This window comes from Streptomyces sp. NBC_01808 (genome assembly GCF_035917395.1).
Lineage (GTDB): Bacteria > Actinomycetota > Actinomycetes > Streptomycetales > Streptomycetaceae > Streptomyces.
This window is the reverse complement of record NZ_CP109072.1, coordinates 4,277,756-4,389,731: the sequence shown is the minus strand read 5'-3', so window position 1 is coordinate 4,389,731 and position 111,976 is coordinate 4,277,756. Positions and strand designations below refer to the sequence as shown.

Genomic DNA, 111,976 nt, shown 5'->3' with positions numbered 1-111,976 from the left:
CGACCACAGCATGTGGGGCCCCGCGCTGACGGTGAGCTTCCTCTACGGCCTGCTCGCGGTCTTCGGCCTGGAGCAGGCGCGCGACGAGGTGCTCAACTCCACGATCTCGGCCAGCATCCCGTGGATCATCGCCACGGGCGTCGCGGTCACGCTCAGCGGCCTGGTGATGGGCACGGTCACGCACACGCTCGCCCGCCAGTTGGGCGGCGCGGGCGCGGCGGCGCCGACGGTGGGGCTGGCGATGCTGGTCGTGGCGATCACGGACGCGCCGCGGCTGCTGGTCGCGATGTTCATCGGCGGCGAGCACGCGTTCGCGCAGGGCGTGGGCTGGCTGACGTGGCTGGCGGCGGGGGTGCTGCTGACGTCGATGGTGAGCAAGTCCCACGACCTGCCGTGGCCGCGGGCGCTGGGGGCGTGCTCGATTCAGTTGGTGGCGCTGCTGGCGCTGTTCAAACTGGGCACACTCTGACGCGGACCGGTCAGATCACGGTCCGATGGAAGTTCTGGTACGACCGGGAGGGCGTAGGCCCGCGCTGCCCCTGATAGCGGGAGCCGTACTTGGCGGAGCCGTAGGGGTGCTCGGCGGGTGAGCTGAGCCGGAACATGCAGAGCTGCCCGATCTTCATGCCCGGCCACAGCTTGATCGGCAGCGTCGCGACGTTGGAGAGCTCCAGCGTCACGTGCCCGCTGAACCCGGGGTCGATGAAGCCGGCGGTGGAGTGCGTGAGCAGCCCGAGCCGCCCGAGGCTGGACTTGCCTTCGAGCCGGGAGGCGATGTCGTCGGGCAGCGAGATGACCTCGTACGTCGAGGCCAGCACGAACTCCCCGGGGTGCAGGATGAAGCACTCGTCGCCCTCGGGCTCCACGAGCCGCGTGAGGTCGCTCTGTTCGACGGCGGGGTCGATGTGGGGATAGCGGTGGTTCTCGAACACCCGGAAGTAGCGGTCGAGGCGTACGTCCACGCTGGACGGCTGGATCATCGCGTCGTCGAAGGGCTCGAGCCGGACCCGCCCGGCGTCGACTTCGGTCCGGATGTCCTTGTCAGAGAGCAGCACGCCCCGACCCTACCGGCTGCCCGGCGCACTACCGCGCGTCGCCCTTGCCCACCGGCTGGACGTTCCGCAACCGCGCACACCGCGGACACCGCACGAGCCCACCGGACCCGATCCGCCGGGCGGCGCCGACGTTCTGCATCGGGAGCGAGGCGGTGCTGAAGACGTGCCCTTCGGCACATCGGACGACGGTGGTCTCCATCAGGCTCCTTCCCCGTAACGCAACAAAAGCCACACTACGGGACCAACCCCCCACCCCACACACCACCCCCCACCTCAAGGTAACCCCAACTCCCGCCCCACCCCCGCACATCCACCCCGCAACACCAGCAGCCCCCCGACGACCTCGCCGGGGGGCGCACATACGGTAGAGTGACAGCGAAGCGCCCCAGCGGGCGCTCTATGCGGGCGTAGTTTAATGGTAGAACATGAGCTTCCCAAGCTCAGAGCGCGGGTTCGATTCCCGTCGCCCGCTCTCATGTAAACCCCCAGGTCAGCAGTCTGGGGGTTCTTTGCTGAGTGGATTCGGCGCGGGCCCGCGTGCCAGATCCGTGCCAAATGAGGCCGCCGGGCAGCCCGCACAGGTGCACCGATTACCCATGAGCGACCGCCAGACACCGCTGCTATCCGATTCGCGAGACGCGTTTTTCATGACCTGCGTCACACTCATCGGCACCGCATAGCGGCGCAACTAGAGACATACTCGGACAACGGCAAAGTGCACCGCGCCAGAGGAGCGGAACGGCTCCTCCTGGCTTCGCTACTCCAGAGGTCGTGCCAGACACGTGCCAGATCGGGGCACCCGGGGGACGACGTCATGTCTCGTCCCCATCCGCCTCCGCGGCGAATGGATGGACATAACCTCCGTCGGCAAAGGGGGTGAACCAATCCTTCACCCCCTCCTGGGCGATGCCCAGATGGGCCAGGCCCGGCTCCTCGTCGATGCCGTCCATCACCGGTTGGTACAGCCACTCGTGGTCCATGTCCTCATACATCTGGTCGGTGAAACACTCCCAAGCAGCCTTGATCTCGTCGCTCATAAGGCCGCCGACGTCCACGACGACAAGTGCCTCATTGATCAGCAGCCGCAACAGCAGTTCCTCGGCGACACAGCTCAGCTCGGCATAGCCGGGGCGAGTGAACTTCTCGACCATCGACACGGCCGCCACGGTGAGCCGCTTGGCGAACAGCGCCGTGTACGAGCGGGCATACGCCGGGGGCAACTCCTCCAAGACCATGAACACACCGTCGCTGTCCGCGACGCTGGTGGCACCCTCCTCATGGAGCGTCACCACGTCCTGGAACAACTCGTCCACCAGGACCTCCGAGGCGTACACCAAGGCGCCAGCGGCGAGTTCTGCATCCTCTCGGCTGACGATCCGCTCCTCATCGTCGTCGGAGTATCCGAAGCACTCCACGGAGAACGCCTGCAGACGAGGAGCGAGCCCACGGAGCGTGGCGCGCATGGCCTCGACCTCCGCCGGGTCGAACCCGGGAGGCTCGGCTCGCTTGCGCGCTTCCGCGTGGCGACGCGCCCGCTCCTCCGGGTCCGCAGGTGGAGCGTCGTCTCCGCCTGCTGCCTCCAGACTCCGCTGAGCGAGTTCGGGATGCAGTTCGACCGCGCACTTGGAGATCTGCCACTCAGCCAGTGGCTCGTTCTGTTCCAGCAGTTCGGTCACGACCGCCCGCACGGCGTCTTCCGCGAACTCCAGGGCTGGCGCGTCAACGGACACCCCCAGGAGCACGCCCTCCGCGTGTGCTCCCACGAAGCAGTCGGTGACCTCCACCTCCACCCCGTCGGGCCCTTCGATTGCCTCTACTGACTCCAGACCCTTGGCGAGCAGCGACGCCGCGCCCTCCCGCTGAAGTTCGTCAAGCTCCTCGGCCCCGTCCGGGGTACCCACATCCACCGTCACCCAGTACGTCACGTGACTTATCGTGCAGCAGCCGCACCTACGGCGGGACGCGATCAGGGATACGGGGTGCAACGCCAGAGGACCGCACCCCGTACCCAAGATCACCCGAAGATCACGTCTCGTCAGGCGTGCGCCTGTCGGAGTGCCGGCGGACCTCGACATCAATGCTGTCGGCGATCTTGCGCTGGTGGCGCTCGGTGGAGTGCTGATAGATGAGCTGCGCCCGCGTGGAGGACTGGCCAGCGCGAACCATCAGGTCCTTGAGCTTGGCGCCGGTGTCGGCCGCGAGGGTGTTGCCGGTGTGGCGGAGATCGTAGAACCGGAACCGGTCCGGCAACCCCGCCGTGGTCCGCGCCTTACGCCACCTGCGTCCGAAGGTCGAGCGGCGGAAAGGTGCACCCTTCTCACCGACGAAGAGCAGGCCGTCGTCGGCATCTTCGGCGAACCACTCCAGGTGCCGGCGCAGATCGAGCAGCAGAAACGTCGGGACGACGACGTCTCGCTTACCGGCGCGGGACTTGGGGTCCCCAGGCGCGCGCCTGCCTGTCGTCAGCTCAGGTGCTGCCCGCCGGATCCGCAGGACGCCTCGCTCCAGATCGACGTCGTGGCGTCGCAGTTCGGCCAGTTCCTCCGGCCGCAGCGAAGCGAATGCGCCGAGCAGCACCAGCAGCCGCCAGCGAACACCGACACACTCTGCGAGCCGGAACACCTCGTCTACCGAGGCGATCGGTCGCTCGTCCGCCGCTTCCTGGCCGGCGCCCTTGATGCGGCACGGGTTCCTCCGGATGAGGCCGTCCTCGACTGCCGTCTGCATGACAGCCTTGAGCAGGCGGTACGCCTTGGCCACGGTGGTGGCCCCCGTGGCACCCAGCCGGTCGGCACGCCAGCTCCGGACGGCAACCGGGGTGATGCCGTTGATGGGCGTCCCGCCGAACGTCGGCGACAGGTGGGTGCGGAGCAGACGCCGGTAGAGTTCGGCAGTTGTCGGGGCAAGACCGCGCTCCGCTACCCAGCGGGCGGCGTACTCGCCGAACGGGATGTCCCCGGCCCACGGGTCCGTCCACTCCTCGCGGGAGATATCCGCCTCAGTCTCGGAGAGCCAGAGGTCGGCGTCCGTCTTCGTGCGAAAGGTTTCAGGTGCAGTACGGATCAGGCCGTCGGGCGCCGTGTAGCGGGCCTGAAAGCGCCCGGAGGGCAGCTTCCGCACGCTGCCGAAACGACGCTTCCGCGGTTTACGTCGAACCATCAGACCGCCTTCCCATAGCGCGCGGCCCGCGATTCGGCGGCGGTGAGCACCGTCCGCTCGGCGATGAAGGCGGCGATGGCGCTCTCAGAGATGCGGACGTGCTTGCCGAGCTTGACGTAGCGGATGCGGCGTTCCTGGATGAGGCGGCGGATGAAGCGCGCGCCCGTGCCGAGACGTTCGGCGGCCTCGGCCACGGTCAGGAGGCGATCCTGGTTGGTCACCTCCTTCGCTGCGGTAGGAGGCTGCGTGGAGGCGGGCGATATAGCGGTTTCGCGCAAAGGTGGTTCCTCTTCTGGCAGGCGGTGGCACGGCAATGCCGGGCCTGCCGGGTCGATCGCATGGGATGGCGGTAGTGAAGGGGCCCGTGTCGGGCTTGAGAATGCCCGGAAGGGCTGTTGAAGCGGCGGGGGGCTACGCCTCGTCGGCCTCGGCGCGTTCGTCCGACCGGGGTCCGTAGGTCTTGGCCATGTGGCCGGCGCTGACTTCGGCGATGGCGTTGGACACCATGGCGTCGGCCTCTTCGCGGATGCTGGGGTGCTCGGTGAGGTAGGCGTCCAGCGCGTCGCGGGCTGTGGTGAAGGCGCTGTTGGCGCGCTGGGTGGCACGGTAGGCGTCCACGACGTCGTCGATCAGCTCCATGGCCCGGCCCCGGGCCGCGAGCTGCGGCGGGCCTACAAGGTTGCGCAGGTCAATGCCGAAGACCTCGGCGAAGCCGATGGCCTCGTCGAGGTTGATACGGCGCTTGCGGTTCTCGATACGCCAGACCGCCGAGGGGTTCATGTCGAACCCGGCCGCGTTGAGGCGGTCAGAGAGTCCGTTAGTGCTCCAGCCACGCGCTTCGCGTTCCAGTCTGATGCGGACGGCCACGTTCTCCTCACCGCTGAGGAGAACGCCCTGCGAGGGATCCCCGCTCACCCTGATCACCCCCTTCCGTTCGCGGCGGTTCCCTGCCCGTTGCAAGGAGACATCTACAGTAGCATCGCTTCTGCGTCACGCAAAACACTTCTGCGATCCGCAAAAGACGTGGTACAGTAGTTGCACCGCACCGCTGACCACCGACCGAGACCGTCATGGTCCGCGTCGCGGACAGCGAAAAGCCCCTCGGTTGCAGCCGAGGGGCCAAGCGCGAACCTCGTAACCGCCATCCCTAGCGATCGACCCGCGTGGCCGGGATTGCCGTCCCATATGGCCCGCAAGCTGAGGAGCTGATGTCCAGTATGGACGACACCTGCCCCGAAACGCCAGCCACCAGCGATGCCACATCGCCGCTGGTCGCCGTCCCCGGCCAGCCCAGCCAGGGGGACGAGACACCAGCCCCCGGACCTGCCCAGGCCGCTGAGAAGCCGCCGTCCGGCAACCGCGAGGAAACGACGGCGCCCGAAGCCGCGGGTGCCAGGCTGCTCAGTGAACTGCGGCGGAAGATAGCGCACTTCGTCATCCTGCCGTCCGACCACGCATTGGACGCGGTGACACTGTGGGTGGCGGCGACGCATCTGCAGACAGCGTGGCAGCACGCGCCGCGGCTGGCGATCACCGGTCCGGTGAAGCGATGTGGCAAGTCGCGGCTGCTGGATGTGGTGACCGAGACCGTGCACGCGCCGCTGATCACGGTGAACGCCAGCCCTGCGGCGATCTTCCGGTCCATCACCGACGACGAACCGCCCACCCTGCTGGTGGACGAGGCCGACACGATCTTCGGCACGGCGAAGGTCGCCGAACGCAACGAGGACCCGCGCGGCCTGCTGAACGCCGGCCATCAGCGCAACCGCCCCACCCTCCGCGTCACCGGACCCAACCACGAGGTGGCGACGTTTCCCACCTTCGCCATGGCGGCGCTGGCCGGGATCGGTGACCTGCCGGACACGATCATGGACCGGTCCGTGGTGATCCGCATACGCCGCCGCGCCGGAGCCGAGAAGGTCGCCTCCTTCCGCACCGCTCGCGACACCCCCACCCTCCGCCATGTCCGCGAACGCCTCACGGCCTGGCTTCGCCCGCTGAAGGCGGCGGCGATGAACCGGGAGCCGGTGATGCCGGTCGAGGACCGCGCCGCCGACACCTGGGAGCCCTTGGTGATCGTCGCCGACCTCGCGGGAGGGGGCTGGCCCGAAGCCGCCCGCACGGCGTGCCGGGCGATGTCGGCACACGAGGCAGGGCAGGACGAGGACGGCGGCCTGAAGGTCCGGATCCTGACCGACATCCGCCGCGTCTTCGCCGACGAAGGCGACCCAGCCATCATGCGCACCAGCCGCATCATCGAGGCGCTGAAGGCCGACAGCGAAGCACCGTGGGCCGAACACGGCCCTCACGGACTGAGCCCGCGCGGATTGCAGTTGCTGCTGAAGGACTACGGCATCAGCTCCGCCAACCACCGCTTCCCCGGCGGCGCCCAGGCCAAGGGCTTCGCCCTCACCCAGTTTGTCGACCCGTGGAACCGCTACTGCCCCCCGCTCCCCGAGGCACCCGCGGACTCACGGGACTGACCCGGCACGACTCGTCGCACCCGTCCCCGCGCAGCCCAGCGCGGGGACGAGTCCCCACCCCGCAACGAGTCCACCCGACATCACCGCCACCCCCTGCGACCACATGGCCCATGGCAACCGACATCCGCTCCCCCAGCCCTGGGAGAAGAACGCACCGCATGCCCCAGCCCTCTGATGCCTCCACCCCCATACCGGGAGCCGTCGCCATCCGCTTCGGCATCGCCCTGCTCGGCACCGCCGGCTTCACGCTCTCCTACGACGCACTGCGCCACATGGCCGTTGCCAGCCACGTACGCGAACCCCTCGCCTACGTCTTCCCCTTCGTCATCGACGGGTTCATCGCCATCGGCATCGGCACCCTCCTCCTTCTGCGCACCGCCCCGCTGCGATCCCGCCTCTACGTCTGGGCCCTGGTCGGCATCGCCACCGCCGTCAGCATCGCGGCCAACGCCCTCCACGCCATCCGCCTCAACGAGCAACCCCGCCCCGACACCGGTGGCCTGCGCTTGGACGACTTCACCGTCGGTGCCCTATCCGCCATCGCACCACTCGCCCTCGCCGGAGCCGTCCACCTGTACCTCCTCGTCCGCCGCCACACCAACGCCACACATTCCGCCACCCGTGATCGCCACACCACGGCAAGCCCGGCAACGCCCCCTACGAAGATGCCGAAGAACCCGCCGAAGCCCGCGCCGGCAGAGACCGCCACCATCACCGGGGAGCAAGTGGCGGAAGCCCCGGCGGAATCGAGAAGCAGACCCAGGGGACGCCAGCCCAGCGCCGCTCTCGGCGAACTCGTCGCCATCGGCCGCAATGCGCCACTTGGACGCGATGACCGCGTCTCCCGGCGCTCGGTCGAAAAGGCCATCCGCGCTGCCGGCCACACGATCGGCAAGGACCGCCTCGTTCAGGTCACCCACCAGCTCCAGGCAGAACGCGACCAGGCCCGGGAACCGGCACAGCCGCAGATCTCCTCCCCAGCGTGAAGCCACCCGCAGCGACTCGTTGCACCCGTCCCCGCGCAGCTCAGCGCGGGGACGGGACTCGTCCCCGCAACGAGTCCTCCCGTACCTCGATCCCCACCCGTACCTGCGCCGACCAGCGATGCAACGAGTGGGACGACACCACACAAACCAGGAACACGAACATGCACGACCAACCCGACAGTCCCGCCAGCATCAACAGCACCACTGATAACGACGGAGCAAGTTGGAGGTTGGGACACTCCCCCGCCGGGGGAGTGTCCCAACCGGCCTCCGCCCCGGGGGTGGCGGAGGCTGCCCGCCGCCAGGGGGCGCCGGGGGAAGGGGCCGGGTCCGAGGGCGGACCCGAGCTGGACCAGCGGGTCGCCAGTCGGCGGCGGGTTCAGGCAGCCTGTCCTCAATAAAGAAGGGAGCGGGCAGTGAGCGCTCCCGTTCTGTCGATCGTGGTGCCGGCGTTCAACGAGGCGGCGTACTTGCCTCGTCACCTGCCCACCGTGCTGGAGTCTCTGAAGCGGTGGCAGGAGATGTCCGGGCAGCGAGGCGAGGTCATCGTTGTCGACAACGCCAGTACCGACGCCACGGCCGACGTCGCGAAGGACTTCGGAGCCCGCGTCGTTCATGAGCGGACACGGAACATCGGCAAGGTCCGCAACACGGGCGCCGACGCTGCCGAGGGCCGCTTTCTGTTCTTCATCGACGCCGACGTTTCCATTCCCGTCGAGGCCGTCCCCGCTGTGGTGCGGCTGCTCGAATCCGGCCGGCACGTCGGCGGCGCGATCCCTCCGCACTACGTCCCCGTGAGGCTCGGTGCCCGGATTCTGTGCTGGTACTGGGACAGCTACCGGCGTCGGCACCGCGGGGCCCAAGGCGTGGACCAGTTCTGCACCGCTGAAGCCTTCCACCAGCTCGGCGGCTACCGCACGGACTGGTTCATGAGCGAGGACGTGGAATTCTTCGCTCGACTGCGCCAGCTCGGCGACCTGACCCGACGCCCCGTCGCCCTCGTCGACGACCTGCACGTCGAGCCCTCCACGCGCCGCTACGACCAGTGGCCCACCTGGCGGATGGTGTGGTGGCAGAACCCCCTTACCGCACGTCTGAAGCCCACCTCGTCCGCGTTCTGGCGGCACTGGTACCAGTCCACCGTCCGCTGACCATCCGGAAGGACCTCACCGTGCCATCGCTGCCAGCACCCGACGCCTCGGGCATCTACACCTTCCCCGACGACCTGATCGCCGCCCACCGCACCTGGCAGGACGAGCTGTCCGCCCGCCAGGGAACGGCGCCGCTGCTGACCGTGACGGCGCCACACAGCGGCGCCCACTACCTCATCGAGCAGCGCCATCCCGCCGGGCGCCCGGTGGTGGTCCTCGAACCGCACCACGACGACTTCGCCCTCTCAGCCTCCGGCCTGTTCCTCGCCCAGCCACGGCCGCTGACCGTGATCACGGTCTTCTCCCGTTCCATGAGCGTCCACCCTGCGCTGGAGGCCGCGTACCCGGACGCGGAGGCCGTATCCGTGCTGCGCGCACGCGAAGGTGCCGAAGCCTTACGTCCCTTCGCAGCAAGCCAGAGGCTCCTGGGGCACGAGGACGCAGTGAAGCCGTACCGGGCCCATGCCCTGTGGCGGCTCAACACGATCACAGAGGAACTACGGGCTCTCCTCGATGAGCACCCGGACGCGGAACTGCTGGCGCCGGCCGGCGTGACCCGACACCCCGACCACCTCCTCGTCCACGAGGCCGCACGCCGGCTGGGCTGCCGCTGGTTCTTCGAAGATCTCGCCTTCTGGCCCACCTACGCGCTGTCCGGCTGCGACCAGCACCTCTTTCGTACCCGCACCCGTTCCAGCCTGCGCCCCCGGCTTGCCGACATCACCAACGTGCTCCTGGACAAGCTCACGCTCCTGTACCTGCACGGCTCCCAGATGCACCCGCCGACCAAGATGTACCGGCCCCTCCGCCACCCCTGGACCATCGCCGCCGCTCTCCTCGCCCCTCCGCCCGGCACCCCCGCGTATGCCGAGCGCTTCCATCACCTGAAGACGCCATGACGATCCTCAGCCTCGAAGGCCCCTCCTACGCGGGAAAGACCACAGCGATCCGGCTCCTGCGCCGGATCCCCGAGATCGCAGGCCGAGCGATCTTCTTCGGCTGCTACGTCCGCCACCTGCGTCCCACGCACCCGATACCCCCGGCCAGGACCAGTTCCGCGGCCGAACAGCTCGCCGCCTTCGAGACGTTCATGTCCGCAGAGGCCGACCGAGTCACCATGGCAGCGATGCACCCGGGCCGCCTCGTGGTCCTGGACCGCTCCATCGACACCCTCATGGCACACGCCTACGCCCTGGACCGGCTCTACGACTTCGGCGTGCACCATCAGGTGCGCCAGCGCCTGGAAGAGCTACCTCACCTGCGTCCGCACCACACGATCTACCTGGACGTGCCCGACGCCATACTCCGCCGGCGCCGAGCCACCAGCCGCGAAAAGTCCACGTCCGCGTACTTCCTGCACGATCCCACGTTCCTCGCCCTCACCCGCTCCTACTTCATCGACAAGCCCGAACCACCGATCGCTGGACAGATCACCGTTCTGTCCGCCGAGCGCCCGGCGGAGCACATCGCCCAGGAGGTACGGGCACTGGCCGACAACGAGGCCAGGTGAGCCCGTGCCGAACGTCCTGTTCGTCTGGCGCCGTACCCCGCCACCGCTCTTGATCGGCGGCGCGGAGGTCTCTCAGCAACTGCTTGCCGAGGAGTTCGCCGCCGCCGGCTGGCAGGTGACGTACCTGGGATCGCACGAGCCGCCGTGGAACGGGGAAACGCAACTGCCCGCGCTGCGCCGCCATCTTGCCGCCCACAACGTGCCATACGAGGCCCGACATCAGGAGATCCGCTACACCTGGACCGGCATCCGCTGCCGCGCAGTCACCCAGAACCGGCTGCACTCCGCACTCGCCACAGCCCTTGCCGAACAGCACCCCGACCTGATGATCACATCCCAGGAGGGGGCCGCCGCCCTCGCCGTCCAGGCCCGCCACGACACGAAGGTGGCGGCCTGGCTCCACTCGGTCTCGCCGACCAGCCAGAACGTCCTCCACGGCCGCCCACATGCAGCGATGGCCGTCTCCCGTTTCGTCCTGTCCCGCGCCCGCGCCCTTTCGGGGACGCGCCTGATGCTGGTCTATCCGCCCTTCACGCCTCCTCCGGCCACCGCTCCCAGCGGGACGGGCGTCCTCATGATCAACCCGGTGCCGGCCAAGGGTGCCGCCCTGCTCCACCAAGTGATCAAGCTCCTGCCCCGGCAGAAGTTCACCCTCGTCGAAGGCTGGTGGGACACCGCGACGGAGTTCACGGCCTACCCGAACGTCACCTACCTGCCCCGCATCTACGACATGAGCGCGGTCTACCCCGACCATCGGCTGCTCCTGGTGCCCTCCGTGGTCGATGACGCCTTTCCCCGCGTCATCATCGAAGCCGCCCTCCACCAGATCCCCAGCCTGGGTACCGAGCGAGGCGGCATCCCCGAAGCCATCGGACCGGGAGGCATGACCTTCCCGGAGCACAGCGACGCAGCAATATGGGCCGCCGCGATCGAAGCCCCGCGCAGCCCACTGCTGGGCCGGCGAGCGCGGGAGCACGCGGTTGCCTTCACCCGCCCCCTCCTGCCGGAACTCGCGGCCTCCGGGGTCATCCCGCCATAGCGTCCTGGACCTCGCCCAGCCGGTCCGTCCACCAGTGCAGCAAGGCTTCGTCCGCGAGGAAAAGATCATCACAGCCGTGATCGCCGCGGTTGTAGTGGAAGCTCAGCTGCCAGAAATCGGTCATCCGCTTCCACCACAGCCGATGTACACCATCGGCCAGATCTTCCGCCGGAAGATCAACGACTCGGCGGTAGCCGGCCACAAACGCCCGCACCCGATCGAGATCGAAACGACCGTCCGCGCCGAACTGCACCTGAGCGGTGCGCGCCACCTCCTCGGCGTACGGGCGGACACGCAGTCGATCCCAGTCCAGTACTGCGACCACCCGCCCCTCCCGCCACAGAATGTTGCGGTACTGGAAATCTCCGTGCGTCCACCCCCACGGACCTGCAGGGACCTCACCCCGAGGGCACTGATCTGCGTACTTCGCCAGCAGCTCTTTCCGCTGTTCCAACGAACCGGCAGCCGCGCGGTCGAACGCCGCAGGCGTCCTCAGATTGTCGATCACGGAGAGATAGCCATCGGCAGCCGTCACAGCCTTCGCCGCGGGAGTGACTCCTGCCATGGGCGGGGCATGCGGTACCTGCCCAGGAGCCTCGCGCTCCAAGACCCGGTGAATCTGCCCGAGCTGCTCACCGAGAAGCGCAGCCCGCTCAAGATCCAACTCGCCGCCGCGGACATGAGCACCGTCGACCCACTCGATGACGCAGTACCCGCGGCCGTCGATCTCTGCCACGGTGTCGCCGCCGCTGGTTGTCAGCGGGGGGCACACCGGGATGCCGGCCGAGGCGAGCGCAGACATCGTGCCCAGATTCCTGCCGGCGATGTCCAGGGGTACGTCGACGATCAGCTTCACCGCGAAGCGGCCCCGGCTGGTACTCACGCGCCAGTTGCGGTTCATCAAGCCGTCAGCCAGGTAGTGGGGGGACTCGACGAGCACACCAAGATCGAATGTGCCGAGAATCGCCGGAAGATCCCCCGCAAGGGCATCATCCCTGGCTTCTTCCGGAACAACGGCATCAATCACCCGCCGCAGAATACGCCCCCCAGCTGCCACCAGAAGCAGCAGCATGCTCTCTCGCCCCGAAGGTGCCAAAGACTCCAGGTGGTGCCCGCTCGGGCTGGTGGCTCTCCGCGGTCGAGTACCCGTCGACCGTATGCGTTCGTCCCTCCGGCGCCGCAGCCAGCCTCGCCCAGGACGTCAGCGGCCCCCTCATCACGGACTCGTCCAGGCCACGGCGAAACCGAGCAGGGAACTGTCGGATGAGGTCCGCTCGACAGGCCCTGTCGCCTGGATCCGCCGAACGTGTCCAGGACGACAGCCCCGCGGCCCACCCGAACCTCTCTACCCTGGAGCACCGTGAAGAAGGTCGCCATCGTCGGCTGCGGAGGCAGCGGCAAATCCCACGTGGCCCGCGAGCTGGGCAGGATCCTCGACGCCCCGGTCACGCACCTGGACGCCGCGTTCTACGACGACGAGTGGAACGCGCTGCCCATGGACAAGTTCGCCGAGTTGCAGCGCGAGCTGGTGGCGCAGGCGCAGTGGGTGATCGACGGCAACTACAACTCGACGCTGCCGGTGCGGCTCGGAGCCTGCGACACGGTGGTCCTGATGGACGTGTCGACCGTGGCGGCCCTGTACGGGATCTTCTCCCGCCAGATCCGGCACGGAGCCGGGCACAAGGGCAACGGCGTGCACAACCGCATCCACTGGGGCGTGATCAAGTACGTCGCCACGTACCGCCGCAAGATGCGGCCCCGGGTGATGGCGAAGATCGAGCAGTGCGCCGCCGACCGAGCCGACGTGGTGCTGCTGGCCAACCGGCGCCAGACGCGCCGCTGGCTGCGGCAGGTGGCCGCCGAGCAGTCCTGAACGGCCCGCGCCCCCGGAACAGGGGTCCGGCATGGACCAGCCCACGGCGGCTTGCTCACGTAGCTACCGGCTGTTGAGGACAGCGCGGCACACAGTGCAGTACATGGCAGAGTTCCGCCGGTACCTGACCATGAGCTGGTCGCAGCCCGCGCAACGTCCCAACTCCCACGGCTGGCATCTCAAGGCAGCGGAAGCGGCTATGCGTTCCACAGGTGTGATCCGTAACGCGTCCCGAGGCCGCGGTGAAGGCATGGCCGGAAGCGTGACGCCGCCGGTCGGCTGATCGAGATCACGGAAGGGCCTGGCGTCACTGACGTGCCAGCCTTCCTCACCGGCACGACAGGTCCGGTCGATCTCCTGCTCGGCGAAGGTGATGACATCGTCCTGTTCCTCCGCTGGGGACGCAGGCGGAAGAGACCGTTCCCCCACCAGCTCGTCCCACAGGGCCCGGTCTTCAGCCGAGACCCACATGTGACGACCCGCCCGTCCGTTACCCCGGTCAACCCCGCGATTGGGGACGTAGACCGGGACACTGTCACCGGTGGCGCTCCGCAAGACGAGGTCCTCCATCCGAACCGGATCCTTGACAGGCACGCACAATGCCGGGACGAACCAGTCCGCGTGAATCGCACCGCAGTGGCCGCCACTCTCTTGGAGACAGTGGCGGTCGCTGCTGGGTACGCATTTCCATACCTCCAGGTGGCGATAGCCACCTCGGATCACCATCTCCTTGTCGCCTGCGATGTCCTTCCACGGCATGTCATCGACTCGCGCCCATGGTGCGCGGTCGATCAGTGATGCCGTACGGTCCTTCGCAACCCACAGAGGCGTAATGCCATGGTCCACGGCGATGGTGGGGCGACGGTGCACCGTGCTGGGGCTGAGGTGGTGATATTGGATCTCCCATCCGATCCGAAGTCCGCCTGGTCCTGTCACGACAGCGTCAGAGACAGTCCGGCGGCTCGACACGGGGACCTCGGAATCCGCCTCCAGCCCGAATCGCCGTGCTGTTTCGACGACCCGTTCCTTGGTCGCCTTGTGCTGCGCACTCTCAGCAGGAGTCGCCTTGTGTGTGACCGGGAGATGAGAGGCAACGAGCGGGCGTCGTCCTCCGACACGCCCTCGACGAATGAACATCCAGGGCGACTTCCCGCCTCTCTCCGACTGGCATTCCTTACCCTCATGGTGCGCAAGGCATTCGAGCAACTGCGGATCACGGTCGGCGACGCTGGCTGTGATCTCTTTCAAGAGTCCCGGACGTCCCGGGTGTCCAAGATCCGGTAGCGAAAGATTGATCTCTATTCCGTAGCCGGTATGCCACACCCCATTCGCCATTTCTCCACCATAGAAACCATCACGGCCTGCCAACAGAGCGTCTCCGCAGCCGAGATGGTGCGCGACTGATCACTCTCCGAAGCTGCACAGGCCGTCCGTGCCCCGGCGGGCCCCCCGCTGCAACAAGGGCTCGCCCGACCACGAGCTTGACGGACTCGTGACTGCAGCATGGCTGAAAGCAGTCGCTCCTGCTGATCTAGCACAACCTGAGTGCTGATGACGTTCAGCGCTGCAGTCCATCCCTCGCGGACAATGTGGCGATGAACGCCGGGCACATACTCCATCGAAGAGATCCCAGCGCAGATCGCCGTCGTGGTTCGGGAGGCAGGAGCTTGAGCCCGGCGAAGCCGTCACCGAGTCAGCTAGGGATGCACCCGTCTAGAGTGGCATGACCATGCCCGCCGGAGCAGAGTCCAACGAGCCTCTGTGGGCATGAGGCGGCTGCCATGTTAGAGGCGAGGGCCGCCAGTCATAACGGAAGATCAGCGTAAGGGGGGCAGGTGACCAGGCGGAATGGGCGTGTAGGTAACGGCGCGGTTCGCATGGTTTTGCATGCGGTGTTGGCCGGCGTCACGGGCAGCGTGATCGGTATCGCCGCGTACTCGATCAGCCAGACCGGTGGTCAGCGGCTGTCGATCATTGTGGGGACCCTCATCGGCGTCGCAGCCGCGCTCGGTCTGGAGCTGTATCGCAGGTCCGCTCAGCTGACTGAGGTGCGCCTCGTCCTCCTCGGCAACGAGATGTCGTTTACCACCAAGGCTGACATGCGTCAGGCTGCTCAAAGGATGTTCTTCCAAGCCGCAACCCGGGTGGCCACTCGTCCGCTGGAGGACGGCAGCGGGAACCTGCGCGAGGCCCTGACCTCGCTGAGGACGCTGTTCGATCTCTATCGCGAGCCGCTGGAGGGCTACACAGCCCCTCCTCCCCCTATCAAGGGGGACTCGGTGTACGAACTGGCCCTGGACATCCTCAACTTCGAGCTGGCCCCGTTCCTGTCCAAGTGGCATCGAAGCCTCAAGGAGTTTGAAGACCGTCACCCCGACCAGGATGAGTCGGAGTGGCCGCAGAACGACATGTTCCGCAGGGAGCTCCGCCAACTGCAGGAGCGGCTGAGGCCGTATGTGATCGGGCTGGGGGAGATCGCTGGCATCCGTGATCCGGAGCGGCATCTACGCCCGTCGGGCCGCTCCGTGCAGTCCGGTCCTACGGTGCCGCAGCAGGACGGGTCGAGACCTGGGCCGCGGGAATGACACGGCCCCGCGCCGGGGTCGTGCAGCGGACGCGGTGTCGCATGATGGCAAGGTGACGATCTTCATCGTGCAGGCGCCTCGTGGGCTGGCCCCGGACGACCGAGCAATCTACTCCCCCCCCCCCGTCGATTTTGGGTCGTCGAGCGGGAGGGGACAGTCCGTCGACTGAGGTCCCCGCGAGGAGGCCGAGATGAGCAGTCCCGACGCCTCCGGACCGAATTGGGACGTCTTTGTCAGTTACAGCCGGTCGGATGCCGACAAGGTCAGCTCGCTGGTACCCGCGCTCCAGGCACGCAATCTGCGCGTGTTCGTCGACGACACCGCCGTGGACGATTTCGCGTCCATCACTGCCACCATCACGGAAGCACTGGCTCATTCAAGGATCCTGCTCGCCCTCTACTCGGCGGACTATCCGCAGCGGCGAGCGTGCCAGTGGGAATTGACCTACGCCTACCTGACAGGACAGCGCGAGGGTGATCCTCGTCGGCGCGCATTGGTGATCAACCCCGAACCGGCTTCCGACCACGTGCACCCGGTGGAACTGCGAGACGCCCGGCACTGGCCCTGGCCCACCACCCCGGGAGGATTCGACCACCTCGCCGCCCGGGTGGCCGACCACCTTGGCACGGTCGCTACCGTCATGGGAGACGCGGCGGATACGCCTTTCGTGCCGTGGCTGCCCGCGCCGGCCCGCACAGGCTCGTTCCGATTCACCGGCCGCCTGGCTGAGCAGTGGCGCATTCACACGGCCCTCCACCGTCATCGTGCTCCACTGGTCGCCCAGGCCAGTGGGGGACGCGGCGCGCAGTTGCGGGGCATGGCCGGGATGGGCAAGTCCCTGCTAGCCCAGGAATACGCCCTGCACTTCAGTTCTGCCTTTCCCGGCGGAGTCTTCTGGTTCGATCTACACGCGTGCGAAGAGGCACCCTCGGAAGCGATGGAATCCTACGCCGAACAGGTCTCCACCGTGCTGGAGGCTCTCCGGCTTACTGCCTCGGCGTCCTCCCTGCCCGGCCTGCTCAGCCACCTCGCGGTCGCGCTGGGAGAGCACAACCTGCCCTGTCTGTGGGTAGTGGACGGTGTCCCCGACGGACTGACCGCGGACCAGCTCAATCTCCTGCGCGGCCCGCACCTGCTCACGGCCACCTTGATCACAACCCGGTCCCAGCGATACACAGCCTTCGCCGAATGCATCGACGTGGCTCCGCTGTCGGATGCTGACGGGTACCACGTCCTCACCTCGCGCCGCACACCCCACAACGAGCTGGAACACGCTGCAGGTCTCGCGCTCGTCCGCGATGTCGGCGGGCATCCGGAGGCGCTGGATCTACTCGCCGACCTCGCAGCCGCCACTGACTTCGCCGGCGTGCGCAATCGCTTGCATGCCCACGGCCCGGACGTGCTGGCCACCCGCCGAACGGCGTCCGATACCGGCGCGTACGCTCCCCGTCCACTCGCGACCGCCTTGCTGCCGAGGCCCCTCTCCGATGCAAACCCCACTGATGACGTCTTGCGGCTGCTTGCGCTCGCCTGCCCAGCGTCGCTGTCCCAAACAGCCCTGGAAAACGTACTGTCCTCCATCGGCCCCTACGATCCCTGGGAGGTGGGCGTCCTCGTTTCGGAAGCCGTGGAAGTTCTTCGCGGCGCCGGCGCGCTGTGCCACGAACCCCTGCGCGACCGTTCCTGGACCACCCATCCTCTGATCGCCCGAGCCGTACATCGCCATGACTCGAACGTGGCCCGCCAGGAAGACCTCCGTCGCCTTCTCCTGCACACGCTCGTTCCGGACACCTCCGCCCGGACCGCAGTCCCAGACCGGCCTGCGAAGACGAGTACCGCTGAAACCCAGCGCACCCCTATTTCCTCAGTCGACAACCGCCCCAGCCTGCTGGAACGAGCTGCGGCCTTCGACCTCCAGGTCGAGCTGGTCACCCGAGTCGGTGTCCAACCCCTCCCCGAGGACCACGGCTCCCTGCGCGAAGCGCTGACCTCCCTGCACTCACTGTTCGCCACGTCACGCGATCTGCTCCACCGAGTCGCGACCGAAACCGCTACCCCTCTGGTACTTCCCGCCATCGCCGCGCGGCTGATCAACACCCATCTGAGACCCTTCCTCACGACTTGGCACCCAGCTCTCCAAGAGCACGAGTCCATTCGACCGCCGGCCGTCAGCCCCGTCGAGCATGAGCGGCGCTGGAAGCACGCCCCCGACATGCGTGCGGACCTGGCCGAGCTACGAGAGCCACTCACGTCCCTCGCCGGAGAACTCGCAGACCTGTGCGGCGTCGACCTCCTGACTCCTTCTCCACCCCGTAAGTGACCTGCAAGGGACGGCCCGTGAGCTCGCGAAAGCCAGCCCAAGTACCGTGGCGTGGCTCTATCGAGGCGCGGCAGAATCAAGGGGGCGATATGGACGCAGTGCGCCGGCTGCCAGCACCGGCGCCCGTGCGGCATGCGTATCGGGGTGTGAAGCATCCAGGGCAAGCCAGCGGAAAAACGGGTTGTCGCAGGCGTGGGCTCCGACGACGGTCCCGCCCGTCCGCGCGTCGATGACCTCTGCCGTGAAGTGCAGGACCGACATCGGTGTTCCCGGCATCGGGCTGCCCCGCCTCGTTCTCGGTCGACGACCGGTATGTCACCCCCGTCGCCTTGGAAGACCTCGGGCCACTCGGTGGCGGTGTCCTCGCCGGCGGGGCGTAGCGCTCGCCCACGTAGTCGAAGACCAGCACACCGCCGGAGGCGAGCGCGGATGCCAGCGACGCGATGAACGCCGTGTGCCCTTCGGCGTCGGTGACGTCGCCCAGGCCGTTCCCGCCGAGGAAGGCGAACCGCACGCGGCCGGCCGGCAGGAACGCGCCGGCGGAGCGGACGTCTGCCCGATGGACCGCGATGCCGCCCCGCATCGTCTCCGGTACGTTCCGGGCCAGTCGGGCCAGCGGCTACCCGCCCGAGATGTTCGGCCCGGCTCTCGACGCTGGGCAGCGCGCTGTTCATCACCCCGATCGCCACCACCGGCGCCTCCGGTATCGCACCCGCGAACGCCGGCGTCGCCTCCAGATAGCCACGTCGGCTGACAACACTGACTAACGGGACGTCGGGTCTACGCTGCCGAGCCAGAGCCGGTCGCGGGCTCGGGTCATGGCCACGAAGAGCTGGCTGCGCGCCAGCTCGTGCCGCTCGCGTGTGGTCTCCGGCGTTTCCGGATCACTCGCCCCGGCATCTGCGGATACGTGCGCGTCGTGTTGCGGGAGGAACACGTGCTTGAACTCCAGGCCCTTCGCCCGGCGGTAGCTGCCCAGTTTGATGCCCTCGGCGGCGTGTCCGTCGTAGTGCTCCAGCAGCCAGACCGGTATGCCGGCTTGGGTGAGGAGCCGCTGGTAGTGCGCGATGGCCTTGCAGGAGGGGCAGAGCACCGCGGAGTCGGCGCGGGCCGCGGGCGGCAACGCACGTAAGGCGGCGAGGAGAGCTTGGTCGTGCTCGGCCGGGGTCGGCTTCGACACCCTGGCCACGCTGCCGTCGTGGTACGTGAGGTCGACCTGCCGGCGGCCACTGGTGTGGAGCCCGTCGATGTCCTCGAACGCGTCGTCCGCGACGACGGCGAGGGCAGCCTCCAGGACCTGCTTGCTGTTGCGGTAGTTGGTGCGCAGCACCTGCCCGCGATCCCCGCGGATATCGATTCCGGCCTCGGAGAGGCGGAAGCCGCCCGGATAGACGGCCTGCTGGCCATCACCGATCAGCAGGAGGCCGTTGGGCCGGTCACCGACCAGGGTGTGCAGCAGTCGCAGCCCGACGAGGGTGAGGTCCTGGACCTCGTCGACGATCACCGCGTCGTACGGGGGCCCTTCCGCGCGGCGCGCCTCGGCCAGCGCACGTGCAAGTACGTCATCGAAGTCGTCCACGCCGCGCTCGGTGCGGATGGACTCGTACGCCTCGAAGAGGGTCCACACGGCCTGCCGGTGGTGGCGGCGCAGGCTCGCGCGACGGCGTTTGCGGGACAGCAGAGCGTACTGGTCGAAGGTGGTGATCCCCCTGCCCTTGATGACGTACGCGATCTCCTCGCGCCAGTAGCCGTGGCCGGGGTCGATCTCGGCGAGGCAGCTATCGCGGCCTGCGTTTTTCCAGGCGAGGCTGAAGGCAGTCTCGGCCTTACCCCCGTGCAGCCGGGTCTGTATGCCGCGACCCTGCAGGTACTCCTGGGCCCAGGAGTGCAGGCTGCGAAACTCCACCCGGTCCACGACGGCCGGCGCCATGGACGCGAGGAAAGTGGCCTGTACCCGGGGGAGGTTGTTGGCGAAGGTGACGTAGAGGATGCGTCCCGTGGTGCGCTGGGCGAGGTGCGCCGCGCGGTGCAGCCCGACGACGGTCTTGCCCGTGCCGGCCGGGCCGCTGATACGGGCTGGGCCGGCCCAGTTCCGGCGGACCAGGGTGACCTGGTCGGGGTGGAGGAACGTCATCCACTGCTCGATCGGCGTCTGGCGGGCATCGTTCAGTACCGCCTCACGGAGCCCGTCGATGTCGAACAAGCCCTGCGAGGGCTCCTCCCCGGCCGCTGACCGTTCCGTCGATGTCCCTGGGACGGCGGAATCCTCGTACTCGGGGAACGCCCGCTCCAGGTGATCAGCTATGGCCCGTACGGACTCCTTCCGCAACCTGCCGCGTTCGGCCATGAGCCACGGTCCGACCTCGTGCTCCCCCAACAGCCTGATCCTGCCGAGTTCCACATTCACGCGCTGCCCCGCGAACACCATGAGCGGCTGCACGGCCACCGGCGACAATCCCAGGGACGCCACGGCCCCCTCCGCCGCTCTCGTGCCGGCCAGGAGCTTGGCCGCATGGCCGTCACGTGACTCGCCCCCGGCGCGCAGCGACCTACCGTCCACAACTTCCGGGGCCGACCGCCAGTTCTTGACGTCGACCACGAACACACCCCCCGGCCCCACCAGCAGCATGTCCACATTGGCCGCACGAGTCCCCGGCCACTTGCGGTCCACCAGCAGACGCCATCCCCGCTCGGTAAGCACCAGCAACTGGGCGGCAACCAAGCGCTCCCCCTCACTCGCAGCCTCCCAACGGCGCGCCTCCTCCCGAGCCGCACGCCACTGCGCACGCAGCAGCCCTTCCTGTCGCCGCGCCTCCTGCGCCCGCCTCGTCGCCGACCCGCCGGCCACCATGCAACCGCCCCCTCTCACACGGAGTAACGATCATAGGACGGTTGGCAACATCCCCGACAGGTCAATCACACCTTCTCGCAGTGAGGCCGCGATCTCGCTGCGCCGTCGACGCCGGCTGCCGGACAATAGGCGTAGAGATGCGCGTCCGGTCGGGACGTTGCGACCACGCATGCGTCGGGCTGGCGGGCGGGCACGCTTGGCGAAAAGGCCAGGTGGCGGACTCCCTGGCCCGCAACGCCGTCGAGCGCTCCTGCCGCCGCGCTCCGTGAGCACCACCGGCACGACGGAGGCAGTTACGACATTCGTCGAGGCAGTCTGCGCCGATGAGTTGGTGTTCGCTTGTCAGCCATCGTTGTGACGGAAATCCGCATTCGCATCGTTCAAGAGAAGGGCTGGCGATGGCCCCGGTGGTTCCCGACCGTGTTCTGTCCGTCCTGGTGGAGATCCAAGGCGGTCCAGCCAAGTGGGCGAAGGCCGAACAGCAACTCAATGACAGCGGGTGGGCCTACCAAGCGCCGACACTGGGAGAACGCCGAATAGCCCAACGTGCCCTGGGCGCCGATTCTGCGGGCTCCCGGCTTCTATGGGTCGACGTACCGGTCACCGGTTCGCAGTGGCGTGCGGACCGGGAAGCATCCTGGGCTGTCGCCCACCTGGCCAAGGCATCACAGACCATCATCTACGATCGGGTGTTCCGGCATGAGGAAACCGACCGGGCGATGCTGCCCGAATGGCAGGCACACACGACAGATTTCCGGGACTGGGCCACTCCCCCTCCACATGCACACGCCTGGTCTCAACCCATCTGGTGGCTGCGCAAGGTCCTCTCCGGCATGGCGCTGCGGATGGGGTTCTTCGACGTACGACTGAGGGTCCACGGCAGCAAGACCGCTGCCCTTGAGCTCGCCCGGGGTATGACTGCACGCCACGACATCGATGTTCGGCCGTTGGACGGCCGAGGGCGTCCGGGGGCCGTGCAGCACAGAGAAAGGGCCCTCAACCGAGCACTGGCCCGCATCCTGGGGTCATGGTTCGCCGTGATCATCCTGGTAGACCTTGGGCAGAAAGCCGCCCCTGTGGGGGTCGCCGTCTCCTGGCTTGCAGCCCTTGCCTGCACGTGTGTGGTCTGGTGGAACGCGCATACGCTGCCGATGGCAAGCACTCGGCTCCGATCAGCGGCGATCTCAGGGGTGATGACCGCGGTCGCGGTAGTCATCGCGCTGGGCATACCAGGATGGGGCATTGGTACGACGACCATGCAGGCCGTCGTGACGACGGCCATCGCCTACTCCACGGTTGGTCTTGTGCTCCTCGGCCGCCGGTGGAAGTGGCAGGTGTTGATCGCTAGCGTGCTGCCCGTGATCGCCACCCTGGTGGTGGCCGCGCTGCCGCTCACCGATCGGTTGCTGCACGACGTCTACGCCGACGAACTCGGTCTGACTCCCACCGAGACGGCCGTCAGTAGCATCTGGCAGCTTGCCGCTGCCGTGAAGCTTCTCTGGCTGTCCTTCGGAGCGATCCTGTTCATCGCCGCCGGATGGGGCATCCTGCGGTACTTCCATTTCATGCGCCCTCGCAGCGTGGCAGCCGGGGTGTTCGCCACTCTCATTCTCGTATCGGCCCTGACCACGGCCGCATTGACGACCCTGAATTCACCGGAAGCAGCAGCTGACGGGCTGAAAAAGGCCGCTGCTCGGGGTACCGAACCGCCTCCCTACTTCGGCATCAGCCCCGAATGGGGATGCGTTGTTCCCACCGTTCCGGCAGGCAAACTGACTGAGGAGGGGGGAACCCTGCGACCCGAAGCACCGTACATCTCGTTTGGCGTTGCCGACGGTCAAGTAGTGTTGTCGAACCACCCGACTGGGGAGCCACTGCGGATCGACGCCGATCAAGTCAGAGTCGTCCCGCGGCAGCCCGGGACGAAGGACTGTGCGTAGAAACCTCGTTCTTCATTCACCGCTCTGGCCGGTATTCGGCCCAGGTCTTGGGTGTCTCGGACACCCTGACCGCCCTCAGTTCAGGGAATCGCTCGATCCAGAGGTCGAAGATCCACGCGGCCAGATTCTCTGCCGACGGTGAACACCCCCCCCCCCATTGCCTCATTGAGGTGACGGTGGTCGAGGGTGTCGTCCATCCATTTCTTGAAGGCATCGAGTTCACGGTAATCGCGGACGAACCCCGCCTCGGTGAGGTCCTCACGATGGGCGGACAGCTCCAGCACAACGATGTAGTTGTGGCCGTGCATGCGGGCGCAGGGGTGCCAGCTCGGCAGCCGGTCCAGGACGTGGCTGGCCGAGAAGTGGAACTCCTTGGTGATCGTCAGCATGGCGGCCCCAGTCTGCCACTCGCTGTCATGCCCCCTTGAGGGCTATCCACCCCGGTCACTGGTCGATCCCTTCGCCCTCGCGGATGGCAGTGTTGAGGGGGACGTGGGTGAGGAAGCGGTGGCGCAGCGAGTCATCGGTGATCAGGTCGGCCTTTCGGGCAACTTCGCGCCGGGCCCGGGCCAGGAGTGCGTGGGCTTGTTCCCGAGCACCGGCGGCGGTCCATACCACGGCAGAGTGGTACAGCACTTCTTCGGTGCGCAGGGCGGGCATGTCTCCGACCTCGTCCAGGATGCGTACGGCCTGGCTTGCCTGGTTCTGGGCGTCGGCGGTGTTGGCCTGGCGGAGCAGGATCCGGCTGCGCAGGGAGTGTGCGGCGATTTCGCTGCGGATCATGCCGCTGCGCTGGGTTTCGACGCAGGTGGCGGTGGCCAGGCGGTTGGCCTGGTCGAGGAGTTCGCCGTGTCCGTCGGCGGCGAGCAGCAGGATCTCGGCGTACAGGTTGCGGACGATGGGGACGAGGTTGGCCAGCCAGGTCCGCTCGGTCTCGGCCCACGCGTCGGCGATCAGCTCCAGGGCCTGGTCCCGGCGTGCCGGCTGCTGGATGAGGAGGTGGGCGAGGAGTGCCTTGTTGTAGGCGTGCCAGCCGCTGTCGCCGCCGCGGTCGGCCTCGAAGTCGAGCGCTTCGCGCAGGGCCTGCTCGGCTTCCCGGTAGGAGCCGACGCCGGTGTGTACCTGTGCCAGGTAGTTGAGCGCTATGGGCAGCTCGGCCTTCAGCGGTTCGTCACGCAGCCTCTGGACGCAGCGGGTCAGTCGGGTCAGTGCGTCGCTGAGGTGTCCGCTGTCGTAGAGGGTGATGCCGAGCTGCATCTCCCCGAGGTTGCGGGTGTGCTGGAGAACGGGGTCGCCGGTGCCGCCGAGACGCGGATCGGAGGCGTACATGCGCTCCGCTTCCCGCAGCTGGACCAGGCCGTCGGCCAACCGTCGTTTGGAGACCTGCCGCCCGTACTCGACACGGGCCACGAAGAGCGGGACGGGATCGCCATGCTCCTCGGCCAGCTCCACGGCCGAGCGAAGCTTGTCCAGGGACGGCACCAGGCCACGAGTGGCCAGCAGGGTCTTGCCGCGCATGAGCGTCGTACGGATCGCCAGTTCCGGGCTTCCGCAGCGGCCGGCCGCTGCTTCGGCCTCCGCGGCAAGCGCATCGATGTCCGGTGGTCCACCGGCCGGCCGGTGCTGGCCGCGCCAGCGCACCTCGGTCAGCGACAGCAGCAGCTCCACGGCGTGGACGAGCCACCGGTCCCGGCTCTCCTCGTCCTCCGGCAGATCACGGACCGCCTTGATCACTTCTTCGCAGTGCCGCTCCGCCTCGGCGAAGGACAACCCCTCCATCGCGGCATCCCGGGCCAGCCCGTAGTGCATCTCGGCCGAGGCGAGGGCACATTCGGGGCCCCCGCCGCGGAGGTGACGGGCGACCTCCAGCCGGCGTTCCAGCGGCATGCCGTCCAGCGGACCGAAGGTGAGTGCCTCCGCGATCCGAGCGTGCCGGGACCGCATCTGCTGAGGCGTCTGCCGTTCATACACTTTGCCCCACAGGGCGCTGTGCTCGAACCGGTAGCAGTCGGTCCCCTCCCCTCGCGCCCAACCGGGAAGCTGGGCCGGCAGGATCAGCCGGTGCCGGTCGGCGATGAGGCGAAGCCGCTCCATCACGTCGTCGTGCGGCGCTCCCTTGACGTCGGCGACCGCGCGCGACAGGAATGTCTCGCCCTGGGTCGCCCCGATCATGAGCAGTTCGCGTTCCAGATCAGTGAGGAGGCGGAGACGGTCCTCCACCACCCGTTTGAGGCTGTCGGGCAGTTCGACGCCGGGCCCGTTGCCCGGACGCCACTCCTCCAGGCACAGAGTGACGAAGACGGCGTGGCCGGCGGTAAGGCGGCTCAGCTGCTCCGACAGGGCCGAAGGAGCCTCCGGGCGCCTGGCGCGCACCAACTCGGCGACCGCGTCCTGCGGCAGGCCGCCCAGCACCTGCCGCCGCAGCAGGCCGTCCTTCGCCCAGTCGTGCAGCAGTTCCTCGACCACGGCACCCGGGCCGTCGGCATACGCCCCGTCCGTCGTGTGACTGAGCACCACACCGAGCGGTTCGCCGGCCAGCCGCCGCAGCAGCCGGTCGAGGATCAGCAGGCTGCTGGGGTCGGCGTTCTGGATGTCGTCGATGAGGACGACGGTGGGCGGGCCTTGCCTTACGAGATCCAGCACGGCGTCGGCGATCTGCGCCGCAGCTCCCTGCTGGAAAGGCAGGAGACTGTCGAACGGCATCGATCCCGACGCAAGCGACGCCTCCGCAACCTCCCTGCCCAGGGAGAACAGCGCGCCCAGCCCAGGCACGATCGCGGAAAGCATCTCCGGCGCGGAGCGGACGACGCCTTGCCGGGCGTTGCCCAGGAATCTGCGGAAGACGCCAGGTTGCTTGACCTCCTGCTCCTCGGCCAACTGCAGCAGCACGTCGATGACGGCCCCGTAGTGCAGCTCCGAGCCGATCGACGGCCGGCACCGCACCGACACGACACGGCGGCTGCCCGAGACCCGAGTGTCCGCATTCGAGGCAGCGGCCTCCTCCTGGAACGCGCGCAGTAACGCCGACTTCCCCATACCCGAGCCACCGTCGATCACGAGCGCCCGGCCTCGCCCCGCGGTCACCTCCGCCATCAGCGAGCGCAGCTCGTCCATGTGCTCCACGCGGTCGACAAACCCGGTCAGCACCACAGCCCCCGTCCAGTCCTCCGCCACGGAACTTCCCTACCCACAACATCACTTGCCACCACCGTAGGTCACGGAGCGGAAGTGCACGGATACAACGCAGGAGTTCACCGCCGATTTACCTGGCGAAGGGGCAAAGGCGTGCTCGACGCGGCCCCGGACCTTCTTGTGCGAGGTGACGTCGGCCTCGACGTGGCGGTTCCTGCCGCGTCCTGACCGCCTCGGCCTACGCGATCAGCCCCCAGACCCGTACAGGTGAGTGAGCCGTGCCCGGCCGATCGGCCCGGCGGGAGGTCAGCCGCATTCGCCGAGCCCCGCGCCCGGAGCGGGAAGCGGGGCGACGGCGGTGGTCACACAGTGTTCCGAGGGCCCGCGGCACGGTGGAGGCGGTTGCCGATCGCCAGGCCCAGCCCTTCCGCCGCCGGCAGTGACGCGACGATGAGGTCGCATCCCTTCTGGTCGAGTTCGCGCAGGAATCCGTACAGCCCCCGCGCGTAGGCGGCCATCGAGCCGGGGACCTGCACCACCGCGTGCGCCTTCACCTCCGCGTCGGCGAAGGCGGCGGGAAGAAGGACGCCCACCCGGTGCCCCTGCTGCTGGGCCAGCTCCGCCTCGGCGACGACCTTCTCCGGCTCGGCCAGGACGACCCGCGCCCGGGGCGCGTAGTGGGACGGATGCTGGCCCGGCACCCGGATGCGGCTGGTCGAGGGCACCGCGAGCGGGCGCCCCAGCACCGCTTCGAGGTCCTCGCACGGAACCCCGCCGGGTCGCAGGACGGCCGGGACCTCGCCGGTGACGTCGATGATGGTCGACTCGACACCGACCCGGCAGGGGCCGCCGTCGAGCACGAAGTCGACGGCGTCGCCCAGCTCGGCACGGACGTCGTCCGCGGTCGTGGGGCTCACCGAGCCGAAGCGGTTGGCGGACGGGGCCGTGATACCGCCGCCGAAAGCCGACAGCAACGCCAGCGCCACGGGATGATCGGGCACGCGCACGGCCACCGTCTCCAGACCGCCAGTCGCTACCAGGGGCACCCGGCGACCGCGCCGCAGAACCAGGGTGAGGGGCCCGGGCCAGAAGCGTTCGACCAGCAGGCGCGCCGTCGCCGGCACCTCCTCGGCCCAGTCGTCCAGCGGCTCCGCGTCCCCGATGTGCACGATCAGCGGGTGGGAGGGCGGACGCCCCTTGACCTGGAAGATACGCGAGACAGCGGCGGGGTCCTCGGCATTGGCGCCCAGGCCGTAAACCGTCTCGGTCGGAAGCGCCACCAAACCGCCGGCGCGCAGCACACCGGCCGCCATGTCGATGCCACTGGTACTTGCCGTCACTCTCGCGATTCTAGGCGCGTCAACTACCGGCGACGGACTTGATCACCCTCCGCACAACCATATCCTCGGACCGCTGCCCAGGCGGTTCAAGGTATGCCGGTGGGGCCGAGGCGTGCTCGACGGCCCGAGCCGGTGCCGAACGGGTTCCAGATCTCGTTACCCGCCGCCGCCGAGCGAGCCAAAACACGAGTCTCGTGGTGCTCTGAGAACCCACTGGTGGGCGCAAAGGAGCGCACCCGGCGGGAGTGTCGAATACGAACTCCGCGTTCTGCTGCGTGCGCCCTCGCACACGCCTGCATTCGATCTACCGTGCGGTGGAGTATGACGGGCGTTCGAGCTGCCCCCGCACTGCCGAATAGCCGCGAACACGGTGGCGCTGACACCGAAGTCGTGGAGGTGAAGGCCATGGCGCTGGGCGTGCCCGCAGGGTACGAACGAGCCCAATGGGAGTCGTACGTCAAACAAGGGCGAAAATTGATCAAACGGATCTCCGACGCCAAGTTCGACCTGGGAGACACGGTCAAGGAGATGCTCGCTGATCGGCACGGCACCACGGTCGAGTCAGTGCTCGCTGCCTACGCCAGGCAGATTCGGGCCAATCCCAAGACGCTGACGGACTACCGCTACGTAGCTGTCGCCTGGCCGCAGGCCATGCGACAGCAAGACGTGCCGTGGAGTGTCCACCGCGTCCTGGCACCGCACCCCCGACGCTTCGAACTGCTGCGAGGACCGGCGAAAACCCCGGATACGGGAGAGGAAACGGAGTGGACGTACGACCTCGCACTGCGGGAAATGGACCGCCTGCCCGCCCACCCGGTCACCAGCGAAGAGAAGTCCGAACACGTCCGGCATTTGCTACGGGACACCACCGAAGCTGCCGACGCCGTCAACCACCTGCTGGAGCGGCCCGATGTCGCCCGCGCGGTGATGGGCAATCCAGTGGCGCGGCGCTCGCTGCGTGCCGCCGATGAGGAACGCCACCAGCAGATCGCACAGGAGGCGGAAACCGCCAAGGAGATGGCGGCGGCCGAGGCAGCAGCAGAGACGCCCGTGGACGATCATTCGCAGGCCGCGGTGGATTACCGGCAGGCCCCCTCCGTCGTCCTGCATGTGATGGGCTTGTGCACCGGCTTCACCCACTCGCTGCGAGCTGCCATCCCTGAGCTGCAGCAGCTCGCGGTCTCCGACGAAGCACAGCAGGCAGTGCTGGAGGTCTTGGACAGCGTCCGCGAAGCCGTCGACTGGGGCCGGGATGCGGTCCGCGCCGAAGGCAGCGCCATGGACGACGCCCTGGCGCGCATGCTCGGCTCGGACGGGGGTGACCCGACATGAGCGTGCCTCAACGGGCCCGGCCGCGACCCCCCGCTGACATGGGCGAGGAGCTCTGGCAGCGCGTCGAACAAGCCGGAGACCACGGACTGCCGCCGGTTGACGCACGCGGCGACCTCACCCGCAGCCAGTTCGAGCGGGCCAAGGCGTGGGTCCGTGACAAGAAGTGTGCGCTCGCCCGCAAGGCGTTCGTCCGCTTTGACGGCTTCTACCTGGTCACTACCGATCCCCAAATCTGCGCCAGCGTGGTCATCCGCGAATTCAAGGTCATCGAGCAGCGCGTGACTCGGATCTATACCAGCGTGATCGAACCGCTCCCGGCCGAGGCCCAGAACACCGCCGCTATCGGTCTGCTCAAGTCCCAGTGCCTGAGCATCATGAACGGAATGAAGCTCCTGAAAGAGGCCGGGTACTCAGCAGACTCTGCCGTGGAGTTGACCGCGTCCCGACCGTCGCGCCGGCGAAAGGGAACTTCATAGCCGTGGGCGAACTCGCCTGCGGCACCGGATATCGACAGGAGTCGCCCGGGCCGCTCCCGAGCTGCGAGGAGACACCATCGGCCCCACCGTCGTATGCGACCAGAGGGGTCAACTCCTCCCTGCTGCCGGCCAGCCCGCCTGGCCGGCGGGCGTCCACAGCAGTCGCTCGCGGGTCGCCTCGGGCACCACCCGGCGCAGGACGGACTCCGTCGAGCTGAGGGACGTGGCGAACGCGGCCACGAGGTCGTGCGGGACGGACGCGGCGAAGGACGCCGCCCACAGATACCGTGCGTCGGGAGCGGGTTGGGCCCATGCCTGCCATCCGCTCGGTCCCGGCTCGTCAGGCCCGGTGGCCAGGGTGCGCGGGTCGGCGTCCTGGATGAGGGGCGGTACCTCGCCGAGGCTGAGGTACGAGATGAACGTAGGGTCCGTCGCAGCCGCGGGCTGGTCGAGGTCGCGGAGCCATCCGTGTGCGGTGGCGGTGTCGACGACCAGATCGGGACGGACAAGCGGCACCGCGGGCTGGTTGCGGGCATCGAGCGCGACAAGGAAGTCGGCCACCGCCTCACCGGGCACGCCGGTGGTGAAGTATGCCGACCACTCAGCGAGGCTGCTGGTGTCCGTACGGGCGGAAACCTGCCAGGCGATCGGCAGGTCGCCCAGATGGAATGGCTCGTCCGCCAGCACCCACTGGGCCCAGCGCAGGGCGTCGGGGCTGATGTGCAGGACGGTGCTGCGGATAACCTGCCGGTCGTCCGGCTCCCGCCGGCCCCGGACGGTCGTCAGGCTCGTCCAGCCCAGCTCGCCGAGCACGTCGGCGACTGCGTCGTACAGCCGGCCGTCGTCGCCGGCGAGATGCCGGGGACCGACCCAGTACGCGCACCCAGCGCCCATCGGAGCGGAAGGATCGAACGGAAAGCCGCGGTACAGAGGCGCCTCCAAAAGGAGTTCGGTTGCGGAGCAGCCGCCCGCGGTGGACGGCAACGACACGGGGGTGCCTGAGCGGGTCCATGCCAGGCCAAGTTCGACCGCAGCCTACGGCTGGCAGACGGCCAGGCTCCACGGCCCGTCCGCCAGCGAGATGGACGACTGCCCAGCCCGGTCTCGTCCACGCAGGGCATCGTCCACGCGAGCGATACTCTGGTTCGCTGACCAGGGATTGTTTCTTCAAGGCCGTCGATGTTGACATGCCCTTGCCTCGCTGACCAGTCGTTGCGCGATCTTCCGTTCTGCCGGCAGCGAACCGCAGTATCTGCTCTCCGGCGCCTGCCCATGAGCAGGCCAGCGACCGAGGACGGAGGGTTGAGCTGGGCGGCAGCTCTGGCCGCCGCTGTCGGCTCCGAACCGTCCCGGTTTCGGGCGTCGAGCCAGGAGGGCCGTGCTGGAGTGGTTGCGGGACTCGACGATTCGGTCGCTTCGAAGCGTCGAACCGGTAGGTGGCAAATCCCCGGCGAAGACTTGCGCTCGGTGCGGGAGCGGTGGCTCGGCGGGGGTGAGGGTGTCGAGGGCGGTGGCGATGCGCTGCGCGGCGGACTTGAAGACGCTGTCGGACAGCCGCTGTTCCAGCGCCGAGAGCCGGTCGCCGAGGATCGCGGTGATGAGGGCGGCGATACGCGGGTCGGACAGCAGGAAACGCTGCACGTCGGCGCGCGCCGATCACGCAGACCGGGACGTCGTCGAGGTCACGGAAGACGTCGACCTCGGCCAGGCACCAGGTTTGACGGTGCCGACCGCGTCTCGTGTATGTCGCCGTACGGAGCGGCACGGCTCACAGAAGCACACCCCACGACATACGACACACGAGAGACCGCCACCGTGGGCCCTCAGCCCACCAGGAACCGAGGTCCAACCGGCGTTCGACCCGCCGTGCCATACGCGTGCCATACGCCGTGGACAAGAGGGGTCTGCCACGGTCACAAAGCATGCCCTGCCGCACCCCGATTGACCTACATCAGTGCAGGCCAGAGGCTCACCAGCGCTCCGAGGCGGTGGGATTCCCAAGCTCAGAGCGCGGGTTCGATTCACGTCGCCCGCTCCAGACAGAAGGCCCAGGTCAGCGACCCGGGCCTTGCGTGTTTTCCCGAGGCTCGCGGTCATGCTGCAACTCCAGGACCGATCAGCAGAGGGGCACACGTGCGCACCGCGTCATCCCCCCTTCTTTCCTAGTCGGCGGACCTTCCGGCCGGCCTCTAGCACGGCGATGCCCCCTTCCCGTGGAAAACCGCCGGTTACGCTCGGGCCCGCCGACTGGCGTACTACCGTCCTGATGCACAACGCCCCACATCAGTTTCACCTTCTCTTCCCGCGGGAGTACGACATGACCGGTGACGCAGAGCCTCCGTCGACCGAGGCGCGCCATGGCATGAGTAATCACGAGATCGACGAGGGACTGTCGGAGCTGGCGCGCGCCTCGGCAGTCCTCTTACGGGAATCCGAAGCCGAGCAACAGCACGTGGAGGAGTTGAACGCACTCAATGAAGCCGACATCGAGCAGCGTGCCACAGGGCCCGGATCGTACTTCGACGCCAGTTCCGTGCTGCTTTCGACCCGACTGCGCCTGGCCGTCGAACGTGCGAAAGCGGCCGGAGACGCCGCGCACGAGTTCGTGTGCTGGTGGGCCGACGCAGCGGTGACGGCCTGGCGATCGTCGGTCTTCGGGACACCCGTCCTTCTGACGCGCATGGGCGCCGCGGCGCCTCACACGTTGATGGACGAGGAGGAATTGGCCACGTTGCCCAGAGCAGACGAGCACGCACGCGAGCTTGTGAAACTTGGTGCGCGCATGGGACCGCCTCCTCCTGGCTGGAGTTCCGGCTCGGATGAGAACCGCGAGGACAGCTGGACCGTGACCGTCGAACTGGCCGCCCGCTCCGGCTTGAGGATCCGCCAGGATGCTACGAGCGGCATCCACGTGGAGGATGGCGACGAGCCAGAGGCGCGCCGACGGCGCATGTGGGGAGACTCCTGGACCGAACACCGCGTTCCGACTTTCCCGGACCCCGACGAGTTGGACCGCCTGTGTTCAGCCGTACCCGTGGGCGTGGCGGAAGGACTGCGCGGCGCCATCGGGACCGTCGTCCAGACGGTGCTGGCAGGAGAGCGGGTCTGCGAGCTGGAGAACAACGATGCGCCCTGGACAGCCGTAGAGATCGCCGAATATGACCGGCTTTCCGATCAGATGAGCCGGCTCACGAACCACCTGGCCGACTACGCAGGGGCGATCACCGACGCCCTCCCCCATCTTCGAGCTGCAGCCGCCTCCCGGGACGAGACCAGCATCCCTGGCTGAGCCGCCAGCGTCGTGCAGAGTGGCGGCAGGTGGAGTCAGAGCCTCTGGTAGGCGGGGCCGGAGCGGCGGATGCTTCCGCGAACGAGTTGGCGCGCCTGGTGCCTGGCCCGGGTGAGCGACGAGAACCTCACCTTCGACACGGCCCGGCGACGCACCCAGGTGGACAGCCACTCCGAGGAACTGCTGCCCTACCGCAGCAGGGCCATCACCCCGGCGCCTTCTCCGCCGTCTGGGACCTTCGCTTCCATGGACTACCCGAACGACCAGCGCCCCGGCGCCCCCGCCCGGGCCTCCCTTGACACCTGCAAGGTCGAGGAGGGAGGGGGTGGACGTTGGCGCTACACGCGCGACAGCGGACCAGAGCGCCAGGCTGGGCGCGAAGGTGACCTCGAACATGGGACACGACATGGCCTACAAGAGGGCAAAGCCCAAGCGCTACTTCTGGATCATGACCATCAAGCGCTTCTGGAACGAAGACAACGGCGAGATGTCTACAGGCTGGGGTGCGATCGACGTGCACCCAGGTGAGACGCGTCAAGAACTCTTCGAGCGTATCTACAAGCGGACCGTCGAGCACGCCGAGGTAGAGCGAGCCTTCGTGGCGTACTTCTCTCTGGAACCCGATGATCTTCACCCTCGCGAAGCCGCCGCCAAACCGGGCATGCTGGAAGCTGACTCCAGGCAGCAAGCATCGACACTCAGGATCAGAATCCCCAACAGGGGTGTGGAACGATCCGTCCTCACACCGCCACCCAGCGGCGAGGGTTAAGAGTGCGGACGCTTCGTGACGCCATCCGCGTCCTCGTCGCCTGACTCCAGTTCATCAGGGTCGAGAGGAACGTCCTCCAAGATGTCCACCTGCCAGGCTTCCTCCATCCCTCCGCTGCCCTCACCTGACCTTGCTGCGGCTCTACGCATCACGTTGCTAAGCCGGTAGCCGAAGCCGAGCTGAGCCGCGGCCTGGATCATCTCGTACGCCTCGTCGAGCGAGTTGAACCCGAACATTTCCTTGACGGTCGGCGGGTTCACGACGTAGCCGTCAACGCTCGGGTCCTCGTCCGATACCCCATACTTCTCCACATGCACCATGGCGCCCCCTTCTACTGGCGGTCTCCGTCGCAAGCATGGCGCTATGGCACGCCCGCCGCCACACAGCCATGACTCGCTTGCAGACTGGCGCCGAGTTGTGTCTCGCCTTCGCAGTTGCTATCTCTCGGCGTGCGAAACAACGACCCGGCCGTGCCCGATGCGTGCCCGTCAGGGTGGTCATTGACGGTCAACGGCGGTCACCAGAGGCATGTCGAGTGCCGACGGTCGAGCCACGTTTTCGCTGGTGAGCGATTTGGATGCTGTAGAGAGTCCGGTGCTTCCCAAGCTCAGAGCGCGGGTTCGATTCCCGTCGCCCGCTCCACCATAAATCCCCAGGTCAGCCACGGTCAGAGGTCAGGCTTGGTTCTCCTCCGCGGTCTCCCGCATAGATGAGCTGGGCCCGCTCGGTGGACTGGCCGGCGCGGACCACGAGGTCCTTGAGCTTGGCCCGGTGTCGGCCGCGAGGGTGTTGCCGGTGTGCCGAAGATCGTAGAAGCGGAAGTCGTCAGGCAGGCCGACCTGAACGCGAGCCTTGCGGAACTTGCGCCTGAAGGTGCTCCGCCGCAGGGGTGCGCCGCACTCGCCGACGAACACCAGCCCCTCCGGGCCTTTCTCGGTGTACCAGTCCAGGTGCCGTTTCACGTCCAGGTGCAGGAACTCGGGCAGGACGAGGTGGCCTGCTGGGACGGTCTCCGGCGTCGCGGCCCACAGCGCCGCGCGGGGCGGGCCGTCGCTCAGCGCTTCGCCAGTGAGCGGCAGTTGACCGGTCAGGCCGGGTCCCCCACGGTGGCGGCGAGGAACTTGATGATCTCCTCGGCGCCGCTGCGGGTGGTCTTCCTGTCGTTCTCTTCGGGGTCGTCGCCACGGGAGCGCATGTAGATGATCTTGATGAAGAGGTTGCTGTTCCGGAAGGCAGCGGTGGTGGAGTTGAAGCTGAGGAAGACGTCGCCGCCGTAGGTCTTGTCGATGCTCTCCTTGTCCACGCGGATGACGGCCTCGTCCCCGATCTCGCCGGGCATTCCCAGGCTGACGTACGCTTCCCCGCCCAGGGATTCCCTTCCCTTCTCCTCTTCCACGTGCGCCCGCGCCTTGCCGGTGGCGCCGAATCGGTGTGCGTAGACGGTCACGTGGCCGTCGACCGGTACGGACGCGAGTTCGTCCGTGTCCCACTCGCACTTGCGGTAGTTGGCCTTGTCGCTGAACTCGCCGGGACGCGGCTGCTCAACCAGCCCGCCCAGCAGCGCGTCCTTCGACAGTGCGCCGCAGACGTCCGGGATGTTCTTGAACCCGACGGGCGGCGGGGTGGATCCCTGTGATGCGCTCCGGCCGTCGTCGCCGTGTCTGTCGGTGTCGTCGGCGAGGAGGATTGCCGCGCCGGCGGTCACGGCGGCGGTCAGGAGAAGCGCCGGAACGGCGACTCGTGCCTTGCGGAAGGCGGGGCCGGGCGTCGCCGGTGGCGCATCGAGGTCGGAGACCGCGCTCGCCTCCCGGGTGGGGTCCACGGGAGGGAGCGGAGTCGTGGTGCCCGGCCGCGTGCGGGGCCGGGTCCGGTCGTCCCCCGGGCCGGCGGGATCTGCCGCACCGTCGAGTCGGCGCAGTGCATCGGCCACGTCGGCGGCGTTTCCGTACCGCTGGTCGGGCTCCTTTCGCAGCAGCGTCAGCACCAGGTCGTCCCAACCGGCCGGGACCGAGGGGGCGAGTGTGCTGGGGGCGGGTGGTTCGCGGGTGAGGTGGGCGGAGAGGTAGCCGACCGCGTCGGGGGCCTCGAAGGGGAGCCGCCCCGTGATCAGCTCGAAGAGCAGGCAGCCGAGGGTGTACAGGTCGCTTCGTGGCTCCGCGTGGCCACGGGCCTGTTCGGGGGCCATGTACGAGGGCGTGCCCACGATGTAGCCGGTCCGCGTGAGCCTGTCGGAGGTGGCGTACGGATCGGCGGCCCGGGCGACACCGAAGTCGAGGACTTTCGCGATGCCGGACGGGGTGATGAGGACGTTGGAGGGTTTGATGTCGCGGTGCATGACGCCCATGTCGTGGGCTTCGGCGAGGGCGTCGCATATCTGGGCACCCCAGCGGGCGGCGTCCGGCAGACCCACGGGTCCGCGGCGCAGCGTCACGTCCAGGCCCTCGCCCCGGACCAGCTCCATCACCAGGAACGGGATTCTGGACTCGCCGTCGCCGGCCTCGCCGAGGTCGTGAATGGTGACGATGTTGGGGTGTTGCAGACGGGCGGTGATGCGTGCCTCGCGCAGGAATCTGGCGCGTGCCTCGTCGCCGCGGCTTCCGCCACCGCTGAGAAGGGAGACGACCTTGACGGCGACGGGCCGGTCCAGCGTCTCGTCCCTCGCCTCCCACACCTGGCCCATGCCGCCTTCACCGAGCTGCCGCACCAGCCGGTAGCGCCCGTCGAAGAGCTTGTCCCGCACTGTCGCCTCTCCCCCTGTCGCGAACCCCGCGCCCCGCCCGCCGTCCGGCATCTGCCATCCGATGTCGGACAGGCGTGACGACGATCATGGCGCAAAGGCGCTCCCGCCAGACCCGATAGCCGAAAAACCGGGTCTTCAAAGTTGAGCGGTGCGGAGGTGCCCGCGGGCTCAACTTTGAAGACCCGAAAAACCCCGGGTGAGACCCCCGGATTCGAACGTGATCTCCCACGTCCCAACCGGTCAGTCTGGTGGCCTCGTTGGCCGCCTATCAAGCCCATGCTGCACTTGGCGCGCCCACCCGCGGAGGCGATCGACGGGCCGGTCCGGTTCCCGTCGCGGCGGAGGGCCGGGTTTCACAGCACGGTGTTACGAGGCGGAGGACGCCGCCCGGGTCAGGCGGTTGCCGGCGGTGCACCACCGTCGGCGACCGCCTCACCGTTGCCCTGCCCGACGGCGGCCGGGCCTCCTCGACATCCAGAGCCTCGACCGCCATGTGCCCAAGCGCATACGCCCGGAGCGGCTGACCGACACCGTCGCTGACCGGTCCGGGGAATCCCCGAAGGAGGGCACCGCGTGAGCCTGCCCCTCGCCCTGCTCGTCACCCTCCTGCTGCTGATCGGCAGCGGCTTCTTCGTGGCCGCCGAGTTCGCGCTCGTCGCCGCCAAGCGCCACCGCGTGGAACGGGCCGTCGCCGACGGGCGGCGCGGCGCGAAGTCGGCGCTGGCCGGGATGCGTGAGCTGTCGCTGATGCTCGCCGGCGCCCAGCTCGGCATCACCCTGTGCACACTCGGCCTGGGAGCGGTGTCCAAGCCGGCGATCTCCCACGAACTGGACCCGCTGCTGCACGACCTGGGCCTGCCGTCCGCCCTCAGTTACGGTGTCGCCTTCGCCGTCGCCGTGATCGTCGTGGTGTTCCTGCACATGGTGCTCGGCGAGATGGCCCCCAAGTCGTGGGCCATCGCCCACCCCGAGTCCTCGGCGATGCTCCTCGCCCCGGCCTTCCGTGCCGTCACCCTGGCCGTCCGGCCGCTCATCTGGGGGCTGAACCAGATCATCAACGGGCTGGTGCGGCTCGCCCGCGACACCCCCCGCGACGAGATCACCTCCGTGCACAACCGCGAGCAGCTCACCGCCCTGATCACCGAGTCCCGGCGCCTCGGACTCATCGACGCCGCCGACTCCGCGCTGCTCACCCGCTCCCTGACCGAGCTCCAGACCCCCGTACGCGACCTCCGGGTGCGGGCCGACGCCATCGACGCGGTGCCCGCCACCGCCACCGCCACCGCCACCGACCGCACCCGCCTGCTGGTCCGCGACGGCGCGGACATCCTCGGCTCTCTGCACGCCCGCGACACCCTCGTCGCCCGCGCCCAAGGACGCGCCGCCACCGCTGGCGACCTGGCCCGGCCCGTACCGGAGTTGTGCGAGGACGACACGGCCGCGGACGCGCTGGAGACGCTGCGCTACCGCCGGGCCACCCTCGCCGTCGTACGCGACGAGGACGGCCGGCTCACCGGACTGATCAGCCTCGACGACCTCCTCGACCGCCTGCTCCAACCCACCACCACCTGACGACCGGCCGTGGCCGATCCTCAGATCACGTTCGAGGACTCGCGCAAGTCAAAGATCAAGACGCTGTCGTGGGACTGAGCAACACCTTCGCGGGATGGTGCGCAGCGACACCGACCAGAAGGTCGAGCACTGCCGAAGCCGCCTCGGAGTCCGCGTCCGACAGGTGCTTCAGTCTGTCGGAGCTCAGGAGCGGTCACTCTGTGGTGGGCGAAACCGACCGCTCACCCGGGAGCACGCACCGACGAATGGACGTCGCCCAGTTGGTGATCCAGGCTGCATACAGCTACACCACCGGCCGCGATGAGACAGCCACCCGCGTCCGCTCCCGCGGAGAATCTCGAACCGCATGCACCCTGGTTGAGGCCCAGCTTCGCAGTTGCCATCTCACGGCGTGCGCAACAATCGCCCGGCCGTGCCCGATGCGTGCCCGTCAGGGTGGTCATTGACGGTCAACAGTGGTCACCAGAGGCACGCCGAGTGGAGCCCAGAGAGTCACGTTCCCACTGGTCAGCGACTCAGGTGCTCTAAGGAGTCCGGTGCTTCCCAAGCTCAGAGCGCGGGTTCGATTCCCGTCGCCCGCTCCACGACGAATCTCCCAGGTCAGCGACCTGGGGATGGTGCATTGTCTGGACCTGCAATGAGCCTTGCACCAGATCCACACCAGTAGCTTCGGTCCCGGCCCGGGCTTGCGCCGCTCCGGCGCCCCCGGCATCCAGTGAAACGGCGTCTCACTCTGATGCTCCTAGCCCGAACGTTCCCGTGCCTGCGAGTAGCACCAGCCTGACCGGTACCGGGGAACCCGGCGCCCGCCCGACGCGACAGTCCTGCCATCAGCCTGGCCGCCACCATCCTGAACAACTGACACGGCCCACCGACGGATCCAAGACTGTCACGAAAGTCAACCGGGCGCCTGACGGCGCCACCCTGGAACCGTGAAAATCGGGATGGGAGACCGCCCGGCTGACGCCGTTCGGTCTTGGTGCCGATCCGACCCTGTACGAAAGATCCAAGCTAGCTCGGGCCGGCCGGTGCTAGCGGGCGAACCCCCTCCAAGGGCTCGCCGATCCGTACGAGCACCTCGCGGGACAGCATCTGGAACTCCTTAAAGCAGGTCTTCACGTACTGCTGGGTGCTGCCCAGGGCGCCGTCGGCCGGCTTCAGATCGAACATCGGCTTCCTTGCGTCGTGTGCCAGAGGCATCAGACTCCGGTAGTTCCGCATGGTCGCGATGCGGTGCTGGTCGTCGTCGCGGGTGGGCTGCGACTCGGCGAGAACCGCTGAGGAGTAGACCCAGGGAATCCGCTTGAGCCACCGTTCGTACGCCCTGACCGGCCGGTCGAGTCGCATCTCCGGCTGCATGATCACGTACCCGAGGGGCCGCATCCCGGCTTCGGGCGCGGAGATGCTTGGCGGCACCCTGGGAAGGACGAGCTGCTGCCAGTCGGCGCGCCACTGGCGCAGTGTAGGCCCCAGGTTGCTGAGGCCCTTAAGCGAGAACAGGTCCGCGGCCAATGGCATCAGTACCGAGTCGGCGGAAATCAATGCGGCCCGGTTGATGGCTCCTAGGTTGGGGCCGACGTCGATCAGCACGATGTCGGCGGCCACAGCCCTCGCCGCCTGCTCCATGATCCGGTGGAATGCTGTCGATGTACGGATGGCCGCGATGTCGCCCGCGTAGGCACGGGACCATTCGTTGGACAACTTGTCCTCGAAGCGGCTGAGGTCAAGGCTGCCGGGCAGCAACCAGAGGTCGGGCTGGAGCCTGGCAGGCTCGATAGCCGCGATGTCGCCCGTCCCTTCGAGGATGGGGCGGACGGCATCGGCGATGGTCTGTCCGCTGCGAACCCGTCCGACCCCCGGCAGGCCCGCCGGAACCGCGCCCTGGTTGATGAGCTCGGAGGGGTTCTCCCAGAGCTCCTCGATCTCCGTCTCGTCCAGGCACATGGAGGTCAGGTTCGCCTGGGGATCCAGGTCGACGGTGAGCACGCTCAGACCAAGGCGCCGGATCATGTGGGCCAGGTGGTAGGTAAGGGTGGTCTTTCCCACACCTCCCTTGTTGTTGAACAGGGCGATCGATGTCATGCAGCTCTCCTGATCACGACGACCCACGACGAATCGTCCACCTGGAACTCAGGGGGCGGATTTCCGTTGTCCTCTAGCGCCCTTCTCGCTCGCCCGATTCCCCGTCCGAACCGGTTCACATATCCAAGCCCTTTCATCGCGGCGGCCAGGGACGGATTGCGGTAGTCAGTAACACGGTCGAAGTTGTCGTCCCGGACTTGCCCGAACGGTCCGCCGGGATTGGTGATCTCGATTCGGTCGTCGAACCAGACGATCCGGGTCGGGGCGTAGGAGGTCTCATAGTTCCGGTGCATGAGCGCGTTCATGCAGAGCTCACGCAGTGCCTCCAGTGGATAGTCCGGGCGGGGCGTCTCCCGGAACCCGTCCTCCGCGAGCCTCGTGCGCAGATTGCTGCGCAGGAGAGGTTCCAGACGTGCCGAGAGCCCTACCAGGTTCTGCCGGAGTTCCTGCTCATCGACGATCGGGGCATCGAGGTCAACGCCCTGGTAGCGGACGAACTGGACGTAGGCCCCTGGCACATGATTGGTGGGGTCGAGTCCAACGGCCAGCACACCGAGCGTGGTCGGCGTGCCGCCGGGGGTCATCAGGTGGAGTGAGGAGAGCTGCCGGTCGGTGGGGCGGCCGTTCTCCTCGATGACGTCCGGGGCGACCATGGAAGGCAGATACGACTGCCGGAACACATCCAGATCCAGGTCATCGACGCGGACCAGCTCCATTGCACGCGTGTCGAAGGGACGGTCTATGGCTCGTCGGCGCTCAGTGAGAACCCGCTCGTCCTCCCGGCTGGCCTTACGCGTGGTCGGGCCCGGACGGACCCAGATGACACCGTCGAACCGCACCGGCGGGGTCGCGGATGCGGCCACGTGGAGCCGGACGACGGGTTTGCCTCGGTAGACGGCCCGCTCGACCGTGAGGGACGGGCGGTCGAGGATGAGGCCGGAGTCTCGGATCTCGGTGAGCTGGAGGAGCGCACGATCGCTCAGATCGACATCGTCGACGGGCATACCCTTGTCGTCCACTCCTACGAGGATGTCACCCCCGCCACGACCACTCAGGTCGTTGGCCATGGCGCATACCGCGTTGCCGATGGCGTCACCCCGCCTGCCCTCGCGCTTGGGAGTGCGCTTGAACTCAAGGCAGGCGGATTCCTGAGTTCCCAGCAGGTCGGCCAGATCCACGTCTTCGTCGCTCACGATCTCATTCTGCCGTGCCGACCCGCGCTGCGGCCGGTAGACCGGACGATGGCTTCCGGGCTCGCGGGCCCGCCGTCGGCACGCCCAGACCTCGTCGCGGGTTTGCCGACCAGGCCGCGCGAGGGCCGTCGAGCCGGTATCCGCCGCCACTGAACGAAAGACTTCGCCTGATCGAGCGTGAGCTGGCGACCGGCGCCACGCAGGCGTACCCCATCCATTCCCGTTCTTGAATTTGTCGGCGTGATGTCGTCCGAGGGCTGGCAGGTGCTGCGCGGTACGCCCGGTCTATGAGACCGGGCGCGCGATCTCCTCCACCGCGTCGAACCCCTGCTCCAGTAGAGTGATCGCGCCGACGCGCTGTAGCTCGTCCATCTCCGGAGCGCCATCCGCGATCCGGGCGTCTACCGTCACGACGTACGTCACAACGTCAGCCTTGCAGGACTCACGCGGCTCACGGGAGCAAACGCCGGGAATGCGGCGCACTGGGTCACCACGCCCGTCGGGTTTCTGCCCATCGCCAGTGCAGCAACTGGCTGTCGTCCCGGCCTCCGTGCCACTCGCGTGCCATACACCGCGGGGAAAACGGGACAACGACGGACAGAGAGTGCGCGCTCCTGTGAGCCACTTCAGGTGCGTCGCCGCAGGTCAGAAGCGCATCGGCGGCTCAAGGCTGTGGGATTCCCAAGCTCAGAGCGCGGGTTCGATTCCCGTCGCCCGCTCCATATCGAATCCCCAGGTCAGCGACCCGGGGATTCTTCGTTGTCTGGACCAATCCATACCTGCACGCCATTCGTGTGCGGTAAGTGCCCGAGCGCCGTACGGATTTGATGCCTTCACATCAACTCGTGAACAAAGCCACGCCGGCGTCGAGTTCCTCGGTCGTCGTGGGCGTGGAGGTCAGCAGCTTCCGGCGGTGGTGCCGATCTGGATGATTCCGGTGGCGGGAGCGCCGCAGCAGCCGGCGGGCGGCGCGGTTTCGGCCGGTGCGGTGGCTGCTTCGGTGGCGAGGCCGGTGCCGCCGCAGACGCCGGTTTCGGGCAGGGTCAACTCGACGCGGGCGGCGGCTTCGTGGTCGCCGGCGAGGGCGGCGGCGATGGAGCGGACCTGTTCGAAGCCGGTGAGCGCGAGGAAGGTGGGGGCGCGGCCGTAGGACTTCATGCCGGTGAGGTAGACGCCGGTCTCGGGGTGGGACAGCTCGGCGGCGCCGTGGGGGTAGACGGTGCCGCAGGAGTGGACGTTGGGGTCGATCAGCGGGGCGAGCGCGACGGGGGCCTGGAGGCGTTCGTCCAGGGCGAGGCGCAGTTCGTCGAGGAAGGTGAGGTCGGGGCGCAGGCCGGTCAGGGCGATGACCTCGTCCACGGGTTCGCTGCGGCGGCCGTCTTCGGCGACGAGGACGAGGCGGTCGGGTCGGGCGCTGTCGCGTTCTACGGCTGCGGTGCGGAAGCCGGTCACGGCGGTGGCGTTGCCGTCGTCGACGGCGGCCTTGGCGGCGAGGCCGAGGGCGCCGCGGGCGGGGAGCTGGTCGGCTTCGCCGCCGCCGTAGGTGTTCGTGCCGATGCCGCGGCGCAGGATCCACAGGGTGTGTGTGCCGGGGGCCTCACCGGCGAGGCCGGCGAGTGCGGCCAGGGTGGTGAAGGCGGAGGCGCCGGAGCCGACGACGGCGGTGGCCCTGCCCGCGTAGCGGGCGCGTACGGCCGGGTCGGTCAGGTCGGGGATGCGGTAGGTGATGAGGTCGGCGGCGGCGCGCTCGCCGAGTGCGGGCAGGCCGTTGGCGCCCAGGGGGCTGGGAGTCGACCAGGTGCCGGAGGCGTCGATGACGGCACGTACGAGAATGCGCTCCTCGGCGCCGTCCGCTCGTGCGACATGGACGGTGAAGAACTGGGCGTCACGGTCGGTGTCGACGACGCGGTCGCGGCCGGCGCGCGCGACGCCCGTGACCGTGGTGCCGTAGCGGACGCGGTCGCCGAGGGCGTCGGCGAGGGGCTGGAGGTACCGCTCCGCCCAGTCACCGCCGGTCGGGTACGCGGTCTCGTCGGGCTTGGTCCAGCCGGTGGGGGCGAGGAGCTTCTCAGCGGCGGGATCGGTCAGCTCGGCCCAGGTGGAGAACAGGCGCACGTGCGCCCATCCGCGTACGGCGGTGGCGGCGGTCGGTCCCGTCTCCAGCACGAGCGGCTCGATGCCGCGGTCGAGGAGGTGGGAGGCGGCGGCCAGCCCGACGGGTCCGGCTCCGATCACGGCTACGGGCGAATCCTTCGCGGTGTCCATGACGGCTGGTTCCTCGATCCTTCTGATTCGATTTCCATCGATGCCTGCGCGGCCAGCATTCCACTTGATTCGACGAGCGTCAACATAGACGTTTATCGAAAAGGAACATCGGGGGAACCCCCTGCCGCGGTCGGGCTCACCTGATTCGACCTGTGTGAACATAGACGCATGTCGAATACCAAGACCGTGCTGCCGGTGCTGGAGCCCGGCGCCCCCGAAGCGGTGGCCCCGTGCTGCCCGCCGCTGACCGAGCGGCCCCTGACGGCCGAGGAGGCGGTGAGGGCCGCCGCCATGTTCAAGGCGCTGTCCGACCCCGTGCGGCTGCGGCTGTTCTCCCTTGTCGCCTCGCACGAGGGCGGCGAGGCGTGCGTGTGCGACATCTCCGACGTCGGCGTCTCCCAGCCCACCGTGAGCCACCACCTGAAGAAGCTCAAGGAGGCCGGACTGCTCACCTCCGAACGCCGCGGCACGTGGGTCTTCTACCGCGTCGAGCCGTCGGTTCTCGCCGCCGTGGGCCAGACGCTGCGCCCTTCCGGCGCCTGATCCGTACCGGCTGGTCCGGCGGTGAACTTGCGGCGCCAGGCCAGGGATACGTATACGAGTGCGACGAGCACGGGCACTTCGATGAGGGGGCCGACGACGCCGGAGAGGGCCTGGCCGGAGGTGACGCCGAAGGTGGCGATGGCGACGGCGATGGCGAGTTCGAAGTTGTTGCCGGCTGCGGTGAAGGCGAGGGTGGCGGTGCGGTCGTAGGCCAGGCCGATGGCCTTGCCGAGGGCGAAGGTGCCGAACCACATCAGCGCGAAGTACACCAGCAGCGGCAGCGCGATCCGCACGACGTCGAGCGGCTGGGAGGTGATGGTCTCGCCTTGCAGGGCGAAGAGGAGCACGATCGTGAAGAGCAGCCCGTACAGCGCCCACGGGCCGATACGGGTCAGGAACCGCCGCTCGTACTCCGCGCGGCCGAGGCGGCGTTCGCCGATGCGGCGGGTGAGGAAGCCGGCGAGCAGCGGGACGCCGAGGAAGACGGCGACGTTGGCGGCGATCTTCCAGGCGGAGATGTCCAGGTGCTCACCGTCGCCCAGGCCGAGCCATCCGGGGAGGAGGTCGAGGTAGAACCAGCCGAGGAGGCCGAAGGCCAGTACCTGGAAGACGGAGTTGAGCGCCACCAGGACGGCGGCGGCCCGGATCACTTCAGCATCGACTGATGTCAGCATGGGCTGATATTGTCACATCAGGCGAAGCTGATGCCACCCCGCCCCTCGCCGCAAGACAAGAGAGACCGCGATGCCCGACAAGCCCTCCGTCCTGTTCGTCTGCGTCCACAACGCCGGCCGCTCCCAGATGGCCGCCGCCTGGCTGACCCACCTCGCCGGCGACCGCGTCGAGGTCCGCTCCGCCGGCTCCGCCCCCGCCGACACCGTCAACCCCGCCGCCGTCGAGGCGATGCGGGAGGTCGGCATCGACATCGCGCACGAGCAGCCCAAGGTCCTCACCGTCGACGCCGTGCGGGCATCCGATGTCGTCATCACCATGGGCTGCGGCGACGCCTGCCCCGTCTTCCCGGGCAAGACCTACCTCGACTGGAAGCTCGATGACCCCGCCGGCCAGGGCGTCGCCGCCGTACGTCCCATCCGCGACGAGATCCGTACCCGCATCGAGACCCTCATCGCCGAGATCGCTCCCAAGAACAACGCGTGAGACGACGGCCCCGTGGAACGCGCAGCGGGCCAGCCGTCCCCCGGGCAGGCGCCGCACCGGCAGCGCGGCCAACCGCGCTTTGGCCGTGCGCCGTCCGGTGCCGCGTTGGAGGTGGCTGGATCTCCGACAGACCCTAGGGCTTCATGCGGCGGGGTGAGGCTTGCTGGTCGTCCGCGCCGGAGCCGACGTGCCGTTTGGTCACCTGGGAGCCGTGCCAGTCCAGGCACATCACCGTGGCATCGTCTTCCAGATGGCCGCCGGCCGCGTCCAAGACCGCGGTGCTCAGCGTCAGCGCGGTCTCCCGGGGATGCAGGTGCCCGGTGTCCTTCACGAGGGCAGGCAGATCCACCTTCTCCGCGCCGCGTTCGAGCATGCCGTCGGTAAGCATGATCAATCGGTCGCCGGGACGCAGGTCGAGCTCTTGGACTCGGTACGGATGGGGGATGGCGACAGGCAGTCCGAAGGGCTGGTCCGCCTCCAAGGCAATCTCCTCCACAACTCCGTCGCGCATACGGAGCGGCCGGGGGTGTCCGGCGTTGACCACCTCGGCTTGCCCGGTGTGGAGGTCGATGCGCACCAGTTGCCCGGTGGCGTGGCCGTGCGGCCTGTGGCCGGCCAGGGCCTGGTCGGCTTGCCGCGCCTGTTCCGTGAGGTCGGCCCCTTGGCGGCGGGCGCCGCGCAGGGCGCCCACCAAGACCGTCGCCGACAGCGCGGCCTGAAGGTTGTGGCCCAAGGTGTCGGTCAAGGACAAGTGGAGGGTGTCGCGGTCGAGGGCGTAGTCGAAGGTGTCGCCGCTGACGTCCTCGGAGGGCTCCAGATTCCCGCACAGGGCGAACTGCGCCGCCTCACAGGTGAGCGACAGGGGCAGCAACTGGTGCTGGATCTCCGCGGCCAGGGTCAGGGGCCTGCTGCGCTTTCCCCAGGTGTAGAGGTCGGTGAAGCGCTGGTTGGCGATCACGATGTAGGCCAGGATGTGCGCGGCCTCACCCACCGCGTCGAGCACCCCCTGGCCGGGGCCGGGCGGCAGCAAGAGTTCCAGCAGACCGATGGCATCGCCTCGGTTGGTGACCGGAAAGATCACCCGCTCGCCCTGGCCCGTCGTCTCCCGATACAGCCGCTGGGTGCGTACCACGTGCTCGTAGACACTGCCGAACAGGTCGATTCTGCCCGCTTGCCGCCCGGCTCCTGCCTCCGCCTGCGAGGCGGTGGACAGCGGCACCACCGCTCTCCCTGTCAGGTCCAGGATGAGGAACGAGACCCGCTTGGCACCGAAACGCCGCAGCAGGTCCTCGGCGACCACGTCGACGGCCTCCACCGGCGCCGCCGTCTCCGCTGCTGTCAGCAGTCGCGGAAGCTCACCTTGCCCGTCCACCACACACCGCTCCCTTTGGCGGCCCCCCTCATACCAGAGTGAGGAACTCCCTGGGGAGCGACAACCGGGCACCGCTCACCTCGCAGGACACGTCACTCACTGCCACCGTACCGGTTTACCAGCTCGCAGTGACCCACCGCCCATTCCTTGATCACCAAAGCCGGAGCTTGAGAAGGAGGCACGTGTCGTTTACCTTCGCGAGCTTGGTGTTCCTTGATCGACTCGGCGCGTTTGACGGCCGTGCCGACGTTGTGGTGCTTGGCCCGGTGTGCGTTCTTCGAGCCGGGTGGCCGCCCCGGCCCGGTCCGGACGGTTTCGGTGCGGCTGCCGGGCGGGCCGCCGCCGCGCGGACGACTCGAAACCCTCGGCGGACGGCGCTCCCCGTGCCATTCCCATGCCATAGGCGGCGGAGAAGACGGGTCGGCAAAGGACACAGAGCGGGCCTTATCGGCTTCCCCTACGGGGACATCGCCGCAGGTCGGACACACATCGCGCACTTCAAGGCGGTGGGATTCCCAAGCTCCGAGCGCAGGTTCGGTTCCCGTCGCCCGCTCCAGACAGGAGGCCCAGGTCAGCGACCGGGTCCTTTCGTGTTTTCCCGAGACTTGCGGTCACCCTGCACCTCCAGGACCGATCAGCAGGGGGACCACACGTGCACACTGCGTCGTACCCGCTTTCCCAGTCGGCGGAGCTTCCGGCCGACCGCTAGCACAGCGATACCCCCTTCGCGTGGAATACCGCCGGTTACGCTCGGGCCCGCCGGCCGGAGTACTACCGTCCTGACGCCCAACGGCCCCCACGCCAGTTTCACCTTCTCCTTCCGCGGGAGTACGACATGACCGCGCACGAGTTCGTGCGCTGGTGGGCTGACGCAGCCGTGACGGCCTGGCGATCGTCGGTCTTCGGGACACCCGCACTTCCGACGCGCATGGGCGCGGCGGCGCCTCACACGTTCATGGACGAGGAGGAGTTGGCCACGTTGCCCAGAGCAGACGGGCACGCACGCGAGCTTGTGAAGCTTGGTGCGCTCATAGGACCGCCTCCTGCTGGCTGGAGTTCCGGCTCGGATGAGAACCACGGGGAGTGCCGCACATCGTCGAGGACCTTCCTGCCGGCGCGCGAGCCTTCGCCTCCGATCCTGATCACTACGACTTCTACGCCGAGCGGTGCGTGAAGGATCTCAAGCTGACTGCCCCGCCACCGGCGCCGCCGACACCATCCGCGTTCGATCTACGTTTGCTGTGCTGTCGAGGTGAAGACGAGCATGGACTCACGTTGCGCTACTCGGGAGTGACCGAGGCGATGGTGACCACCGACGACGGCGGACCGTTCGAGTTGACGGACTTCAACAGCCTGCGACTCGATGAGATCCTGCCCCACGAGAAGGGATGCAGCCACGAGCTGCGGTTCACTCAGGGCACTGTCCGTATCGTCTGCACGGATCTTGAAGCGATCTGGGACCCGGCGCCGCAATCGCGCTGACATCGCGCGCTGACAGCAGGCTCTGAGCCCACTTGGCCGACGTGGCTTCTGATCGGATGGATCCCCGGGCAGGGCGCAAGGGCGTGGTGCTCAGGGCGAGAGGAAGTCCAGTGTCGCGCGGACGGCTCTTTCCAGGTCCTGGGGGCCGCATGCGACCCGCAGGATGCGGCCGTCCGCGGATCTGTGCAGCCACGAGCCGTCGATACCTTCCTCCGATTCGGGTGCAAGGGTGACGCCGTCCTTGCTCGTGCCGGGCAGATCGACCTGGATGAGCCATCCGGGGTTGTCCAAGGTCTCGATCTTCACCCCGAACTCGTGCTCCCAGTCACCGTCGCACTGCTCTGCATACCAAGCGCCCAGCGCGCGGAGCGGATCACGGGTTTCCACCGGGGGTTATCTCCCAGGGCTCGGCCGGCCGGGCAGAGCCGTCCGGCAGGTTGATGTGGGGTGTGGGGATGACCTGGCCTGTCGTCTTGTCGAAGTGCGGCTGGCCCTGCATGTCTGCACGTTTCACCATCTCCCACGGCGCAGGGTTCTTGGGATTGGACTGGGGAGCCCACTCTGCGTAGTGAACCACACGCCCGGTTGAGGCGTCGCGCCGGAACGTCGTGTGTGGTCCGGTCGCGTTGGGGTCCGGCCGCAGCCCCTTCTTCCGGCCCTTCCCCCCGTTGCCGGCCGGCGGGCTGTGTGCGGCCAGGCCGAGTGGGTCGGTCCAGGTGGTGGGGTTGTGGGGGTAGGTGTACGGGTTGGGGGCGGGGGTCAGGCCCAGCGGGTCGAGGGTGGCGTAGCGGCCGGTGGCCGGGTCGTAGTGGCGGAGGACGTTGTAGTGCCAGCCGGTTTCGGTGTCCGCGTACTGGCCGGGGAAGCGCAGCGGCATCTCGTCGTCGTCACCGCTCGTCGCGAGGGGCAGTCCCCAGAGCGTGGACCTCTGCCGCCACGCCGTCGCGCCGTCCTCGTCGACGAGTTCGGTGGGGGTGCCGACGAGGTCGGTGACGATGGCGTAGAACTCGCGGTCGATCTCGTTCTGGCCCGGTGTATGCCGGGTCTGGGTGAGCGGCTGCAGTTCGCGGTGGTTCCAGGTCAGGGTGACCGGAGCCGCGGACGAGCCGCCCGTGGTGGCCTGTTCGACGAGCGTGGACCCGTCCCAGGTGAAGTCGGTACGTTCCGCTGCCGCGCCGGTGGCGTCGAGGCGCTCCTTGGCCACGCGGCGGCCGAAGCCGTCGTAGCGGTAGCGCCAGGTGGTGCCATCGGGGGTGACGGCAAGGGTGAGGCGGCTGTCGGCGTCCCAGGTGTAGTGCCAGGTCTCGGGCTTCTTCGACAGCCGGCGGCGCTGCCGCAGAACGATACGGCCGGCGGCGTCGTACTCGTAGCGGACGCGGCCGGCCCGGGTGAGGAGGGTGCCCTGGAATTCGCGGTCGCCCGCGGCGTCCGCCCCGGGCGGGTCGCCGGCTGTCGGCCAGTGGGCTTCGGTCTGGTTGCCGGTGGCGTCGTAGACGTAGGTCTCCCGGCTGGTGGCGCCAGCGGTACCGGCGGCGGCCAGCACCCGGCCCAGCGCGTCGAGATCGTACGTCCGGACGCCGGCGAGGCCGTCATCGAGCGCGGTGAGGTGACCGTCGGCGCGGTAGCGGTAGCGGCGTACGGCAGCCGCCCGGGCCGTGGGCCCGTCGACCGTCTGACGGGTGAGGCGGCCTGCCCGGTCCCACTGCTGGGTGCAGGTCAGCCGGTCTCCGACCCTGCGCGCGGTCTCGCGTCCGAGGGGGTCGTGGTCGAAGGTGAGGGTGCGTCCGTCGGTGGTGAGCGTGGCTGCGAGGCCGTCGGGGGTGTAGGTCCACTCGCTGTGGTGCCCGGAGGGTGTGGTTCGGGTCACCTGCCGGTCGGCGGCATCGTAGGTGAAGGCGAGCGTGCGGCCGTTGGTGGTCTCGGTGAGGAGATTGCCCAGCGGGTCGTAGGTGCGGGCGAGATCGACGCCCGGGGTGGCGGCGCGGGTCACCCGGCCCAGCGCGTCGTACTCGTAGCGGCTGATGCCCTGCTCCGAGGTCGTGGCCGTCACCCGCCCCAGGAGGTCGTAGTCATGGGAAAGGCGCTGTCCCACGGCGTTGGTACGGGTGCGTATCTGGTCGGCGGCGTCGTAGGTGTAGCGGGTGACGCGGCCGTCGAAGTCGGATTCCGACACCAGACGGCCCGCTTCGTCGTAGTCGTAATCCCAGGTGCGGCCGGCCGGATCGGTGACCTGGAGGAGGTTCAGCTCGGCATCGCGGGTGTAGCGGTAGGCGGCGCCGTCCGGGTAGGTGGTGGAGGTCATCTGATCGAAGGCGCCGTACGTGTACGTGGTGGTGGCCCCGCCGGCCTCACGCCGGGCGAGCAGGTTGCCCTCCGGGTCCCACTCGAGCGTCTCCGCACCGCCGAGCGGATCGGTGCGCTCCAGCAGGCGTCCCTCCACCGACCACCGGCTGCGGGTACACGCGCCAAGCGGATCGGTCAGGGTGACCGGCCGGCCGAAGGCGTCCCGCGTGAGGGTGGTCGTCTCCCCAACGGGGTCGGTGACGGCGATCGGCAGGCCGGCTGCGTCGCACCGGACCCGGGTCTGTCCGCCGGCGGCGTCGGTGACCGAGGTCAGCCCTCCGTGCTCGTCGTAGCTGAAGCGGCTGCGACGGCCCGCGGGGTCGAGGGTGGCGACACGGTTGCCGCGGGCATCGTAGGCGAACTCCCAGCGGGAGCCGTCGGCTTCCACCAGTTCCACCGGCAGGCGCAGCTCGTTGTAGACGGCCTGCTTGCGGCTGCCGTCGGGGAGCACCAGGGTGGCCAGGTCTCCTGTGGTGTCGTACGCGTAGCGTGTGGTGCGGCCGAGGGGGTCGATGTAGGCGCTGAGCCGCTCGTCGAGGTCGTACTCGTGCCGGATGGTACGGCCGTGGGCGTCGGTCTGGGCGACGAGCTGGAAGCCGTCGTTGAACTCGTACACGGTGCTGTGGCCGCGCGAGTCGGTCGCCGTGGTGCGCAGGTGCTCCGGCTCGTAGCGATAGGAGTACTCCAGGGCCCGGTCCGTTCCCGTGGAGAACACACAGCGGCCGGCGTCGTCGTACTCGTAGCGGTACCAGGTCCCGTTGCGATCCTCCCAGCGGGTCAGCCTCGCCTCTTCGTCGTAGGAGAAGAGCAGGGGCAGTCCGGAGGAGTTGAAGACCTTCTCCACCAGGCCGTTGTCGTCGTAGTCGTAGGCAAGCAACACGGGCTCCGCGGGGTCGGACAGCAGCCGCAGGGAGGTCACGCGCCTCTCGTAGACGGCGACACCGACGCGGTAGCCGCCGGAGTGCGCGAGTTCTCGGAGCTCGCCGTCGTCGCGGTACCGGAAGTCGACGCGGTTGCCGTTGCGGTCGATGACGGCGGATATCGGCAGCTCGCCCCCTGGCCGGCCCGGCACCGGGGCGAAGAGAAGGACTCGCCCGGCCTCCGGCTGTTCGACGACGAGCGGGGCGCCCGGCCTACCGTCCCACGTCAGGCCCCAGCGCGGACCGGCGACGGGGAAGACGGCGGTCTCCCCGTCCGCGAGAGGTGTCGGGTAGACGAGGGTCATGCCGTCGGCAGTGAGGAGGTGCACCGCATCGTCGGTGAGAGTGAGCCGCTGATCCAGCGTGGATACCCACGAGCTGCCGAAGTAGCGACCGTCGGTGTACGTGGTGATGTGGTGGCGCTCGATGACCAGCGGAAGCACCCCGGGCAGCTCGACATCGGTGGCCGACAAGGTCATCTCGCCGGTGGCGACGTCCACCGGGTCGCCGCAGCCGTTGCGCTTGAACATCTGCACGGCCTGTTTGCGGAATGCCTTGCCCATGCCCTTCACGCCCGCCGACATGGCCTTCAGGCCGCCCTTGGCGACAGCCTTGAGGCCGCCGGCCATCTTGCCGAGCTTGGCGAGGGAGGTGATGCCCTTCATGCCGGGGATGCAGTCCAGCGCGGCGAAGGCGACGTCCCAGAGGGAGGCTTGGCCGTTCATGTACTTGTAGAGGGTGTCGGCGAGGACGACGAGGGCGGCGGCGAGAACGACCCAGGCGAGCGGTCCGCCGATGATGAGGACGACGATGCCGAGGACGGCGACGATGACCTTGCAGACGTTGACGATGGTGTCCCAGTTGTCCTTGACCCAGTCGACCGCCTTCTCCCACCACTTCCGGTTCTGAATACCGGCGTCGGAGGCTTCTTCCAGCTTGTCCTTGGCCTCGGAGGCGGCGTCCTCGCGCATCTTCTTGGCGTCGGCGGCCATCTTCTTCGCCGCTTCGAGGCCGGACTCGGCGTTGTCGACGGCCGTCTGGGCGCTGGACTGGGCGGACTTGGCGTCGGTGGCGTTGCGGGTGGCGGCGCGTACCTCGGACTCGTCGGGCTTCTCCTTGCCCTCTTTCTCGTCGTACTCCTCGGTCTTCTTCGTCGCCCGGTCCACCCAGGAGTTCGCGGAATCGAGGCGTCCGTTGGCGGCGGTCAGATCGCTCTGGGCTTCGCGGCCCTTGGCGAGGGCCTTGTCGGCCAGCGACTGGGCGCGCTCCAGCTTCGGCCAGTACGCCGCGAGCGCATCACCCGCCAGGTCGTACGACCGCTGGAGCTTCTTCAGATTCTTGGGGACCTCTTCGAACTCGTCCTGGAACGCCTTCGCGGTCTTCCCCGCCCACCGCAGCAGCGCGTCCTCACCGGCCATGCCCTTGATCTGCCGCAACGCATCCGCCACATCGTCGGCGAAGTCGTGCAGCTCGCGCGCCAGGCGCTTGACCCGCTCCGGATCCCCCGGCACCGGATCCTCGTCCAAGTCGAGTATGTGCCAGTCCGTCGGTCGATTCCCCACCACTCCCAGCCCCTTCATGCCACCAGGTCAGCGGTTGCACGAGCACCGTTCAGGCTACCTTCGCCACCGTTCACACAGCAGCAAGCCGTCGCCACGGGCCTCGGCGCCACTCGCGTGCCCTACACCGCGGGGAACACGAGACAATGGAGGTCAGTGGTTCCGCTCCGCACTGATGCCGTCCGCTCTTCACAAGTCGCCACGGCTCAGAGGCTCGTCGACTTTTCAGTATCGGGGATTCCCAAGCTGCGAGCGCGGGTTCGGTTCCCGTCGCCCGCTCCAGACAGGAGGCCCAGGTCAGCGACCCGGGTCTGTCGTGTGGTCGGTGGAAGCCCACCCGGTCCAGGTCACGACATGGATAGCGACCACCGCACCCGGCGGGGGTGCTTCCTGGTACTGACGGTACTTCTGTTGCAGCAGCTCGACGGCTGGCAGGCGGCCGGCATCGTCTTCCCGGATGTCAGCTCGTCCGTCGGCGCGGGCCCACCACAACGATGCCCAGTCGTCGGCATAGTGATCAGCGATGACCGACACGGACGGGTTCTCCGCGATGTTGCGCAGCCGGCGCAGGTCGGTCGTGCGCTTCGGCTTGTGATCGATGGCGAAGACGATCACATCTCCGTCGACGGCGAAGGTGATGGGCACCACGTGCGGCACACCTGCCCCGTCGGCCGTAGCCAGTCGCGCAACGGGGGAGCCCATGAAGCGATCACGAGCCTCAACCGGGGAGAGGTTCACGGGCCGAAGGTACACACAGTGCCGGATCCATGCACGCAGGCTGTGACAGCAGTCCACGTGCCCTACGCTGAGCGATCGCCTGGGGAGGGGAGACTGTGCGGTACGCGCGGATCTTGAAGCGATCTGGGACCCTGCGCCGCAATAGCACCGGCATCGCCCGCTGAGATTCCTCACCGCATCCTCCGTGCGGAGGGCGTCCGCTACCAGCTCCGCCACGCCCTGCTCCAGGACAGGCTCGCCCCGGCTCACGGGAGCACTACCTGCGCAGCAGCCACTGCCCGAACGTCCGCCGCCGCGGCCGTACCACCACGCGGCCGTGGGCCTTCTGCCCGTACAGCTCCACCCGCAGCCTGACCGGCACACCGGGATCCGCGGGCGGCTCGCGGAACACGACCTTGCTGTGCACCAACTGCAGGCCGTCGGTGTCGACCACGATGCCGGGACCGGTGACCAGCGTCAGGTTCTTCCCCATCATGGCCACGTCGATCCGCAGGGTGTCCTGCGTGATCACCGCGTCGGTGAAGTCGAGGGTCACCTCGCAGTAGGTCACCGCGAGTTCCAGCCTGCGCGGCACCACCCAGCGCCCCACGCGCTCGATCGCGCCGCTGTGGATCTGCTCGATCCTGACCAGGTCCTTCACCTCGGCCCCGGCCGCGCCGGCACCGGCCGACACGGGCGGCAGATCGGCGGTGAGCACGGCCAGTTCGCTGCGGGTACGGGCCGACAGGGCGGCCTCCACGCGCTGGTCCAGCTCGTCCGCGGTCAGCAGGCCCTCCCCCGCGGCGATCCGCAGTACGTCCACCACCCGGTCCCGGTCGGCGTGCGAGGCGCGCAGTTCGGGCTGCGAACCCGGCGACCCCTGCGCCCCCGGTGCGCCGGGCGAGCCAGGCGAGCCCGGGCCGGAGTTCTGTCCGGTGGGCGAGATCTCTCCCGACATGCTTCCGTCCTGTTCCGTCCCGGTGCCCTCACACGTTCGCGCGGCGCATACATCGGCGCGACCACCAGACTAGCGCTATATCGCGACACACATCCGGCCCCGCACTCACGCCGGTTGCCGAGGGTGCAGACGGTGATGCCGAGTCGGGCAACTCGGCCCGGCCGGAACGGGAGTGGCCGTGTTCGGGAGGTTCGCCCATGGGGACCGCTGCTCCTTCGTCGCCGGCCCCCGGCCCCCGGCCGCCAGTCGCCGGTCACCGGCCGCCCGTCGCCCGTCGCCCCGCTCGGCGCGGGTCGTCGGATCGAGTGGATCTGGCCGAATGCCGATGTCGCGGACACCAGAGTAAAGGGATAGTAAATCCGGGCGGCGAGCCCCACGGGGGACACCGCTACGAGGAGGACCACGGGCGTCGCGGCCCGGGGATGGGCACGGTCGCCGTCGCGGCGGCCGGCGGCCTCGCGGCGGGCGTCGTGGGCGGGATGGTCGCCGCGGAGGTCGTCGACGAGATCGGCGACGCCTTCGAGGACGAGGAGGAGTAACCCCGCCTCCCGCAGCCGCCCGCCGCGGCCCGGCGGCGGGCGGACGGCCTTCGGGGCGGCCCGCCGGGGGGGGCGCCCTGACCGCGCCCGCGAGCATCGCCGCGGCGGCCTCCCTTGCCTGCCGGGTCAGGTGTCGAGCGCAGCCCGCTACCCGTCCAGAGCCCTTTGCCGACGCAGGTGGGCCAGGACGGCGCGGACGCGGCGGTGGCCGCTGTCGCCCGGGGCCAGGCCGAGTTTGAGGAAGACGTTGCCGATGTGCTTGTGCACGGCGTTGTCGGTGATGACGAGCCGCCGGGCGATGGTCGCGTTGTCGTGGCCCTCGGCCATCAGCGCGAGCACCTCGCGCTCCCGTGCCGTGAGCGCGTCGACGGGGTCGCCGCGCGCGGCGAGGAGCTGGGCGACGACCTCCGGGTCCATGGCCATGCCGCCGCCCGCCACCCGGCGCTGCTCGGGGGCGAGTTGCTGCCGCGGGCGCGGCTCGCGGAGATGCGGGAGACCGTGCCGGTCAGCGAGGAGTTGCAGGAGTTCTGGCCGGGCGGGCGCTACGGCCTCGGCCTCGTCGAACGCCCGCTGTCCTGCGGCGGCGGCTACTGGGGCCACGGCGGCGGCGAAGCCGGCTACATCACCGTGAACGGCGCCACCGCCGACGGCGGCCGGGCCGTCACCGTCTCGATGTCCACCGCGCTGGGGGACTCACACGACAGCATGCTCCGGCAGGAGCGGGTCGCGGGCGAACTCGTCGACCGCGCGCTGTGCGACACCGGCGGCGGGGGGAAGTAGCGTCCGCCCAGGGAGGCGGCGTCCCGGGCGAACGCTTCCTGGTTGCTACTTGCCTGCGGCGAAGCGCATGAGCGAGTGCTCGTTGCCCTGCTTGATCTTGCCGGTCTCGTTGATCACCTGCAGCCGCCAGGTCTCCCCGCTGCGGGTGGCCTTGGCGACGGCGCAGCCGTTGTCGGTGGTGAGCAGGCTGGGCCAGATGTCGGCGACCTGCGCGGTGCTGCCACCGGAGGCGTCGTACACCTTGAAGCTGATGTTGCGGGCCTTCTGGAAGCTGCTGCCCTTCTTGTAGGCGGCGGCGACGAAGACGATGGCCGTGATCTGGTTCGGGATCCGGGAGAACTCGACGGTGACCGTCTCGTCGTCGCCGTCGCCCTTGCCGGTCTGGTTGTCGCCGCTGTGCACGATCGCGCCGTTGCCCATGGGGTCCAGCGAGTCGAGACCGGCGAGCCGGACCGGGTCGGATCCCGCCATGGCGATGGCGATCAGGTCGAGGTCGGTGCCCTTGGTCTGGCGCAGCTTGCCCATGATGCCGCCGCTGCTCCCGACCGTGGGGTCCCAGGAGACCCCTATCGACAGGTGGGTAACCCCGGCCAGGTCCGCCGGTTCGTCATCTTTCGTCAGCGTGATCATTCCCGATCCCTTGGTGGTGAGACGGTGCAATCCGAGCGGCTCCGGCGCCCCATGGGCCTCGGGTGACAGCCGCTCCGTGTGGGAACATACCGTGCCGGGCCGGGCGCCAGGGAAGTACGGCGCCCCCGATTCACCCCGGAACCACCCCTCCGAGGAGGCTGATTCCTGTACGCGGCCGGGGCCGGTCGACGGCCTGGGGGGCCGACGGCCTGGAGGGCCACACCCGCCCTCAGTCGGGGCAGCCCACGCCCTCCCGGGCCGCGCAGGTGCCCAGGGAGCACCAGCGGCGGCGGCCCGGGGCGTCGAGGAACAGCCAGCCGCAGTCCGGTGACGGGCACGCCGTCACCGTGAAGCGCTGCGGGTCGGCGAGCAGGTCGGCGGCGCTGCGGGCGATCGCCAGCACCGGCAGCCGCAGGCCGGTCGAGGCGGGCAGCCGCCAGCGGCCCAGGCCGTCGTCGTCGCGGTGGAACTCCGCCGCCCGGGCGGCGGCTTCCGCCGTGCGCGCGACCTGCTTGAAGGCGCGCCGGTCGGTCGGGTCGACGAAGCAGTCGTGCATCGCGGTACGCAGCTCGCGGGCCTCCGCCAGCACTTCCAAAGCGGCGGCGGGCTGCTGCTCCGCCTGCTGGAGGAGCTGGGTGACCAGCCAGTCCTCCACGAGGCCGAGGTGGCAGGACCACACGGCGAGCGCCCGGTAGCCGGTCAGCCATTCCGCGCCGGCCGCGCGGGCGCCGTCCCAGCCGGCCCAGGTGTTGCAGAACTCCAGGGCGGGCTGGCCGCTGGTGTGCAGGGGCAGGCGTACGTCCCGGACCTGGACGCCGTACGCGGGCAGCAGCGGTTCGTCAAGCGAGGGGTCGGCGCCGAGCACCTTCGCGTGTACGTCGCGGAGGGCGGGACCGGGTGCGACGCCCAGCTCGGCGGCGAGGGCGAGGCGGGTGGTGCGGTAGACATCGAGGGCTTCGGCCTGGCGGCCGGCGCGGTAGAGGGCGGTCATCAGGGCCGCGACGAGCCGTTCGCGCAGCGGGTAGCGGGCGACCAGGGGCCGGAGTTCGGCGGCGAGCGGGCCGCTGCCGTCGCGGGCCCCGCCGCGGCCGGTGTGCAGCCGGTCCTCGGCGCGCTGCTCCAGGGCGCCGAGCCGGAGTTCGGCCAGCTCCGCGCCGAGCCGGGCGCGGAGTTCGCCGTCCGCGAGCCCGTCGAGGAGTTCCCCGCGCCACAGGGCCAGCGCCTCCTCGGTACGGCGCAGCCGCTCCGCGGGGTCGCGCAGCGCGGCGGCGGCGCGGGCCCGTTCGGCGAACTCGGCGGCGTCGGTCCGCCACCCGCCCGGCTCGGCGGCGTATCCGTCGCCGCGGGTCACGATCCGTACCCCGTACGGCCGGAGGGCCACCCGCAGCCGGCTGACGTAGGTGTGCAGCGTGCCCCGCGCGCCGCCCCCGTCCCACAGCACCTCCGCCAGCCGCCCGGCGGCCACCGCCCGCCCCGGGGCGAGCAGCAGCACCGCGAGCAGCAGCCGCTCCTGGCGCCGCCGGCTCAGCGAGACGGGGGCGCCGTCGCGTACCGCCTCGAAGGGCCCGAGCAGGCGGAACTCCAACACGAGGGCAGCGTACGCCGGTTGTGGTGAGCGGACGGTGAGGCGGCGGGACCAGGCTCGGAGGACGAGCACGCGCCCCGATCCGAAGGAGCCGGTACCCATGCGCCGTTACGCAGCAGCCACCGCCGCAGCGCTCTGCCTGACCGCGACCCTGGCCGCCCCGGCGGCAACGGCCGCGGCCGGGGAGAGCGACGACGAGGGCTGGCGCCCGGTCGACTACCCCCCGGTGAACTACCCCGCGGGCGAACGCTGCGACTTCCCCTTCCGCACCGAACCCATCCTCGACGAGACCATGGTCAAGACCGTCGCCACCTACCCCGACGGCTCCCCGAAGACCGAGCTGTACAAGGGCGCCCTCATCGTCCGCGTCACCAACCTGGAGACGGGCGCCGGTTACGACGCGGACGCGGGCGGCCGCTCGATCGTCCGGTACGCCCCGGACGGCGGCCACGTCTCCTACGCCACGGGCCCGGTCCTCATCGGCTTCAAGGACGGCCAGGGCAACCTGCCCCGCGGCGAGTACCTGGTCGACGGCGTCTACACCCTGGAGATCACCGCGTCCGGCTACCGCACGGTGACGTGGAAGGAAGGCACGAGGAAACTGACCGACGTCTGCAACAAGATCGCCTGGCCGGGCGGCGTCACGCCCGCGAGACACCGCCGGTGATCTACAGAGCGCGGTACACGTCGCGGCGGTCGCCGACGGCGACGACCCAGATGACGAGTTCGCCGTTGTCGACCGTGTACACCACCCTGTAGTCCCCGACGCGCAGCCGGGACATGCCCTCTTGGCCAGTCAGCGGCTTGATGTCGAAGGCCGAAGTGTCGCCCTTGTCCATGGCGCGCTGGAACTCCCCGAGGCGAATGAGGATCCTGCGCGCCTCGCGGAGCGGCACGGCCCGCATCTGCCGCTGAGCGGCCTGGGTGAATTTCGTGCTGTAGACACCGTCGGTCATGCCTGGCCAGCCTCGCCCAGGATCTCAGCGGCGAGGTCTTCCAGGGTGACGGTCGGTTCGCGCCCTTCGGCCAGGGAATCTGCGGCCAGCCGAGAGAGCCAGGCGTCCTCGACGCTCTCCTCGAGTTTCTTGAGGCGCTGGTACTCGTCCAGGTCGAGAATCACGGCCTCGGCCTTGCCCCGCCGGGTGATGATGGTCGGGGTGGCTTCCCGGCGCGCACGGTCGACGGTGTCGGCCAGGTGGGCCCGCACTTCGGCCATGGCTTCGACGATGGGCTCACTCATGCAACCAATGTACCAGATGTACATCTGAGCCCGGACCGTTCCACTCTCTGTGTGATCGCACCAGTACGCTACGCGAGGACTCACCCCTCCGGCCGGTTGCGGTGCTGGGCCAGGACCAGTAGCTCGCGCAGGCGGTCGTTGAGGGGGTTTGTGGGGGTGAGGGCGGTCAGGTCCGCGACGGCCTCATCGTAGCGGCCCGTGGCGAGGTCGAGTTCGACCCGTCGCTCCAGCAGGGTCTGCCGCCACTTCGAGAGCCGCTCGCGGTGCCGCTCGGCGTACGGGCCCGGCACCCCGGCGAGCGGCTCGCCGACGAAGAACTGGAGGGCGGTCGCGTACAGGTCGCGGGCGTGTTCGGCATGCCCCGCGGCGGCGGCGGCCTCGGCCGACGAGGCCCGTTCCTCCGCGACGGCGAGGTCGAACTCGCTGTCACGGATCCGGAGTGCGTACCTTCCGGCATCGTGTACGAGCGTGTCGGGGCCGAGGCACTTGCGCAGCCGGTAGGCGTACGTGCGCAGGGCGGCCTGTGCCGACTCCGGGGGGTTCTCCCAGATGCCCTCGATCAGTTCCTCGGGGGAGGCGGCGCGGCCGTCGCTGAGCAGCAGGATGGCCAGCAGCGCGCGCTGCCGGGGCGTGCCGATCTGCAGCATCTCCCCCCCGGGCCGGGCGCGGAGCGGTCCGAGCACCGAGAACTGGACGGAGTCCGCGTCATCCGGGGCCCGGGGAGGTGCCGGCGGGGTGCCCTCCTGACAGTCCCCCGAGCGTGCCGCCACCGACTCCACCAGGGCACGCGCGTCGGTGCGCCGCCGCTCCGGGAACGAGCAGCGCGGCGGCCTCGTACTCCGCACCCGCGAACGCGCGCAGCGTGGCGAGCGCCTGGGGGTGGCTCGCGCCGAGGACGGCCGCGGTCTTCTGGGCGGCGAGGGCGAGGACGTCGACCGCCCGCTCCATGCGGTCGCGGTCGGCGGCGGACGCCTGGACGATCGCCGCCTCGATCTCGGGCCCGCGGTCGGCAAGCGGTGCGGTCGTGCCGCTCCTCCTGCCGATCTGCCGGCCTCCGCCGGCGGCGTCGAGTTCCACCGTCTCCACCCTCACCAGGGAGGCAGAAGTCGCCACCGTTTTCCCCTATCCGCACGCACCGTCGGGAGCCGAAGTCCAGCATGACACCCCCGGCGCCCCGACATGGCTGCTGAGCGCCCCGGCCTCAGCGCAGTTGGAGGACCATGACGTCGTAGCGCGGTGAGTCCGGGAACGGCTGCGACTGTCCGACCTTCTTGTATCCCCAGCGCTCGTAGAGCGAACGAACCCTCGGGTGGGCGGTCTCCACGGTCAGCGAGGCGTGGTCTTCCGGGCGCTGATGCATCAGCTCGTCGTGAATGCCGCGGGCAACCTGGGTTCCGCGCCAGGGAGTACGCACCATGATCTCGCAGAGGCCGAAGACGGTGCGGCGGCCGAAGTCGTGGACGTCGGGGCTGACCGGATCGATCACCGCCTCCCACTCCTCGGGGCTGTCCGGCCGGCCATACGCATAGCCGACGACGACGCCATCGACCTCGCCCACGACGCACGACCAGCCTGGCGTGGACGTGTGGCCTTCAAGGCGGCGTTCGAACCTGTCCACGGAGAAGAAGGGATCCTCGGCGGCCTCGGCGGCGTAGACCTCCGCGTACACCTCGATCAGCGTGTGGCGGATCTCCGGCAGTCGGCCACGGTTGTAGGTGCTCAGGGTGAGCACTTCGCCGGTCACGCTGCAACCATCCGGTAGCGCTCCATGAACTCGGCGGTCGCAGGGGTGAACCGTCCGTGTCCGAGCGATCGGCCGAACCGGCGCAGATGGGTGGTCCAGCGCGGGCTGCGCACGTTGGGCAGCAGGTCGAGGGCCCGGTGCCCGGCAGCCAGCGCCTCCTCGGGTTCACCGGCAGCCTGGGCATTGCGCGCCAGGCTCACGTGCGTGGCGAACGCGTTGCGCCGGAACTCACCGACTCCCATGAGCGTCTGGGCCTGGCGGTCGGCCTGGAGAGCGTCGGTGAAATCGCCCAGGTTGTAGTGGCAGAGGGCTGCCTGACCGGTCAGCTCCGCGGGTCCGCAGAAAGCCAGCCACGGCGGGGGTTGCGGCGAAGCGCGGTCGAGTTCCTGCTCTGCGCGGTGGAGCGACTGCCCGCAACGCCCGCGTTGGCCGGTGATGGAGTGGCCCAGGGCAACCCGGGTGTGGAGCAGGGCGGACAGCCGGCGGAAGCCGAGTTCGTCGGCACGGCGGCCGAGGACCGCTTCCAGCGGCAGCCTGGTGGCGTCGCGGGGCCACGCGATCTCGCCGGTCAGCAGGCGGCGCACCTGGCGATCACTGCATCTTCCCGGCGAGCCGTACAGCTTCTCGTGTTCCTCGTTAATGGCCTCTGCCAGGTCATCTTGGGTGTAGCCGCCCTTTTCGATGGCCTGTTGAAGAGCTTGGTTCAGGTGTAACGGCATCAGCATCAACTCCTGCGACCCGCGCCACAGTAGTGGTCCGATTACCGATTGTGGAGAGAATCGTCCGCCCGGGGTGAAGCATCCGCCCCGGCACCGTCCTTCCCGCCTACGCCCCTGCCGTCGGACCGTATTTCACATGCCGTGCCGGCTGAGCACGGCACACCGGCTTTGAGGCGATACAGGTGTCGTGTATGACGACCGATCAGAACAGAATGGCCAGCGTTTCTGTCATGAAGTGGCGGTGGCGGCGGCATCCCCGATGCGTGGGGCTGGCACGGGCTCAGTTGCGTAAGGCGTTGGCCGGGTGGGGACTGGTCGGGATTGAGGAACCGGCCTCGCTGGTGCTTTCGGAGCTGATGACGAACGCCGTGGTACATGCCCGTGTGCCACCGGGGCGGGAGATCCAGACGCGCTTTGTGCGGCAGGAAGACGGGGTGATTATCGAGGTGCACGACGCCTCGGACGTGTGGCCGAAGCAGCGGGTGCCCGATGACTGCGGCGGCTATGGATTGCTCATGGTCGAGAAGCTGGCGGCCCGGTGGGGAGTCGCCGAGCGCAACGGCATTGGCAAGATGGTGTGGGCGGTGGTGCTCGACACCACCGCCCCATCTGAGTGAAGCCATCGAGAAGTGGCCGTCCGGTGAACCTTCAGGACGCTGCCGGCACCTCCTGCCCCGCGTAGTGGCATGCCGCCGGGTGGGTGCCCTCGTTTCGTACGCGGAGGGCCGGGGCCTCCGACGCGCACAGGTCCGTCGCCAGGGGGCAGCGGGTGTGGAAGCGGCAGCCGGACGGGGGGTTGGCCGGGGAGGGGACCTCGCCGGTGAGGGGGAGGGTCGTGGTGGTGTCCGGGCGGTCGTGGACCGAGGGGGCCGCGGCCAGGAGGGCCTGGGTGTAGGGGTGCTGGGGGGACTCGAAGACCTGGGCCGCCGTGCCGTGTTCCACGATCGTGCCCAGGTACATCACCGCCACCTCGTCCGCGATGTGCCGGACCACGTCCAGGTCGTGGGAGATGAAGAGGTACGCGATCCCCAGCTCCCGCTGCAGATCCGCGAGCAGGTTCAGGATCTGGGCGCGTACGGACACGTCCAGCGCCGACACCGCCTCGTCGCACACGATCAGCTTCGGCCGCAGCGCCAGCGCCCGCGCGATGCTCACCCGCTGGCACTGGCCCCCCGACAGCTCGTGCAGGCGGCGGCCCGCGTACGACGCGTCCAGGCCCACCTGGGTCAGGAGGCTTGCCACCTCCTTCGCCTCGTCCGCCGGTGCCATCTCCTTGTGGATGTACCAGCCCTCCGCCACGATCTCCGCGACCCGCATCCTCGGGTTCAGCGACGTGTACGGGTCCTGGAAGACCATCTGCAGGTCGTTCGCCACCCGCCGCCGCTCGCGGCGGCCCGCCGTCGCCAGGTCCAGGCCCGCGAAGGAGACCGATCCCGCAAAGGGTTGCAGCAGGCCCACCACCGCGCGGGCCAGTGTCGACTTGCCGCAGCCCGACTCGCCGACGATGCAGACCGTACGTCCCGGCCGTACCGTCAGGTCCACGCCCGCGACCGCGTCGACACGGCGGCGGCCGAGGCCCGAGCGGCCCGCGACCGTGTAACCCGCGTGCAGGTCCCGGATGTGCAGCAGTGCCTCCGGCGTCTGCTCGCTCGTGCTCATGACGCCGCCTCCACGTTCCCCGCCTCGGCCAGGATCTTCCCGCTGTGGTGGCAGGCCGACCGGTGGGCCTGCCCCACCGCCGTCAGCGCGGGGTCTTCCGTCCCGCACACCTTCGTGGCGTACCCGCACCTCGGCGCGAACGCGCACCCCGCGGGCAGCGCCCCCGGCGCCGGCGGCTGGCCCTCGATCGGCACCAGCCGCCCCGGCCGCGCCGGGTCCGGGACCGCGTCCAGCAGGCCGCGCGTGTACGGGTGTGCCGGTGCCGTGTAGACGTCGTCCAGCGCGCCCGTCTCCACGATCCGGCCCGCGTACATCACCGCCACGTCCTGCGCGACGCGGGCCACCACGCCCAGGTCGTGCGAGACCAGCAGCATCGCCATCCCCGCCTCCGTCTGCCGCCGGGCGAGCAGCCGCAGGATCTGCGCCTGCACCGTCACGTCCAGCGCCGTCGTCGGCTCGTCGGCCAGCAGCACCGCCGGGTCCAGGGTGAGGGCCATGGCGATGACCGCCCGCTGCCGCATGCCGCCCGAGAACTCGTGCGGGTACGCGCCGTACTTGGCCTCCGCGTCGGGGATGCCGACGGTCCGCATCAGCTCCACCGCCCGCTCCCGGGCCGCGCGGCGGCCGGTGCCCCGGCGGCGTAGCGTCTCCGCGATCTGCCAGCCCACGGTGAACGACGGGTTGAGCGCCGCCATCGGGTCCTGGAAGACCATCGCGACCTTCGCGCCCCGCAGTTGCCGCCACTGCGCGTCGGTGAACCCGGCGGTGTCCCGGCCCTCGATCTCGACCGTCCCCGCGCTCACCCGCGCGCCCGCGGGCAGCAGCCCCATCAGGGCCAGCGACGTCAGCGACTTGCCGCTGCCCGACTCGCCGACCAGGGCGGTGACCCGGCCGGGTACGAGGTCGAGGTCGACCCCGCGGACGACCCGCCGCGCACCGTCGCGGCCGAAGCCTATGTGGAGGTCCCGGAGGCGGGCCGCCGGGGCCGGCTCTGCGGCCGTGGAAGACATCGTGCTCCCCTCTCTGCTCATATCTGCGACCGCGGGTCGGACACGTCCCGGAAGCCGTCCCCGATCACGCCCACCGCCGTGACCACCAGCGCCAGCGCCGCCGCCGGCATCGTGGAGATCCACCACGCCGAGCCCAGGTAGTCGCGCCCCACCGAGACGGTGGAGCCCCACGACGAGGTGTCGACCGGTACGCCGAGGCCGAGGAAGCTCAGCGACGCCTCCGCGACCATCACCAGGCCCACCTGCACCGTCGCCGCGACCAGCAGCGGCTGCCAGACGGACGGCAGCACGTGGCGGACCATGATGCGTACGTGTCCCGCCCCCAGTACCCGCGCCGAGTCGACGAACCCGAGCCGCCGGGTCGCCATCGCCGACGCGCGGGCGACACGGGCGAAGATGACCCACCTCGTGATCGCCAGCGTGATGACGATGTTGGTGACGCTCGGGCCGAGCACCCCGGCCAGCAGGATCGCCAGCAGGATGGAGGGGAAGGCGAGCTGGATGTCGCCGATGCGGGAGGCGATCGTGTCCGGCCAGCCGCCGAAGTAGCCCGAGACCAGCCCGACGACGAGGCCGACCGCGCCGCCGACCAGGATGGTCGCGCAGGCGACCAGCAGCGAGATCCGGGATCCTGCCAGCAGGTTGGCGAGCAGGTCGCGGCCCATCTGGTCGGTGCCCAGCCAGGCGATGTCGCCGGCGTCGGTGCGCTCCCCCGGCGACAGCAGCCGGTTCGGCAGGTCGGTGGCCACCGGGTCGTACGGGCGCAGCAGCGGCCCGGCGATCGCGGCGAGGACGAAGAGCGCGAGGATCCCGGCGCCTATCCACACCCGCACCGGCACCCGCCGCGCGGCGTCGCCGGGGGCCTTGCCCTTACGGGGCTCTTCTGCGGCGGGCGCCGGAGCGGGCGCGGCCGCGGTCGTGCTGCTCATGCGTCCTCCGGGGTGAGGCGGGGGTCGATGACGAAGTAGACGACGTCCACGAGCAGGTTCAGGACGATGTACGCCAGCGTGATCGTGAGGATCGCGGCCTCGACGACCGCGTAGTCGCGGTTGGTGATCGCGTCGACCATCAGCGAGCCGATGCCCGGCCAGGAGAAGACGACCTCGATGATGACCGCGTTGGCGATGAAGTTGCCCATCAGCAGGCCGAGTACGGTCACGACCGGGATCGCGATGTTGCGGCCGACGTGCACGTACTGGATCGTCCCCTCGCCCACGCCCTTCGCGCGGGCCGTACGGGCGTAGTCCTTGCCGCCCTCCTCCAGCGCGCTGCTGCGCACCAGCCGCGCGAGCCAGCCGATGAACGGCAGCGACAGCGTGAAGGCCGGCAGCAGCACCGCGCTGGGTGAGCCGTCGACGGTCGCGGGCAGCCAGTCGAGTCGGCGGGCGAAGATGAGGATCAGGACGATGCCGAGCCAGAACGACGGGATGGCCTGACCGGCGAGCGAGCCGGTGGAGACCACCAGGTCGAGCAGCTTGCCGGGGCGGCGGGCGCAGAGCATGCCCAGCGGGATCCCGATGGCGACGGTCAGCAGCAGCGCCGCCAGCGACAGGCTCAGGGTCGCGGGGAAGCGGTCCAGGGTGTTGCTGAGGGCGGAGCCGCCGAGGCGCCAGGAGTCGCCGAGGTCGCCGCGTACGATGCCGGCGAGGTGGTCGACGTACTGCCGCCACAGCGGGTCATCGAGGCCGAAGTCGGCCCGTACGCTCTCCAGTTGCTCGGCAGAGGCGTCCGGCCCGACGATCAGCTTGGCGGGATCGCCCGGCACGACGCGCACGATGAGGAACACCAGCGTCAGCGCGCCGAAGGCGACGACGACGGCCTGCGCGAGGCGTTTGGCGAGGAACGCGCCCATCATTGCTCACCTCTTCTTCGAAAGTGGTCCGGCGGAGGCGCGTACGACGAGTTCAGGGGCCAGGAGCGTACGGATCGGATCCGCGTCTTCCGCGACGGAGCCGGGCCCGGACTGCACCCGCTCCAGCAGCCGGTCGACGCCGGCCCTGCCCACGTCGGGCGCGGGCAGCCGGACCGTGGTCAGGGCCGGGTCGAGGTACGCGGAGAACGGGTGGTCGCCGTGGCCGACGACGCCGATGTCCGTGCCGACCCGCAGCCCCCGCTCGGTGAACGCCCGGTACAGGCCGAGCGCGTGGTAGTCGTTGCCCGCGAGCACCACCGCGCCGGGCCCCGCCCGCCGCGCCAGTTCCGCGCCGACGGCGTACGCCACCCCGGGGTCGAAGGGGCCCGAGGCCGGCACCCCCTCCGGCGCGGCCGCCGGATCCACGCGCACCACCGCGTCGTCGGGCGCCGCGATCCCGCGGGCCGCCAGCGTCTCGCGGAAGCCCCGGATACGTTCCGAGACCGGCGAGATCTCCAGGTCCTCCTCGACCAGGTACAGCTCGGTCGCCCCGCCGTCCAGCACGTGCTCGGTCGCCGCGCGCGCACCGGCGTAGTAGTCGACGCCCACGACGTCGGCGTCCAGCTCCGGCAGGTGCCGGTTGAGCAGCACCACGGGCGTACCGGACTTGCGCAGCCGGCTCCAGTGCTCCGCGCCGTGCTGCACGGGTATGGCCAGCACGCCGTCGACGCCCCAGCGCATCAGCTCCTCGGCGGCGCGGCGCTCGTTCTCCGCGGAGTCCTCGGTGACCATGAGCATCAGCGAGTAGCCGCGTTCGCGGCCGCGCTCCTCGATCGCGGAGATGAGGCGGGCGTAGAAGGGGTTGGCCGGGTTGGTGATGACGAGCCCGAGGGTCATGGCGTTCCGCAGCACGAGGGAGCGGGCCATGGTGTTGGGCACGTAACCGAGGCGTTCCGCCTCCTCCTTGACCCGCTCGCGGGTCTCGGGGCTCACCGCGTCCTTGTCGGCGAGCGCCCGGGAGACGGTGTTGACCGACAGGTCGAGCGACAGGGCGATGTCGCGCAGCGTGGGTCGGCGGCGTGGGGTCATGGGATCCTCCGGCGCGGGGTCATCGGCGCCCCACCACGGCGAGGTCGGGCTGGTTGTTCGGGGCGGGGGTGAAGCCGGTCAGCTCCTTCGCGCGCCCGTACCCGGTGACGAGGGTGACGGGGAAGAGACCGACGGCGTCCGACCATATGGTCCCGCAGGCCTCGCCGTAGAGCGCGTCGCGTTCCTGGCCTTCGGGCGCACCGGCGGCCTGGGCCAGGACGGCGTCGAGTTCCCTGCTGGCGTAGCCGAGGCGCTTCGCCTCCGAGGTGTAGAGGCGGCCGATGGTGAAGGCGGCGTCGCCGGTGGTCACGGTGTTCGTCTGGAGGTTCATGTCCCAGTCGAGGCCGTTGAGCCGCTCCAGCCACATCGCCTTCTCGATGCTCTGCGGCTCGACCGTGACGCCGATGTCGGCCCACGCCGAGATCAGCGCCTGCGCCAGCTCCCGCGACAGCGGCCCGGTGGCGTCGAACCACATCATCGAGGTGGAGAACCCCCGCCCGAGCCCGGCCCGCGCCAGCAGCCGGCGCGCCTCGTCCGGGTCGTACGGCCAGGGCCGCTGCGGCGCGAAGCCGGCGACGGTCTCGGGTATCGGCGCGCGCATCTGCTTGCCGCCGCGGCCGAAGAGGGAGTCCACGATCTGCGGCACGTTCACGGCCTGGCAGAGCGCGCGGCGGACGTCGGGGTCGTTGAAGGGCTCGCGCCCGCAGTTGAACCAGTTGAAGTAGTACGTCCAGGAGGGCACCGACTCGACGGTGATCCCGGAGACCCCGGTGACCTCGGGCAGTTGGTCCGGCGGCACCGGCCAGAGCAGGTCGACGTCGCCGTTGCGGAGGGCGGTGATCGCCGTCGAGGTCTCCGCGATGTACGGCATGGAGACGGCGGGCAGCTCCGCCCGGCCGCCCCAGTAGTCGTCGAACCGCGCCAGCTCGACGGAGGTCGACGGGGTGAAGCCGGTGACCCGGAACGGACCGGAGCCGACGGGGCTCCGCTTCTGCTCCGGGTCCGCGACCAGCCGTGCGGGGACGATGAACAGGAGGGTGAGGTTGACCGGGAGCGAGCCGAGCGGCCCGTCGGTGGTGAAGACCACCGTGTGGTCGTCGGGCGCCTCGGCGCCCGTGACCGTGGCCCACAACGGGGTCTGCGCGGACGCAACCTGCTGCGTGTGCTTCAGGCACGCGACCACGTCGCGGGCGGTGACCTCGCTGCCGTCGTGGAAGACGGCGCCGCGGCGGAGCGTGAAGACCCACTTCGTGTCGCCCTCCCGCCGCCACCTGGTCGCAAGCCCCGGCGCCAGCTCCGCACCCTCGCGCCGTACGAGGGTGTCGAAGACCAGCCGCTTGACGATCAGCGACGCCTCGTCGACGGCGGTCGCGGCGTTGTACGGGTCCAGGTCGGTGACCGGCTGCCCGAACGCCGCGCGCAGCGCGCCGCTGGGCGCGGCGCTGCCGACGCCGCAGCCGGACAGCAGCACCGCCGTGGCGCCGAGTCCCGCCATCGCCAGGAAGTCCCGGCGCGCGGGGCCCCGGCCACTCGCTCTGCTCGCCCCGGTCATCTCACCACCTCCAGGTCAGGACTTGAGTGCCAGGTAGATCAGGACCTTGACGGACGAGGGCACGTCGCCGGAGTCCGCCGCGTCTCTCGCCGGCTCGTCGACGACGGTGCCGCGCAGCCGCAGCCAGCCGCCGAACCCCTCGGCGGGCCAGCTGTGCAGCGGCCCGTCGTCGGGGTCGACGGACTGCTCCGTACCGCGGTCGAGGTCGCACCAGTGCAGGCCGTCAGGCGAGATCTGGGTGCGTACGAGCATCCGCGGGGCGCGCCCCGAGGCGTCGAGGACGCGCACGAACCAGCGGGCCTCGCGGGCCCAGGCGGCCTCGTACGGCTCGGTGGTGAACTCTCCCGTCAGCGTCGCGTTGCGCTCGATGACGGCGGTGAAGGACTGTCGCATGGTCATGTGGCACTCACCAGTCCATTGCGGGTGCCGAGGGGAGACGTCAACTGTCAGTCCTTCCAGGTAGGTTCGAATGCATGACGACAGGAACGACCACGGAGGGCACCGGGTACGCCCGATACAGCTACCGTGTGCGCCTGTCGCGTACGGCCCGGCGCACACTCGAAGTCGAGTGGGACCGGTGCCGGTGGATCTGGAACGAGTGCGTGGCCCGGTCCAAGAAGGCGTACGCCGACGGTGAGAAAGTCGGCCCGGCCGCGCTCGACAAGATGCTGACCGAGGCACGCGCCCGAACACCGTGGCTCGCTGAAGGGGCGTCGGTCCCTCAGCAGCAGCTCATCCGTGACTTCGCCAAATCCCGCGCCAAGGCACTCAAGGACATCAAGGAACGCGCCCCGCGGCATTGCCGGGCAGGAATGCCGCGGTGGAAGAAGAAACACGAGGCGCGCCCGTCGCTGAACTACACCCGGCGCGGCTTCCGTCTGAAGGGCAGGCGCCTGCACCTGGCTGGCGGAATCGTGCTGAGCGTCGTGTGGTCGCGGGACCTGCCGGCCAGCCCGTCGAGCGTGCGCGTCTATCAGGACAGCACCGGAGGCTGGTACGCCAGTTTTGTCGTGGCCGCCCCGGCTGAGAAGCTGCCCGGCACGGGCCGCGTGATCGGCATCGACTGGGGTGTGAGGGAAACTGCCACGACCACCTCCGACTCCCACGACCTGCCGCACCCGAAGTGCGGCCAGACGGCCACGCAGAAACTCACCCGGTATCAGCGGATGATGGCCCGTAGGCGCCCCGCCAAGGGGAAGGCGGCGTCTAAGGGCTACCTTCAGGCGAAACGGCAGACCGCGAAGCTGCATAAGAAGGTCGCCCGGCAGCGGCAGGACACGGCCCGCAAGTGGGCCAAACGCGTGGTCCGTGACCACGACGTGCTCGCCGTGGAGGACTTTCGACCGAAATTCCTCGCCAGGACGTCCATGGCCCGCAAGGCCGCGGATGCAGCGATCGGAGCCACCAAGGCGGCCCTGGTGGAGATGGGCCGCAAGCACGGCCGTGGTGTCCATCTGGTGCACCCGGCTCACACCACGATGGATTGCGCAGACTGCGGAGCGAGAACCAAGCACGCGCTGCCTCTCTCGGAACGAACGTATACGTGCATCGCGTGCGGAGTGTCTCGCCCCAGGGACAAGAACTCCGCCCGCGTGATGCTCGTCCGGGCTGGTCTCAACCCGGCTGGTGCCGAGGGTGTAAGACCTCCGGGAGCGCTGCTCCCGGAGGCTGCCTGAGCCAGGAATCCCCTTCCTCCCGGAGGGGGAGGATGTCAACAGTCCACCGAGATCAGCACGGAGTCGAGGTACAGGAAGTTCCGCACGTCGGTGTGGGTGCGGACGGAGACGTAGAAGTTGAGCAGGTTCTGCAGCGACCCGTACTCCTCGTCGTACGGCGGGACCGGCACGTCGGACATGTCGTGGACGACGTCGTTGACCTGGAGTTCGACGTTGCTGCGGGTGCTGGTGTCGATGACCCAGCGCAGGTAGTGCCAGTTGACCTTGGTGGGGACCTCGTTGAAGCAGAGGTCCTGCCGCTCGCCGAACTGCCGCCAGTCGGCGGGGTCCGGGGCGGTGAAGTCCGCGGTCCGCGGGAGCTTGACCTTGCCCTCGAAGTGCTCGCGGGGCGTCGGCTCGGGGACCGTGGGGTACATCCAGCGGTGCTGCACCTCGTGGTCGAGATCGGTGTTCTGATAGCGCACGACGTTGTGGTAGCGCACGCCGTCGCAGATGTCGGTCGCGACGGTGAGCGCGCCGAACTGCTGCTCCGACGGGTGGTTGTTGGCGTCCCACCGGCCGCCGCCCGCGGCGGTCGCCGCGCCGTTCTCCGCCGAGGCGGCCTCCGCCTTGTACGCGAAGTACGTCTCGAACTGCACCCGGCCGCGGCCGGACATCGTCAGCCGCCGGATCGCCACGGCGGTGTGCCCGGTGACCGGCCGGGTGGCGACCTTCAGGGCGTACGTCCCGGACATGGCCCCGTGCGTGCCGACGTCGAAGAAGTTGCAGGAGCTGAGCTGCGGCGGCCGGAAGTCCGACATGTGCTCGTCGACGGTGTCGAGATCACCGTGCTGGTCGTGGTTGCCGATCAGCTCGATCCACCCGTGCGTCCCGGTGTTGAAGTCGTCGTGGACGAGGATGCGGCGCAGCGGGTTGAACTTCGCCAGCTTCGGGTCGAGCAGGCGCGGATCGGTGTGTGGTGCGGTCGTCACCGGTTTCCTTTCATGAGGCGGACGGTGGCGTAGGAGAGGTTGTGGTCGGAGCGCAGGAGTTCGGCCTGCGGCCCCTCGGTCGCGGTGGTCTGCGGGATCTGCACCCACTCGCTGACCTTCGTCCCGTTCCGGACGAAGAGGTGGTCGATCTTCTCGCCGAGGGGCAGCGGGATCTTGCCGCCGTTGTACGAGGCGTACTCGTCGCCGGTGACGCGGTCCGCGACCGCGAGCGCGTCGGTGAAGCCGACATCGGAGAAGGCGTCGATGGCGCTGGCGCCCTCGGCGGTGGAGCCGGAGTTCATGTCGCCGGCGAAGACGATGGGCAGGTTACGGGTGTGCTTGTTGCGGAGGGTCAGCTCCTCGGCGGTGCGCCTGGCGTCGGCGTAGCGGACCTCGTCCCAGTTCTTGGTCCAGCCGTTGGGGTCGGTGGCGCCGTTCTTGCGGTACTCCAGGTGCATGTCGACGACGACGAAGCGGGCGCCCGACCTCTTCTCGCGCAGCACGTTCCAGGTCATGGTCTTGCCGTAGATCTCGGTGGAGTCCGGCAGCCAGAGCAGGTCGTGGGGGAGTTCGCGGCCGCGCCTGTCGAGGTGGGAGTAGCGGGAGGCGTCGTAGTACGTGTAGCGGCCGGCGCCGGACTTGAGCGGGTAGCCCTTCTCGGGGTGCCGGGTGCCGGCGTAGTCGGCGGGGGCCTCGGCGTAGCCGTACTCCTTGAGGGCGGCGGTCAGCGGCGCGCGGAACGACTCGACGTCGACGGCGGGCTGGCTGGGCGTCGCGTTGTTGCCGATCTCCTGGGTGGCGACGACGCCGAGCCCGGCCGCGTCGATGTCCGCGGCGACGTCCGCGGCCCGGCCCTCGGCCCAGGGGCGCAGCTTGGTGGCGCAGTCGCGGCCGATGACGCGCTCGCACTCGGCCTTGGTCGGCAGGCACCCGTGGCCGCACACGTTGTACGTGCCGACCCGGACCTCCACGGTCTGCCCGGCCGCTCCGTGCCGACCGTTCTGCCCCTGGTCCTCCTGGTCTGAGGCCGCGGCAGCGGACCCGCCTAGCAGCGCGAGGGCTATCGCGACGCCGGGGACCACCACGGTGGATAGTGCACGCAATCTGGGACGCATCTCGGCTCCAGCCTCGACATGAACGTTAACGTGAGCGTTGCGATGGGCACGTTACGCATGCCGTGGCCGGAAGTAAACGGTCCGGACGCGACTACTTCGTGAAGAGACGGCGACAAAGCGCCGTCCCCGGCCTCGGGTTGGGGAGGCGCGGGGGCGGCGGGCGGGGCGCGGCGGGGCCGCCGGGGTCAGTCGGTCTGGACGGGCAACTCCGCGAGTTCGGCGAGGAGTCCGGGAGAGAAGTTGCTGCCGGTCACGATGGTCGCCAGGGTGCCGGGCCCGAAGCGGTGGTGGAGTGCGGCGGCGACGCCGAGGGCGGCGGCGGGTTCCAGGATCAGGCCCACGGTGTCGCGTACCGCCCGCAGCGCCTCGCGGATCTGGTCGTCGTCGACGAGCACCACGTCGTCCACGAGGCCGCGCATCCTGTCGACGGCCGCGGGCACGGGCACCCGGACGGCGACCCCGTCGGCGATGGTCCGGGCCTCGGGGGTGCTGACCGGCGCGTTCCGGTGTGCTCCAGCACGAAATCGACCACCTGGACGGCATCATGGCGGTCGACCGGATGATCTCGCCGAGCACCCTGTGCATGCGCTGGGAGTTCGAGCAACGCCACCGCGACGAAAGCCCGTACCAGCAATGACCACGTACCCCGCAGGCGCGAACGAGCCCATCGCCCGGGCTGAGCCGCTCCGCGAAGCCGTCTACCTCCGCATCGTCGCCCTCATCTCCGCGGGCGAGTACGCCCCGGGCGCCCCCCTCACCGAGGCCGGCCTCAGCCGCACCCTCCAGGTCTCCCGCACCCCCGTGCGCGAAGCCCTCCTCCGCCTCCAGGCCGAAGGCGTCCTCCAGTCCGCCCTGGCCCGCGGCTTCACCGTCCGCCCCCTCGTCCGCCGCGACGCCGCCGAGCTGTACCCCGTGCTGGCCGCCCTCGAAGCCCTGGCCATCCGTACGATCACGGCGCTCGACCCCGCCACGACGCAGCGGCTGCGCACCACGCTCGACGAACTCGAAGAGTGCGCGGACCCGGTACGCCGGTGGCAGCTCGACACCGAGTGGCACACGGCGATCGCCGCCGCGGCGGGCAACCGCCACCTGCTGGGGATGCTCACCCAACTGCGGACGAACCTGTCCCGCTACGAGCTCACGTACATGCGCGAGGTGAAGCACCGCGCGGAGGTCGACCACGAGCACCGGAAGGTCCTGGCGGCCCTCGCCGCAGGCGACTTCGCGCACGCGGCGGACCTGCTGGAGGCCCACTGGCACGACGGCATGCGCACGATCCTCGACTGGCTGGACGGACCGGATTAAATCGTCCGGTCATTGACGGGGTCCGGCGGGCGTTCGCATGGTGCCGGTAGCACTCCTCCTTCTCCTCCTCCTTCTCCGTACCGCTCACCGGAAAGGAACGGACGCTGTGACGTGCCCTACCGCGCCCAACATCGTGTTCGTCATGACCGACCAATTCCGTGCCGACTTCACCGCGGGCGAGGGGTTCGGTCTGGACACCATGCCCTTCCTCGACTCCCTCGCCGCCGGCGGCATGCGGTTCCGGCGGGCGTACACGACCGCGCCCGCGTGCGTGCCCGCGCGCACCAGCGTGCTGACCGGGCGGTGGCCCAGCGCGCACCGGGTGCGGCAGAACTCCACGCCGCAGGGGGTGGCGCGGGGAGACGACCTGCTCGATGTGCTCGGCGGTGCCGGGTACCAGCTCTTCTACGCCGGGAAGACGCACATGTACCGGGGGCGGAAGGAGTTCTTCGACGCCTTCTCCGGTCCCTACTGGCACGAGAGTGGCCCCGACGAGACCGTCGAGCAGCAGGACTTCGCGCGCTGGATGCGGTCCATCGACCACGGCCCGACGACGGAGGCGACGCCGTTCCCGGTGGAGCTGCAGTTCGCGCACCGGATCGTGTCCGACGCGATCGGGCAGATCTCCGCACGGGACCCGGGGAAGCCGTTCTTCTCGTGGATCTCCATGCCCGAGCCGCACAACCCGTACCAGGCGCCGGAGCCGTACTTCTCGCTCTTCGGCGAGGACGAGGTGCCGGCGCGGACGTGCGGGCCCGATGCCGCGGAGCGCAAGGGCGGGGCCTACAAGTGGCTGCGGGAGCTGGTGGAGGAGAAGCGGCCCGGGTACGACCGGCTCTGGCGGCGGTATCGCGCCACGTACTGCGGGATGCTGCGGCTCATCGACGACCAACTGCGCCGCCTCGTCGACCATCTGAAGGCACAGGACGTCTGGCGCGACACGCTGCTGGTCTTCTTCGCCGACCACGGCGACTACGTCGGCGACTACGGCCTCCAGCGCAAGGGCGCCGGGATGCCGGAGGTGCTGGCGCGGATCCCGATGGTCGTCCACGGCTGCGGGGTCGAGGCGCGGGACAACCGGCGGGACTTCGTCTCGCTCGCCGACCTGCTGCCGACGGTCTGCGAGGCGGTGGGGCGGCCGCTGCCGCTCGGGGTCCAGGGCCGCAGCATGTGGCAGATGCTGACCGGGGCGGACTACCCGGCGGCGGAGTTCGCGGACGTCGTCACCGAGCGGGGGTACGGCGGGCTGCCGTACCCGGACGACGCGCGGCCGGAGCTGCACTTCCCGTACGAGGGGACGACGTACGACGAGCTGAACAGCGTGACGCAGAGCGGGTCTTCGCGGATGCTGCGGCACGACCGGTACAAGCTCTACCAGCACGTGGACGGGGAGGCGGAGCTGTACGACGTCGCCGCCGACCCGATGGAGCTGCACGACCGCTGGAACGACCCGCGCCTGCGCCACGTCCGGGCGGACCTGACCCAACGCCTCCACCGCTGGTCCCTCCGCCTCACCGACGACCTCCCCGACGGCGCCTACGACCCCCTGCTCCCCCCACACAACTGGCACCGCCCCGACGCCGACTGACCGCGTGCGGCACGCGTGGAGCACGTCGTTCTGACCGGCTAGCCGCCCCAGGCCATGGTGGCCGCCAGCGGGTTGGCGGGGGCGACGACCGGATATCCCGCGCTCTTCAGCTTGTCCACCACCCCGTTCCAGCTCGACCCGTCGGCGAAGGCGCCGTGGACGAGGACGACGGTCGGCTGCTTGCGGTTCGACATGAGGAGCCTCCGTGGCTGGTTTCCTACCCCGCCGGGAGGCCCCGGCGACGCCCATGAAGCTAGCGCACAATTCCCTTGTGTGCAAGTTAGTTGTGCGCGAGCTGAACGGGCGGGGGCGCGCCCGTGATCCGTGTGCGCTGGAACGTTTTGGCTGTCCGATGCTCCGCAGGTAACGTGTGCGCCTCCTCCGGCCGAGCCAAGGTCAACCCCCGGGAGGCGCCCAGCAGTCGAGTGATCGAAGGTCGAGATGAAGTACGTCATACGTCGGCATCGCGTCGCCGTCGCGGTGGCCGGGACGGCAGCGCTGCTCGCGCTGACCGCCTGCGGCAGCGACGACGAGGGCGGCGGCGGGGCGAGCGGGGGTCCCACGCAGACGGACGCCGTCGAGGCGATGCGCGCCGCCAAGTCCGTGCACGCGGTCGGCGAGATGATCGTCGTCGCCGACCCCGCCCAGATCGACGTACAACTGGACGACAAGGGCAACTGCGTCGGCAGCGCCACGACCGACGACGGTGCCGTCGAGTTCGTCATGCAGGGCGACAAGGCGTGGATGAAGCCCGACGCCGCCTACCTGGACTCCGAGTACATGTACGACGCCGCGGTGATCGAACAGGTCGAGGGCTCGTACCTGGAGGAGACCAGGTCCGACGTCCAGTCGGCCATCACGGACCTCTGCAAGATCGACACGTATGTCGAGCAGACCGACAGCGTCGTGTCGTTCAGCCCCGGGATGACGCAGAAGGAGCAGACGAAGCACAAGGGCGTGGCGGTCGTGCCCTACGTGAACGAGGACCCCAAGACCAGCGACGGCGCCAGCATGAAGATCGCCGCCGAGGGCAAGCCGTACCCGGTGACCATCACGGACCCCGAGGGGGCCGAAGTCGACCTGGCGTTCTCGGCGTTCGGTGAGCCGGTGAAGCCGAAGGCTCCCGCCGCGGACTCGGTGCTGACGGAGGACCAGGTCTCGGACATCGAGTTCGAGGCGATGTAGCGGGCGGCCTCGCCGCCTCCGGGGGAAGCGGCGGCGGTACGGGTCGGGGGGGCTCGTACCGCCGCCGCTGGTCTTTTCCGGGCGGGGTCCTTTTCCCCGGGCGCCGCGGCCCGTTCCGCCCGGTCGCCCGTACGGCACCCGTTCGCCGACGGCCCGCGGGAACCCGCCGCCCGCGGGACGACCCGGAGGTCACGCCCGGGGTCACTGCCTACGATAGAGACATGGCTGGGGCGAGCGGTCTGCTGATCGCGGGCCGGTACCGGTTGGACCGACCGGTGGGTCAGGGTGGCATGGGCCGGGTCTGGAGCGCTCGCGACGAGTTGCTCGACAGACGGGTCGCGGTCAAGGAGATCCTGTTCGCCGCCGACGTCGGGGACAGGCAGCGGGAGAAGCAGCTACGCCGCATGATCGTCGAGGCCCGCGCCGCCGCCCGCCTCAACCACCCGGGCATCACCACCGTGTACGACGTCGTGGAGCACGACGGCGCCCCGGTGATCGTGATGGAGTTCGTCGCCGGCAGGTCCCTGGCCGCCGTCCTGCGGGAAGGCGGGCGGCTGCCGGTGCCGCGGGTGGCGGAGATAGGCGTCCAGGTCCTCGACGCGCTGGCCGAGGCGCACGCGGCGGGCGTGGTGCACCGCGACCTGAAGCCCGACAACATCCTGGTGACCGACCGGCGCGCGGTGATCACCGACTTCGGCATCGCCGCCATCGCCGACGCGGCGGGCCCCGAGGGCGCCGCGGGCCTGACGACCACCGGCGGCATGCTGGGCACGCCCGCGTACGCCTCCCCCGAGCAGCTGAACGGCGAACCGGCCACCGCAGCCTCCGACATGTGGTCCTTCGGCGCCACGCTGTACGCGGCCGTGGAGGGCCACCTGCCGTTCCACGGCGAGAACCTGTGGACGCTGCGCCAGGCCGTCTCCGAATCCGATCCGGCGCCCTTCCGGCACGCGGGCCCGCTGGCCCCGGTCCTCACGGCGCTCCTCGCCAAGAACCCCGCCGACCGCACGACCCTCGCCGCGGCGGCGGCGGAACTCCGCCGCCACACCCCCGGCACGCCCGCACCACCCCCGGCCCACCCCCGCAAGTCCCGCCGCCCCTGGAAACTCCTCCCCACCCGCCGCACCCACCACCCCACGTACGCCCCGCAGCTCCCCCCGACGCGGGTCATGCGGGCGGACCCCGTAGAAGAACTGGAACGCGCGGCGCGCGAACGGCTGCACAGCCAGGTGCAGGTGCACCTGGGCCTCCTGGACGTCATCGCCGCGGCGCCGCCCTCGGACGCGGACCTGCTGACCGGCCTGAAGAACCTCAAGGACACGCACACCCACCGGGTGGGCCGCATCCTGGCGGACGAGGAGCACAAGCTGCTCCGCTTACGCGACCTGGAAGACGAGGAGTCGCGCCGGGCGATGGAGCCGTACGCCGCCCATCACGGCGCATGGCTCGCCGCCCACCGCCGCGCGCTGGAGGCACTGGACGAGACCCTGGCGCTGTCCGCGACGCTCCTCACCGGCGACAGCCCGCGGCAGGCGCTGCTCGCCGCGGTGGACGCCTTCCGCAGCCACATGCTTGAACTCCGGTCCGACTGAGCGCGCGTGGCGGATACGGGTAGCGGCGCCCGTCATGCCACGTACGAGGCGGGTGCGTAGCACGTGCAGTTGTCGACCCGCGCGAGGTAATGTCCGCCCTCGTCACGGCTCACCGCATCCAGAAAGATCTCGAACTCCCGCGGTGCCTCCAGCACGTTGACGACCAAGGCCATTTCGCTGAGAAAGCGTCACATGTCATGCCGGACAGGCCGAGAGCACATCAACGCGTTCTCTTGCTGGTGGTCAATTTCGTCTGATGCTGGCCCTGCGGGGCGCTACTGCTGGCTGCTGCGGCCATAGCGTCGCCACCGGGCGGGGCGTTCCGGTGCTGCCCGGAGGTTCCGGAGGTGAGGGAACGGGCGTGGTCCTGCACCGGGTTCTGTGGGGGGTGGTGGTAAGCCGTCGGCTGGAAGGGTTGTGCGGGCGAGGAGTTGTACGGGCTGACAGTGAGGTCGAGGTCGGCCAGGCATACGGTGGCCGGCACGTGCGTGGCGTCCTCCGGCGCGTATCCGAACCCCGCGAACGGACGGGTCGTGTCGATGGGTCCGTGGAGCGCTTGGCTGGGCGGGTTGTCCGGCTGGCAGGCGGCTGAACTGCCGGCGGATGAGACTTGCCCGCCCGGCCTCCACCGACCTTGACCATCCTCCACAAGGCCGTGCCGCACCAGCGCCTCCCTCAGCACCTGCGGCATATCTCTGCGCGGTCGCACTCCAAGATTATGCAAGAAGCTACCGAGTTGGCACTCCACGACTATCGGGTCATGAACGTCTCCTCCAGCATCGCGAAGCGCGTCCCCTATAGTCTTCCGTTTCTGGCGAGGCAGGACTCCAATGTCTCGTTTATTCAATTCGTCCGCCCATTCGACGCCGTTTCTCTCCGGAGTGGCTGCAGCCAGTTTCCACCTCCCCGTCTTCTCGTCCGGATAGATCTCACGGAGGTGCCGACGGAACTCCTCCTGCAATTCGTCGCTTGGCTTAGTAGGGGCGCCTCTCTGCACCAGATTATTTATCGCCGCCTTCAGGTTGAATTGTCCCCCTTCCGGCAGAGTTACTGCCGCGGGTAGTACACCCGCATCCTGACTTCGCAGCGCACTCAGCAGGACGTGGTCGGGGGTCCTCTTCTTCGGCACAGGGTCCTCCTCCAGTGGGAACTGACGCCGGTACTACGGTGCTACGGGGCCACCGCCCCGGCGGTTCAACCAGCCGGGTGAGCAACAGGCGGATCTGCTGGGTCGCTGGGTCTGCTGGAGGGCAAAGAAGCGGCTACCCGGGAGCCTTCACAGATAGATCTGGCGTTCGCAGTCCCGGCAGTACGTCTTGCCGCCGCGCTTCTCGGTCCGCGGGTGCTCACAGCCCGCGGTCCGGCTTCCGGGGGCGCGGCGCCGGGGCAACGCCTCGACCGGACCGTCCACCGCCGTGAGGTGCCGCCCGCTGGCGGGCAGGGTGTGGGGCGGCGGCGCGTGGGGCGGGAGCGTGAGCGTGGCGTAGCGGGCGGCGCGGTGGCCGCGGCGGTCGTGGGCGTGGGCCTGGAGGCGGACCATGTGGTCCAGCTCGGCGATGCACGACCCGCAGGCGTACATCTCGCCGCCCGCCCCCGGCGTGATCACCGAGCCGACCCACAACACGGCCACCCCCTCGCGTCGGCAGAACAGCCAGCACACCCCCCGCACCCACGCGTTGCCGTCCCCGGCCCGCGCCACCGGCGGCCACGCCTCGCGCCACGGACGCTCCGCGGCGGGCAGGAACCCGTTGAGTTCCGGGCGGTCCGGAGTCACTTCGCGGCCTGCGGCCGGAGGGCGGCGGCGAGGGCGCGGGCGGTGGCGATGTTGCAGCGCCCGAGGTCGATCAGCCCGAGGGGAGCAGACCCGGTGCAGGAGACGGGATCGAGCCCCAGCGACGGCAGCACCACCCCGGCCGCCTTGAGCGCCTCCCGCAGTTCCTCACACGCCTGCCCGGCCTGCGTGACCCTGTCGGGCGTCTGGGCCCTGCCCTTCGTCGCCATGTCCGTCACTCCTGACTCTGCTTTCCGGCCGTCCCTCTTCCGGGGCGGATCATCACGTTCCGTGTCTCAAGCATCACCACTCTGACGTACTCTCAACAGGCGAAACGGCTTTCTCAAGCACCTGGAAAGAAGGTGAATGGAACGCATGACCGAGCCCTTATCCGAACGAAACGGTGAGCCCGGTAACGGTCTTGAGTGGTTCGGGCGCGAAGTGGCCGCGGCCCTGGCCCACAAGGGCGTCAACCAGCGCCAACTGGCTGACGCCACGGGCTACAAGGAGCCGTACGTGTCCAAGGTGAAGAACGGCAAGGCGCTGGCGTCGAGGTACTTCGCCGAAGGGTGCGACCGCTACTTCAACACGTCCGGTTACTTCGCCCGGCTGCTGGTCCGGGTGAGCGAGCGCGGGCATCCCGGCTGGTTCGTGCCGTACATCAATCTGGAGAAGCAGGCCAGCCGGATCGAGGACTACTCCAACGCCCTCATCATGGGCATGTTGCAGACCGCCGAGTACGCGGAGGCCACCTTCAGGGCCACGCACCCGCGGGAGACCGACGAGCAGATCAAGGCCAGAGTCGAAGCCAGGTTGGCCCGACGCGAGGTCATGGAGCGCGACAAGCCGCCGCTGCTGTGGGTGATCCTGCACGAGGCGACGCTACGGACCGAAGTGGGCGGCCGGGCCGTCATGGCCGACCAGCTCCGCCACCTTGCCTCTGCCGCAGGAAATCCCCACGTCACGCTTCAAGTTCTGCGCTTCGCCGCGGGTGCCCCTGGGTCGTCCCTACCGTTTACCCTGGTAACGCCAGAGGACGGGGTGACAGTCCTGTACTCGGAGAGCAGGGGGCGGCCGGGGCACGTGACGGACTCCGCTACGGCGGTGGACAACGCGCGCACGACGTACGACCGATTGCGGGCGTCCGCTCGCGACCCCGACGAGTCTCTGGCTCTGATTCGAGAGATCGCGGAGGAGTACGCCAGATGAGCAGCACGCATGGCATCCAGCCCCTGGAGTGGGTCAAGAGCTCGTACAGCGGCGGCGAAGGCGGCAACTGCGTCGAGGTGGCGTGGGTCAAGAGCTCGTACAGCGGGGGCGAAGGCGGCCAGTGCATCGAGTGGGCGCCGGAACACGCCGCGGCCACCGGTGAGTTCCTCGTCCGGGACAGCAAGGACCCCCACGGCCCCCACCTCACCCTCACCCGCGAAGCGTTCGCCGGTCTCGTGGAGTTCGCCAAGCGCCACGGGTGACCTCCCGCCCAGCCCCGACTGACCGGTCCCCGCCACGGCGGGGGCCGTTGTCATGCCTTGGCGCACTCCACGTGGCCCCAGCCCGCGTCGTTCCTCGCGATCGTCGTGCCCGCGGCGTAGGGCTTGCCGCAGCGGCAGCGGCCCGCGTACTTGGCCTTCAGCGTGCCGCCGCCCGGCTTGCCCCCGCTGCGGCGCTTCGGGGCCGCCTTGACCCGCGCCGGGGCGTCTTCCGCCGTCGGGAGCGGGGAGCCGTGGGCCGTGCCCGCGGGGTTCTGGGTGCGGGCCGCTTCGGCGGCTGCCGCGTCGGCGGCGGCGTTGTAGGGGTCGCCGCCGACCTGGTGCGCGCGGACGTGGACCAGCCGTACCTCGCGGCCCGCGAGGCGGTCGTCGATGCTGCGTACCAGCTCCTGGTTGGCGACCGGCTTGCCCGCCGCGGTCTTCCAGCCGCGTTTCCGCCAGCCCGGCAGCCAGTCGGTGACGGCCTGCATCGCGTACGTGGAGTCCATCCGCACCTCCAGGGGCACGGCCGGGTCCGTGGCTTCCAGGAGCCGCAGCAGGGCGGTCAGTTCGGCGATGTTGTTGGTCGCCTTGCCGAGCGGACCGGCCTCCCAGCGGGCGACCGCGCCGTCCGGGCCCGCCACCACCCACGCCCACGCGGCAGGTCCCGGGTTCGGACTCGCGGCGCCGTCGCACGCGGCGATGATCACGTCAGCCATGCGGGCGATTCTTCCATCCCGGCGCGCGCTCGCCTCACTCGGCAGGTTCGTCGGTGCCCTTCGCGCCCGGGACGACCGCGCAGGCGCACACCAACAAGATCGCCGTCAGCGAGTACCACCGGCCCCGCCGCGAGCGAGGGCCGGGCACCGAGTCGAGGCAAGGGCGCAGATCAGCAACCCGGCCGGCGTCAGCGGACCCCGCTTCACCAGCACGGCAGGGACAGGAGAAGACATGGCAGCCGGCACGGGCCACCTCGTGATCACTGGGCTTCCGACACCACAGCGATCACGAAGCCCGTGCCCGCTCTGCTATGCACCCCAACCGGTCGCTCCCCGACCAGCCGTACGGCCCCGGAACGTGCAATCGCCCTGGCTACGGATCACACGACGCAGGTGAACCGATCAGGGCAGAAACCCGTGGGCAATTCCAGCAGACGACAGGACTCCGCCGGTACAGCCCCCCAAGCGACGGTGACGTCAGATGACACACACCGGATCACCACATCAAGACAAGCGAGGACCAGATGCCTGAGCAGCTTCCTGCCGAGGTTGAAGACCGAATGGCGTGGGAGGAACAGCCTGGACAGCGTTATCTCGATGATCCTCCGCCGCGGAGCATGCGGGGGACTGACCCTCAGTTGCACCAGATCTTCGATCAAGCGAAGCAGGACGGCATTCAGCTCCGCGCCATCAACATGATCCAGATCGTGTCCGGGCTTGCGGCGACGGCACGCGAACGCGTTGCCTCCGGTACTGCACGACACGGCACAGACGTCGGAGCAGAGACGACCTTGTTGAATGACGTGCGTGTGGCTGGTCACAGCTTCGGCCTGCTGATCAGAGAGCACGGGTCGGAAGAGGCCGCCCTGGCATACCGGCAGAACACTTACAGGCCGGTAGAAACCCACGCCCAAGAACTCGCGCGGGCCGCAGCGCGGGAGTTTGCTCCGTCGCGACAGGGGAACCCACCGAGCTACTCTCCGCCCGCCGCCCCGCCGCCCCACTCGCCAGGGAACCAGCGTCGGAGTCCCAGCCGGTAGAACCCACCAGATAAGGGACTTCCGGCACACGCACCGAGTGCCGGAAGTCCCTCTTTACTACTAGGCCAGGGCCGTCAGCTCTCGCCGTCGCCCTCGCCCTTGACCTGCCGCTGGATGAACTCGTAGGCCAGGTCGCCGAACTGCTCGCCGAAGGCCATGGACCGCTCGACCGTCTTCGTGAAGTGGACGCCGCCGTCGACCCGGCTGTAGGCGCACCGTTCGTTGAAGTCGGTCCAGGTGGGGAACGACACCCGCACGTTCTTGGTGGGAGTGATCCCCGGCTCCACGATCGACTTGCCGACCTCGAAGTCGAACTCCCAGGCCAGCTCCTCCGTGCCGAAGAAACGCCGCGCCGTCTGCGCGGCGGCCGACGCCACGGTGGTCGAGCCCGAGGGGTACTCGGGGTGGTCACCGGTCGGCAGGAAGGGCGCCCACTCGTCGGCCGGGATGTCGTTGACCGTGCCCATGCCGACACCGCCCCACGCGGTCAGCTTCTGCCGGCCGTACACATGCCGGACCGCGGTGACCGGCCGCACGGCTTCGTACATGCGCTTGTAGCGCCAGGCGGCGATCAGCGTGTCGAAGGTCGCCAGGATGTGCTGGAGCATCCAGTGGGCCCAGCCGTGCACGCCCAGCTCGTTGTTCTGGTCGTGCTTCAGGGCGATCTCGATGGACGAGTGGCCGATGCCCCACAGCTTGTTCTCCATGATCTCGGCCAGCGCCTTGCGCTCGTCATCCAGCGCCGCGGACGCCTCGATGATCTCGTCCACCGACCGCTTGTAGGCGCGAGGGTCGGTGTGATCGGTGTGATCCGGGGGTGCCAGGCGGAACTCGGCCGGATCCTTGTAGATGTGGGGCATGGTCACCGCGACCTGCGGGGTGACCATGTGCTGGGTGACGTAGATGCCCAGGTCGCCCGGGCCGCCGCCGGCGCGGCGGCCGTTGTGCCGCTGGAGCTGCGGCTGCCACTTGGAGGGGTTGTTCAGCTCGAAGGCGGTGTTGACCGGCACGAAGCCGGTGTAGTCCGCCCACGGCCGCGGGTTGTACTTGCGGCCGCCTTCGTAGCCGAGGGCGTTCATGCCGTCGTTCTTCAGGACGTTCCAGACGGCCTTGGCCGCGGTGTTGCCGATGCCGACCGGGGTGGTCAGGTCCTCGGACTGGTCGTCGGGGTCCAGACCGAGCGCGAGCATCATCTCCCGCAGGGGCTCCAGGTTGCGCGGCAGCAACTGGCTCCAGATGCCGCGCTGGGCGTAGATGCACGCGATGTTCATGTTCCGGTTGGTGGCCGACTCGCTGGACGGGCGGCGCGGAATCTGGCTGTACACACCGACCGCGGTCTCGTGATACGGGGCCAGGGCGTCGAACAGCGCCAGCATCGCCGCGCGGTTCATGAACAGGATGACCGTCACGTCCATCGTGCCGATGAACGCGTCGCTGGCCGACTGACCGGTCCGCGGGCCCGTGGGCTGGGCCCACTTGATGTAGTTGTCCTTGTCCAGGTCGGGAAGCTCGGGCGGCTCGTCGCTGCTGGCGGCCATGGCCGGGCGGGAGAGCGCCAGCGTGGACAGGGCGGCCGTCGAGCCGGCGCCGACGAGCAGCGACCTGCGGCCTATCGGGGAGCCTATGACGGGAGTGCGTCCGGAACTCGTCATGATCCTCTTTCTTCTTCTCGGCGGGGAGGGCCCGGGGGCGAACCTGAGATGCGGCCCTTCGAGGAAACGGGATCTCGGTGGTGTTGCGGCTGTGCTGCTGCTCTCCGGATTTCCGTGGAGAGCGGTGTGGGGGCACGTACGGCGGCGGGTGGCGGGTGAGACCAGCCGTCGCCAGAGGGAAAAGCGCTGCAGGATCCGGGATTTCATATGCGTCGGCCGCGGCGCGAAAGCGATCCGGAAATCCCTTCGGGTCCCGGCCGACCACGGCGCAGATTCGTTACGCCTGACCCGCGTACGCCACCGTCTCCCCGCTCGGTTCGCTCATCCCGGTTTCGCACGGCACGGCCGGCCGGCACGTTCTTCGGGTGGAGGTTTCCCGCGGTGGCAGCGGGTCTGGAAGGACAGGTTATGGTGTTGTTGGGCGTGGCCGCCAGACTGGCCGTGTCGTGTCACGTGAGAAAGGCGCATCGACCAGTCGGGCCGATTCTCCGAGGGCCGGGCAAAGCCCTTCCGCACCTATACCTTCGGACACCAAGAACTCCCAGCAGTCGACGCCGAATCACACCTTTGTGGAACCTGCGGGTCGGACGCTACCGACCGTCACTCAAGAGTCACTTGAAAGGAACTATGGCAGAGATCTTTCTTGACGTACCGAATCAGCCACGATAATTCACGGTGTGATGAAAACGACGCATCACCGCAAGCCGTAAGGCAAACCCGGATTGACCCGGAGGGCACATGACGGCGGGTGCGGCGGGTGCTCGCCGGGCGCACGGCGCGGTGGGCGGACCGTGCGGGCAGGTGCGCACCGGCCCTTCGAGGCCGACGGCGCCGGATCCGGCGAGCGTCATGACCGAGGTGGTTTTCCACAACCTGTGGGAACAGCCGCCGCTCGGCGGCGTCGTCACCGGGGAGTGCCGCCCGTACCGGCGGTGCGCACCCCCGGCGGGACGAGCCGGTGGCCGGGCGCGGGACGCCCGGCCACCGGTCGTGCGTGCTACGGGTCCGTCACTCGAAGACGAACGGGCCCGGGTTCTGCGGGGTCGTGGCGTCGCAGGTGGCCGTGATGCCGAGGACCGAGACGGTCAGGGACGTGGCCTCCAGCGAGTCGCCGGAGGCGACCGTGCCGTCGAGCGGGCCCGTGTCGGCCGGGGCGCCGGCCGGGATGGCCGGGTTGGAGCTGCCGGAGAACTCGACCGTGTCGGTGCCGTTCCGGGTGAGGGTGAGCGTCGAGGACGCGGAGTTCGCGCCGATCGGGATCGGGGCGGTGATGGCGTCGGTGGTGATGGTGATGGTCGCGGCGGTGCCGTCCTGCGTGGCTTCGAGCGTCGCCTCGCCGGCGCCCCAACTCCCGCAGTCGAACCCGATGGTGGCGGTCTGCGGCTCCACCGCCAGCGCGCTCGGCGCCGCGAGTAACAGCGCGCCGGCGACCGCGGCACCGACGCCCAGGGCGGTGCGTGCGTTCTTCATGGAGTGCCTCTTCCTGGTGGGGGGTCGGGGTGGATCACCCCGGATACGTAGGCATTGAGGCAGCTCCACCCCGCGAGGGCAAGACCGGCGACTCCATTTTTTTGTCATGAGCATCGCTATTGCGCCATTTTTGTTACCGGCGCGTCAACAAGCCCCGGAAGCCGTGCCGGAGCGCGCCCCGTACGCCGGACCGCCGGGCCCTCGCGGCGCGCATTTCCCCCGGTCGTGGGCCGCGTGGCGGGGAGCGTGCCCCCCAGTGGGGTGATCCTCAGTGCCCTGGGCTTTCGCGCCGTCGTTACCAGCCAAACGGGCGCCTACGCACCCTGCCCCCGGGAAGGCGGCTAGTCCTCATGCAGCGCACCGACGCCGGCCCGGCGTGCTTTCCGCTCGCCGAGTTGCGTCACGCCGTCGACGGCGGCATCGCCGCCTGGCTGGACCGCAGCGGTTCCGGCGCCGACGGCTCCGACCACCTGGCCACCGCGCAGCGCTGGGCGCTCTGCCCGCCCGGGAAGCTGCTGCGGCCGATCACCCTCCTCGCCGCCGCCGGTGCCGTCGGCGGCTCGTACGACGCGGTGCTGCCCGCGGCCGTGGGCATCGAACTCGCCCACGTCGCGACCCTCGTCCACGACGACATCATCGACGGCGACGAGCTGCGCCGGGGCAAGACCGCGGCGCACCGCGAGTTCGGGCTCGCGCACGGGGTACTGGCCGCCGACTCGCTCTTCTTCGCCCTCTTCGAGCAGGTCGGCGCCTGCCGGCAGGCCGGCGTGCCCGCGGGCCGCGTGCTCGACGCCGTCGAGGTCCTGGGCGCCGCCGGGCAGCAGACCGCGCGCGGCGTCGCGCAGGAGGTCGCGCTCAGCGGCAGCCTGCGCGAGGTGACCGCGGCGGCGGACGGGGGCATCGCCGCGTACGTGGAGATGGCGCGGCTGAAGAGCGCGTCGCTGTTCCACTCCGCGTGCCACGTGGGGGCGCTGCTCGGCGGCGGCGGCCCGGAGGAGACCCGGGCGCTCGCGGCGTACGGGGAGGCGATGGGGATCGCGTTCCAGATCCGGGACGACCTGCTGCCGTACGTGACCGACGGCGATGCCGGCGACGACGGGGACGGGGAGGACGGCGACGGAGGCGGCGGGCTGCGCGACGGGAAGCCCGTCTGCAGCGACCTCCGCAACCGCCGCCCGGCGCTGCCCGTACTCCTCGCCCACCGCCTCGGCGGCCGCGCGGAACGGGCCGCCCTCGTCGAACTGGTCGACGGCACGACCGACGAACACGCCCGCCAGCGGCAGCTCTCCCGGCTCGCCCACGACACCGGCGCGCTGGACGCGGCGCAGAGCATGGCCCGCGCGTACGTCGACCGCTGCCGGGAGGCGCTGGCGCCGGTACCCGCGGGCGCGGACCGCGACCGGCTCGCGTGGCTGGCCGACGAGGTGGCGGGCACGGCATACGGGCACGGGGCGGCGGGCACGGCGTACGGCAACGAGGGGGCGGGCACGCCGAACGGCAACGAGCTGGCGGGCACGGCGTACGGGCGCGAGGGGGTGGGCACGGTCTACGGCCACGGCCACGGCCCCGGCGGTGACCGGCCGTGAACGCGCCGCCCCCCGACCCTGCCACCCCCTTCGCCATGCCCCGCGGCGGCCCCGCCGCCGCCCGCTGGGACCGGCTCTACGAGACCGGCAGAGCCGAGTACATCGACCGCCCCGGCAACCCCGCCACCACCCGCCGCGTCCTCCGCGGGCTCGACCGGTTCCAGCGCCTCACCCTCGGCTACCGCACCTGCGCCCGCCTCACCGCCGCCGAGTTCGGCCCCGCCCCGCACCCCCGCGTCCTCGAACTCGGCGCCGGCTGCGGGCGGCTCGCGTACGGGATCCTCCGCGCCCACCCCACCGCCCGGGTCACCGCCAGCGACGTCAACCCGCGCGTCGTGGAGGAGCTGCGCGCCGGGCCGCTGGGCCGGCATCCGCGGGCCCGCTGCGCGGTGGTCGACGCGACGGCGATCGACGCCCCGGCGGGCGCGTACGACGTGGCGGTGATGGCGATGTCGCTGCACCACCTGCCGCCCGCCGGGGTGCTGGCGCTGCTGCGGGAGGGCACGCGGGTGGCGCGGACGCTGCTGCTCGTGGACGGGTGGCGGCACCCGCTGTGCCTGGCCTCGGTGCCGCTGATGTTCCTGACCGGCGGCCCGGCCCAGGCGCACGACGGCCTGATCAGCCTGCGCAAGGTCTACGGGGCCGCCGCGGTCCGGGCACTTGCGGGGGTGTGCGGAGCGCCACTGCGGGTGCACACTCGGTTCGCACTGCCGGGGTATCTCGTCGTCACCGCCACGCGGTCGTCGTACGCCCCGGCACCTGCCGTCCCGACCCGTCTCCGGACCCGAAAGTGAGCCGCAACGGTATGCCCACGAGGACCGAGTTCCTGCCCGCAGCCCACGACGACGACAACTCCGACACCTTCGGCACCGACACCGCCCGCTCGGCCATCGGCCGGTTCCGCAGCCCGCTGACGCGGATGCTGCTCGGCAGCGACGGTCTGACGACGACGCTCCTGGAGTCGTGGGCGGGCACGCCGATGCGGGTCGGCGACGTGGCGCTCCGGGTGGTCCGCCCCGAACTGGCCCCGCGCGGCGTCGTCGCGCTGCTGGGGACCGAAGGGGAGGTGCTCGTACGGCACTCGACGCTCACCGACGCCCGGGGCCGTGTGTGGTCGTGGAACCGGGTCGTGGCCGGCACCGGCGGCGACCCGGCGCTGCGGCGCTGCCTGACCGACGCCTCGGTGCCGCTGGGCCCCGCGCTGCGGGCGGCGGGCGCGCGGCTGGGGCGCACCGTCGTACGGGCCGGGGTCACGCCGTGGCCGCCGGAGCCGCCGGCGGAGGAGCAGGCGGAGGAGTCGCGGGCGGCGGCGTTCCGGACGTACCGGCTGTGGTGCGGGGACGACGTGCTGGCCGCCGTGCACGAGGTGTTCAACCCCGCGCACGTACCGGCGGACCTGGGGGAGACGTCATGAGCGGCGCGAGCGCGACGGCGGGGCCGCGGCGGCGGTTGCGTACGCAGGTCGCCATCGTGGGCGCGGGACCGGCGGGCCTGGTCCTGGCGAACGTCCTTTTACGGGCCGGAGTCGACGTCGCCGTCGTGGAGCGCCGCTCCCGCGCCGAGGTCGAACGGCGCGCGCGGGCGGGGCTGGTGGAGCACCGGGTCGTCGAGTACCTGCGCGCGCACGGCCTCGCCGACCGGCTGCTCGCCGAGGGCACCCGGCACGGCTGGTGCGATTTCCTCTGCGCGGGCCGGCTGCTTCGCTTCGACTACGGCGCGCAGTCCGGGGGCGTACGGCACTGGGTGTACCCGCAGCAGCTCCTGGTCCGCGACCTCATCGCCGACCTCGGCGCGGCGGGCCACAGCCCGGAGTTCGACCTGCCGGCGACCCGCGTGCACGCCGACGGCGCCGGGCCCGCGCGGGTGGAGTGCCCCGGGCTGGACATCGAGTGCGACTACGTCGTCGGCTGCGACGGCCCGCACGGCATCACCCCGCAGGCGCTGCCCCCGGACACCGCGCCGCGCGGCGAGCTGGACGAGCGCTATCCGTACGACTGGCTCACGCTTCTCGCGGAGGTCGACCGCGGGGTGCCGGGCGTGGTGTACGCCGTGCACGAGGACGGCTTCGCGGGCGTCATGCCGCGTACGTCCCGTATCGCCCGGCTCTACCTGGAGATCCCCGCCGGGGACGCCACCGCGCGCTGGACCGCCGCGCGGGTGCACGAGCGGCTGCGCACCCGGCTGGCGGGCGCGGGCGCCGCGGTTCCGCGGCTGGGGGGCATCGTGGAGACGGGCGTGCTGCGGATGCGCAGCAGCGTGCGGCAGCGGTTCCAGCACGGGCGGCTGTTCCTCGCGGGGGACGCGGCGCACGTGCTGACGCCCTCGGGGGCGAAGGGCATGAACCTCGCCGTCGCGGACGCCGCCGACCTGGCCGACGCGCTGATCCGCCGCTACCGGGACGGCGACGAGACGCACCTGGCCGGCTATACGGCCCGCAGGCTCCCGGAGGTGCTGCGGACCCGCGACCTCGCGGCCGGGTTCCTGGACCTGCTGCACCCGCAGGGCGAGCACCCCGCGGACCGCAGGGGGGAGCTGGCGCGGCGGCTGGAGCGGCTGCGGGAGCTGGCCGAACCGGGCGCCGCGGGCGCGGCGTTCGCGCACTGGTACGTCGGCACGGGCCCCGGCCTCCCCGCCGCACACCGCGTTCCGCACAGCGCCCCGCACACGACGCAGTCGAGAGAACCCAGGGGGTCCACTCCATGAGCCTTGCGGTCCAGGCGCGGGCGTTGTACGGCTTCTCGCGCGGCAACCAGGCGCTGCTGAGCATCGCCCAGCCCCTGGTCGGCGCGCTGCTGGCCACCGACCACCCCGCGCCTGGCCGCCTGGCCGCCGCCGTCTTCGCCACCGCCGCGGCGTTCTTCGCGGTCTTCGCGGCGAACGACCTCTTCGACGCCCGGCTCGACCGGCGCAGCGCGGCGATGGCCCACACCCGTGCGGCTCCCGACATCGACAGCGCGGGCGGCCGGCACCCGCTGGCGCAGGGCAGGCTGCGCTTCGCGGCGGGGCTCGTGTGGGTGCTGCTGCTGGGCGGGATCGCGCTGGCGGTGGCGATCGTGCTGAGCTGGGTGTGCGCGGTGCTGTTCGTCTGCGCGGCGCTGCTGGAGGCGGCGTACTGCAAGCTGGCCACGGTCACGGCGTACAAGTTCCTGCTCAGCGGGGCGATGGTCGCGATCGGCGCCTGCGCGGGCTGGTTCGCCTTCTCCGACACCGTCGACCCGCTGCGCCTCGGGCTGCTGGCGGTGTGGATGGCGGCGTGGGAGATCGGCGGCCGGAACATCCCCAACGACCTCGCCGACGTGGCCGAGGACACCCCGCTCGGCATCAAGACGGTGCCGATCGTCCACGGCCCCCGCGCCGCCGCCCGCCTCTCGGCGGCCCTGCTCCTGCTCACGGCGGCCACGGCCTGCGCCCTGGCCGTCGCGGCCTGGCCGTCCTACGGCGCGGTGGGCCTCGCGGTAACGGCCCTCACCGCGATCCCCACCCTCGTCCTCCCCGCCACCCACCTCCTCCGCCACCCGGAAGCCCCCACGGCCCTGACGGTCTTCAACCGCGCCTCGTTCCACCCCCTGGGAGTCCTCGCGGCCTTCGTGGCGGGATCGCTGGTGGTCTGACTCCCGGTCGATTCACTCTTCCCTGAATCCAGGATCCTCTGTATCGTCACCGGTGTGCTGACCACCGCCGTAGACATCGACGTGCTGGCCCGCTTCGGGCGGGCCCTTGCCGACCCCATCCGTTGCCGGGTCCTGCTCGCCCTGCGCGACGGGCCCGGTTATCCCGCCGAGTTGGCCGAGGCGCTCGGCGTCTCCCGGACCCGGCTCTCCAACCACCTCGCGTGCCTGCGCGACTGCGGGCTCGTCGTCGCCGTGCCCGACGGGCGGCGGGTGCGGTACGAACTCGCCGACGCCCGGCTCGGGCACGCCCTGGACGACCTGCGGGCCGCCGTCGTCGCCGTGGCGACGGACCGGACCTGCCCGGACGCCGACGCCGAAGGGTGCTGCTGACGATGGCCGCGAGCGTCGGTACCGGTCCCGGCCAGAGCCGGGCGGCCCTGCTCACCCGCCGGATACGGCTGCTGGTCGCGGCGACGATCGCGTACAACGTCGTCGAGGCCGTCGTCGCGCTGACCGCCGGGGCCCTCGCCTCCTCCGCCGCGCTGATCGGCTTCGGGCTGGACTCCGTCGTCGAGGTCTCCTCCGCCGCCGCCCTCGCCTGGCAGTTCTCCGCCGCCGACCCCGCCGCCCGGCAGGCCCGGGAGGGGCGGACGCTGCGGATCATCGCGGTGTCGTTCTTCGCCCTCGCCGCGTACGTCGCCGTCGACGCCGTACGGGCGCTGGCCGGCGGCGCCGAGGCGGAGCCGTCCGTACCAGGCATCGTGCTCGCCGCGCTGTCGCTGGCGATCATGCCGTTCCTGTCCGCCGCGCAGCGCCGCGCGGGCCGCGAACTCGGCTCCGCCAGCGCCGTGGCCGACTCCAAGCAGACCCTGCTGTGCACGTACCTGTCGGCCGTCCTGCTGCTCGGGCTCGTCCTCAACGCGACCGTCGGCTGGGCCTTCGCCGACCCGGTCGCGGCCCTGGTCATCGCCGCCGTCGCCGTACGGGAGGGCCGTAACGCCTGGCGGGGCGAAGCCTGCTGCGCCGTCCCGGGGGCCACCACCGGGAGCACCTCCGCCGGTACCACCGCCGCGTGCGACTGCTGCGGCGCGGATCGAGGAGGACCGTCATGAGCGGGTGGGCGTGGGCTGCGCTCGGGTTGTACGTGGCGTGGGGCGTCGCCGCGTTCGGGGTGCGCGGGGCCGTGCAGCGGCGGCGGACCGGGGACGCCGGGTTCCGGGGGATCTCCGGACGGCCCGGTGAGGTCGCGTGGTGGGCCGGAGTGCTCTTCGTCCTCGCCCTCCTCGGCGGCGCCGCCGCACCGGTGGCGACGCTCGCCGGGCTGCCGACCGCCGAGCATCCCGCGCTGCAGTGGGGCGGACTTGCCGTCACTCTCGCGGCGATGGGCGCGACCTTCGTCGCGCAGACGAACATGGGCGCCTCCTGGCGCGTGGGCGTCGCCGCCGGGGAGCGCACCGAGTTGGTCACCGCGGGCCTCTTCGCCCACGTACGCAACCCCGTCTTCACCGCCATGACCGCCGCCGCCACCGGCCTCGCGCTCGTCCTCCCGAACGCGGTCTCCCTCGCGGCCCTCGCCGCACTGGTCGTCGCGATCCAGTTGCAGGTACGGGTCGTGGAGGAGCCGTACCTGACGACGGTCCACGGCGACGCCTACGCCGCGTACACCGCCCGCGCCGGCCGCTTCCTCCCCGGCGTCGGCCGGCGCACAGCCTGACCTCTCGGGCCGTCAGGGGCGGCTGGCGGCGTAGAAGGGCATGCTGTCGACCGGGACGATCTCGACGTTCTTGCCGGTGCGGGGCGCGTGGATCGCCTTGCCGTCGCCGACGTACATGCCGTTGTGCTGCGTGTCGTTGTACCAGTAGATGATGTCGCCGGGCTGCATGTCCGCCTGGCTGACCTTGCGGCCCGCGTCGTACTGCTGCTTGACCGTACGGGGCAGCGAGACCCCCGCCGCGCTCCACGCCGCGCCCGTCAGGCCGGAGCAGTCGAAGGAGTCGGGTCCTGTGGCACCCCACTCGTAGGGCTTGCCGAGCTGGGCGTACGCGAAGTCCAGGGCCGCCTTCGCGCGGCCGCTCGCCGGGCCGTCGTAGGTGTCCGCCGCGTCGCTCGTGCCGGCCTCGGCCGCGTCGCGCTCCTCGGCGGCGTCGAGGCGGGCGCGTTCCTCGGCGGTCAGGGAGTTGAGGAGCTTGCGCGCCTCCGCCAGCTTCGCCTGGACCTCGTTCTTCTTCTCCGCCGCGGCGGTACGGAACTCCTCCGCCTCGCGCAGCTTCGCCGACGTCTCCTTGCGCTGCTGCGCCAGCTCCCGCTGCTTGTCCTGGAGCACGCCGAGCGCCGACGCCTGCCGGTGGCCGACGCGGTCGACCAGCTCGGCTTCCTGGAGGTATTCGTCGGGGTCGGCGGAGAGGGCGAGTTGCACGCTGGGGTCGATGCCGCCGTTGCGGTACTGCTCGGCGGCGAGCGGGCCTATCCGGTCCCGTAGCTCGTTGATCTCCTGCTGCTGGCGGGCCGCCTCGTCCTGCGCCTTGTCGGCCTCCTTCTGGAGCCCCCGCTGGCGCTCGCGGGCGGCGTTGTACTCCTCGGTGGGCCCCGTGGCCTCCTCGTACAGCTTCTCCACCTCCGCGCGCACCTCCTCGACGGTGGGCTTCGGCTCGGCCTGGCCGCTCTGGGTCGAGAGCAGGGTGAAGGCCCCGGCGGCGAAGGAGAGGGTCGTGATCCGGGCGCGGCCGGGGGACTTCGGGCGGCGGTGCGCTCCCATGGCGGAGTTGCTCCTCATCCTCGGCGGCGACAGGGACCGAAAGGCAACTTAGTAGATTAGTAGAAGCGCGGGCAAGCGACCCCCCTGCAAGCCGGGGCCGGGGGTACGGGCCGTCAGACCAGCGCGGGCGGGCAGGCCACCAGCAGCGGCACCAGCGGCACCGTCAGCGCGACCGCCGCCACCGCGCCCCGCAGCACCGGGTGCGCGCGCCGCCGCGGGCCCAGCACCCGGCGCAGCCGCACCGGCACCGTGCCACCGCCGACGGCGAACGCCCCGCTCGGCGCGCGGCAGGCCGCCATCTCGTACATCGCCGTGGCCAGCACCCCGCCCGGGTGCCGCCGCAGCGCGCGGTCGTCCGCGGCCATCTCCAGCAGCAGCGCCGTCTGCCGCCGTACGTGCCGCGCCAGCGGCAGCCCGCGGAGCACGGCGGCGAAGCCGTCCGCCGCCGCCTGCGGCAGGTGATGCCGGCCCGCGACGTGCGCCCGCTCGTGCTCCAGGACCGCGTCGACCTGCGCGGCCGACAACAGCCGCAGCGCGCCCTCGCTGACGACGACGCGCGCGCGGCGGCCCGGCAGGCAGTACGCGACGGGCGTGCCGTGCGCCACGACGGTGGCGCCCAGCGCGGCGGACCGGCGGCCGACCATGTCGAGGACGGCGCGGTGCCGGGCCCGTACCCGCCGCGCCCGCAGCGCGTGCACGCCGACGCTCACCGCCACCGCCCCGGCCACGGCCGCCGGTAGCACCCCCGCCAGCCGGCTCGCGACGCCCGGGTCGGGCCGCCCGGTGCCGAGGCCGAGGTCCACGCCCCGGTCCAGGCCCAGGCCGCAGGAGTGCAGGAAGCCGACGAAGCTGGCGTGGAGATGCTCGGTGGGCGTCGCCAGGTGGTACGCGGCCAGCGCCACGGAGAGCGTGAACGCCACCGCGAGCGCGTGCCACACGACGACCGCGAGCCGCGGCGCCCGGTGCGGCCACGCGGCGCGCAGCACGAGGCGCGGCGCGACGACGCCCAGCACGGCCGCGTACCCCAGGACGGGCAGCGCCTCGCTCACCCCGGGCCCCGGCTCTCGCCCCGGCGGCCGGCGTCGCTGTCGCGCAGCGCCTTGCGCAGGGCGGCGACCTCGTCGTCGGTCATGCCCTCGACGAAGTGCGCGAGGGCCGCGGACCGGTCCTCGCTGGCGCCGAGGGCGTCCTCCATCAGCGCGGCGGAGTACGCCTCCCGGCTGCGGACGGGGGTGTAGAGCCAGGCCCGGCCCTGTTTCGTACGGACCAGCCAGCCCTTCTGGTACAGGATGCTGGCGACGGTCATGACCGTCGTGTAGGCCAGCTCGCGGTCGTTGTTGATGTCGTCGACGATCTCGCGGACGGTGGCGGGGCGCTCCCACTTCCACAGCCGGTCCATGATCTCCGCTTCGAGATCCCCCAGCCGCCGCATGATCGTTTCCCCTCCGCAGGCGATGCGCGCAGCCACATCGTAGCCAGGGGCGGACCGGGGCCCGGGGGCGGTGGCGGTGCTGGTTAGGCTGCGACGACCATGACCGCCCGTATGTCCTTCGCGCCCGCGCCCGCGCTCGCCGCCGGGTGCGTGCTGCTGCCGCAGCTCGGGGCGGTGCTGCCCGCCGGGGCGCTGCGGGCGCAGGGGTGCCTGTGGCTCTTCGCCGTCTCGGCCGTCGCCGGGTGGCTGGTCGCGGGGCGGCAGCGGCGTGGGGAGACGGGCGGGCTCGCCGTCCTCGTCGCCGCGCAGCTCGCGCTCGACCTGCTGTGCGTGGTCACCGCCCCCGCCGTCGCCGGCCCGGGGCACCCGCCGTGGGGGCTGCTCGCCGCCCAGGCCGTCGCGCTGCTGATCTCCGCGCGGCTGCTCGGCGCCGCGGACGCGCTGCTGGCGCGCGTCCTGACGGTGGTCGCCGAGGTGCGCGGGTACGTCCTCGCGCACCGGCTCGTACGGGCCGCGCACCCCGCGTACGCGCCGCCCCGCCCGCCGCTCCCCGCCGCCCAGGCACCGCCCCGCCGGCACCGCGGCCCGGCGCGGCTGCGGCTGCGCGCGCCCCCGGCGTACGGCCTGCTCCCCGCCCGGCCACCGGTCCCGGGCCGCCTCGCCCTCGCCTCCTGACGGTCGCGGGCGGGCGGTGCCGACCGGCGCCGCCGGTACGTACGCCACCGCCCGCCCGCACCCCGTCGTGAGGAATTCATGCCAGAGAACCGCACCACCACCGAGAGCCGGAACAAGAAGAAGCACCTCTACGCCACCGTGATCATCGCCGGTGTCTTCGTCGCGGTCTTCGCCCTCGCCGCCGCCTTCCTGCCCGGCGACGACTCCCCCACCGACGCCACGCCCGCCGCCGACGCCCGCGTCGTACGCGCCGACAGCCACCGTCTGACCTCGCCCGCCGACAGCGAGCTGACCCTCGTGGAGTTCCTCGACTTCGAGTGCGAGGCGTGCGGCGCGTACTACCCGGCCGTCGAGAAGCTCCGCGAGCGCTACGGCGACCGCGTCACCTTCGTCGCCCGCTACTTCCCCATGCCCGGCCACCGCAACGGCGAACTCGCCGCCCGCGCCGCCGAAGCCGCCGCCCGGCAGGACAAGTTCGACGAGATGTACCGCAAGCTCTTCGACACCCAGGCGGAGTGGGGCGAGGCGCAGGAGTCGAAGGAGGACGTCTTCCGCGGCTTCGCCCGCGAACTGGGCCTGGACATGGCCCGCTTCGACCGCGACCTGGCGGCCGAGCGCACGGCCGACCGGGTACGGGCCGACCAGCGCGACGGCCTCTCCCTGGACGTCCAGGGGACGCCGACGTTCTTCCTCGGCGGCGAGAAGATCTCCAACCCGCAGTCGTACGAGGACTTCGCCGCCGCCATCGACGAAGCACTCGCGCGCTGAACACGGCTTCAGGCGGCTCACCGACCGGCACGGGCCGCTGGACTTCGGCACGTACTGGTGAGCCCGCGGCGGCGTAGCGCGCGGCTACGGCTTCATGATGCCGCCGCGCTCCTCCAGCATGTCCCGCATCAGCTTGATCTCCGACTGCTGCCCGCGCAGCGTGGTCTCCGCCAGCCGCCGCACCACCTGCGTCTCCACCGCGCCCGCCGCCATCTGCGACATCTGCGCGCCGCCCTGGTGGTGCGCGGTCATCAGCCGGAGGTACAGCACCTCGGCGTCTTCGCCCTCCGCGTCCCGCAGTTGGCGGAGCTGGGTGTTGGTGGCCATGCCGGGCATCAGCGACCCGTCGCGCGCCTCGAAGGGCATCTCGTGGCCCATCCAGGCCATCGGCGGCTCGCCCGACGACTTCGGCAGCTCCCACTCGTCCAGCCAGCCGAGGAGCATGCCGCGCTGGTTGGCCTGGGTGTTGATGACGTCGTACGCGAGCCGGCGCACGTCCTCGTCGTCGGTCCCGTCGCGCACGATGAGGGACATCTCCACGGCCTGCTGGTGGTGCACGATCATGTCGCGGGCGAACCCGGCGTCCGCGGAGCCGGTGTCCGGGACGGCGGGGCTGTCGTCGCCGTCCGCACCGGTGGCGAGGACGACGAGGAACGCACCGCAGACGAGGACCGCGGCGGCCAGCATCGCGAGCGGCAACCGCAGGGAGGGCCGGAGGAACGTCACGCCTCCTTCCCACCGGTGCAGGCGGCACCCTGCTCGGGGGTCTGCGGACCCTGGACGTACTTGTCGAAGAACTTGCCCACCTTCGGGTCGGCGGCCTTCTTGACCGTGAGCTGTTTGCCCCAGGCGGAGAGGGTGATCGCCCCGGCCTGGTCGGGATGGGGGCTCATCAGCGAGTACGGGGTGTTGGTGACGCGCTCGGAGAGGGTCTTGACGTCCCCTTCCTTCGCCTTGTCGCTGTACGTGACCCACACGGCGCCGTGCTCCAGGGAGTGCACGGCGTTCTCGTCGCGTATCGGCTGGTCGTAGACGTCGCCGTTGCAGTTCATCCAGGCGGGGTCGTGGTCGCCGCCGGCGGGGGGCGTCATCTTGTACTCGACGTCCTCGGTGACGTGGTTCTGTTTGAGGTCGTCCCAGCTCTGCTCGCCCTTGAGCGGCGCGGCGGCGGCCTTCTCGTCCTCGCGGGCGCTGTCGACGATGAAGTAGCCGCCGACGGCGGTGGCGATCACGACGACGGCGGAGGCGAGATAGGTGATCTGCTTGCTGCGCCGCTCCCGGGCGGCTTCCTTGCGGCGCATCTCCTCGACGCGGGCACGGCGGGCGGCGGCTTTGGACTTGGCGGAACCCATGGTGTGCGGACCCTTCTCCCCGGGGGTCGCGCGTACGCGGCGGGCGCGGAGGCGCGGCGGGGTGTTTGCGGAGTGGTGAGTGGACGGAGTAGGGGGTGGGCGCACGCACCGGGCGCCGCGGGCGGCGGTCCGGTTCTGGGGCGTGCGCGGGGATCCGTCCTAGGTCCGCTGGACCTGGAGTCGGTGGAGATCGGGGGTGCCGAGAGCGCCGGGCGGGGCCGGACTGACACCGCACTCGGCGATGGCGGCGGCACTGGGAGCACACGGCGGCCCGTCACCGGGCGGCGGCCAGGCCCCGGCCCCGGAAAGCGGAGGCGCGGCGGCACGCTTGGAGGCGGCGGGACAGTCACCGGCGGAGCCACCGGGGGTATGAGCGGCGGTGCAGTCCTCGGGAAGGGGCGCACCGGCGGCTGAACGGTCGAACGGGACGACTTCGCCGGGCGGGCCGGCGGGGAGGGGGTCGGCGGGTGAGGCGGCGGTCGGGAGGCCGTCGACCGGAGAGGCGTCGCCCGGGAGACCGTCGGCCCGGAGGCTGTCGGCCGGAGAGACGGCGGTCGGCGAGGCGTCGGCCCGGAGGCCGTCGGCCGGAGAGGCATCTGCCGGGAGGCCGTCCGCCGGTGCGGCGTCGGGCCGGAGGTCGGCGTCAGGCGGCACGTCGGGACGTAGTACGTCCAGGACATCGACCTGCGGGGCGGCGGCGCGTAGGACGAGCCCGTGGCTCGCGGCGGTGTCGGAGCGGCCGGCGTCGGCGCAGGACGCCGCCCCGGCGAAGAGGCCCAGGAGGACGAGGACGTAGCCGAGCAGGCGGAGGCGGCGCGTCGCGGCGTCCGGAACCCTGCGTGGCCTGGTCATCGCCGCGAATCGTAGCCCGCCCACTCACGCCGCAACAGCGGCCCGCACCAGGAACGGACCCCCGCGGCCCTCGCCCCGGCAGCACCACAGCCACCATTCGCACCCACCCCGGGGCCACCCACACCAACCCCGCACGCCCGCCCAAGGGTAGGCCGCCCCACCGACAACGCCCGCCGACAAGCCCGAGCCCCCGGGCCGCGGCACCACCCCCGCCCTCGCCCGCCACCCAAGCCGCGGCCGCCTCCCCGCACCACGCCCACGCCCGCGCCCACGCCCGCGCCACCCCCGCCCCAGGCCACCCGCACCCGGCCGTCCCCGTCCCGCCGATTACCGTCTGGGGAGTACCGCAGATCACCCCACCCCCTGAGGAGCAGCCGTGGCGCAGTCCGGCGGGATCGTCGTCGCCATGGAGCGGCATCAGGTTCCCGTCTACCTCGGGGCCCTCGTCGCCGGCGGGGTCGTCGGGTGGGTCGCGCCCGCCGCCGGGCCCGGTCTTGAGCACGCCATCAACCCCGTGCTCGCCGCCCTCCTCTACGTGACCTTCCTCCAGGTCCCCGCCGCCCACCTGCTCCGGTCCCTGCGCGCCGGCCGGTTCCTCGCCGCCGCGCTCGTCGTCAACTTCGCCGTCGTACCGCTCGTCGTCGCCGCGATGTTCGCCTTCCTCCCCGACGAGCAGGCCATCCGCATGGGCGTCCTGCTCGTCCTCCTCACCCCCTGCATCGACTACGTCATCGTCTTCAGCGGCCTCGCCGGCGGCAGCAGCCGCCAACTCCTCGCCGCCACGCCCGTCCTCCTGATCGCGCAGATGGTGCTGCTGCCCGGCTACCTGTACCTCTTCATGGGCTCCGACCTCGCCGACATCGTCGAGGCGGGCCCCTTCATCGAGGCGTTCGTCGTCCTCATCGCCATCCCGCTCACCCTCGCCTGGCTCACCCAGGCGTGGGCCGCCCGCCGCCCCGCCGGGCAGAAGACCGCCGACGCGGCGGGCACCGCGATGGTGCCGCTGATGGCCGCGACCCTCGCGACCGTCGTCGCCTCCCAGGTACCCAAGGTCGACGACAGCGTCGGCGACGTGGCCCGCGTGGTGCCGTTCTACGTGCTCTTCCTCGCCGTGATGGCCTTCGCGGGACTCGGCGTCGCCCGGCTGTTCCGCCTCGACGTCCCCGCAGGACGCGCGATCGTCTTCACCGGCGCGACCCGCAACTCCCTCGTCGTCCTCCCCCTCGCCCTCGCGCTGCCCGACCGGCTGGCCGCCGCCGCGGTGGTGGTCGTCACCCAGACCCTGGTCGAGGTCGTCGGCATGGTGATCTACGTACGCCTCATCCCCCGGCTGCTGCCCGATGCCGTACGCACCGGAGCCTGACCCCGCACCCGCTCCGGCGGGCGCGCGCGCGAACAGCCCGCCGAATCCCGGAACCACCTGAACTCGCCTGTTCTGCCCGGCATTTCCGGGGAGTAGGTTGGAGGGCAAGTCCCCCGAGGGAGGCTGACGCGATGCCGTGGATCGTCTGGCTGCTCGCCGCCGCGGCGCTCGGCGCCGCCGAGTTCTTCACGATGACGCTCGTCTTCGGACTGCTCGCCGGCGCCGCGATGGTCGCCGCCGTGGTGGCCGGGGTGGGCGTCGGTGCGCTGGGGCAGTTCGTGGCCCTCGGGGCGGCGGCGGCAGCGGGGCTCGTCGTCGTACGTCCCGTCGCGCTGAAGCACATGGCACAGACCCCGCTGACCCGCGACGGCAGCGACGCGCTGCTCGGCAAGCGGGCCGAGGTCGTGCAGGAGGTCACCGCGACCCGGGGGCTGATCAAGCTCTCCGGCGAGGAGTGGTCGGCCCGCGCGCTGGACGAGACGGCGGTGATTCCGGTGGGGGCGCTGGTGGAGGTCATGGAGATCGAAGGCGCGACGGCCGTCGTCTACCCCCGCGAGCTCCTTCCCTGAGCCGTCCGAGCCCTCTGAGCCCCGCCCCCGCCCCCTGAACCGCCGAGCCCCTGAGCCCCGAGCCCCCGACGGGCCGCCGAACGCACAGCCAACGGAGGAAGTGTGGACCCGGTTGTCATCCCGATGCTCCTGGCGGCGCTGGTCGTCGTCTTTCTCGTGTCGAGCAGCGTGCGGGTCGTCCCGCAGGCCCGCCGCTACAACATCGAACGCTTCGGCCGCTACCGCCGTACGCTCCAGCCCGGCCTGAACTTCGTCGTGCCGGTGGCGGACCGCGTCAACACCAAGCTGGACGTCCGCGAGCAGGTGTACTCGTCCGATCCCCGGCCGGTGATCACCGAGGACAACCTCGTCGTCAACATCGACACCGTGCTCTACTACCAGATCACCGATCCGCGGAAGGCCGCGTACGAGGTCTCCGACTACCTCCAGGCGATCGACCAGCTCACCGTCACCACCCTGCGCAACGTCATCGGCGGCATGGACCTGGAGGAGACCCTCACCTCCCGCGAGGAGATCAACGCCCGGCTCCGCTCCGTCCTCGACGACGCCACCGGCAAGTGGGGCATCCGCGTCAACCGCGTCGAGATCAAGGCCATCGACCCGCCGCACAGCATCAAGGAGGCGATGGAGAAGCAGATGCGCGCGGAGCGCGACAAGCGCGCGGCGATCCTGCACGCCGAGGGCGAGCGGCAGGCGAAGATCCTGACCGCCGAGGGCACGAAGCAGAAGGACATCCTGGAGGCGCAGGGCGCGCAGCAGGCCATGATCCTGCGGGCGGACGGCGAGGCGCAGGCGGTGGAGCGGGTGTTCCAGGCCGTCCACCGCAACAACGCCGACCCGAAGATCCTGGCGTACAAGTACCTGGAGACGCTGCCGCACCTGGCGAAGAGCGACAACAACACGTTCTGGGTGATCCCCGGCGAGCTGACCGAAGCGGTACGCACCGTCACCACCGCCTTCGGCGACAAGTCGGCGCCGGGCGTGCCCCAGGCCGTACAGGCGAACGAGGCGGCAGCGGCAGCGGCGACGGCAGAGACGGCGGCGACCGGGGCGGCGGCGGACGGGCAGCCGCCGGCGCTGGACAAGGCCGGGGCGCCCGAGCTGGCCGCCGCGCCGAAGCCCGCGCTCGACGCGGTGGCGGCGGCGGTGGAGGCCGCGAAGGTGGCGGACGCGGCGGTGAGCGAGGCCAAGGCGGAGGCGGAGGCGGCGAGTTCGCCGCAGCCGCAGAAGGCGAACAAGGCGAAGCCGGCCGACGAGTAACCGGGCGCCCGGGTCGCGCTGGGCGGCCCGGGCCGTACCGGACGCCGGGGCCGCGCGCCGGCCGGCCGGGCTCAGGCCGGGTACGCGTGCGTCTGGGTCGCCTTCACGGCCGCCCAGACCTCGGCGCCCGGGTGGAGGTCGAGTTCGGCTGCCGCGGTGGTGGTCAGGTCGGCGGCCAGGGGGAGTTCGCCGGTCAGTTCGGCGCGGATCTGGTCGGCGTGGGTTTCCAGTCCCGCGACCGCGCAACGCCAGAGGTTGCGGGCGCTGGAGCCGGTGGGGCGGTCGCGGTGCAGGGTCACGGCACTGGGCGGGAAGGCGACGAAGACCGGCCCGGTGAGGTCGTCGGCGGTGGTGATCGCGGGTCCTTCGTCGAGGTCGACGGAGTGGCCGCGGGCCCGCCCCCGGTAGAGGTTGAGGCCCACGAGGTGGGCGATGTAGTCCGTACGCGGGTGGCGGGCGATGTCCGTGGGGGCGCCCTGCTGCACGACACGGCCGTCCTCGATGACCACGAGGTGGTCCGCCAGCACCATCGCGTCCAGCGGATCGTGGGTGACGAGTACGGCGACGGCCTCGAAGCCGGCGAGGTGGCGGCGGAGCTGGGCGCGGACCTCCAGGCGGGTACGGGCGTCGAGCGCGGCCAGCGGCTCGTCCAGGAGCAGCAGCCGGGGGCGGGTGGCCAGGGCGCGGGCGAGGGCGACGCGCTGGGCCTGGCCGCCGGAGAGCCGGCGGGGCTTGGCGGCGGCGTGCTCGGCGAGGTCCATCCGCGCCAGCCAGGCGGCGGCCTCGGCGCGGGCCTCGGCCTTGGTGGCGCCGTGGCAGCGCGGCCCGAAGGCGACGTTGTCCAGGGCGCTGAGGTGCGGGAAGAGCAGGTAGTCCTGGAAGACGACCCCGACCGGGCGGTCCTCCGGCGGCGTACGGTCCAACGCGGCGGCGTCGAGGCGCAGATGCCCGTCCGTGAGCGGGACGAGGCCCGCGAGGGCGCGCAGGGCGGTGGTCTTGCCGGCACCGTTGGGGCCGAGGAGGGCGAGGACGTCGCCGGGGCGTGCGGTGAGCGCGACGTCGAGCCGGAAGGCGCCGCGCTCGACGACGAGCCGGGCGTCGAGCCCGCTCTCGCCGTACGTCTCGGCGCGGATCTCCCCGTGCGTCTCTTCTCGTACCGAATCGTCTCTCATGCCGAGGTCATCCACCTGTCCCGTAGCCCCGCGAGCACCGCCACCGAGACCGCGAGCAGCACCAGGCTCAGTGCGATCGCCGCCTCCGGGTCGCTCTGCAGCGCGAGATAGACGGACAGCGGCATCGTCTGCGTACGCCCCGGGAAGTTGCCCGCGAACGTGATCGTGGCGCCGAACTCGCCCAGCGCCCGCGCCCATGCCAGCACCGCACCGGCCGCGATGCCCGGCGCGACGAGCGGCAGGGTGACGCGGCGGAAGGCGGTGAAGCGGGAGGCGCCGAGGGTGGTGGCGGCTTCCTCGTAGCGGGGGTCCGCGGCCCGTAGCGTGCCCTCCACGGCGATGACGAGGAACGGCATCGCCACGAACGCCTCCGCGACCACCACCCCCGCGGTCGTGAACGGCAGCGTGACCCCGAACCAGTCGTCCAGCCACCGCCCCACCACCCCGTTGCGTCCCAGCGCCATCAGCAGCGCCACGCCGCCGACCACCGGCGGCAGCACCAACGGCAGCGTCACCAGCGCCCGGACGAGCCCGCGCCCCGGGAACTCCACCCGCGCCAGCAGCCATGCCAGCGGCACCCCGAGGACCAGGCTCAGCGCCGTCGCCGCGGTCGCGCACACCAGCGAGAGCCGCAGTGCCTGCCACACCTCGGTGCTGGTCAGCAGCTCCGGCATGCTGCTCCACGGGGCGCGGAGCAGCAGGGCGAGGAGCGGCAGGACCAGGAACGCGAGGCCGAGCAGCGCCGGTACGAGCAGCGGCAGCGGCGCGCCGCCGCGGGCGGGCGGGCGGGCCCGGGACCCGGACCGGGACCGGGGCCGGGACCCCGCACGGCACCGGCGGAGCGGGGCGGGGCCACCGGCCAGGGTGTCCGCCGCCTCGCCCTTGTCCGCGCCTGAAGGCAACGTCACGGCTTGAGGAACCCGGCCTCGGTCAGCACCTTCTGCCCCTCGGCCGACTGCACCAGCTCGACGAACGCCTCCGCCGCGGCGGCGTTCGGCGCCTCCTTGAGCAGCGTGATCGGGTAGTCGTTGATCGCGTCGGCGGACTCGGGGAAGTCCACGCCCTCCACCTTGTCGCCGACGGCCCGCACGTCGGTCTTGTAGACGACCGCGGCGTCGGCCTCCTTCAGCACCACCTTGTTGAGGGCGGACTTGACGTCCTCCTCGTACGACACGGGGGTGAGCTTCAGCGCGCCGGCCTCCAGGGCCTTCTGCGCGGCCGACCCGCAGGGCACGGTCTCGTCGCAGAGCACGACCTTCAGGCCCGAGTCGGTGAGGTCCTTCAGCGAGGCGACCCCGTCCGGGTTGCCGGGCAGGGTGGCGATCTCCAGTTGGTTGCGGACGAAGGTCTCGGGGGTGCCGGCGGCGGCGCCGGCGTCCGTGACGATCTCCATCGTCGTGGGGCTGGCGGAGGCGAAGACGTCGGCGGGGGCGCCGCCGGTGATGCTCGCGGCCAGGGCGTCGCTGCCGCCGAAGCTGAACGTCACCTTCGTACCGGGGTGGTCCTTCTCGAACTGCGCGCCGAGCTTCTCGAAGCTCTCGGTGAGGGAGGCTGCGGCGAAGACGGTGACCTCACCGGACGGCTCACCGGACGTGCCGCCCTTCCCCGAGTCCGAGCCCGAGTCCGATTCGGAGTCGGAGCCGGAGTCGGAGCAGGCGGTCAGTGCCAGCAGGGCGGCGGCGGCGGCCGCGCCGGCTATGCGGAGGGTGGGGCGGTAGCCGCCGGTCCGGCGTGCGGAACGGGTCATCACAGGTCCACTCCCTGACGTCTACGGTCTCTCCACGACCACGTTGGTCGACTTGATCACGGCCACCGCCGGAACGCCCGGCGCCAGCCCCAGCTCCTCCGCCGACTCCCGGCTGACCATGGACACCACCCGGAACGGCCCCGCCTGGATCTCCACCTGCGCCGAGACGTCCCCCATGTGCACGTCGGTGACGATCCCGGCGAAGCGGTTGCGCGCGGACGACCCGGTGGAGTCCCGCTCCGCCCGGCGCATCTCCCGGGCGTACGCGGCGAGCGCCGCCCCGGGGATGATCCTGCGCCCCGCGCCGTCGCGCTCGGCGGTCAGCTTTCCGGCGTCGACCAGCCGCCTGACGGTGTCGGCGCTGACACCGAGCAGGGCGGCGGCGTCTCCCATCCGGTACGTATGCATGCGCCCGATGATAATGCCGCACCTGCGAGGAAGAAGCCACTGTATCCATCGCACAAGCCTGGTGATACGAGAAGTTGCCTGGCATGTGCGTTTCGGAGCTGGAAGGAGACCAGGGTGCGGAGTGACTGCGGCGGACCGCCGGAGATGCCGAAACCGTCCGGCCAATGTTCATCCGGGATCCATGTACGCCATGTCCTGTTCGCTCAGATCAGCAGGCCGCCCGTGGCGCGGAGGTTCTGGCCGGTGATCCAGGCGGCGTCCGGGCCCGTGAGGAACGAAACCACCGCGGCGATGTCCTCCGGGTGGCCCAGGCGCCGGAGTGCGGTCATGGCCGCGGTCTGGGCGAGGGCTTCCGGGGGGTTGGTGGCGTGGAGGAGGGCTGTTTCCGTGGCGCCGGGGGAGACGGTGTTGACCGTGATGCCGCGGGGGCCCAGCTCCCGGGCGGCGACCTGGGTGAACTGTTCGAGCACCGCCTTGCTCGCGCAGTACAGCGCGTGGCCGGGGGCCGGGACCACCGTGTTGAGGGTCGAGATGTTGACGATCCGGCCGCCGTCCGGCATCAGGGCCGCCGCCTCGCGCATCGCCAGGGCGCCGAACCTCGCGTTCGCCGTCAGCACCCGGTCGAACTCCGCCGCCGTCAGCTCCGCCAGCGGCAGCCGCGGGTTGACCGCCGCGTTGTTGACCAGGATGTCGAGGCCGTCGCGGACCGGGGCGAAGGCGTGGGCAAGGGCGTCCGGTTGCTCCTGGTCGGCGCGGACCGCCTGCGTGCCGGGGACCTCGCGTACGACCTCCGCCGCCGCCGTCTCGTTCTCCTTGTACGTGAAGACCACCCGCGCGCCGTCCCGCGCCAGCCGGGTCACGATCGACCGGCCGATGCCCCGCGAACCGCCCGTCACCAGCGCCGTCTTACCGTTCAGCAGCATGCGCGGGACGCTATCCGGCGGCCGGCTCCCGGTATTGAAGGTTTGCGCACAGCGCGGTGGGCGTCAGGCCCGTCAACTCCCGTACGTCCCGGGTGAAGTGCGGCTGGTCGGCGTAGCCGCAGGTGGCGGCGATGGCCGCGAGGTCGTGCGCCGGGTCGGCCAGCCGGCCGACCGCGTGCTGGAGACGGGCGATACGGGCCACCCGGCCCGGCGGCATGCCGATCTCGCGCCGGAAGCCCAGCTCCAGGTAGCGGCGGCTGACGCCCAGCCGCGCCGCCAGCGCCGGGATGGGGATCCGGCGACCCGGACGCTGGAGCCGGTGCCAGGCCACGGCGAAGGGGGTGGTGGCCGGGCTTCCCGTCCCCGCCTTGAGCCACGTCTCCATCGTCTCCACCAGTACGTCCAGCCTGCGCGGTCCCGCCTCCGCCAGCCGCTCCGCCAACTCCTCCTCCCGCCGCCGCCCCAGCACGTCCGCCAGCTCCACCGTCTCGCCCACGAACTCCCGCGCCGGCACCCCCAGCAGCGCCGCCGTCCCCGCCGGGGTGAGGCCGACCGTGACGCCCTCGCGCCACCGCTGCGTGGCGTGGATGCCGTACGCGGAACGGGCGCCGGTGACGAGGCGGTCGGCACCCGTGACGTCGATGACGAGGACCGTGGCGTTGACCGGCAGCAGCCGGTGGCGCACGGGCGCGCCGCCGCCCGCGCGGAACGCCGAGCAGCCGATGACGTATGGCGCCAGCCGGGTCGGGGGCGTACGGGCCACGGACTCACACGGGGCAGGCTGCCGTTGCGCCGGGATGGAGTGCACGTTCACCACCACGATGATTCCTCAGGCCGCTCCACCCCGGCAGGGGCTCACACGTGTTGATCACCCCTCGCGACCGGTCGTGGAGGCGGGGACCCCGGCGGCCAAGGGGGAAGCTGCCATCCAGTCAGTCGTCCGATCACTTCCGGCCAGACTGCGGCTACCGATAAGGGCGACTGTTGAAAGCGCAGGTAACCCTGCGCACAGTTCTCCTTACACAGTAGGTTCGATCCGGCGTGTGGCGCTGGGTGTGTGTGCAGGGTCGAGCGAGGGGGCAGATTTTGCGTTCCGGAGAGGAATTCGCCGACCGCTACGTCCTCAAGGAGGTCATCGGCGCGGGGCGCGGCGGCGATGTGTGGCTGGCACACGACACAGTGGTGGGTCAGGACGTCGCGCTGAAGCCGGAGCGGACGGACGGCGAGGGCGAGACAGCGGTGCGTCGGCTGCTGGGTGAGCCGCGGGCCATGGCCAAGTTCCGCGACCATCCTCACGTCGTGACCCTGTACGACGTCGTCACCGTGGCGCCGGAGGGCGGCGGGGGCGACGCGGACACGTACTGGTTCGTCATGGAGTACGTGCCCGGCGGCGGTCTGGACCGGCTGCCACCAATCTCCCCCGAACAGGCGGCCCGCATCGGGGCCCAACTCGCCGACGCGCTGGTCGCCCTGCACGAGGAAGGCATCGTTCACTGCGACGTCAAGCCCGCGAACATCGGCCTCACGCGGCGCGGTGACGCGAAGTTGCTGGACTTCGGAGCGGCCTACCGGGTCGGCGGCAGCGAGACCATCACGTTCAACGGCCCCTTCAGCTACACACCGGACTACGCAGCTCCTGAACTGGCCCGAGGCAGTGTCCCCCGGCCGGCATCGGACGTGTTCTGCCTGGCGGCCACCCTCTACGCCCTGGTCACCGGTACGCCGCCGCGTGGCAGCGAGCCAGGGGAGAGGGAGAGCGACGGCCACCAGGAGGACGCGGACTCCTGGGAGAACCCCCGGGGTCTGAGGCACTTACAGGCCGAGCAGGGCTTCGTCGAGTTGGACGCCGACGCCGTGGGGCCGCTGTACCCCGCGCTCGCCGCCATGCTCCGACGCAACCCCCGGCAGCGCCCCGATGCCACGGAGGCCAAGCAACTGCTGGAGGACGTCGCCGCAGCCGGCCCTCCAGCCTCAAAGGACACGGCTACAGCACTCGGGGACGCCGCCGCCTCCGACACCCTCACCAAGCGCCGACGCCGGCCACTGCTCGCAGCCGCGCTCGGTGTCGGTGCTGCTGTGATGGCTCTGGCACTCGTCTTCATCCCCGGCGGCGACGGCGAGGACGGAAAGCCCGCGTCCGAGGACGGCCAGAGCGGGCAACTGGGGGCGCAGGCCCTGATCGGCAGCCCGCACACGGCGGACGTGTGTGCCCTGGCCGATACCTCCGTTCTCGAGCAGTTCGCCGGCGAGGACGTCCGCAAGGATGTGGACTACGGGAACTTCGACCGGTGTGACGTGCTGGTAGGCGTCGACGATGAGACCCGGATTGACGTATCGATCCGCCTCCTTCCGAGCTCGCCGCCCCAGGAGGCCAAACCCTTCCGCACGATCGGGAGGATCAACATCGTCGAAGACGAGGCGGAGAACGATGAGTGCAGCCGGCTGCTGACCACCGGCGGCAGCACCGGGGAAACGGTGGTCCAGGTCCGCGTCAACATGGGCGAAGGCTCGGTGAACGGCGGCAATGCCACCCTGTGTACGGTCGCCGAAAGAGCCGCTGCGAGCGCGGCCGAGGTCCTCGACGCCGGTCCGATCCCCCGCCGTGCATCGGCCTACCCGCAAACCTCGCTGGCCTGGGGGAATGCCTGCAAACTCCTCGACGCCACCGCGCTGTCGGCCGTTCCCGGCCTCAGGGCCGACGTGCCGGACGCCGCAATCGCGAACTGGGGCTGCGAGTGGTCCAGCACCATCGACGAGTTCGACGCAGAGGTGAGCTTCTTCCGGGACCAGCCCAGCTCCGCTCAGGACGGCACGGTCCTCACACTCAGTGGATATCGCACGGTCGTCAAACCGAACGACGAAGGCGACACCTGTAGCGCGCTTGTCGAGCACCACAGGTACAAGGGCCAGGATGGCGTGACCGCCGCCGAGATGGTGCGCCTCGACGTCCACGGCGAGCGTCCCACCGAAGATCTCTGCGGGATGGCGAAGGACCTCGCGGCATCCGCCGCCGCCCGGCTCCGCGCGCTGTGACGGCAGCCGGCACACGTGCGGCACCCCTGCTCGGCCAGTCACTCCGTCGTCCACCAGATACCCCTGCGCGGCCTGGCGGGAGCGTAGTGCTGTTCCGCGTCAGCTCGCCGCGCTGTCGACGGAGCGTCAAGGGATCGGTCACTGAGTGGTAATGACTCTGCGTCAGCGGGGCGGGAGCATTCCTTCACCCGCAGATGACGGGGAGAAGTTCGATTCAGGATGTGGGGGAGGACCTTCGTGCGCAATGCTGGAAAGGCAATCGGAGCCGCTGCGGCGGCACTCTTGACGCTCAGCCTCGCCGGGGCCGGGACGGCAAATGCTGAAGACGGATCACAAGGATTCAACGCAGACAACTGGACATGCGAGCCGGGGAGCAAACCGAGCGCCACGGATCCAGGCGGGCGAGATGCGTGGATCACGGTCCGGCACAAGGACGATTCCACGAATTTCGCCAGGTTCTACTTCCAGGCGCATGGCGAAATTTTCACCTTCACGAACAGCACCGACGTCATCAACAGTTCCGGAGACACGCTTCGATTCGACGCGTATGCCATCGAGTTCAACAATGACTGGGACTGGCAGTGGTGGCTGTTCAAGCGGACCTGGATCGAGGACAACGTCTCCCTTCCTGAGGATCAGGGGTTCAGCATGGAACTCTGGAGCGACCAGGGGAACACCGGCCCCTGCATGAACCGTTCCGGACGGACCTGATGTTGGCCGGGGCCGGGGTGATGCGGCGCGAAACTGCGTGGCGGTTTCACACGGTTCGGTGAGCTGTGGCAGCGCGAGCCCTTCCCGAGAGGATCGGGGAGGGCTCCGCCGTGCGAGCTGCCAGTCACAGCGGGCCGAACGGCGCCGGTCCGCTGCCGTGAATGGTGAGCGGTCCTCCGCTCAGGTCGCCCTTCTGATGAACGAGGCCCAGACGAGCTTGCCGAGGCCGTCGCGGTCGCAGGTGCCCCACTCGTCGGCGAGGGCGTCGACCAAGTGCAGGCCGCGGCCGTGGTCGTCGGTGGGGGCGGGGTGGCGCAGGTACGGGGATGCCCCGCTGGCGTCGTGGACTTTCGATGCGGACGGCGCCGTCGTCGGTGACGTGCACCCGGAGCTGGCCGCCCTGATCTCTCACCACCAGCGGATTTCTGATATTCTGAACTCATGAGGATGATGAGCGCAAGCGAGGCTTCCCGGAGCTTCGCTTCGGTTCTGGACCAGGCGGAGCATGGGGAAACCATCGTGATCACCCGCAACGGCAGACGTCTGGCGATCCTCGGGCCCGCACCCAGCGGGAACGGCGCTGCGCTTGCCGACGTGCTGGAAGCACACGCCGCGGCTCTCGACGAGGACTTCGCGTCCGATGTGCTGGAGACCCGTGAGCTGCTGACTCTGGAGGACCCGTGGGAAGGGTAATCCTCGACACCGGTGTCCTTGCTGCGGTCGATCGCGGCCGGCTTGAGCTGGCCAAGCTGTTGCGCGCCCGGGATGACGACATCACCATCGCCGCCGTCACGGCGGCTGAACTGCTGCAGGGCGTGGAACTCGCGGCGGACGAGTTGACCACACGCCGTCGTCAGGGATTCGTCGACGCGGTGCTCGCCATAGTCCCGGTGGATGACTACACGCTGGATGTGGCGCGTGTGCATGCCCGGTTGCTGGCGTACACCCGGAAGCTTGGCAAGCCGCGCGGTGCGCACGACCTGATCATCGCGTCGACGGCGATTGCCACGAACCGGACGGTGATGACCACCGACGCCAAGGCGAAGTTCGATGAACTACCCGGCGTGGCCGCAGAGATGATCCCCGTCCCCTAGCTCCAAGCTGCACCGAGAGGCTCAGACAACCAGCAGGGCCCAGGTCTGTGACCACGTCGGGACTGCCACGGCTGACCCGAGCCTCCCACCGACCTCCGCGTAACCGGCCCTCGCCTCATGGCGGGGGCCGCCCCGCCGTGATCTACTCCCCGGCGGTCGCAGGGGTTACAGTCGGGGCCCCGGACCGCGGCGACGGGAGGCATCCCGCAATGGCGACCCCGACTCCCTTTCCCCGCAGGCGGTTTCTGCTCGCGAGCGGGGCGACCGCCGCCGGGCTGGCCCTCGTCACGCCGGGGGTCGGTGCCGCCGCCTCCGGGCCCGGTCCTGACGCCCTGCTCTACCACCGGCTGCTGCTGCGCCACACCCGCTGGGTCGAGACGCAGTGGGACGCCGCCGCCGGGCGCTACCCGCTCGCCGACTTCGGCTTCGCCAGCGTCCTCGGCAACGCCGTGCTGCTCACCCACGGCACGTACGACGCGGACCTCGCAGGCGTCGACCGCGACACGCTCGCCGACCACA

The 111,976-nt window shown here is 70.3% G+C and carries 109 protein-coding genes, 1 tRNA gene and 4 pseudogenes (2 of these 114 cut by a window edge); 50 read left to right on the top strand and 64 right to left on the bottom strand.

The window, feature by feature from the left end:
• On the top strand, positions 1-469 hold the 3' portion of the coding sequence (locus OG946_RS19195; RefSeq protein WP_326800310.1) for a Yip1 family protein. It extends 407 nt beyond the left edge of the window; the window shows 469 of its 876 coding nt (coding positions 408-876); its start codon lies beyond the left edge, outside the window; its stop codon occupies positions 467-469.
• Between the two features lie 10 nt (positions 470-479).
• On the opposite strand, the gene dcd is transcribed toward OG946_RS19195, so the two are convergent.
• Both dcd and OG946_RS19185 read right to left on the bottom strand, forming a co-directional pair.
• The gene (gene dcd / locus OG946_RS19190; protein ID WP_326797288.1) at positions 480-1,055 is read right to left on the bottom strand and encodes a dCTP deaminase; all 576 of its coding nucleotides are present in this window, start codon (positions 1,053-1,055) and stop codon (positions 480-482) included.
• 28 nt (positions 1,056-1,083) lie between these two features.
• Positions 1,084-1,254, bottom strand: coding sequence for a hypothetical protein (locus OG946_RS19185; RefSeq protein WP_326797287.1), 171 nt, complete (start codon positions 1,252-1,254; stop codon positions 1,084-1,086).
• A gap of 202 nt (positions 1,255-1,456) precedes the next feature.
• Here OG946_RS19185 and OG946_RS19180 point away from each other — a divergent pair.
• Positions 1,457-1,527, top strand: a tRNA-Gly gene (locus OG946_RS19180).
• Between the two features lie 340 nt (positions 1,528-1,867).
• On the opposite strand, the gene OG946_RS19175 is transcribed toward OG946_RS19180, so the two are convergent.
• The 4 genes from OG946_RS19175 to OG946_RS19160 all read right to left on the bottom strand — a co-directional run bounded on the left by OG946_RS19175 (position 1,868) and on the right by OG946_RS19160 (position 5,135).
• Positions 1,868-2,980, bottom strand: a complete 1,113-nt coding sequence (locus OG946_RS19175; protein WP_326797286.1) for a hypothetical protein — start codon at positions 2,978-2,980, stop codon at positions 1,868-1,870.
• Positions 2,981-3,080: 100 nt separating this feature from the next.
• On the bottom strand, positions 3,081-4,214 hold the full coding sequence (locus OG946_RS19170) for a tyrosine-type recombinase/integrase (RefSeq protein ID WP_326797285.1): 1,134 nt from the start codon (positions 4,212-4,214) through the stop codon (positions 3,081-3,083).
• Complete coding sequence (locus OG946_RS19165; RefSeq protein ID WP_326797284.1) at positions 4,214-4,435, bottom strand: helix-turn-helix domain-containing protein; 222 nt, start codon at positions 4,433-4,435, stop codon at positions 4,214-4,216. Before OG946_RS19165 ends, OG946_RS19170 begins: the two co-directional genes overlap by 1 nt.
• Before the next feature lie 190 nt (positions 4,436-4,625).
• A complete protein-coding gene (locus OG946_RS19160) occupies positions 4,626-5,135 on the bottom strand; it encodes a helix-turn-helix domain-containing protein (protein WP_442814632.1) in 510 nt (169 codons plus the stop codon).
• Between the two features lie 296 nt (positions 5,136-5,431).
• Between OG946_RS19160 and OG946_RS19155 the strand changes: the two genes are divergently transcribed.
• From OG946_RS19155 to OG946_RS19130, 6 genes are all read left to right on the top strand, one after another.
• Entirely contained in the window at positions 5,432-6,697 is a 1,266-nt protein-coding gene (locus OG946_RS19155; protein WP_326800309.1) for a DUF3631 domain-containing protein, read from the top strand.
• A 158-nt stretch (positions 6,698-6,855) separates the two neighbouring features.
• Entirely contained in the window at positions 6,856-7,683 is an 828-nt protein-coding gene (locus OG946_RS19150; RefSeq protein WP_326797282.1) for a DUF2637 domain-containing protein, read from the top strand.
• Between the two features lie 416 nt (positions 7,684-8,099).
• On the top strand, positions 8,100-8,834 hold the full coding sequence (locus OG946_RS19145; RefSeq protein ID WP_326797281.1) for a glycosyltransferase: 735 nt from the start codon (positions 8,100-8,102) through the stop codon (positions 8,832-8,834).
• 20 nt (positions 8,835-8,854) lie between these two features.
• A complete protein-coding gene (locus OG946_RS19140) occupies positions 8,855-9,733 on the top strand; it encodes a PIG-L deacetylase family protein (protein WP_326797280.1) in 879 nt (292 codons plus the stop codon).
• Positions 9,730-10,344, top strand: a complete 615-nt coding sequence (locus tag OG946_RS19135) for a hypothetical protein (protein WP_326797279.1) — start codon at positions 9,730-9,732, stop codon at positions 10,342-10,344. The genes OG946_RS19140 and OG946_RS19135 overlap by 4 nt, the downstream gene beginning before the upstream one ends.
• Positions 10,345-10,348: 4 nt before the next feature.
• On the top strand, positions 10,349-11,383 hold the full coding sequence (locus OG946_RS19130; RefSeq protein WP_326797278.1) for a glycosyltransferase: 1,035 nt from the start codon (positions 10,349-10,351) through the stop codon (positions 11,381-11,383).
• Here OG946_RS19130 and OG946_RS19125 read toward each other — a convergent pair.
• Positions 11,370-12,455, bottom strand: coding sequence for a phosphotransferase (locus tag OG946_RS19125; RefSeq protein WP_326797277.1), 1,086 nt, complete (start codon positions 12,453-12,455; stop codon positions 11,370-11,372). The genes OG946_RS19130 and OG946_RS19125 overlap by 14 nt on opposite strands.
• A 288-nt stretch (positions 12,456-12,743) precedes the next feature.
• Here OG946_RS19125 and OG946_RS19120 point away from each other — a divergent pair, with 288 nt between their 5' ends.
• From OG946_RS19120 to OG946_RS19105, 4 genes are all read left to right on the top strand, one after another.
• Positions 12,744-13,256, top strand: coding sequence for a topology modulation protein (locus tag OG946_RS19120; RefSeq protein WP_326797276.1), 513 nt, complete (start codon positions 12,744-12,746; stop codon positions 13,254-13,256).
• A 103-nt stretch (positions 13,257-13,359) separates the two neighbouring features.
• Positions 13,360-13,539 (top strand): hypothetical protein, encoded by a 180-nt coding sequence (locus OG946_RS19115; RefSeq protein WP_326797275.1) that lies wholly within the window; start codon positions 13,360-13,362, stop codon positions 13,537-13,539.
• Positions 13,540-15,151: 1,612 nt separating this feature from the next.
• Complete coding sequence (locus tag OG946_RS19110) at positions 15,152-15,841, top strand: hypothetical protein (protein ID WP_326797274.1); 690 nt, start codon at positions 15,152-15,154, stop codon at positions 15,839-15,841.
• Between the two features lie 190 nt (positions 15,842-16,031).
• The gene (locus OG946_RS19105; protein WP_326797273.1) at positions 16,032-18,161 is read left to right on the top strand and encodes a toll/interleukin-1 receptor domain-containing protein; all 2,130 of its coding nucleotides are present in this window, start codon (positions 16,032-16,034) and stop codon (positions 18,159-18,161) included.
• Between the two features lie 763 nt (positions 18,162-18,924).
• On the opposite strand, the gene OG946_RS19100 is transcribed toward OG946_RS19105, so the two are convergent.
• Positions 18,925-21,012: a nuclease-related domain-containing DEAD/DEAH box helicase gene (locus OG946_RS19100; RefSeq protein ID WP_326797272.1), complete on the bottom strand. Its 2,088-nt coding sequence runs from the start codon at positions 21,010-21,012 to the stop codon at positions 18,925-18,927.
• Between the two features lie 323 nt (positions 21,013-21,335).
• Between OG946_RS19100 and OG946_RS19095 the strand changes: the two genes are divergently transcribed.
• Positions 21,336-22,952 (top strand): hypothetical protein, encoded by a 1,617-nt coding sequence (locus OG946_RS19095; RefSeq protein WP_326797271.1) that lies wholly within the window; start codon positions 21,336-21,338, stop codon positions 22,950-22,952.
• 16 nt (positions 22,953-22,968) lie between these two features.
• On the opposite strand, the pseudogene OG946_RS19090 reads toward OG946_RS19095, so the two are convergent.
• The 3 genes and pseudogenes from OG946_RS19090 to OG946_RS19080 form a co-directional block, all read right to left on the bottom strand.
• Positions 22,969-23,341, bottom strand: a pseudogene (locus tag OG946_RS19090) (6-pyruvoyl trahydropterin synthase family protein).
• Between the two features lie 55 nt (positions 23,342-23,396).
• A complete protein-coding gene (locus tag OG946_RS19085) occupies positions 23,397-26,126 on the bottom strand; it encodes an AAA family ATPase (RefSeq protein WP_326797270.1) in 2,730 nt (909 codons plus the stop codon).
• Between the two features lie 320 nt (positions 26,127-26,446).
• A complete protein-coding gene (locus OG946_RS19080; protein ID WP_326797269.1) occupies positions 26,447-27,424 on the bottom strand; it encodes an L-threonylcarbamoyladenylate synthase in 978 nt (325 codons plus the stop codon).
• Between the two features lie 390 nt (positions 27,425-27,814).
• On the opposite strand from OG946_RS19080, the gene OG946_RS19075 reads away from it, so the two are divergent.
• On the top strand, positions 27,815-28,756 hold the full coding sequence (locus OG946_RS19075) for a DUF6192 family protein (protein ID WP_326797268.1): 942 nt from the start codon (positions 27,815-27,817) through the stop codon (positions 28,754-28,756).
• A 38-nt stretch (positions 28,757-28,794) separates the two neighbouring features.
• Positions 28,795-29,232 carry a hypothetical protein gene (locus OG946_RS19070; RefSeq protein WP_326797267.1) on the top strand — a complete coding sequence of 146 codons (438 nt, stop codon included), beginning with the start codon at positions 28,795-28,797 and terminating at the stop codon, positions 29,230-29,232.
• Between the two features lie 108 nt (positions 29,233-29,340).
• Here OG946_RS19070 and OG946_RS19065 read toward each other — a convergent pair whose 3' ends face one another.
• Positions 29,341-30,174 carry a DUF317 domain-containing protein gene (locus tag OG946_RS19065; protein WP_326800308.1) on the bottom strand — a complete coding sequence of 278 codons (834 nt, stop codon included), beginning with the start codon at positions 30,172-30,174 and terminating at the stop codon, positions 29,341-29,343.
• A gap of 1,375 nt (positions 30,175-31,549) precedes the next feature.
• Here OG946_RS19065 and OG946_RS19060 point away from each other — a divergent pair.
• Together OG946_RS19060 and OG946_RS19055 are read left to right on the top strand one after the other, a co-directional pair.
• Positions 31,550-32,521, top strand: a complete 972-nt coding sequence (locus OG946_RS19060; RefSeq protein ID WP_326797266.1) for a hypothetical protein — start codon at positions 31,550-31,552, stop codon at positions 32,519-32,521.
• Between the two features lie 394 nt (positions 32,522-32,915).
• Positions 32,916-33,290, top strand: a complete 375-nt coding sequence (locus tag OG946_RS19055) for a hypothetical protein (RefSeq protein ID WP_326797265.1) — start codon at positions 32,916-32,918, stop codon at positions 33,288-33,290.
• On the opposite strand, the gene OG946_RS19050 is transcribed toward OG946_RS19055, so the two are convergent.
• The 3 genes and pseudogenes from OG946_RS19050 to OG946_RS19040 form a co-directional block, all read right to left on the bottom strand.
• The gene (locus tag OG946_RS19050) at positions 33,287-33,610 is read right to left on the bottom strand and encodes a hypothetical protein (protein WP_326797264.1); all 324 of its coding nucleotides are present in this window, start codon (positions 33,608-33,610) and stop codon (positions 33,287-33,289) included. The genes OG946_RS19055 and OG946_RS19050 overlap by 4 nt on opposite strands.
• 385 nt (positions 33,611-33,995) lie before the next feature.
• Positions 33,996-34,276: pseudogene (locus tag OG946_RS19045) on the bottom strand (tyrosine-type recombinase/integrase); the annotation flags it as partial.
• Positions 34,277-34,377: 101 nt separating this feature from the next.
• The gene (locus OG946_RS19040) at positions 34,378-36,030 is read right to left on the bottom strand and encodes a serine/threonine-protein kinase (protein WP_326797263.1); all 1,653 of its coding nucleotides are present in this window, start codon (positions 36,028-36,030) and stop codon (positions 34,378-34,380) included.
• Positions 36,031-36,603: 573 nt separating this feature from the next.
• Between OG946_RS19040 and OG946_RS19035 the strand changes: the two genes are divergently transcribed.
• Positions 36,604-37,602 carry a CNNM domain-containing protein gene (locus OG946_RS19035; protein ID WP_326797262.1) on the top strand — a complete coding sequence of 333 codons (999 nt, stop codon included), beginning with the start codon at positions 36,604-36,606 and terminating at the stop codon, positions 37,600-37,602.
• Between the two features lie 1,011 nt (positions 37,603-38,613).
• Here the strand turns inward: OG946_RS19035 and OG946_RS19030 are convergent.
• The 4 genes from OG946_RS19030 to OG946_RS19015 all read right to left on the bottom strand — a co-directional run bounded on the left by OG946_RS19030 (position 38,614) and on the right by OG946_RS19015 (position 43,142).
• On the bottom strand, positions 38,614-39,684 hold the full coding sequence (locus OG946_RS19030; protein ID WP_326797261.1) for a ParA family protein: 1,071 nt from the start codon (positions 39,682-39,684) through the stop codon (positions 38,614-38,616).
• Positions 39,681-40,877 carry an ATP-binding protein gene (locus tag OG946_RS19025; RefSeq protein WP_326797260.1) on the bottom strand — a complete coding sequence of 399 codons (1,197 nt, stop codon included), beginning with the start codon at positions 40,875-40,877 and terminating at the stop codon, positions 39,681-39,683. Before OG946_RS19025 ends, OG946_RS19030 begins: the two co-directional genes overlap by 4 nt.
• Before the next feature lie 285 nt (positions 40,878-41,162).
• The gene (locus tag OG946_RS19020; RefSeq protein WP_326797259.1) at positions 41,163-41,300 is read right to left on the bottom strand and encodes a hypothetical protein; all 138 of its coding nucleotides are present in this window, start codon (positions 41,298-41,300) and stop codon (positions 41,163-41,165) included.
• A 474-nt stretch (positions 41,301-41,774) separates the two neighbouring features.
• A complete protein-coding gene (locus OG946_RS19015; protein WP_326797258.1) occupies positions 41,775-43,142 on the bottom strand; it encodes an NAD(P)-binding domain-containing protein in 1,368 nt (455 codons plus the stop codon).
• A gap of 168 nt (positions 43,143-43,310) precedes the next feature.
• Here OG946_RS19015 and OG946_RS19010 point away from each other — a divergent pair, with 168 nt between their 5' ends.
• Positions 43,311-43,685: an ArsR/SmtB family transcription factor gene (locus OG946_RS19010; RefSeq protein ID WP_326797257.1), complete on the top strand. Its 375-nt coding sequence runs from the start codon at positions 43,311-43,313 to the stop codon at positions 43,683-43,685.
• On the opposite strand, the pseudogene OG946_RS19005 reads toward OG946_RS19010, so the two are convergent.
• Positions 43,622-44,326 (bottom strand): annotated as a pseudogene (locus tag OG946_RS19005) (arsenic resistance protein); the annotation flags it as partial. The gene OG946_RS19010 and the pseudogene OG946_RS19005 sit on opposite strands and share 64 nt — an antisense overlap.
• A 103-nt stretch (positions 44,327-44,429) precedes the next feature.
• Here OG946_RS19005 and OG946_RS19000 point away from each other — a divergent pair.
• The gene (locus OG946_RS19000; RefSeq protein ID WP_326797256.1) at positions 44,430-44,843 is read left to right on the top strand and encodes an arsenate reductase ArsC; all 414 of its coding nucleotides are present in this window, start codon (positions 44,430-44,432) and stop codon (positions 44,841-44,843) included.
• 133 nt (positions 44,844-44,976) lie between these two features.
• On the opposite strand, the gene OG946_RS18995 is transcribed toward OG946_RS19000, so the two are convergent.
• Positions 44,977-46,218, bottom strand: a complete 1,242-nt coding sequence (locus OG946_RS18995) for a PP2C family protein-serine/threonine phosphatase (RefSeq protein ID WP_326797255.1) — start codon at positions 46,216-46,218, stop codon at positions 44,977-44,979.
• A 1,080-nt stretch (positions 46,219-47,298) separates the two neighbouring features.
• Here OG946_RS18995 and OG946_RS18990 point away from each other — a divergent pair.
• Complete coding sequence (locus tag OG946_RS18990) at positions 47,299-47,697, top strand: hypothetical protein (RefSeq protein WP_326797254.1); 399 nt, start codon at positions 47,299-47,301, stop codon at positions 47,695-47,697.
• 90 nt (positions 47,698-47,787) lie between these two features.
• Here the strand turns inward: OG946_RS18990 and OG946_RS18985 are convergent, their stop codons facing one another.
• The 5 genes from OG946_RS18985 to OG946_RS18965 all read right to left on the bottom strand — a co-directional run bounded on the left by OG946_RS18985 (position 47,788) and on the right by OG946_RS18965 (position 55,156).
• A complete protein-coding gene (locus OG946_RS18985; RefSeq protein ID WP_326797253.1) occupies positions 47,788-48,084 on the bottom strand; it encodes an Imm53 family immunity protein in 297 nt (98 codons plus the stop codon).
• Positions 48,071-52,522 carry a DUF6531 domain-containing protein gene (locus OG946_RS18980; RefSeq protein ID WP_326797252.1) on the bottom strand — a complete coding sequence of 1,484 codons (4,452 nt, stop codon included), beginning with the start codon at positions 52,520-52,522 and terminating at the stop codon, positions 48,071-48,073. The genes OG946_RS18985 and OG946_RS18980 overlap by 14 nt, the downstream gene beginning before the upstream one ends.
• Positions 52,523-52,816: 294 nt before the next feature.
• Positions 52,817-53,257, bottom strand: coding sequence for a TIGR03668 family PPOX class F420-dependent oxidoreductase (locus tag OG946_RS18975; protein WP_326797251.1), 441 nt, complete (start codon positions 53,255-53,257; stop codon positions 52,817-52,819).
• Between the two features lie 256 nt (positions 53,258-53,513).
• Entirely contained in the window at positions 53,514-54,194 is a 681-nt protein-coding gene (locus OG946_RS18970; protein ID WP_326797250.1) for a DUF1707 SHOCT-like domain-containing protein, read from the bottom strand.
• A 686-nt stretch (positions 54,195-54,880) separates the two neighbouring features.
• Positions 54,881-55,156, bottom strand: coding sequence for a LuxR C-terminal-related transcriptional regulator (locus OG946_RS18965; protein WP_442814411.1), 276 nt, complete (start codon positions 55,154-55,156; stop codon positions 54,881-54,883).
• Between the two features lie 63 nt (positions 55,157-55,219).
• Here OG946_RS18965 and OG946_RS18960 point away from each other — a divergent pair, with 63 nt between their 5' ends.
• Entirely contained in the window at positions 55,220-55,513 is a 294-nt protein-coding gene (locus tag OG946_RS18960) for a hypothetical protein (protein ID WP_326800479.1), read from the top strand.
• Between the two features lie 45 nt (positions 55,514-55,558).
• Here OG946_RS18960 and OG946_RS18955 read toward each other — a convergent pair whose 3' ends face one another.
• Together OG946_RS18955 and OG946_RS18950 are read right to left on the bottom strand one after the other, a co-directional pair.
• Positions 55,559-56,143 carry a TerD family protein gene (locus OG946_RS18955; RefSeq protein ID WP_047016992.1) on the bottom strand — a complete coding sequence of 195 codons (585 nt, stop codon included), beginning with the start codon at positions 56,141-56,143 and terminating at the stop codon, positions 55,559-55,561.
• A 229-nt stretch (positions 56,144-56,372) separates the two neighbouring features.
• The gene (locus OG946_RS18950) at positions 56,373-57,728 is read right to left on the bottom strand and encodes a BTAD domain-containing putative transcriptional regulator (protein ID WP_326800307.1); all 1,356 of its coding nucleotides are present in this window, start codon (positions 57,726-57,728) and stop codon (positions 56,373-56,375) included.
• Between the two features lie 100 nt (positions 57,729-57,828).
• Here OG946_RS18950 and OG946_RS18945 point away from each other — a divergent pair, with 100 nt between their 5' ends.
• A complete protein-coding gene (locus OG946_RS18945; RefSeq protein WP_326797249.1) occupies positions 57,829-58,395 on the top strand; it encodes a hypothetical protein in 567 nt (188 codons plus the stop codon).
• A 1-nt stretch (position 58,396) separates the two neighbouring features.
• Here the strand turns inward: OG946_RS18945 and OG946_RS18940 are convergent, their stop codons facing one another.
• The 6 genes from OG946_RS18940 to OG946_RS18915 form a co-directional block, all read right to left on the bottom strand.
• Positions 58,397-58,684, bottom strand: a complete 288-nt coding sequence (locus tag OG946_RS18940) for a type II toxin-antitoxin system RelE family toxin (RefSeq protein WP_326797248.1) — start codon at positions 58,682-58,684, stop codon at positions 58,397-58,399.
• Positions 58,681-58,968 carry a type II toxin-antitoxin system Phd/YefM family antitoxin gene (locus tag OG946_RS18935; protein WP_326797247.1) on the bottom strand — a complete coding sequence of 96 codons (288 nt, stop codon included), beginning with the start codon at positions 58,966-58,968 and terminating at the stop codon, positions 58,681-58,683. The genes OG946_RS18940 and OG946_RS18935 overlap by 4 nt, the downstream gene beginning before the upstream one ends.
• 80 nt (positions 58,969-59,048) lie before the next feature.
• Positions 59,049-59,615 carry an AfsR/SARP family transcriptional regulator gene (locus OG946_RS18930; protein ID WP_326797246.1) on the bottom strand — a complete coding sequence of 189 codons (567 nt, stop codon included), beginning with the start codon at positions 59,613-59,615 and terminating at the stop codon, positions 59,049-59,051.
• 58 nt (positions 59,616-59,673) lie between these two features.
• Positions 59,674-60,081 (bottom strand): hypothetical protein, encoded by a 408-nt coding sequence (locus OG946_RS18925; protein ID WP_326797245.1) that lies wholly within the window; start codon positions 60,079-60,081, stop codon positions 59,674-59,676.
• Positions 60,082-60,169: 88 nt separating this feature from the next.
• On the bottom strand, positions 60,170-60,712 hold the full coding sequence (locus OG946_RS18920) for a GNAT family N-acetyltransferase (RefSeq protein ID WP_326797244.1): 543 nt from the start codon (positions 60,710-60,712) through the stop codon (positions 60,170-60,172).
• A complete protein-coding gene (locus OG946_RS18915; RefSeq protein WP_326797243.1) occupies positions 60,709-61,431 on the bottom strand; it encodes a hypothetical protein in 723 nt (240 codons plus the stop codon). Before OG946_RS18915 ends, OG946_RS18920 begins: the two co-directional genes overlap by 4 nt.
• A gap of 191 nt (positions 61,432-61,622) precedes the next feature.
• Between OG946_RS18915 and OG946_RS18910 the strand changes: the two genes are divergently transcribed.
• The gene (locus OG946_RS18910; protein WP_326797242.1) at positions 61,623-62,048 is read left to right on the top strand and encodes an ATP-binding protein; all 426 of its coding nucleotides are present in this window, start codon (positions 61,623-61,625) and stop codon (positions 62,046-62,048) included.
• Positions 62,049-62,079: 31 nt separating this feature from the next.
• On the opposite strand, the gene OG946_RS18905 is transcribed toward OG946_RS18910, so the two are convergent.
• Genes OG946_RS18905 through OG946_RS18875 form a run of 7 tightly spaced genes read right to left on the bottom strand, consistent with a single transcriptional unit; the run spans position 62,080 to position 68,992 of the window.
• The gene (locus tag OG946_RS18905; protein ID WP_326797241.1) at positions 62,080-63,090 is read right to left on the bottom strand and encodes an ABC transporter ATP-binding protein; all 1,011 of its coding nucleotides are present in this window, start codon (positions 63,088-63,090) and stop codon (positions 62,080-62,082) included.
• Complete coding sequence (locus OG946_RS18900; protein WP_326797240.1) at positions 63,087-64,100, bottom strand: ABC transporter ATP-binding protein; 1,014 nt, start codon at positions 64,098-64,100, stop codon at positions 63,087-63,089. Before OG946_RS18900 ends, OG946_RS18905 begins: the two co-directional genes overlap by 4 nt.
• A 17-nt stretch (positions 64,101-64,117) precedes the next feature.
• Complete coding sequence (locus tag OG946_RS18895) at positions 64,118-65,029, bottom strand: ABC transporter permease (protein ID WP_326797239.1); 912 nt, start codon at positions 65,027-65,029, stop codon at positions 64,118-64,120.
• Positions 65,026-65,952 (bottom strand): ABC transporter permease, encoded by a 927-nt coding sequence (locus OG946_RS18890; RefSeq protein WP_326797238.1) that lies wholly within the window; start codon positions 65,950-65,952, stop codon positions 65,026-65,028. Before OG946_RS18890 ends, OG946_RS18895 begins: the two co-directional genes overlap by 4 nt.
• 6 nt (positions 65,953-65,958) lie before the next feature.
• Positions 65,959-67,041, bottom strand: coding sequence for a LacI family DNA-binding transcriptional regulator (locus OG946_RS18885; protein ID WP_326797237.1), 1,083 nt, complete (start codon positions 67,039-67,041; stop codon positions 65,959-65,961).
• 19 nt (positions 67,042-67,060) lie between these two features.
• Positions 67,061-68,593: an ABC transporter substrate-binding protein gene (locus OG946_RS18880; RefSeq protein WP_326797236.1), complete on the bottom strand. Its 1,533-nt coding sequence runs from the start codon at positions 68,591-68,593 to the stop codon at positions 67,061-67,063.
• Between the two features lie 15 nt (positions 68,594-68,608).
• Complete coding sequence (locus tag OG946_RS18875) at positions 68,609-68,992, bottom strand: hypothetical protein (RefSeq protein WP_326797235.1); 384 nt, start codon at positions 68,990-68,992, stop codon at positions 68,609-68,611.
• A 74-nt stretch (positions 68,993-69,066) separates the two neighbouring features.
• On the opposite strand from OG946_RS18875, the gene OG946_RS18870 reads away from it, so the two are divergent.
• On the top strand, positions 69,067-70,269 hold the full coding sequence (locus tag OG946_RS18870) for an RNA-guided endonuclease InsQ/TnpB family protein (protein ID WP_326797234.1): 1,203 nt from the start codon (positions 69,067-69,069) through the stop codon (positions 70,267-70,269).
• A gap of 35 nt (positions 70,270-70,304) precedes the next feature.
• Here the strand turns inward: OG946_RS18870 and OG946_RS18865 are convergent, their stop codons facing one another.
• From OG946_RS18865 to OG946_RS18855, 3 genes are all read right to left on the bottom strand, one after another.
• Complete coding sequence (locus OG946_RS18865) at positions 70,305-71,240, bottom strand: DUF6772 family protein (RefSeq protein WP_326797233.1); 936 nt, start codon at positions 71,238-71,240, stop codon at positions 70,305-70,307.
• On the bottom strand, positions 71,237-72,325 hold the full coding sequence (locus tag OG946_RS18860; RefSeq protein WP_326797232.1) for a hypothetical protein: 1,089 nt from the start codon (positions 72,323-72,325) through the stop codon (positions 71,237-71,239). Before OG946_RS18860 ends, OG946_RS18865 begins: the two co-directional genes overlap by 4 nt.
• Positions 72,326-72,540: 215 nt before the next feature.
• Positions 72,541-72,825 (bottom strand): pyridoxal-phosphate dependent enzyme, encoded by a 285-nt coding sequence (locus tag OG946_RS18855; RefSeq protein ID WP_326800306.1) that lies wholly within the window; start codon positions 72,823-72,825, stop codon positions 72,541-72,543.
• A gap of 38 nt (positions 72,826-72,863) precedes the next feature.
• Here OG946_RS18855 and OG946_RS18850 point away from each other — a divergent pair, with 38 nt between their 5' ends.
• The 3 genes from OG946_RS18850 to OG946_RS18840 all read left to right on the top strand — a co-directional run bounded on the left by OG946_RS18850 (position 72,864) and on the right by OG946_RS18840 (position 75,248).
• On the top strand, positions 72,864-72,992 hold the full coding sequence (locus OG946_RS18850; protein ID WP_326797231.1) for a peptide deformylase: 129 nt from the start codon (positions 72,864-72,866) through the stop codon (positions 72,990-72,992).
• A complete protein-coding gene (locus OG946_RS18845; RefSeq protein ID WP_326797230.1) occupies positions 72,989-73,660 on the top strand; it encodes a GntR family transcriptional regulator in 672 nt (223 codons plus the stop codon). Before OG946_RS18850 ends, OG946_RS18845 begins: the two co-directional genes overlap by 4 nt.
• A 106-nt stretch (positions 73,661-73,766) precedes the next feature.
• Positions 73,767-75,248, top strand: a complete 1,482-nt coding sequence (locus OG946_RS18840) for a sulfatase family protein (protein ID WP_326797229.1) — start codon at positions 73,767-73,769, stop codon at positions 75,246-75,248.
• Between the two features lie 65 nt (positions 75,249-75,313).
• Here OG946_RS18840 and OG946_RS18835 read toward each other — a convergent pair.
• Positions 75,314-75,442, bottom strand: a pseudogene (locus tag OG946_RS18835) (alpha/beta hydrolase); the annotation flags it as partial.
• A gap of 247 nt (positions 75,443-75,689) precedes the next feature.
• Between OG946_RS18835 and OG946_RS18830 the strand changes: the two are divergent.
• Entirely contained in the window at positions 75,690-76,433 is a 744-nt protein-coding gene (locus OG946_RS18830; protein WP_326797228.1) for a hypothetical protein, read from the top strand.
• 221 nt (positions 76,434-76,654) lie between these two features.
• Positions 76,655-78,025, top strand: coding sequence for a serine/threonine-protein kinase (locus tag OG946_RS18825; protein ID WP_326797227.1), 1,371 nt, complete (start codon positions 76,655-76,657; stop codon positions 78,023-78,025).
• A gap of 32 nt (positions 78,026-78,057) precedes the next feature.
• Here the strand turns inward: OG946_RS18825 and OG946_RS18820 are convergent, their stop codons facing one another.
• The 3 genes from OG946_RS18820 to OG946_RS18810 form a co-directional block, all read right to left on the bottom strand.
• Positions 78,058-78,198 (bottom strand): hypothetical protein, encoded by a 141-nt coding sequence (locus OG946_RS18820; protein WP_326797226.1) that lies wholly within the window; start codon positions 78,196-78,198, stop codon positions 78,058-78,060.
• A 1,103-nt stretch (positions 78,199-79,301) separates the two neighbouring features.
• Positions 79,302-79,799 carry a hypothetical protein gene (locus OG946_RS18815; RefSeq protein ID WP_326797225.1) on the bottom strand — a complete coding sequence of 166 codons (498 nt, stop codon included), beginning with the start codon at positions 79,797-79,799 and terminating at the stop codon, positions 79,302-79,304.
• Positions 79,796-80,026, bottom strand: a complete 231-nt coding sequence (locus OG946_RS18810; protein WP_326797224.1) for a hypothetical protein — start codon at positions 80,024-80,026, stop codon at positions 79,796-79,798. The genes OG946_RS18815 and OG946_RS18810 overlap by 4 nt, the downstream gene beginning before the upstream one ends.
• Before the next feature lie 145 nt (positions 80,027-80,171).
• On the opposite strand from OG946_RS18810, the gene OG946_RS18805 reads away from it, so the two are divergent.
• Both OG946_RS18805 and OG946_RS18800 read left to right on the top strand, forming a co-directional pair.
• Entirely contained in the window at positions 80,172-81,005 is an 834-nt protein-coding gene (locus tag OG946_RS18805; RefSeq protein ID WP_326800305.1) for a helix-turn-helix domain-containing protein, read from the top strand.
• Positions 81,002-81,268, top strand: coding sequence for a DUF397 domain-containing protein (locus OG946_RS18800; RefSeq protein ID WP_326797223.1), 267 nt, complete (start codon positions 81,002-81,004; stop codon positions 81,266-81,268). The genes OG946_RS18805 and OG946_RS18800 overlap by 4 nt, the downstream gene beginning before the upstream one ends.
• 50 nt (positions 81,269-81,318) lie before the next feature.
• Here OG946_RS18800 and OG946_RS18795 read toward each other — a convergent pair whose 3' ends face one another.
• From OG946_RS18795 to OG946_RS18780, 4 genes are all read right to left on the bottom strand, one after another.
• Positions 81,319-81,984: a ribonuclease H family protein gene (locus OG946_RS18795; RefSeq protein ID WP_326797222.1), complete on the bottom strand. Its 666-nt coding sequence runs from the start codon at positions 81,982-81,984 to the stop codon at positions 81,319-81,321.
• Positions 81,985-82,364: 380 nt separating this feature from the next.
• Positions 82,365-82,832, bottom strand: a complete 468-nt coding sequence (locus OG946_RS18790) for a hypothetical protein (RefSeq protein ID WP_326797221.1) — start codon at positions 82,830-82,832, stop codon at positions 82,365-82,367.
• Between the two features lie 266 nt (positions 82,833-83,098).
• Positions 83,099-84,676 carry a DUF6851 domain-containing protein gene (locus OG946_RS18785; RefSeq protein WP_326797220.1) on the bottom strand — a complete coding sequence of 526 codons (1,578 nt, stop codon included), beginning with the start codon at positions 84,674-84,676 and terminating at the stop codon, positions 83,099-83,101.
• 1,008 nt (positions 84,677-85,684) lie between these two features.
• The gene (locus tag OG946_RS18780; protein ID WP_326797219.1) at positions 85,685-86,146 is read right to left on the bottom strand and encodes a hypothetical protein; all 462 of its coding nucleotides are present in this window, start codon (positions 86,144-86,146) and stop codon (positions 85,685-85,687) included.
• Positions 86,147-86,496: 350 nt separating this feature from the next.
• On the opposite strand from OG946_RS18780, the gene OG946_RS18775 reads away from it, so the two are divergent.
• From OG946_RS18775 to OG946_RS18740, 8 genes are read left to right on the top strand one after another with little or no spacing between them, the layout of a single operon-like run.
• Complete coding sequence (locus tag OG946_RS18775) at positions 86,497-87,732, top strand: polyprenyl synthetase family protein (protein ID WP_326797218.1); 1,236 nt, start codon at positions 86,497-86,499, stop codon at positions 87,730-87,732.
• Complete coding sequence (locus OG946_RS18770; RefSeq protein ID WP_326797217.1) at positions 87,729-88,526, top strand: class I SAM-dependent methyltransferase; 798 nt, start codon at positions 87,729-87,731, stop codon at positions 88,524-88,526. The genes OG946_RS18775 and OG946_RS18770 overlap by 4 nt, the downstream gene beginning before the upstream one ends.
• Before the next feature lie 11 nt (positions 88,527-88,537).
• The gene (locus tag OG946_RS18765; protein ID WP_326797216.1) at positions 88,538-89,146 is read left to right on the top strand and encodes a hypothetical protein; all 609 of its coding nucleotides are present in this window, start codon (positions 88,538-88,540) and stop codon (positions 89,144-89,146) included.
• Complete coding sequence (locus OG946_RS18760) at positions 89,143-90,435, top strand: FAD-dependent monooxygenase (protein WP_326797215.1); 1,293 nt, start codon at positions 89,143-89,145, stop codon at positions 90,433-90,435. The genes OG946_RS18765 and OG946_RS18760 overlap by 4 nt, the downstream gene beginning before the upstream one ends.
• On the top strand, positions 90,432-91,343 hold the full coding sequence (locus OG946_RS18755) for a UbiA family prenyltransferase (protein WP_326797214.1): 912 nt from the start codon (positions 90,432-90,434) through the stop codon (positions 91,341-91,343). The genes OG946_RS18760 and OG946_RS18755 overlap by 4 nt, the downstream gene beginning before the upstream one ends.
• Before the next feature lie 54 nt (positions 91,344-91,397).
• Positions 91,398-91,733, top strand: a complete 336-nt coding sequence (locus OG946_RS18750; protein ID WP_326797213.1) for an ArsR/SmtB family transcription factor — start codon at positions 91,398-91,400, stop codon at positions 91,731-91,733.
• A gap of 2 nt (positions 91,734-91,735) precedes the next feature.
• Positions 91,736-92,455, top strand: a complete 720-nt coding sequence (locus tag OG946_RS18745) for a cation transporter (protein ID WP_326797212.1) — start codon at positions 91,736-91,738, stop codon at positions 92,453-92,455.
• Positions 92,452-93,057, top strand: coding sequence for a methyltransferase family protein (locus OG946_RS18740; RefSeq protein WP_326797211.1), 606 nt, complete (start codon positions 92,452-92,454; stop codon positions 93,055-93,057). The genes OG946_RS18745 and OG946_RS18740 overlap by 4 nt, the downstream gene beginning before the upstream one ends.
• Before the next feature lie 12 nt (positions 93,058-93,069).
• Here the strand turns inward: OG946_RS18740 and OG946_RS18735 are convergent, their stop codons facing one another.
• From OG946_RS18735 to OG946_RS18725, 3 genes are all read right to left on the bottom strand, one after another.
• Positions 93,070-94,098, bottom strand: coding sequence for a C40 family peptidase (locus tag OG946_RS18735; protein WP_326797210.1), 1,029 nt, complete (start codon positions 94,096-94,098; stop codon positions 93,070-93,072).
• A gap of 113 nt (positions 94,099-94,211) precedes the next feature.
• Entirely contained in the window at positions 94,212-95,147 is a 936-nt protein-coding gene (locus tag OG946_RS18730) for a M56 family metallopeptidase (RefSeq protein WP_326797209.1), read from the bottom strand.
• Entirely contained in the window at positions 95,144-95,530 is a 387-nt protein-coding gene (locus tag OG946_RS18725) for a BlaI/MecI/CopY family transcriptional regulator (protein ID WP_326797208.1), read from the bottom strand. The genes OG946_RS18730 and OG946_RS18725 overlap by 4 nt, the downstream gene beginning before the upstream one ends.
• Before the next feature lie 99 nt (positions 95,531-95,629).
• Here OG946_RS18725 and OG946_RS18720 point away from each other — a divergent pair, with 99 nt between their 5' ends.
• Together OG946_RS18720 and OG946_RS18715 are read left to right on the top strand one after the other, a co-directional pair.
• A complete protein-coding gene (locus OG946_RS18720) occupies positions 95,630-96,205 on the top strand; it encodes a hypothetical protein (RefSeq protein ID WP_326797207.1) in 576 nt (191 codons plus the stop codon).
• 78 nt (positions 96,206-96,283) lie between these two features.
• A complete protein-coding gene (locus OG946_RS18715) occupies positions 96,284-96,973 on the top strand; it encodes a DsbA family protein (protein WP_326797206.1) in 690 nt (229 codons plus the stop codon).
• 84 nt (positions 96,974-97,057) lie between these two features.
• On the opposite strand, the gene OG946_RS18710 is transcribed toward OG946_RS18715, so the two are convergent.
• The 3 genes from OG946_RS18710 to OG946_RS18700 all read right to left on the bottom strand — a co-directional run bounded on the left by OG946_RS18710 (position 97,058) and on the right by OG946_RS18700 (position 99,177).
• On the bottom strand, positions 97,058-97,720 hold the full coding sequence (locus tag OG946_RS18710) for a DUF305 domain-containing protein (protein ID WP_326800304.1): 663 nt from the start codon (positions 97,718-97,720) through the stop codon (positions 97,058-97,060).
• Entirely contained in the window at positions 97,696-98,325 is a 630-nt protein-coding gene (locus OG946_RS18705; RefSeq protein WP_326797205.1) for a DUF3105 domain-containing protein, read from the bottom strand. Before OG946_RS18705 ends, OG946_RS18710 begins: the two co-directional genes overlap by 25 nt.
• 159 nt (positions 98,326-98,484) lie before the next feature.
• Positions 98,485-99,177, bottom strand: coding sequence for a hypothetical protein (locus OG946_RS18700; protein WP_326797204.1), 693 nt, complete (start codon positions 99,175-99,177; stop codon positions 98,485-98,487).
• 406 nt (positions 99,178-99,583) lie between these two features.
• Between OG946_RS18700 and OG946_RS18695 the strand changes: the two genes are divergently transcribed.
• The 3 genes from OG946_RS18695 (at position 99,584) to OG946_RS18685 (ending at position 102,369) form a co-directional block, all read left to right on the top strand.
• Positions 99,584-100,540 carry an arsenic resistance protein gene (locus OG946_RS18695; protein WP_442814630.1) on the top strand — a complete coding sequence of 319 codons (957 nt, stop codon included), beginning with the start codon at positions 99,584-99,586 and terminating at the stop codon, positions 100,538-100,540.
• 131 nt (positions 100,541-100,671) lie between these two features.
• On the top strand, positions 100,672-101,109 hold the full coding sequence (locus tag OG946_RS18690; protein ID WP_326797202.1) for an NfeD family protein: 438 nt from the start codon (positions 100,672-100,674) through the stop codon (positions 101,107-101,109).
• 102 nt (positions 101,110-101,211) lie between these two features.
• Entirely contained in the window at positions 101,212-102,369 is a 1,158-nt protein-coding gene (locus tag OG946_RS18685) for an SPFH domain-containing protein (RefSeq protein ID WP_326797201.1), read from the top strand.
• 71 nt (positions 102,370-102,440) lie between these two features.
• Here OG946_RS18685 and OG946_RS18680 read toward each other — a convergent pair whose 3' ends face one another.
• The 6 genes from OG946_RS18680 to OG946_RS18655 form a co-directional block, all read right to left on the bottom strand.
• Positions 102,441-103,541, bottom strand: coding sequence for an ABC transporter ATP-binding protein (locus OG946_RS18680; RefSeq protein ID WP_326797200.1), 1,101 nt, complete (start codon positions 103,539-103,541; stop codon positions 102,441-102,443).
• Positions 103,538-104,449 (bottom strand): ABC transporter permease, encoded by a 912-nt coding sequence (locus OG946_RS18675; protein ID WP_326797199.1) that lies wholly within the window; start codon positions 104,447-104,449, stop codon positions 103,538-103,540. The genes OG946_RS18680 and OG946_RS18675 overlap by 4 nt, the downstream gene beginning before the upstream one ends.
• Positions 104,446-105,288 carry a molybdate ABC transporter substrate-binding protein gene (gene modA / locus OG946_RS18670; protein ID WP_326797198.1) on the bottom strand — a complete coding sequence of 281 codons (843 nt, stop codon included), beginning with the start codon at positions 105,286-105,288 and terminating at the stop codon, positions 104,446-104,448. The genes OG946_RS18675 and modA overlap by 4 nt, the downstream gene beginning before the upstream one ends.
• 21 nt (positions 105,289-105,309) lie before the next feature.
• Positions 105,310-105,696 carry a TOBE domain-containing protein gene (locus OG946_RS18665; protein ID WP_326797197.1) on the bottom strand — a complete coding sequence of 129 codons (387 nt, stop codon included), beginning with the start codon at positions 105,694-105,696 and terminating at the stop codon, positions 105,310-105,312.
• 203 nt (positions 105,697-105,899) lie between these two features.
• Positions 105,900-106,619: an SDR family oxidoreductase gene (locus OG946_RS18660; RefSeq protein WP_326797196.1), complete on the bottom strand. Its 720-nt coding sequence runs from the start codon at positions 106,617-106,619 to the stop codon at positions 105,900-105,902.
• Between the two features lie 10 nt (positions 106,620-106,629).
• Positions 106,630-107,439, bottom strand: a complete 810-nt coding sequence (locus OG946_RS18655) for a helix-turn-helix transcriptional regulator (RefSeq protein WP_326797195.1) — start codon at positions 107,437-107,439, stop codon at positions 106,630-106,632.
• A gap of 266 nt (positions 107,440-107,705) precedes the next feature.
• Between OG946_RS18655 and OG946_RS18650 the strand changes: the two genes are divergently transcribed.
• The 5 genes from OG946_RS18650 to OG946_RS18630 all read left to right on the top strand — a co-directional run.
• Positions 107,706-109,652: a serine/threonine-protein kinase gene (locus OG946_RS18650; RefSeq protein ID WP_326797194.1), complete on the top strand. Its 1,947-nt coding sequence runs from the start codon at positions 107,706-107,708 to the stop codon at positions 109,650-109,652.
• Between the two features lie 237 nt (positions 109,653-109,889).
• Complete coding sequence (locus tag OG946_RS18645) at positions 109,890-110,363, top strand: hypothetical protein (protein ID WP_326797193.1); 474 nt, start codon at positions 109,890-109,892, stop codon at positions 110,361-110,363.
• Positions 110,364-110,804: 441 nt separating this feature from the next.
• On the top strand, positions 110,805-111,056 hold the full coding sequence (locus OG946_RS18640; RefSeq protein ID WP_326797192.1) for a type II toxin-antitoxin system Phd/YefM family antitoxin: 252 nt from the start codon (positions 110,805-110,807) through the stop codon (positions 111,054-111,056).
• Positions 111,044-111,457: a PIN domain-containing protein gene (locus tag OG946_RS18635; RefSeq protein ID WP_326797191.1), complete on the top strand. Its 414-nt coding sequence runs from the start codon at positions 111,044-111,046 to the stop codon at positions 111,455-111,457. Before OG946_RS18640 ends, OG946_RS18635 begins: the two co-directional genes overlap by 13 nt.
• 209 nt (positions 111,458-111,666) lie before the next feature.
• Positions 111,667-111,976: the 5' portion of a discoidin domain-containing protein gene (locus OG946_RS18630; RefSeq protein ID WP_326797190.1), read on the top strand. Its footprint extends 2,213 nt past the window's final position; only the first 310 of its 2,523 coding nucleotides appear in the window; it begins with the start codon at positions 111,667-111,669; the stop codon falls past the right edge of the window.

Bases quoted from the DNA above. Each gene is read 5' to 3' on its own strand.
- OG946_RS18690 (WP_326797202.1), top strand. From the start codon at position 100,672: ATGCCGTGGATCGTCTGGCTGCTCGCCGCCGCGGCGCTCGGCGCCGCC.
- OG946_RS19010 (WP_326797257.1), top strand. From the start codon at position 43,311: ATGTCGAATACCAAGACCGTGCTGCCGGTGCTGGAGCCCGGCGCCCCC.
- OG946_RS18760 (WP_326797215.1), top strand. From the start codon at position 89,143: ATGAGCGGCGCGAGCGCGACGGCGGGGCCGCGGCGGCGGTTGCGTACG.
- OG946_RS19150 (WP_326797282.1), top strand. From the start codon at position 6,856: ATGCCCCAGCCCTCTGATGCCTCCACCCCCATACCGGGAGCCGTCGCC.
- OG946_RS18810 (WP_326797224.1), bottom strand. From the start codon at position 80,026: ATGGCGACGAAGGGCAGGGCCCAGACGCCCGACAGGGTCACGCAGGCC.
- OG946_RS18885 (WP_326797237.1), bottom strand. From the start codon at position 67,041: ATGACCCCACGCCGCCGACCCACGCTGCGCGACATCGCCCTGTCGCTC.
- OG946_RS18795 (WP_326797222.1), bottom strand. From the start codon at position 81,984: ATGGCTGACGTGATCATCGCCGCGTGCGACGGCGCCGCGAGTCCGAAC.
- OG946_RS18960 (WP_326800479.1), top strand. From the start codon at position 55,220: ATGCGGGAGACCGTGCCGGTCAGCGAGGAGTTGCAGGAGTTCTGGCCG.
- OG946_RS18660 (WP_326797196.1), bottom strand. From the start codon at position 106,619: ATGCTGCTGAACGGTAAGACGGCGCTGGTGACGGGCGGTTCGCGGGGC.
- OG946_RS18680 (WP_326797200.1), bottom strand. From the start codon at position 103,541: ATGAGAGACGATTCGGTACGAGAAGAGACGCACGGGGAGATCCGCGCC.
- OG946_RS19030 (WP_326797261.1), bottom strand. From the start codon at position 39,684: ATGACATCGATCGCCCTGTTCAACAACAAGGGAGGTGTGGGAAAGACC.
- OG946_RS18940 (WP_326797248.1), bottom strand. From the start codon at position 58,684: ATGACCGACGGTGTCTACAGCACGAAATTCACCCAGGCCGCTCAGCGG.
- OG946_RS18895 (WP_326797239.1), bottom strand. From the start codon at position 65,029: ATGAGCAGCACGACCGCGGCCGCGCCCGCTCCGGCGCCCGCCGCAGAA.
- OG946_RS18775 (WP_326797218.1), top strand. From the start codon at position 86,497: ATGCAGCGCACCGACGCCGGCCCGGCGTGCTTTCCGCTCGCCGAGTTG.
- OG946_RS18805 (WP_326800305.1), top strand. From the start codon at position 80,172: ATGACCGAGCCCTTATCCGAACGAAACGGTGAGCCCGGTAACGGTCTT.
- OG946_RS19170 (WP_326797285.1), bottom strand. From the start codon at position 4,214: ATGGTTCGACGTAAACCGCGGAAGCGTCGTTTCGGCAGCGTGCGGAAG.
- OG946_RS18970 (WP_326797250.1), bottom strand. From the start codon at position 54,194: ATGTCGGGAGAGATCTCGCCCACCGGACAGAACTCCGGCCCGGGCTCG.
- OG946_RS18820 (WP_326797226.1), bottom strand. From the start codon at position 78,198: ATGGCCTTGGTCGTCAACGTGCTGGAGGCACCGCGGGAGTTCGAGATC.
- OG946_RS18800 (WP_326797223.1), top strand. From the start codon at position 81,002: ATGAGCAGCACGCATGGCATCCAGCCCCTGGAGTGGGTCAAGAGCTCG.
- OG946_RS18755 (WP_326797214.1), top strand. From the start codon at position 90,432: ATGAGCCTTGCGGTCCAGGCGCGGGCGTTGTACGGCTTCTCGCGCGGC.
- OG946_RS18640 (WP_326797192.1), top strand. From the start codon at position 110,805: ATGAGGATGATGAGCGCAAGCGAGGCTTCCCGGAGCTTCGCTTCGGTT.
- OG946_RS18905 (WP_326797241.1), bottom strand. From the start codon at position 63,090: ATGAGCACGAGCGAGCAGACGCCGGAGGCACTGCTGCACATCCGGGAC.
- OG946_RS18900 (WP_326797240.1), bottom strand. From the start codon at position 64,100: ATGTCTTCCACGGCCGCAGAGCCGGCCCCGGCGGCCCGCCTCCGGGAC.
- OG946_RS19070 (WP_326797267.1), top strand. From the start codon at position 28,795: ATGGGCGAGGAGCTCTGGCAGCGCGTCGAACAAGCCGGAGACCACGGA.
- OG946_RS18945 (WP_326797249.1), top strand. From the start codon at position 57,829: ATGCGCCGTTACGCAGCAGCCACCGCCGCAGCGCTCTGCCTGACCGCG.
- OG946_RS18745 (WP_326797212.1), top strand. From the start codon at position 91,736: ATGGCCGCGAGCGTCGGTACCGGTCCCGGCCAGAGCCGGGCGGCCCTG.
- OG946_RS18935 (WP_326797247.1), bottom strand. From the start codon at position 58,968: ATGAGTGAGCCCATCGTCGAAGCCATGGCCGAAGTGCGGGCCCACCTG.
- OG946_RS18695 (WP_442814630.1), top strand. From the start codon at position 99,584: ATGGAGCGGCATCAGGTTCCCGTCTACCTCGGGGCCCTCGTCGCCGGC.
- OG946_RS18915 (WP_326797243.1), bottom strand. From the start codon at position 61,431: ATGCCGTTACACCTGAACCAAGCTCTTCAACAGGCCATCGAAAAGGGC.
- OG946_RS18720 (WP_326797207.1), top strand. From the start codon at position 95,630: ATGACCGCCCGTATGTCCTTCGCGCCCGCGCCCGCGCTCGCCGCCGGG.
- OG946_RS18845 (WP_326797230.1), top strand. From the start codon at position 72,989: ATGACCACGTACCCCGCAGGCGCGAACGAGCCCATCGCCCGGGCTGAG.
- OG946_RS19135 (WP_326797279.1), top strand. From the start codon at position 9,730: ATGACGATCCTCAGCCTCGAAGGCCCCTCCTACGCGGGAAAGACCACA.
- modA (WP_326797198.1), bottom strand. From the start codon at position 105,288: ATGACCCGTTCCGCACGCCGGACCGGCGGCTACCGCCCCACCCTCCGC.
- OG946_RS18715 (WP_326797206.1), top strand. From the start codon at position 96,284: ATGCCAGAGAACCGCACCACCACCGAGAGCCGGAACAAGAAGAAGCAC.
- OG946_RS19185 (WP_326797287.1), bottom strand. From the start codon at position 1,254: ATGGAGACCACCGTCGTCCGATGTGCCGAAGGGCACGTCTTCAGCACC.
- OG946_RS18930 (WP_326797246.1), bottom strand. From the start codon at position 59,615: ATGCTGCAGATCGGCACGCCCCGGCAGCGCGCGCTGCTGGCCATCCTG.
- OG946_RS18665 (WP_326797197.1), bottom strand. From the start codon at position 105,696: ATGCATACGTACCGGATGGGAGACGCCGCCGCCCTGCTCGGTGTCAGC.
- OG946_RS18875 (WP_326797235.1), bottom strand. From the start codon at position 68,992: ATGACCATGCGACAGTCCTTCACCGCCGTCATCGAGCGCAACGCGACG.
- OG946_RS18725 (WP_326797208.1), bottom strand. From the start codon at position 95,530: ATGCGGCGGCTGGGGGATCTCGAAGCGGAGATCATGGACCGGCTGTGG.
- OG946_RS18870 (WP_326797234.1), top strand. From the start codon at position 69,067: ATGACGACAGGAACGACCACGGAGGGCACCGGGTACGCCCGATACAGC.
- OG946_RS19060 (WP_326797266.1), top strand. From the start codon at position 31,550: ATGACCGGTGACGCAGAGCCTCCGTCGACCGAGGCGCGCCATGGCATG.
- OG946_RS18785 (WP_326797220.1), bottom strand. From the start codon at position 84,676: ATGACGAGTTCCGGACGCACTCCCGTCATAGGCTCCCCGATAGGCCGC.
- OG946_RS19100 (WP_326797272.1), bottom strand. From the start codon at position 21,012: ATGGTGGCCGGCGGGTCGGCGACGAGGCGGGCGCAGGAGGCGCGGCGA.
- OG946_RS19050 (WP_326797264.1), bottom strand. From the start codon at position 33,610: ATGGTGCATGTGGAGAAGTATGGGGTATCGGACGAGGACCCGAGCGTT.
- OG946_RS18830 (WP_326797228.1), top strand. From the start codon at position 75,690: ATGAAGTACGTCATACGTCGGCATCGCGTCGCCGTCGCGGTGGCCGGG.
- OG946_RS19155 (WP_326800309.1), top strand. From the start codon at position 5,432: ATGGACGACACCTGCCCCGAAACGCCAGCCACCAGCGATGCCACATCG.
- OG946_RS18825 (WP_326797227.1), top strand. From the start codon at position 76,655: ATGGCTGGGGCGAGCGGTCTGCTGATCGCGGGCCGGTACCGGTTGGAC.
- OG946_RS19015 (WP_326797258.1), bottom strand. From the start codon at position 43,142: ATGGACACCGCGAAGGATTCGCCCGTAGCCGTGATCGGAGCCGGACCC.
- OG946_RS18735 (WP_326797210.1), bottom strand. From the start codon at position 94,098: ATGGGAGCGCACCGCCGCCCGAAGTCCCCCGGCCGCGCCCGGATCACG.
- OG946_RS18780 (WP_326797219.1), bottom strand. From the start codon at position 86,146: ATGAAGAACGCACGCACCGCCCTGGGCGTCGGTGCCGCGGTCGCCGGC.
- OG946_RS19000 (WP_326797256.1), top strand. From the start codon at position 44,430: ATGCCCGACAAGCCCTCCGTCCTGTTCGTCTGCGTCCACAACGCCGGC.
- OG946_RS18765 (WP_326797216.1), top strand. From the start codon at position 88,538: ATGCCCACGAGGACCGAGTTCCTGCCCGCAGCCCACGACGACGACAAC.
- OG946_RS18880 (WP_326797236.1), bottom strand. From the start codon at position 68,593: ATGACCGGGGCGAGCAGAGCGAGTGGCCGGGGCCCCGCGCGCCGGGAC.
- OG946_RS19115 (WP_326797275.1), top strand. From the start codon at position 13,360: ATGGCAGAGTTCCGCCGGTACCTGACCATGAGCTGGTCGCAGCCCGCG.
- OG946_RS19125 (WP_326797277.1), bottom strand. From the start codon at position 12,455: ATGCTGCTGCTTCTGGTGGCAGCTGGGGGGCGTATTCTGCGGCGGGTG.
- OG946_RS19055 (WP_326797265.1), top strand. From the start codon at position 32,916: ATGGGACACGACATGGCCTACAAGAGGGCAAAGCCCAAGCGCTACTTC.
- OG946_RS18705 (WP_326797205.1), bottom strand. From the start codon at position 98,325: ATGGGTTCCGCCAAGTCCAAAGCCGCCGCCCGCCGTGCCCGCGTCGAG.
- OG946_RS18965 (WP_442814411.1), bottom strand. From the start codon at position 55,156: ATGGCCATGGACCCGGAGGTCGTCGCCCAGCTCCTCGCCGCGCGCGGC.
- OG946_RS18910 (WP_326797242.1), top strand. From the start codon at position 61,623: ATGACGACCGATCAGAACAGAATGGCCAGCGTTTCTGTCATGAAGTGG.
- OG946_RS18955 (WP_047016992.1), bottom strand. From the start codon at position 56,143: ATGATCACGCTGACGAAAGATGACGAACCGGCGGACCTGGCCGGGGTT.
- OG946_RS19105 (WP_326797273.1), top strand. From the start codon at position 16,032: ATGAGCAGTCCCGACGCCTCCGGACCGAATTGGGACGTCTTTGTCAGT.
- OG946_RS18890 (WP_326797238.1), bottom strand. From the start codon at position 65,952: ATGGGCGCGTTCCTCGCCAAACGCCTCGCGCAGGCCGTCGTCGTCGCC.
- OG946_RS18700 (WP_326797204.1), bottom strand. From the start codon at position 99,177: ATGACCAGGCCACGCAGGGTTCCGGACGCCGCGACGCGCCGCCTCCGC.
- OG946_RS19095 (WP_326797271.1), top strand. From the start codon at position 21,336: ATGAGTTGGTGTTCGCTTGTCAGCCATCGTTGTGACGGAAATCCGCAT.
- OG946_RS18740 (WP_326797211.1), top strand. From the start codon at position 92,452: ATGAGCGGGTGGGCGTGGGCTGCGCTCGGGTTGTACGTGGCGTGGGGC.